The following is a 111298-nucleotide window of genomic DNA, read 5'->3' as shown; positions in this document are numbered from 1 at the left end:
TGCAAGGTTGGTCTGCGGCTGGAATTCGACCAGCACGTAGCCGCCGCCCTGGAAGGCGGCCGAACGCATTTCCTTGAGGCCCTTCAAGCTCTTGAGCTTGCTTTCCATCGGCCGCAGCAGAAGGCGCTCGGAATCCTCCGGCGAAATGCCTTGATAGATCAGGCTGACATACATCATCGGAATCGGAACGTCGGGTTCCGCTTCCTTTGGCGTCGACTGATAGGCGACCCAGCCCGCGATCAGAAGAAAGACCAGGACCGAGATGGTCAGGCGGGCATTGTTGATTGCGAGTCGGACGATATCCATGGCTAATGCCTGTCGTTGAATTTCAGGAGCTGCATCGCAGCTGATGGTTCCCCGCCCAGGGCCTGTTCGTCGCTACCGGCGCTACTGCGTCCCGGCGACCTCGCCCAGCAGCTTCTGGATGGTCGCCTGGTCGGCCTCGACCGGCTTGACCACATCGCCTTCCTTCACCAGTTCCTGGCCGGCGACGATGATGCGCGCGTCGGCCGGGATGCCGCCAAGCACCAGGCCGGTCGGTGTGTCGTCGACGAGATCGATCGGGAAGAACACGACCTTGTCGCCCTTGTCGATGGCGCGGATGCCAAGGTCGCCCTTGTCGCCAAGCGTCACCACCGAGCGCGGCAGCATGATGGCGTCGGTCGGCAAGGCGCTGAGCCCAATCTCGGCGGTCATGCCGGCGGGAACAGTGCCGTCGGCATTCGGGATGGCGATTTCGACACGGAAGGTGCGGGTCGCCGACGACGCGTCACGGCTGATGTAGCGCACGGCACCTTCGACGGTCTGGCCGCTGACCAGGCGTACGCTGGCCTTGTCGCCGAGCTTGAGATAGCCGAGATCGCGCTCGCTGATTTCGCCACGGGCGATGATCGGATCAAGCTTGAGGATGGTTGCCACCTCGCCGCCCTGCATGACGGAACTGCCAAGTTCCACCGGCACCCGGTCGATGACGCCGTCGAAAGGGGCCTTGACTTCGTTACGGTCGAGCTCGGCCTGCGCGGTGTCGAGCTGAGACTGGGCAGCCGTCAGGTTCGAGCGCGCGGTGTCGAGCTGCAGCTTGGGCAGGTTGCCGGTCTTGGCCAGCCGCTCGGCGGCATCGAGTTCGGCCTGGCGCTGCACAACGAGCTGCTTGGCATTGTTGACCATCGAGATCTTTTCCTCGGCGGCAAGCATCAGCACGAGGTCACCGGTCTTGACGTGCTGGCCTTGCTTGACCGGCAGTTGATCAATGACGCCGGCGACGCGTGTCGCCAGGACAGCGCGCTTGTCGGCTTCGGTCAGGCCGGAAATGCGGATCGCACGGGCATAGGTGCGCCGGGGCGGGGTCACCACCGCGACGGTGCGCAGCGGCGCCTTGGGCTCGGCTTCAGCCGCCTTCGGCTTGCTGGTGTCCGGCGCCTTGGCCTGCTCGGCCTCGGCTGCCTTGGCTTTGCTGGCCGCCACGCTGCCGACGGACGAGAATTCGCCTGTCCCCATCCACGCCGCGAAACCAATGAGCACAACAACGGCAGCAAGCTTGTGAAACCTGAATCTCGGCATCGTCGTTTTTTCCATTTGCGCGGGGTTCGGCCAAACCCGTGTCTTCCAACAACTACCGCGTCTTCAAACTCGGGAACGCTGCCGATATGGGTGCGCGCCAGGCCGGGTTCAATTTGCCGTGAACGGCGAAGCGCGCTTCTACATCAAAGTTGCACCGCAATATAGTCTGAAAGTTACAAGACCATTGCGCTTCGAGACAAGATGCGTCGGCTGTCATCAGGTTCTCCATGCGTTGACAGAACGCTGATGCCGGACGCGGCGCCGGCTTATGATGCTGGCCCTGCCCCGGAGCCGGCGGATCGATGCGCCGTCATGGTTGCGAGGCCGGACATTTCATAGAAATGGCGATGCCTTCGCCGTCTGCATCCTCGAGGTAATCCAGACTTCAGCGGACAGACTTCGCCGTTTCAGCGGTGCCGATGCCAGCAACGGCGACCTAGTCAACATACTGGAACTGCTAAGAAAACCTCTGAAGTAGCTATGTGGCCCGACTTGCCGGAGCCGGCCCCACTGCTGGGTCGTCAAAGCATATCGTGATCATGTGCATCGACCCGACGGACCATAGTCCATGACGCGACGGTTCGCGCCACGCAATGGCGAAACCACAACGCGGATTCTCCAGCAGCTTCGGACGAATCCGCTGACCACATTGCCCGTCATCTGCCGACGATTTCGTCGCTTGAATCTATGGTTGCACGGATACTTATATAATCATGGTGGCAACAGACGTCAGCATGATGTGGAACTTTTTCAAGCCACGCCCTCAGGCTGACTGGAAACCACAGGTTGTCTACTCGGATTTGCGAAAGACTTCGCTGATGGTCTTGATCGATCCGGCGTCCTTCACACGATATCCGGGCAGTTTCGAGATTGCCGCGTGAAATTCCTCGCCGCGCATGATCGACAGCACCCGTTGGACGGCCTCCACTTCGAGGATCTGCTTGCGGCAGACAAAGAAATAGTCCTCGGTCAGTACACGGACGAAATCGAGCCCGAATTGCTTCGCCGCTGCCTCGACGCCGAAAGCCACATCGGCCAGGTCGCTGGCGACATAGGCGGCGACCGCGGCATGGGTGAATTCGGAATGCTCGTAGCCATTGATGCGCGTGCCATCCAGTCCGTGCTGCGCCAGCAATTGCTCGAACAACAGCCGCGTGCCGGAGTCCGGATCGCGATTGACGAAGCGGATCGATGGATCGAGCAGCCGCTCCAGCGAGGTGATGCCAAGGGGATTGCCGCGCTTGACCATGAGGCCCATCTCGCGTGTCACGAAGCTGATGACCCGATGGATGCTCGGCGTCAGCCAGCCCTTGCTCGCCGCGATGGCCCGCTTTCGCAGGTCGCCTTGCGGCAGATGCAGTCCGGCGAGATCGCAGCCGTCATGGGCAAGCGAGGCCAATGAGTTCTGGTTGCTGACATAGCGAAAGTCGACGCCGATGTCGGGCTCGCGGCTGAGGATCTCGCGCAGCTTGGGAACCGCGAAACCATGGCTGGCATGGACCCGCAGGATCAGCGGGCCGTGCGGAAGCATCTGGTTGATCTCGGTTTCGAGCTCCTGCGACAGATTCTGCAGCAGCGGACGAAGGCGCGCCTCAAGCCGCTGCCCGGCCCAGACCAGCTTGTCGCCGAACGGCGTCAGCCGGGTGCCGCTGCCTTGCTTGCGCACCACCAGCGGCATGTTGAAGAACGCCGACCACTTCTCGATCAGGTTCCAGGCATGCCGGTAGGAAATGTGCGCCTTGTCGGCCGCCGATGTGATCTTTCCGGTCGCCCGTATCTCGGCGAGGAAGTCCAGCATGATCCGCAGGGACTGCGCGTCCTCGCGCCGCCTGAAGCGCCACACCGGGTCGATCTCTATCTGGATCACAGCAATCTCCTTTAGCCAACAGAACCAGCATGAAGATATGCATTCAAGATCATATTTGCCTCCGCGCCAGATAGGAACATGGCTTCATATCTATCTCATTCAGCATAGGCAATAAATATCATATTCCCAACAGGTTATCGAGAAAATAAGCTTGCATGAAGGCAGAAGTTCAAGGCTGCTCTTCATCAGCGAATATGCACACGACATCATATCTTAAGGAAACGGCATGCTTACCCGGGCTTCTGACCAGACGCACAATCTCCTGATCGATGGCCGGCGCATGGCCGCTCTGTCCGGGCGCACCTTCGAGACCGTGAACCCCGCCACGGGCGAGGTGATCGCCAAGGTCGCCGAGGCCGGCGCGGATGACATCGATGCCGCCGTGCGTTCGGCGCGTGCGGCCTTCGAAGGCCCATGGAAGCGCATGCGCGCCGCCGACCGTGGCGTACTGCTGCTCAAGCTGGCCGACCTGATCAGGCGCGACGAGGACGAACTGGTCAACCTGGAGAGCCTCGATTCCGGCAAGCCGGTTTCGGCCATCCGCCGGCAGGACCTCCCGGCGGCCATCGACACGCTGACCTATTATGCCGGCATGGCCGACAAGATAAACGGCCAGGTCATCCCTGCCCGCACAGACGCCTTGACCTACACCGTGCGCGAGCCGCTCGGCGTGGTCGCGGCCATCATCCCGTGGAACTTCCCGCTGATGATCGGCATGTGGAAGATCGCGCCGGCACTGGCATGTGGCTGCACCGTGGTGCTCAAGCCCGCCGAAGTGACGCCGCTGACAGCGCTCAAGATCGGTGAGCTGGCGCTGGAGGCAGGCTTCCCCGCCGGCGTCCTCAATGTCGTTCCGGGCTTTGGCAAGATCGCCGGCCAGGCGCTGGTCGACCATCCCGATGTCGACAAGATCACCTTCACCGGCTCGCCCGTCGTCGGCCGCCAGATCCTGCAGGGTGCCTCGGGCAACCTGAAGCGGGTGACACTGGAACTCGGCGGCAAGTCGGCCAACATCATCTTCCCCGACGCCGATCTCGATGCCGCGATCAAGGCCGCCGGCTCCGGCATCTTCTTCAACACCGGCCAGGTCTGTTCGGCCGGCTCGCGCATCCTGGCGCATGAATCCATCTATGACGAGGTCGTGCAGCGGCTGGCGGCGCGTGCCGAATCCACCCGCATTGGCAATCCGCAAGACACCGCGACCGCAATGGGTCCGCTGGTCTCGGAAATCCAGATGAAGCGCGTGCTCGACTATATCGAGGTCGGCCGCAACGAAGGCGCTTCACTGGTAACCGGCGGCACCCGCAGCGGCGACGTCGGCTATTTCGTCAAGCCGACGGTGTTCGCCAACGTCAGGCACGAGATGCGGATCTCGCAGGAGGAGATTTTCGGACCCGTCGCCACCGTCATCAAATTCACCGATGACGCCGACGCACTGCGCCTCGCCAACGGCACCGTCTACAGCCTGGCGGCCGGCGTGTGGAGCAGCGATATCGGCCGCGTGCATCGCTTCGCCAGGGAACTGAAGGCCGGCACGGTCTGGGTCAACACCTATGGCCCGACCGACATCCGCCTGCCTTGGGGTGGGTCGCGCGATTCCGGCTTTGGCCGCGAGCACGGCGATGCGGCCATCGAGAATTTCACTGAGCAGAAGGTCGTATGGATCCAGACCAGCCGCTGATCCCAGCCCGGACGGATAGCCCAGTCTCGACACCTGAAATCACCTTCCGCGACCGCTTGGGTCAACGAGGGCGCGCCCGGACTTTGTCCATCGCCCGAACTTTTGTCCATCGCCCGAACTTTTGTCCATCGCCCGAACTTTTGTCCATCGTAAGGAACCGTCTACATGCGCATTGCAATCATCGGCCAGCAGGCTTTCGGCAAAAGCGTGCTCGACGCATTTCTGGCGCGCGGCGACGAGGTTGCCGGGGTATTCTGTGCACCGGAAAAGCCCGGTTCCAGGCCAGATCCATTGCGTGTCGCGGCCGAAGAGCACGGCCTGAAGCTGTTTCAGTTGCCGAGTCTGAAGGGCGAAGCCGCCGAGACGGCGCTGCGTGAGCTCGACGTTGAACTGGCTGTGATGGCCTATGTCCTGCAGTTCGCGCCGCAGGCCTTCGTCAACATTCCCAAGCACGGCACCATCCAGTATCACCCCTCGCTGCTGCCGAAATACCGGGGTCCAAGCTCGATCAACTGGCCGCTGATCAAGGGGGATGGCCAGACCGGCCTGACCATTTTCCGGCCGACGGACGGCCTCGACGAAGGCCCGGTCCTGCTTCAGGTGACAGTTGGCATCGGCCCCGAGGACACGCTGGGCAGCGTCTATTTCGACCGGCTCTTCCCGCTTGGCGTCCAGGCCATGCTCGATGCGGCCGATCTTGTCGTCTCGGGCCGGCACCAGGAAATCCCCCAGGACGAAGCCCAGGCGAGCTACGAGGGCTGGTGCAAGGACGCCGAGGCCCGGATCAACTGGAATAGCCACATCGACACCATCCACAACCTCATTCGTGGCTGCGATCCGGCACCGGGCGCCTGGACGACGGTGGATGGCGAAAAAATCCGCCTGTTCGAGGTCAGGAAACACGTGGCGCGCAAGTTCGCCGACGTGGTCGGCAAGCCGGGCGAGATCAGCTGGGTCGGCGAGAAAAGCCTGCAGGTCACCGTCCAGGGCGGCAATCTGGAGATATTCAAGGTCCGCACCGACAGCGGCGCAAAACTGTCCGGCGCGGAATTCGCCAAGTCGAAAGGCCTGCTGGCCGGTTCAAGGCTTGGAACCGAGGCGCCGGCGCCAAAGCTGGCGGTGGCTGCAAAGATCGAGCCGAAGGATGTTGCCGACGCTTGATGGCGGCGAGCATCGCATCCTCGTGAACGTCAACGCCAGCGGACTCAAGCCCGCCGGCGTTCTGCCTCCGGGTTCTTGCGTGCTGCCAGGAATTCCTTGACCCGCCGGCCAGGTGCCGGGCCGCGCACCGGCTTGAAGCCGTCATCGAGTTCGCCGGAGAGATCGAACGTCGGCCGCACGCCGACGGCATCGTAATTCTCTTCCAGCCAGTCGCTGGCGGCGGTGCGGCCGAGGTCGCGCAGATAGGTCAGGAATGCCCATTCGGCATTGATCTTCGACGAAGCCGACAGATCCTTGAACGCCTCGTCGGCATCGATGCGATGCATGCGGATGTCGCGGTATTCGCCATGCGGCAGGCGACCGGCGACGATCAGCTCCTTGACGAAGGCGATCGAGCGGAATTCACGCAGCAGACCCGCGTTGAAGGTGATCTCGTCGATGCGGTTCTGAATCTCGTTGGCACTCTTCGGCGTTCCCTCGCGCACCACCGGGTTGATCTGCACCAGCAGCACGTCCTCGGTGGCTGCCGTCTTGAAGAACGGGTAGAGCGCCGGATTGCCGCCATAGCCGCCATCCCAATAGGGCACGCCCTTGATCTCGACGGCGCGGAACAGCTGCGGCAGGCACGCCGATGCCATCACCGCATCGAGGTCGATCTCGCCGTCGGAAAAGACCCTGAGCTGTCCGGTCTCGACATTGGTCGCCGAGATGAACAATTCCATCGACTTGCAGGCGTGGACATTGTCGAAGTCGATCTCGTTTTTGACCACGTCGCGCAGCGGGTTGAGGCCGAGCGGGTTGGCGACATAGGGCGAGAACACCCGCGACATGGTGTCGAAGAAGACATAGCCCGGCGAATTCTCGATCGACCAGTTGCCCCAGGCGACATCCCACGGCATGCGCTGCACCGGGCTGAACCGGCCCTTTGCCGCCACCGCGCGCCAGAAATCATCGAGCTTTTGCCGTGCGCCTTCGACACCGCCACGGACAAAGCCGTCGGCCAGGGCCACCGCATTCATGGCGCCCGCGCTGGTGCCGGACACCGCCGCGATATCGAGCCGCCCATCCTCAAGCAGCCGGTCGAGCACGCCCCAGGAAAAAGCGCCGTGCGAGCCTCCACCCTGCAGCGCGATGTTGATCTTCTTCTTCTCCTCCGCCTTGCCGTTTTTCGCCATGGCGTCGTCCTTTGTGTCGAGCTTGCTTATCCGAGCCACTCACGGCCCTGTTTCATGAAACGATCGGGAATGCCTTTGGGCTCACGCAGCGGTCCAGCCGCCGTCGACCGAGAGATGCGTACCGTTGATTTGCGCCGCCGCGTCCGAACACAGGAACACCGCCGCCGCCGCGATCTGCTCCACCGTGACGAATTCCTTGGTCGGCTGCTTCTCCAGCATGACCTCGCGGACGACCGTCTCGCGATCCATCTTGTTGGCCTTCATCTGGTCGGGGATCTGCGCCTCCACCAGCGGCGTCAGCACATAGCCGGGACAGATGGCGTTGCAGGTGATCCTGTCCCGCGCCAGTTCGAGAGCGACCGTCTTGGTCAGGCCCATGATGCCGTGCTTGGCCGAGACATAAGCCGATTTGAACGGCGAGGCGACGAGACCGTGCGCCGAGGCAATGTTGACGATACGCCCGCTACCCGCCTTTTTCATCAGCGGGATGGCGGCGGCGATGGTGTGGAAGGCCGACGACAGGTTGATGGCGATGATCGCGTCCCATTTCTCGGTCGGAAAATCCTCCACCGGCGCGACATGCTGGATGCCGGCGTTGTTGACGAGAATATCGACCGAACCGAAGGCCTCTGCCGCCCTGGCGATCAACGCCCGGCATTCAGCCGGCTTCGACATGTCAGCCTTGATATAGGCGGCCTTCACGCCATGCTGTTTGGCAACCACATCAGCAACAGAATGATCCGCGGCCGTATCGGAGAACGAATTGACAATGACATTGTGGCCGTTGGCCGCCAGCGCATGCGCGATGGCCAGGCCAATGCCAGAAGTGGAGCCGGTGACGACAGCGGTTTTTGTGGTGGTCAAAACAGGGTCCTTCGTTCACGCAAGATCATATTGCAGTGCAGCATATATGTCTTGTGCGACGCAAGAACACCAACATGGCCAACTCATGACGTGGAATTTACGTCACCATCTGGAGGCGCCCCCTAGGCAACGAGATCCGGCATCGGCCCGACATAGCGTGACTGCGGACGGATGAGCCGTCCGGTCGTCTGTTGTTCGCGCGCATGCGCGACCCAGCCGGCGGCCCGCCCGGCGGCAAAGACGTTGCTGAACGCGTCCGTGGGAAACCCAGCCGCCTCAAGCAGCAATGCGGTGTAGAATTCGACATTGGTCTGGATCGAACGCTCGGGCTTTGCGGCCCGCAGCACGTCAAGCGCGGCCTGCTCGACCTTTTCGGCGAAGGCCAGGCGGTTGCCCGTGTCACCTTCGCCGCCAAGCTGGCGAACGACGGCTTTCAGCACATCGGCGCGCGGGTCGCGCACCCGGTAGATGCGATGTCCAAAACCCATGATGCGTTCACCATGCACGATTTCATCGCGCAGCCAGCTGGCCGCATCGCCATGCGCCGCGATCGCGTCCAGCATCTCGATCACTGGACCCGGCGCGCCACCGTGCAGCGGCCCCTTGAGCGCGCCAAGCCCGGCCAGCACTGCGGATGTCAGGCCGGCCTGGGTCGAAGCCACCACGCGTGTCGCGAAGGTCGAGGCGTTGAGGCCATGGTCGCAGACGGTGACGAGATAGGTGTCGAGCGCCTTCGTCAAAGCCGGTGAAGCGACAGTGCCGTTGAGCATCCGCAACATGTCGCCGGCATGATCGGCCCGGGCGTCTGGCGCAAGAGGCTGCTCGCCGCGCCGCAGCCGCAACAGGGCTGGCGTCAGCACGGCGGGCGCCGCGATCAGCCGCAATGCGTCCGCCAGCGTCTCGCCGTCCGGCAGCAGCGCCATTCCGGCGCGCATGGCACTGTAGATGTCGACCGACAGCAGTGACGGCAGCATCGGGCGAAGCCGCTCGAACACCTCGCTACGCGCCTGACCGAGCCTCGCCGCGAGTTCCACATCGCCGGGAAGGTCGTCAAAGAAGCCATCCAGCAACAGCTGGACCACCTGGGCATAGCTCCAACGCCCAGCCAGTTCCGGCAGGGAATGCCCCCGGATCGTCAGACGGCCGCCAAGACCATCGACATCGGAGAGCACCGTCTCCGCCGCCACCACGTCATCGAGCCCGTTCGCCATGGATGTCTCCTTGAACCGTTTCCGGATCGGAGATAAGGCTGCGTGACCAATCCATCAATCTTGATCAATATAATCAATATCTGGAGCAAATGGACGATGTCGGAATGGCTGTCACGGGAGGAGGCGCTGGAACGGCTCAAGGTCCGGGCACAGACGCTCTATGCCTATGTCAGCCGTGGACGTATCGGCATGCGGCCGGAGCCGGCTGATCCGCGCCGCAGCCAGTATCGTGCCGAGGACATCGCCGCGCTGGCCACCCGCCGCGCGCGCGGAAGACGTGCCTCGGCCATTGCCGAAAGCGCGATCGCCTGGGGTGAGCCGTCGATTGCCACCTCGATTTCGACCGTCTTGCATGGACGCCTCATCTATCGCGGCCAGGACGCGGTCCTCCTCTCGGACACAATCTCGCTGGAGGAGACAGCCGGCATTTTGTGGACTCAGCCCGGATCGACAGCCTTCAGCGCGCCTTCAAGCGGCAAACAGCAGGACGGCGGGCGCCAGAGGGCCTTTGTTGACCTGGCGGCGCTGGCAGGACAGGGACAGCCGTCGCTCGGGCGTAGCAGCAAATCGCTTTACGCGGATGCCAGACAGGCGGTTGGCGTATTGGCCACCGCCCTCGGCGCGGCGCCAGGTAACGCCCCCCTGCACCTGCGGCTGGCGCAAGGCTGGTCGGCAAATGAACCTGGCGCGGACGCGATCCGCCGGGCACTGGTCCTGCTCGCGGACCATGAACTCAACACATCGGCCTTCGCAGCGCGTGTCGCTGCCTCGACGGGCGCATCGCTGGCCTCCTGCCTGCTGGCAGGACTGGCAACGCTCTCCGGCCCTCGCCATGGCGGCGCCGGCGAAGCGGTCATGCAACTGGCCGCGGACGCCGTGATGCATGGCGCGGATGCAACCGTCAGGCGCTGGCTCGATCACGACCGGCCGCTGCCGGGTTTCGGTCATCCGCTCTACTCCGAGGGAGATGTTCGCGCGATTTCCCTGATGCAGAAGATCGAGGTCGACGGCACGTTGCGTTCTCTTGGTGAAGCCGCGTTGGCCGCAACCGGCATGCGCCCCAACATCGACTTCGCGCTGGCGGCACTGACGCGCAGCCTCGGTTTGCCGCTCGACGCGCCGTTCCGCCTGTTCGCACTCGGGCGCAGCATTGGCTGGGCAGCCCATGCCGTGGAGCAAGCCGCCTCAGGAACGCTTATCCGACCGCGTGGCCGCTATGAGGGCTTGTCTCCCTGAAAGTCCTGCGCCCAATTCATCCCTGGCTGGCATCGCCGCCGAATTGGGTGCGGTAGGCGGCTGGCGTTGTCGCGAATTGCTGGCGAAAGTGGTGCCGCAAGGTCGCCGCCGCGCCAAATCCGGCGCTTTCCGCGATCTGCTCGACCGGCATGCTGGTGTCTTCCAGCAGCGTGCGCGCCCGCGACAGCCGCTCCGACAAAAGCCAGCGCGCCGGCGTGACACCGGTGGCGGCCATGAAGCGGCGCAAGAACGTCCGCTCGCTCATGCCCGCCAGCCCCGCCAGTGTGGCGACGGGGTAGTCGCCGGAAATGTCGGCGCGCATTCTGTCGATCAATGGCCCAAGCCTGCCGCGCTCATGCGGCTCGGGCACGGAGCGCTCGATATATTGCGCCTGGCCGCCATCGCGGTGCGGCGGAACAACGAGGCGGCGCGCCACTGCATTGGCGGCTTGCGTGCCGAAGTCGCGCCGGACCAGATGCAGGCACAGATCGATGCCCGCCGCGCTGCCGGCCGATGTGAAAACGTCCCCCTCATCGATGTAGAGAACATCGGGGACGACCTCGATGTCGGGATAGAGTTCCTTCAGTCTCGCGCAGTAGCGCCAGTGGGTGGTGGCGCGCTTGCCGCGCAGCAGTCCGGCGGCGGCAAGCACGAACACGCCAGAGCAGATGGAAACAACCCGCGCGCCGCGCTCGTTTGCCTTGACAAGGGCGTCGATCAGCGGCTGCGGCACCGGACTGTCGATGCCGCGCCATCCGGGCACGATCACCGTGCCCGCCTGGTCGATCAGGTCGGCACCGCCGTCAGCGACGAACCGCACGCCACCCAGCGCACGCATCTCACCCGCGTCGACCCCGGCGACCGCGAAGCGATACCAGCCCGTGCCCATCTCCGGCCTTGGCAAGGCGAACACTTCCGCCGCCACACCAAACTCAAACGTGCACAGCCCGTCATAGGCGATGGCAACGACAAGCGGATTGGCGAGGGGCGAACGCGGTTTTGGCATGATCTTGATGCTATATGGCAAAACCGCCAACTGCAATGACGCGGCTTTCTGCTCTATCTCGGTTGCATCAGCGATGGAGCGACCAGATGAGCTATGTGACACAGGTGCCGGCGGCCACGCCGGATGTTGCGCGGGACCATTTTCAGCGCCGGCTCTCCGTCGAGACCGACTGCTCCGATGTCGCCGCCGCCTTGCGCTCGGGCGAGCAGGATTTCGTCCTTTGCCATGTCGTCGGCACGCCGGAAGCCTACCAGCGCCGCCACGTGCCTGGCGCCCTGCATCTGCCGCACCGCGAGATCAGCACCGAGCGAATGGCACAATGGCCGGCATCGACGCTGTTCGTCGTCTACTGCGCCGGGCCGCATTGCAATGGCGCGGATCAGGCAGCCTTCAAGCTGGCCAGCCTTGGCCGGCCGGTGAAGATCATGATCGGCGGCATAACCGGCTGGCAGGACGAGGACCTCCCTTTTGCCTCAGGCAAGGAGCCTGGTGCTCTCGGAGCTTGATGCGAAACCGCGGATGAGAGCGCGATGCGAAAAACGCCGGTCACAATCCGCCCGTTCGAGCGGCAGGATGTCGGCGCCGTGCTCGTGCTGATGCGGGCGCTGGCGGTGTTCGAGGGCTATGACGACAGGTTCCGCGTCACCGAGGCGGACATCGTCGAACATGGGCTGGGGCCTTCGCCCCGCTTTGGCGTGTTCGTCGCCGAGGCCGAAGGCGCCGTCGTCGGAATCGCCGTCCACTATCTCATCCCCTGGACTTACGACCTGAAGCCCGTCGTCGTCCTGAAGGAGCTCTATGTCGCGGAGCCAGCACGCGGCATGGCGGTCGGCCATGCCCTCGTCGAACGGCTAAGGAAATACGCCAGCGGCATTGGTGCATCCACCATCAAATGGACGGTGCTGCGGTCCAACACGCCGGCCAAGGCGTTCTACCGCGCACTCGGCGGGCGGCCCGACGAAATCTGGGAAATGTGGCATTTGGATATCGCGGAATAGGACAGGCCAGGGGCGATCCCGGGTTACCGCGAAACGGCGAACCGCTCCGCCGGCTTACGACATCGTGTCGAGCTTGCGCTGCATCGCAGCGATCTGCTCCTTCAGATCCTGAAGGTCGTCGGATTTTTCCGGCGCTTCCTTCCTCGCCGGTTCCGGCGCGGGTGCGGCGGCGGCTGGAGCGGAGCCCGCCGGCGGGAAGGGCGTGAATAGGCGCATGGCGTTCTGGAACATCTCCATGTTGCGGCGCGTCTGCTCTTCCAGCGCCTTGATCGGCGTGGTGATTTTCATCATGTCGAGCGGCGACTTGCCGATCGCGCCCTTCATCTGCTCACGAAAACGCTCCTGTTCCTTGGAAAAGGCCATCATCGACTGCTCGAGAAAACTCGGCACGATCATCTGCATCTGGTCACCGTAATAGGCGATCAGCTGACGCAGGAACGGGATCGGCAGCATGTTCTGCCCATCCTTGTTCTCCAGCTCGAAAATGATCTGGGTCAGCACCGGGTGCGTGATGTCGTCGCCGGTCTTGGCGTCCTGAACGGTGAACTCCTCGCCCTTCTTGACCATCTCGGCGAGGTCCTCGAGCGTCACGTAGGTGCTTGTGCCGGTATTATAGAGGCGGCGATTGGCGTATTTCTTGATAACGATCGGATCGTCTTTCGCGGCCATCTGCATCCTCCCGGGGACACCGGCGTGCCTGAGTAAGCCGCCGGTAACGATTGTGCCTTTTCTAAGGATATGCGCAAAAGCGTCATAAATCCAAGCAGTTTGTGCAGTGCGGGATCATAAAATGCTGCATAGCAGGCCAAATATGCTGCGCAGCAATGATCGGCCCGTGGCGATAGCCATGCACGGCCTGCTTGCAGCGCATGGCGGCCATGCCCATTTCCGGTTTGACTTGGGTTATGGAAAGGGCAAGAAAAGTCCTCAACGACACCCAAAAAGAACCCGATCCCCTGAAGTCTGGAGAAGAACATGTCCGCTTCCATCGTCATCGCCAGCGCGGCACGCACGCCTGTCGGCTCCTTCAACGGCGCCTTTGCCGCTACACCGGCGCATGAACTCGGCGCCGCCGTCATCAGCGAACTGCTGGCTCGGGCCGGTGTTGAAGCAGCCGAGGTCGATGAGGTCATTCTCGGTCAGGTGCTGACCGCCGCGCAGGGGCAGAACCCAGCCCGCCAGGCGTCGATCCTTGCCGGCCTGCCCAAGGAGACCACCGCCTGGGGTCTCAACCAGGTTTGCGGCTCGGGCCTTCGCGCCATCGCGCTCGGCATGCAGCAGATCGCCGCCGGCGACGCCAAGGTGATCATTGCCGGCGGACAGGAATCGATGTCGCTTTCCGCACACGCCCAGCATTTGCGCGCCGGCGTCAAAATGGGCGACTACAAGATGATCGACACCATGATCAAGGACGGACTGTGGGACGCCTTCAACGGCTATCACATGGGCAACACGGCCGAGAATGTCGCTCGCCAGTTCCAAATCACCCGCGACGACCAGGACCAGTTCGCGCTGGCCTCGCAGAACAAGGCCGAGGCCGCGCAGAAGGCCGGAAAGTTCAAGGACGAGATCGTTGCCTTCACCATCAAGGGCCGGAAGGGCGACACGATTGTCGACCAGGACGAATACATCCGTCACGGCGCCACCATGGATGCCATGACCAAGCTGAAGCCGGCCTTCGACAAGGACGGCACGGTGACCGCCGCCAACGCGTCCGGCATCAATGACGGCGCCGCCGGCGCACTTCTGATGAGCGAGGCGGAAGCAGTCCGGCGCGGCATCACGCCTTTGGCGCGCATCGTCTCCTGGGCGACCGCCGGTGTTGACCCTGCAATCATGGGCACCGGCCCCATCCCTGCCTCGCGCAAGGCATTGGAAAAGGCCGGCTGGTCGGTCGGCGATCTCGACCTGGTCGAGGCCAACGAGGCCTTTGCCGCTCAGGCCTGCGCCGTCAACAAGGACATGGGCTGGGATCCCTCGATCGTCAACGTCAATGGCGGTGCCATCGCCATCGGCCATCCGATCGGCGCTTCCGGCGCCCGTGTCTTCAACACGCTGGTCTTCGAGATGCGCCGCCGGGGCGCCAAGAAGGGCCTTGCGACGCTGTGCATCGGCGGCGGCATGGGCGTCGCCATGTGCGTCGAAGCGCTGTAAGAAAGACCAACCACACTGCGGAAGCGAGCAGGGAACAGAGGGCAAACCCTGCCGCCCGACATCAGACATCTGCACTCCTGGGAGGAAACATGACCAAGGTAGCACTCGTCACCGGTGGCTCGCGCGGCATCGGCGCGGCGATCTCGATCGCGCTGAAGAATGCCGGCTATTCCGTCGCCGCCAACTATGCCGGCAATGACGAGGCGGCGAAGAAATTCACCGCCGAGACCGGCATCAAGACCTACAAATGGTCGGTTGCCGACTATGACGCCTGCGCTGCCGGCATAAAGCAGGTCGAGGCTGATCTCGGCCCGGTCGCGGTGCTGGTCAACAATGCCGGCATCACCCGCGATGCCATGTTCCACAAGCTGACGCGCGAGCAGTGGAAGGAGGTCATCGACACCAACCTTTCCGGCGTCTTCAACATGACGCACCCACTGTGGGGCGGCATGCGCGACCGCAAGTTCGGCCGCGTCATCACCATTTCCTCGATCAACGGCCAGAAGGGCCAGGCCGGCCAGGTCAACTACTCCGCCGCCAAGGCTGGCGATATCGGCTTCTCCAAGGCGCTGGCCCAGGAGGGCGCGCGCGCGGGCATCACCGTCAACGTCATCTGCCCCGGCTATATCGCCACCGAGATGGTCAAGGCGATCGACGAGAAGGTGCTCAACGAACGCATCATTCCGCAGATTCCCGTCGGCCGCCTTGGCGAGCCGGAAGAGATCGCGCGCTGCGTCGTCTTCCTCGCTTCCGAAGATGCCGGCTTCATCACCGGTTCGACTATCACCGCCAATGGCGGTCAGTATTTCGTCTGAGACCGAAAACCATCTCGGAGCTTCAACGGGCTGGCAAAACCAGCCCGTTTTCCGTTGGCGGGGCAGTCGGCCGGAGGCGCCCCAGCCGCGGCTGACCCAATCCGGCACGCGGAAGTTAACAGCCGCCGTCCGCTCTGTGCGAAAGCCGCTTGGCAACCTGTGGATTCTCGGTGGAAAACCTGTTCACAACACAAGATATTGGGGTGAACAAATCAGGAATATTGGCGTATCGCTGATTCGTCGCCATTTCGTTCCGGCTTTGACCGGAAGGTTAATGAACAAGCCCGGAATCGCCCGCCAAACGGTTAACACGGATTAGGAAAGATCAACAATTTCATAATCTTGGTCGATGGCAGCCAGGCGGCGCCTGCCGTTCGTCGGCATAGGTTAACGGCAAGTCCACTCTAGCATGAAACGGGCCAGTTCGACGATTCAGCATCTGGTGAGAGTCCGAGCCATAAAATCCACATGTAGCCGTGAACAAAACCTGAATCAGCTGGAGTCACTGATTCGTCGCCGATTCGTTCCAGACTCGTTCCATCCGTTAATCAGCAACCGTTTCGCGGATTGACAACGATGCCATCGAGATACCGCTGGAACATTCCGCTTTCGCTTCGCGTGCGAAATCCCTATGTGTCGCCTGTCATACGCGCCGGAGCAGGCGCGCTCCCGACAATGAGAGGCCAGAAAGCCTTATTTCGACGCTGATGAACATCCAGCCCAAACACACCGAGCCTCTGATCCTGTCGGGCCGCGACGTCACCGCCGTGTTGGGGCCGACCAACACCGGCAAGACGCATCTCGCCATCGAGCGCATGGTGGCGCATGAGAGCGGCATCATCGGCCTGCCACTCAGATTGCTGGCGCGCGAGGTTTACACGCGTGTCTGCGAAAAGGTCGGCGCCCACAAGGTGGCGCTGATCACCGGTGAAGAGAAGATCCAGCCGCCCGGCGCCCGATACTCAGTCTGCACCGTGGAGGCGATGCCGCGCGAGACCGATGCCGCCTTCGTCGCCATCGACGAAGTGCAGCTCGCTGGCGATCTCGAGCGCGGTCACATCTTCACCGACCGCATCCTGCATCTGCGCGGCAGACAGGAGACGCTCCTGCTTGGTGCGGCCACCATGCAGGGCATCCTCCAACGCCTGTTGAGGGGCGTGTCGGTGGTAACGCGGCCACGGCTGTCGCATCTCGCCTATGCCGGCTCGAAGAAGCTGACACGCCTGCCGCGCCGCACCGCGATCGTCGCCTTCTCGGCCGATGAGGTCTACGCCATCGCCGAACTGATCCGCCGCCAGCAAGGTGGTGCTGCTGTCGTGCTGGGCGCGCTCTCGCCGCGTACCCGCAACGCACAGGTGGCGCTGTTCCAGTCGGGCGACGTCGACTATCTCATTGCCACCGACGCCATCGGCATGGGCCTGAACCTTGATCTCGATCACGTCGCCTTCGCCCAGAACCGCAAGTTCGACGGCTATCAGTATCGCAATCTGACAGCGGCCGAGCTTGGCCAGATCGCTGGACGCGCCGGACGGCATCTGCGCGACGGCACCTTCGGCGTCACTGGCCAGGTCGATCCGCTCGACGAAGACCTGATCAAGAAGATCGAAGGCCATGATTTCGAGCCGGTGAAGGTTTTGCAGTGGCGCACCGCGCATTTCGACTTCGCCAGCCTCGACACGCTGAAGCGCTCGATCGAAACCAATGCCCCGGTCGAAGGCCTGACGCGAGCACTGCCCGCCGTCGATGCACAGGCGCTGGAATATCTGTCGCGCGACGAGGACATCCGCGCGCTCGCCACCAATGCCAAGCGCGTGGCGCTGCTGTGGGAAGCCTGCGCGCTTCCGGACTATCGCAAGATCGCACCCGCCCAGCATGCCGACCTGATCGCCTCGATCTACATGGACCTCGCCAGACATGGTCATGTCGACGAGAATTACATGGCCGAACAGGTGCGCCGCGCTGACACCACCGAGGGCGATATTGATACGCTTTCGCACCGCATTGCTCAGATCCGCACCTGGACATTCGTGTCGAACCGGCCGGGCTGGCTGGCCGATCAGGCACACTGGCAGGAAAAGACGCGAGAAATTGAAGACAGATTGTCGGATGCGCTGCATGAGCGGTTGACGAAACGCTTCGTAGACCGCAGGACTTCCGTCCTCATGCGGCGCCTTAGAGAAAATACCATGCCTGAAGCCGAAATAAGCCCTACCGGAACCGTCCTTGTCGAAGGCCATCATGTTGGCGAGCTGCAAGGGTTCCGCTTTACAGCCGACCAGAGCGCCGGCGGCGAAGACGCCAAGGCCGTGCGCACGGCCGCGCAAAAGGCGCTGGCCGCCGAATTCGAGGCGCGCGCCGAACGCTTCGGCGCCTCGGCCAATGGCGACATCGCGCTGGGCTCGGATGGCGTGCTGCGCTGGATCGGCGCGCCGATCGGTACGCTGGTCTCGGGCGACGAGGTCCTCAAGCCCCGCCTTGTGCTGCTGGCCGACGAGCAGTTGACCGGCCCGGCACGCGACAAGGTCGCGGCGCGGGCGGAACGCTTCGTCAATTTCCAGGTCGAGTCGCTGCTGAAGCCGCTGGTCGACCTCAAGAATGCCGACCAGATTTCCGGCATCGGCCGTGGCATCGCTTTCCAGCTGGTCGAGAACTACGGCCTGATCAATCGCCGCGACATCGCCGAGGAAATGAAGTCGCTCGACCAGGAGGGCCGTGCAGCCCTTCGCCGTCTCGGAGTCCGCTTTGGCGCCTACCACGTCTTCGTGCCGACGCTGATCAAGCCGGCTCCGGCTGGTCTGGTGACGCTGCTGTGGGCGCTGAAGAACGACGGCAAGGACAAGCCCGGTTTCGGCGACGTGGTTCACGCTCTCGCCTCCGGCCGCACCTCGGTGGTCATCGACCCAGCCTTCGACAAGGCTTTCTACAAGCTGGCCGGCTACCGAAACCTCGGCCGCCGCGCCGTACGCATCGATATTCTGGAACGCCTCGCCGACCTGATCCGCCCCGCGACCAACTGGAAGCCCGGTCTCGGACAGCGCCCCGACGGCGCCTATGACGGCCAGTCCTTCATGGTGACGCCGCCAATGATGTCGATCCTCGGCGCCACCGCCGACGACATGGAAGAAATCCTGAAGGGTCTCGGCTATCGCGCCGAACCGAAGCCACCGGCGGAGGTCAAGGCCCGGCTTGAGGCGCAGGACAACGCGGCCGGCGAAGCAGCGGCTGCGAAATTTGCCGCCGAAGAGGCAGCCCGCGCCGAGCAGGCCAAGGCAGCTGAAGACGCAGCGGCACAAGCCGCATCAGAGGCCCCGGCCGAAGATTCGGAGCTGGCAGCGGACGCAGTCGTTGCGGAAACGGCAGTGGAAGCGCCCGCCGAGATCGTCGCGGACGTTGCGCCGGAACCTGCTGCCGACGAACCGGCGGACGTTCAAGCCGAAGCTATCCAGGAAGAAGCGACATTAGCCGAGGCAGCAGCAGAAGCCGACGAGCCCGCGCCGCTTGAACCGCAGGCAGAGCCTGAAGCCGCCGAGATCGCAGCCGTGGCACCGGCTGAGGATACGGCACCGGCCGAGCCCACGTCAGACGCCACGCCCGCAGCAGAGGCTTTGGAGCCCGCTCTGGTGGCGGAGGCCACCGACGGCGAGACAGTCCCTGAAGTGGAAGCGCCAAAGCCCATCCTGTTGTGGCGTCAGGGCCGTTTCGACCAGCGCCCACGCCATCGCGACGACAACCGCAGGAACAACAACCGTCCGCGCAACGGCCAGGCCGCGCGTGGCCGCACCGATGCGCCGGCGGATGCTTCCGGCACACCAGCGCCGGCGTCGCCCTCGGATCGGCCTGCCCATGAAGGGCGGCGGGACGGTGCCGGCAAGCCACGCTTTGACCGCTCGAAGTTCAAGCCCAAGCCGCAGGCCGAAGGCGAACAGCGGCGCGACGGCAGGCCGCAAGGCGACCGACCCGACCGCCGCGAAGGCCGGCCCGACTGGAAGGCTGGCAGGCCGGATGGCAAGGGTGGTGGCCCCGATCGCGGCGGAAAGCCTGCCTTCCAGCCAAAGCCGCGCGAGGAGCGCCCGGTACGTTTCGATCCGGACTCGCCCTTCGCCAAGCTCGCCGCCTTGCGCGACCAGTTGAAGAAGTAGGCCAGCCGGGTTCGATGGTTGCCCCAATCGTCTCGAGGGACCGCCAGCGCATCGACAAATGGTTGTTCTTCTCGCGCGCTGTTAAATCACGCTCGCTGGCGGCGAAACTTGTTGTCTCCGGACGCGTCCGCATCAATCGCGACAAAGCAGCGCAGGCGTCCGATATGGTCAAGCCAGGTGATGTGCTGACCATCACGCTTGAACGGCGGATTTTCATCTGGAAGGTGCTGAATCCAGGCGCACGGCGCGGCCCGGCCGAGGAGGCGCGCACCCTCTATGAGGACATGTCGCCACCACCGGCGCCGAAGGGCGAAGCTCCTCCCGATGCGATTGCGGGGCTGCGCGAAGCCGGAAGTGGCCGCCCGACCAAGAGAGAACGCCGCCAGACCGACCGATTGCTTGGCGAGGATTGAGCCATGCCAGGCCCCTGCTCTGCCAGCGGTCTGGAATTCCATTCCGCAAACGCCGATGCCGCGGGGAACGGCTGCCCTTGCAAGCGGCGGGCAAAGGCGTTACCTCACGGAAAAAGCCCAACAAAAATGGGACGTCCCGGAGCCGACCGATGACCTATGTCGTGACCGACAATTGTATTAAATGCAAATACATGGACTGCATCGAGGTCTGTCCGGTCGACTGTTTCTACGAAGGCGAGAACATGCTCGTCATTCATCCCGACGAATGCATCGACTGTGGCGTCTGCGAGCCGGAATGCCCGGCCGACGCGATCAAGCCCGACACGGAGCCGGGTCTCGACAAATGGCTGCAGGTCAACACCGAATACGCCGAGAAATGGCCCAACATCACCGCCAAGAAAGAGCCGCCGGCTGACGCCAAATCCTTCGATGGCGAGGCTGGCAAATTCGAGAAATACTTCTCGGCGGAGCCTGGCGACGGCGACTGACAGAACGGTCAATTGCCTCGGCATAACGCTGCGTAAGAGGCATGACACATTAACCGCCTTGACAGGCGGCGATCACGTGTGGCCTTCGCGTGTGCGGCAAAACCTTGATTCTTCCGACTTTTTGTGTTACATCAACGAAACATGCCGGTGACACAACGTCGATTTATGGCGCAGACGCCCCAAATCACTGAAAGGTGAAAATCCCATTCGGACCAGAGCAATCTGGGCCTGGCGGTCGCAATACGCGGTTTGCCGGTCCCGGCTTTTCCGGTGGGATCATCTGTTGTGCGGCTAACGATCGGCGTCCCCGATCGCGCGAGTTCGGGCCGGCAGGACGCCGGCGCTACAACAAGGAGTTCAGGGCGTAATGGCAACAATCACCCCGCAGAAGAAGTCCCCCGCAGCGCGTCATGGTTTCAAGACCGGCGAGTACATCGTGTATCCGGCGCATGGCGTCGGCCAGATCATCTCGATCGACGAGCAGGAAGTTGCCGGGCACAAGCTGGAACTCTTCGTCATCGATTTCCAGAAGGACAAGATGCGCCTGAAGGTGCCGGTCGCTAAGGCGACCTCCATCGGCATGCGCAAGCTGTCGGAAGAGGATTATGTCGAGCGCGCGCTGAAGGTCGTGCAGGGCCGCGCCCGCGTCAAGCGCACCATGTGGTCGCGCCGCGCCCAGGAATATGATGCGAAGATCAATTCCGGCGACCTGATCTCGATCTCGGAAGTTGTCCGCGACCTCTACCGCGCCGACAACCAGCCGGAGCAGTCCTATTCCGAGCGTCAGCTTTACGAAGCGGCACTCGACCGCATGGCCCGCGAGATCGCGGCCGTCAACCGCATGTCGGAAACCGAAGCTGTTCGCCTGATCGAGATCAACCTCAACAAGGGTCCGAAGCGCGGCGCCAAGGCCGACAATGAGGAAGCCGAGCAGGAAGAAGCTGCCTGAATTTCTCGCATTTGATTTTCAGAAAACCCGGCCTCGCGCCGGGTTTTTTTGTCTTGAGGGGCGGCGCAAGCCTACGAGGAGATCTTATCTACCCCTGACCACCGGCTTCCTCGCCCGCCTCTTGCTTCAGTGTCGCGATGAAGCGCTTGGTCCGCTGCTGCTCCGGATTGCCGAACAGCACGGCCGCCGGTCCCTTCTCGACAACGACACCGGCGTCGAGAAACACCACCTCCTGCGCGATCTTGGAGGCCAGCCGCAGATCATGCGTCGCCATCACCATGGTCGTGCCTTCGCTGGCGAGCTTGCCTAGCACATCGACCACTTCCTGCGCCAGTTCCGGATCGAGCGCCGAGGTCGGCTCGTCGCACAGCAGCACCTTTGGCGACGGCGCAAGCGCCCGGGCGATCGCCACGCGCTGTTGCTGGCCGCCAGACAGGGTCGCCGGCCAGGCATCCGCCTTGTGCGCCATGCCGACCTTCTCCAGCAACGCCATCGCCCGCTCGCGCGCCTTCTCCGCCGGCCATTTCAGCACCGTGACCAGCCCTTCCATGACATTCTCGATGGCAGTGCGATGCGGGAACAACTGGAAGTTCTGGAACACCATGCCGGTCTGTAGGCGCAGACGCTGGACGTCCCGGCTCGCCACCTTGCCGCCCGGGCGGAACTCGAGCGTCTCGTCGCCGATCCGCACCGTCCCGGACGTTGGGATCTCCAAGAGGTTGATGCAGCGCAAAAGCGTGCTCTTGCCACCCCCGGACGGGCCAACAAGGGCGGTAACACTGCCTTCCGCGATCGTCACCGTCACGCCCTTCAGGACAACATTGTCGCCGAACCGCTTTTCGATGTTGCTGAGCCCGATCATGAGCGCGCCTCCAGGAAGCCGCCATAGCGGTTGAGCCGCGTCTCCAGCCGCGTCTGCAAGGCCGACAGCACCGAACTCAGCGCCAGATAAAGGATCGCCGCTTCGACATAGAGGATCAGCGGCTCATAGGTGGTGGCGACGATGCGTTGCGCCGCCTGGAACATCTCCGGCACGGTGATGGCGGCGGCGAGCGACGTGTCCTTGACCAGCGAGATGAAGGTGTTGGAAAGCGGCGGCACGGCGACCCGACCAGCCTGCGGCAGGATGGTGCGCCGCATCGCTTGGCTCCAGGTCATGCCGATTGAATAGGCCGCTTCCCATTGGCCCTTCGGCACCGAGCCTATGGCCGCCCGAATGATTTCCGACGTGTAGGCGCCGATATTCAAGGTGAAGCCGATCAGCGCTGCGGTGAATGCGTCGAGCAATATGCCGGCCGATGGCAGGCCGTAGAAAATCAGGAATAGCTGCACCAGAAGCGGCGTGCCGCGAAAGATCCAGACATAGAAGCGCACCACCATGACCAGTGGCTTTGAACCGAACAATCGCAGCAGTGCCGCGCTCAGCCCGACGGTCAGCCCGAGGACGAAGGACAGCAGCGTCAGCGGCACGGTAAAGATCAGCGCCGCCCACAACAGCGAGGGCAGCGACTCCAGCATCAGTTGCAGCCAGTGCGGCACGAAAGACCTCTCCTGCTATCGCCGTTCCACACGCGGCTATGGCCCATATCACGCCAAAAGCGGCAAGCCGTCAAAGACAGCTCGCCGCTCGGCATGTCGCGTGGGCCGGCAACCGGCCCAGCCTATGAAACTACTTCGAAACGTCTTGGCCGAAATAGGTGTCGGCGATCTTCTTGTAGGTGCCGTCGGCCTTGATGTCGGCCAGTGCCTTGTTGATCGCGGCGACCAGTTCCGGATCGCCCTTGCGCACGATGACGCCGGAATAGTCGGCGTTGTCTTCCTGCGCGGCGATCTTCACATCGGCATCGGGCTTGTGCTTCTTGAAGTCGAGGAAGGAGAGGCTATCGTTGATGGTCGCATCGGCGCGGCCGGTCAGCAGCAGCTGGATCGACTGGTCGAAACCGTCCGTGCCGACGAGCGCGGCGCCGTTGCTTTCCGCCAGCTTGCCAAAATTCGAGGTCAGCGACTGTGCCGACTTCTTGCCCTTGAGATCGGCGAACGTCTTGATGTCGGCGTTGTCGCCGCGCACGATCAACACCGCCTTCGAGGCGATATAAGGATCCGAGAAATCATACTTGGCCTTGCGCGCGTCGGTGATGCCGACCTCATTGATGACGGCGTCATAGCGGTTGGCGTCGAGACCGGCGATCAGCCCATCCCACTTGCCTTCGAGGAACTCTACCTTGACGCCGAGCTTATCGCCGATCGCCTTGGCGATTTCGACGTCGAAGCCAGCCAAAGCGCCGGAAGCGTCATGATAGGTGAAGGGCGCATAGGTGCCTTCCGTGCCGACCTTGATGGTACCCGCCTGCTTGATCTGATCAAGATTGGCGCCGGCATGGCCGGCGGTGACAGCCAGAGCCTGCAGCGTTCCGACGACGATGAGCGACTTGAGCCATTTCATTTTTCTGTGATCCCGTCCTTGGCCTGATCCCAGGCTTTTTGTGAATGCTGGAAACTGACAGATATTCGATGGGAAAATAAGGAACAGAATTTCAAAAACAATACAAATCTGAAATCAGATTCTCACAACAGGTTTTCTCGACGGCATTTGCGCTGCCGCAAACCGCCTCCAAAGCCTCGCGGACCGCGCGTGATGAAGCGCGGCGGCGGCGGAACCATTCCCGCACGTGGCACGTTCATGGCTGTTGTAGGGCCCGGCGTCACCTTTTCAACCACCACGATGCCAAGCCAGGAAAAGAACGTTGCAAGGCCCACCCGCATCGTTCGGAACAGGGAGCGCGGCATGATGCAGGACACGGCAGGTCGGACCATGGTCCGCGCGGCAATGAGAGCCCCCTATCTCGAGCGTGACGAGGAGCATCGGCTCGCATTGCGCTGGAAAGAGGACAACGACCAGCAGGCTCTGCACAGCATCACCGTCGCACATATGCGGCTGGTCATTTCCATGGCCTCCAAATTCCGCCACTACGGCCTGCCCCTCGGCGACCTGGTGCAGGAAGGTCATGTCGGTTTGCTGGAAGCGGCCGCCCGGTTCGAGCCGGAGCGCGAGGTGCGGTTTTCGACCTATGCGACGTGGTGGATTCGTGCCTCGATGCAGGATTACATCCTGCGTAACTGGTCGATCGTGCGCGGCGGAACCAGCTCGGCGCAGAAGGCGCTGTTCTTCAACCTGCGCCGCCTGCGCGCCCGGCTGGCTAACGGCACTGAACCGCTGTCGAACGCCACGCTCTACCGCGAGGTTTCGGTGGCGCTTGGAGTTTCCGAAGCCGATGTGGCGATGATGGATTCGCGCCTCTCGGCGCCTGATTCCTCACTCAATGCTCCGCTGGCCGACGAGTCCGGCTCAGCCGAGCGGATGGATTTTCTGATCTCGGATGATCCCTTGCCGGACGAAGTCGCCAGCGACACGATCGATGTCGAGCGCCGTTCGCTCTGGCTGAGGCAGGCGCTTCGCGCGCTCAACACCCGCGAACTCCGGATCATCGAGGAACGCCGCCTCAGTGACGAGGGTGCCACGCTCGAAGCGCTCGGCGAGACGCTCGGCATATCCAAGGAACGGGTGCGGCAGATTGAGGCGCGCGCCATGGAAAAGCTCAAGGTGGCGCTGGTCAGGCAGAACCCGGAATTCATGGCTGCCTGAGCCTTGGAATCGGAGCCTACTTGTCGGTGATGATCTTGACCTTGTCGCCGGCCGACACAGCAGCGCCCGGCGACAGCGCGTTGAGCACACGGAAAAGATCGAGCTTGCGGTCGACACCAACCATCTGAGCCGAAAGTGACCCCATCGTCTGCCCCGGCTGCACGGTAACCACACGGATATGCAGCGGCTTCAATGCCGCCTTCTCTGCCGCGCTCAGAATACGGAACGAACCGCTGACCGAACGCGCCACGGTATCCAGCGAAGTGCTGGCGGAGGGTGCGGCGGTCAGCAACCGGTAGACCTGGCCGCCGGCGCGGATCACCGCGATATCGAATTGCCAGCCTTCGGCGCCGGCATGCGCGGTCGCCGCCTCGTTGCCGTTGATGGTCTCCTGCTTCACCGTGCTGTCGTCGAGACCGGCGACCCAGCCGCTCCTGACATAGTCGGTCAGCGCCCGGTTCTTGTCGATCGAAACGCCGTCGAAGCGGATCGCCATGTCGCCGGGACCCGTCGCGGTCACAGCCGCCGCCGAATTGTCGATGATGAAACCCTCTGGCACCGAGAAGGACACACCAAGCCCAGGATGCAGGAAGGTTTCGCCACGCACATAGCCCTCTTCCGGCGTGTCGCCGTAAAGCAGGCCGTCTATGCCGGCGAGGAAGGAATCGCGATCACGCGTGCCCACGCCCGGCGCGCCGAACTGGCGGGCATGGCGCTGCGCCAGATCGATACGCTGCGGCGTGTTCGGATGGGTGGCCAGGAAGTCGAGGCTGGCGTCGGTGGCGCCGCTGATCGAACGGAAATCGGTATAGGCCGACATCGACTGCAGGAAGCGGCCGGCGGCAAACGGATCGTAACCGGCTTCGCCGATCGACTTGATGCCGATGGCATCGGCCTCCAGTTCCTGGTTGCGTGAGAACTGGGCAAGCCTGAGCTTGCCACGGATCAGCGCCGCCTTGGCGGTCGGGCTGTCGCCCAGCACGTCCGAGACGACCTTGGTCGCCAGTCCTTCCTCGGCTTCCAATTGCTGGCGCTGGAGGCCGTGATTGGCGGTAACATGGCCCATCTCATGCGCGATGACAGCGGCAAGCTCGGCCGAATCATTGGCGAGCGCCAGCAAGCCGCGCGTGATGTAGAGGTAGCCGCCCGGCAAGGCGAAGGCATTGACGTTGGGCGAGTTGAGAATGGTGATGCGATAGGTCTGGGTCGGGTTGGCCGACACAACCGTCAGGTTGCCGACAACCTTGGCCACCATGCGCTCAAGCTTGGGATCGGAATATTCACCGCCATAGGTGGCCAGAATGCGCGGATGCTGCGCCTTCGCCATCTCCGCGAGCTTGCTGTTGGCGGCGACGTTATCAACGGTGATCGGCCTATCGGACGGCTGGAAGCCGGATTCCTGAACCGCCGGAGGCGTGAACATCTGGCAGCTTGCCAGCGCCACGGTCAAGCCGGCCAGCGCCAGGAAGCGCGCCAGCGGATTCAGTCGAAATTTGTCAGCGCCGGTCGGCAGAACGGCTTCCTTTCGGGTCTTGGCGTGTGACCTCGAAAACCGGGGGCGATCTTCGGAATCGTCACACACAAAATCAAACTGCTACAGCACCCGTCGCGCGCCCCTTGGGACGAACAGCGGATGATGCAGGCAAATCACGGGCCGTGCCGGCCCGGTAGGGCGGACCTAGCCACACTACACCGACCATGGCAAGCAAGCGTCACATCGCCTTGAGCCGGTTTGACCGTAAATTATGTCCGCTTCCGGGCAATATCTCGTGATACGGCATCGGTGGCACTTGCGCCGATATAGCGTCGGAATGCGTCCGGACCAGTCCCGGCGAAGAAATTGTCCGCCTCGCCAGTTGCCGCGACAACGCCATTGTCCAGGAAAACCACATGCTCGCCGATGCGGCGGGCATCTTCGGGCTGATGCGTGACGAACAGCACGGTCATCCTGCGTTCGGCATGAACGGCGGCGACAAGGTCGAGCATATCGGCGCGTAGCGCCGGCCCAAGCGAGGCAAAGGGTTCGTCGAGCAGCAGCACCGGCCGGTCACGCACCAGGACGCGCGCCAGTGCAACGCGCTGCCGCTCACCGCCGGAGAGTTCACGCGGCAGGCGCTTTTCCTTGCCGGCAAGGCCGGTGCGTTCGAGCGCATCGGCGATCGCCGTTTGATCGGCTTCCGTCAGCCGCAGGGATGGTGAGCGGCCGAGACCGACATTCTGCTGAACCGACAGATGGGCAAACAGGTTGTTTTCCTGGAACACCATCGACACCGGGCGCGCCGAGGGCGGCTCAGTGCCAACATCGGCGCCGTCGATCAGGACGCGGCCCGACTGAGGCGTCTCAAACCCGGCCACCAGATTGAGCAACGTCGATTTTCCCGAACCGCTCGGTCCCATGATGGCGGTGATTCTCGACGTCGCGAACTCGGCATCGAAAACAAGCGGCGCTTCGCCATAGCTGAACGACGCCTTGTCCAGGCGCACAGCCACACCCTTGGCCGTTCCGGTCCGGTCTTTTCTGGGAGGCATCATGCTCTTTTCCCTCGTCCCAGCCAGTCGGCGGCGAGGATCAGCGCCAGGCAAACGACACCGAGCAGCAGCGCCAGGCCGGCGGCGTCCGCGGTACGGTAGCTACCCATGCGCGCCAGCAAGAGATAGGGCAATGTCTGGACGGAATCGCTGCCGAACAGCGCGATGACGCCAAGATCGCCGAGCGACAGCGCCATGGCGAAAGCGAAGCCAGTGGCGAGCGGCCGCCGCAGCGACGGCCAGTCGACCAGCCTCAGCCTGGTCCAGCCCGAAATGCCGAGCTGTGCGCAAAGCCTTTCGTGGCGCTCGCTCGCTGCATCATAGGCGGGGCGCACGGCGCGCAGTGCGAAGGGCATCGCCATCACGGCGTTGACGGTGACGACCATGATCGGCGCGATGGCAAAGACATCGCCGACATGGCGCAGCAGCAGGAACCAGCCGGCGCCAATGACGATCGGTGGCACGACGAGGACAAAGCCGGCGCCGGTATCGGTCGCATGTTCAAGCAAGGCTTTCCGGCCAGTACGGCGGCTCAACGCCAGCGCCCGGCGCGCCATGGTCAATGCCAGCGAAAGCATCACCGAGAGCAATGCCGACAGGAAGGCCAGCCCGGCGCTGGTCAGCGTTGCTTGCCGTACGGCGGCCTCTCCCGCCAGCCGGCCCAGGTCAGCGCCAAGCCCGGCCATCACCGTGGCCGCCATCGGTCCGACGACGAACAGCAGCGCCAGGATTATAAGCACTGTGTTCAGTGCGGTCTCGGCCACACTCGCCGAGAGATAGCCGCGTGGTGCCACCGGCAGGTTGGCGTCGCCTATGGTGTTGGCGCCAAGCCGTGCCAAACCCAGCATGACGGCGAAGGTTAGAGCGATCTGCAGCAGCGTCAGCGTCACCGCGCGCGCCGGATCGAAATCGAACCGCAGCGACTGATAGATACCGACTTCGAGTGTCGTCGCGCGCGGCCCGCCACCCAGGATGAGGACAATCGTGAACGACGTGATGCAGAGCATGAAGACAAGTCCGGCAACGCCGGGTAGCGCCGCACGCAATGTCGGCCATTCGATCAGCCGGAACGCCGGCCGGGCACCCATGCCGAGCTGGCTCGCCAGCCGCCACTGGTCGGCCTGTATGGTCTGCAGGGACTCTAGAAACAGCCGCACGCTGAGCGGCAGGTTGAAGAAGACATGGGCGATGAGAATCCCGGACAGGCCATAGATATCAGGCCAGCCCTGCTCCCCGAATGCATTGAACAGGCCGGCGAAATAACCGGCATGGCCATAGAGCGCCAGAATGCCGAGGGCCGCAACGATGGCCGGCAACGCCAGCGGCACGGCGAAGAGTTGCAGGATGAAGCCGCGGCCGAAGAAGCGTGGATGCCGCGACAGCGCACGCGCCACGAACAGAGCCGGCGCCACCGAAAGCAGCGTCGAGAGGGCTGCCTGCCACAAGGTGAAGCGAACGACGCGCAGAAGAAAGGGATCGAAGGCTGCCCGGGCGCCCGAAAGGTCTTGAACGCCTTCGAAAAGCAGCCCGGCAAACGCGCCGCCGATCAGCAGCGCGATTGCCGCGAGCGCGAGAACGCCGGCGTTGACACGGGAATCGGTCGGAAGCGCCGGCGCCATCGCGTTGCTTATTTGCTCATCACGGCCAGCCATTCATCAACCCACGCCTTGCGATTGGCGGCAACTTCTTCCGGGCTGAACAGCAAGGTCTTGGTCGGCTTCACCAGCTTGTCGAAGGCCGGATTGAGCGGCTTGCCGGTCTTGCCGGCCGGGTACATCCAGTTGGTTTCCGGAATGGCGTCCTGGAATTTCGGCCCGGTCATGAAGGCCATGAACTTCTCGGCCAGCGGGTTCTTGGCGCCTGACGTGGTGATGCCGGCAACCTCGATCTGCAGATACTCGCCTTCCTCAAAGGAAGCTGCCTGGTAGCGCTCGGTGTTCTCGGCAACCATGTGGTAGGCCGGTGACGTCGTGTAGGACAGCACCATCGGAGCCTCGCCCTTGGTGAACAGGCCGTAGGCCTCGCTCCAGCCCGGCGTGACGGTAAGCACCTTCGACTTGAGCTTGGCCCAGGCCTCCGGCGCCTTGTCACCATAGACCGACTTCACCCACAAGAGCAGGCCAAGGCCCGGCGTCGAGGTGCGCGGATCCTGGATGACGATCTTGTCGCCGGCGCTGCCCTCGACCAATTCCTTCAGGCTCTTCGGCGGCGTCTTCAGCCTTTCGGTGTCATAGACGACAGCGAAATAGCCGTAGTCGTAGGGCACGAATGTATCGTCGCTCCAGCCGCCCGGCACATTGACGTCGGCCACCGCGCCATGCGGCGCGAACAGGCCTGTGGCCTTGGCCTCGGCGGTCAGGTTGGTGTCGAGGCCAAGCACGATGTCGGCCTTGGTCGAGGCCCCTTCCAGCTTGACGCGGTTGAGCAGCGCCACGCCGTCGGCGACCGAGACGAATTCGACATCGCAGCCGCATTCGGCTTCGAATTCCTTCTTCACCACGGGGCCCGGGCCCCAATCGGCGGTGAAGCTTTCATAGGTGTAGACGGTGAGCTTGTCCTTGGCGAAGGCCGGACTGGCAACACCAAGAGCCACAATGACGATTGCCGGGACAACGGGGTAGAAAAACGTGCGCATCGGCGCCTCCTTCGTTCAAATTGAAAGGAATTGAGGCGTCGGCTTACCGAAACGTCTAATCCCTCCGCCGGTACAAGCCGGATCAGGTTCAGCGGGTTGGCGAGACTGCCTCTCAGCCGGTCCGCGAAGATCGCGTCCGGCACCCCGTTAGAGCGTTTCGACACATAGGCCCGGCGGCTGTACCGTGCAAGTGGAAGTTTGCCGGGGCTACAGGTCACGGCCTTCCGTTTCCTTTGCGGGGCTGATAAGGGCCACGCATATGAGCACTTTCACCATCCTGCTTGGCGGCGATCTCATCCGCACGCCCCGGCTCGACCGTCAGGTCGAGGGCACACGCGTGATCGCGGCCGACGCCGGCATTGGCCATGCGCGCACGCTGGGCCTGATGCCGGAACTCTGGGTCGGTGACTTCGACTCGGTGCCGGCCAACTTGCCGGATGATCTCGCTTCGGTGCCCCGGCGGACTTTCCCTGCCGAGAAGGACAAGACCGATGGCGAACTCGCCATATCGGCCGCGCTGGAGCATGGCGCCACCAGCCTTATTCTCGTCGGCGCCTTTGGCGGCAAGCGTGCCGATCACGCCTTCCTGCATCTGGCACTCGGCCTGAAGTTGGCCGAGGCCGGAACAAAAGTGCTGCTGACCAGTGGTGCGCAGGAGGGCATCCCCTTGCTGCCCGGGAAAGCCGGCTTCGACTTTGCCGACGGCACGCTGTTTTCGATCCTTGGTTTTTCCGAACTCTCCGGCCTGACCGTCATCGGCGCCAAATGGCCGCTGAACCATGTCGAGGTCGCGTTCGGTTCGTCGCTGACCATCTCCAACGAAGTCAAGGGCAGCCTCCAGATCGCGCTTGGCCATGGCCGCGCGCTGCTGCTTGCCCACCCTTACCCCTTGCCTGAAAGTTGACATGGCCCCGCCTCTTCTCAATCTCGACGGGATAAAACTGACCTTTGGCGGCACGCCTCTGCTGGATGGCGCTGCCTTGACCGCTTCGGCCGGCGACAAGATCGCCCTAGTCGGCCGTAACGGCTCCGGCAAGTCGACGCTGCTGAAGATCGCAGCCGGGCTGATCGAGCCGCAGGATGGCGAAGTGTTCCGCCAGCCTTCGGCCACCATTCGCTATCTGCCGCAGATGCCCGACATGGAGGGCTTTGCCTCTGTCCGCGCCTATGTCGAGGCCGGACTTGGACCTGCCGACGATCCTTATCGGGCGAGCTACCTGATGGAACATCTCGGTCTGTCCGGCGAAGAGCGCCCCAATGATCTCTCGGGTGGCGAGGCGCGGCGCGCCGCCCTTGCCCGCGTCATGGCGCCGGAACCCGACATCCTGCTGCTTGATGAGCCGACGAACCATCTCGACCTCCAGGTGATCGAATGGCTCGAAGAAGAACTCAGCCGCACCTCTTCCGCGTTGATCGTCATCTCGCACGACCGCCGTTTTCTCGAACGTGTATCGCGCGCCACCATCTGGCTCGATCGCGGCCAGACCCGCCGGCTGGACAAGGGCTTTGGCCATTTCGAGGAATGGCGCGATCTGGTGCTCGAGGAAGAAGAGCGCGAACAGCACAAGCTTGGCCGCCAGATCGTGCGCGAGGAGCATTGGCTACGCTATGGCGTGACCGCGCGGCGCAAGCGCAACATGCGGCGTCTCGGCGAATTGCAGACCATGCGCCAGCGCCATCGCGGCCATCGCGGCGCCGAGGGCGCGGCGACCATGGTGGCCAGCGACGCGGCCGAATCCGGCAAGCTGGTGATCGAGGCCAAGAACATCGCCAAGAGCTTTGGCGACCTGACCGTGGTCAAGGAATTCTCCACCCGTATCCAGCGCGGCGACCGCATTGGCCTTGTCGGACCGAACGGCGCCGGCAAGACGACGCTGCTGAAGATGCTGACCGGCGAGATGAAGCCGGATGTCGGCTCGGTCCGGCTCGGCACCAATCTGGAGATCGCCACGCTCGACCAGAAGCGCGAAGCCGTCGACCCCGCCGAAACCTTGGCGCAATACCTCACCGACGGGCGTGGCGAAAACCTCGTCATCAATGGCGAGCAGCGCCATGTCGTCTCCTACATGAAGGACTTCCTGTTCAAGCCGGAACAGGCGCGGACACCGGTGCGCGAACTCTCTGGCGGTGAACGGGCCCGGCTGCTGCTTGCCCGTGTGCTGGCGCGACCGGCAAATCTTCTGGTGCTCGACGAGCCGACAAACGATCTCGACATGGAGACGCTGGAACTGCTGCAGGAACTGGTCGCCGGCTTTGCCGGCACCGTCATCCTCGTCAGCCACGATCGCGACTTCCTCGACCGCACCGTCACCAGCCTGATCGCGCCTGACGGCGCCGGCCGCTGGATCGAATATGCCGGCGGTTACTCGGACATGCTGGCGCAGCGTGGCGGCACAAAGCTTGATGACCGCAAGGCCCGGGCGAAGGCTGAGAATGGCGAGGCGACGGCACCCGTCAAAAGCGAGACGGCGGCACAGAAGGGTCCAGCCAAAAAGCTGTCGTTCAAACAGAAATTCGCGCTGGAATCGCTGCCCAAGAAGATCGAAGCGGTGATGACGTCGATCTCGCGGCTGGAGAACAACATCGCTGATCCGGCCTATTACGAGCGCGATCCGGCCTCGTTCCAGAAGACCATCGCAGCTCTAGACAAGGAGCGTGCCACCTTGGCGACGCTCGAGGAGGAATGGCTGGAACTGGAGATGCTGCGCGAAGAGATGGAGGGGTAGGCTCCTCTAGACCATAGTGGTCGGATATCGCTTAAACTATTGCCACGGCGTGGTGATGCGCATACATTATGCGCATGTCGTGGAGATCATTATGCGCAAGATTGCCTTGAATGCTATCCGCCAGCCAGCAAATCTGTCGATCGATTCAAACCTCATGAAGGAAGCCAAAGGGCTTGACGTAAATGTCTCGCGCGCCGCCGAAGCCGGCATTGCCGAAGCGGTGGCTGCTGAAAAGACGCGGCTATGGAAGCTTGAGAACCGCGCCACGATGGATGCGTGGAACGATTATGTCGAAAAGCACGGCATCCCGCTGCAAGAACATCGTCAGTTCTGATGGCACGCTATGATGTCTTCGCCGGTTGGGTGGAAGGCAGCTATCTGCTCGACGTTCAGTCTGACCTGCTAGACAATTTCAAAACACGGGTGGTGGTCCCGCTTATGCCGATCGCAACGGTGCCGCCGCCGATGCGAAAGCTTCATCCCGTCTTCGAGCTCAATGGGCGAAAAATGGTCATGGCGACCCATCTGATCGCCACGATTCCAGCCAGCGAACTGGGTGAAAGCAGACTGAGCCTGACCAGGCATCACGACGATATCGTCGCTGCGCTCGACATGCTGTTCCAAGGCTTCTGACGGAAGCCCTGGGCCGGCGGGTTATCTCAGCCCGCCGTCTTCTTCGCTTGCCAGGCTTTCAGCGCCTCATCGAACACCTTCTCACCGGGAATGCCCTTTTCCATGGTCAGCAGCGCGCGCCGCCCGGTCTTGTAGACGACCGGCACGTCGATCCAGTTCTGGCCACGAAGCAGCGTCAGATTGGCGTCTTCATCCGCCTTGGTGTCGTTGAGCGCCACCAGGAAGAAGCCGTCGGCGATCTTGGCTGGAATGCCGATCAGCGGGCTGCCGGCATCCTGTTCCGAACTCTTCATGGCGACGCGCAGGATGTTGTCGACACCCCCACCTTCGAAGCCGTCAGGCGTCAGGAAGATCATCTCGATGATATGGCTGGCCGGCAATGTCTGGTCGGTGTTGCGGCGGATGGTCATGCGCAACTGGACATTCTTGCCGGGGATGGTGGCTTCGGCGCGGATCGCCGGCTCCGGCGGCAGATCGCCACCGGGCGATTCCTGCACCAGTGACCAGACGATGTTGCCCGGCTCGGCTGACCCTTGCGCGGTGCTGGTGCGTTCCTCATAGAAGATCGCCTTCTGGCCAACCGGCAAAGCGGTCTCCGCCGGAGCGGCAGCCGGCGCCGCGGGCGCCGCACCTGCTGGCGGGGTGGCGGCGGCGGGTGCGGGTGCGGCTCCCGCCGCGGGCGGTGTCGCGGGCGCTGTACCTGCAACGGGGGGCGTGCTGACGGCAGACGGTGTGTTGGCCGCCGCTGCATCCGGGGTCGCGGCAGGCGTAGCGGCCGGAGGCGCCGAAAGCGCCGGCGCGTTCGTGGCCGATGGCGGTGTGGTCAGCGCGGCGACGGACTCACCCTCGCCGATACCGCTCTGTCCGCCGGCCGGGCCGGGATCAATTTCGCTGCCCTGAGGCGTCAGCCGCTGGGTGAATTTCGTACCCTCGGCCTCGGCGCCAGGCGCCGGCGGTGGTGCAGCGGCGTCAGTCACTGGCTTGGCGGGCGCCGGCTTGACCGGTTCGGCCTTCGCCACCACCTTGTTGCCGCCGAGGCCAAGCATCTTGCCGAACGCATCCTTGTTCAGCCAGACACCATAGCCCCCGCCGGCAACGACCAGCAGGGCGACAACGGCGGCGATCAGACCACCATAGCTGCGCTTGCGCTCCGCCGGACGCAAACGCTGGAAAGTGTCCGAGACCGGCTGTTCATCATTGGAAAAGACATCGACCTGGTCTTCTCCAGCGTCATCATCCATGCCCGGAAGCTCGGTTTCGGCACGAGGCGGAACGGAAGGTGCGGGTGTCGCCCTTTGCCAGCTTGGCTCGGCCTTGGTGGCCGGTGGCGCTGGCCGATAGGGTTCCAGCTTGGGCGCGGGCGCAGCCGCCGGTTGCCAGGCCGGCTCCACTTTAGCCGGTTGCCTTGAATGGCTTGGCTGGTTCTTGTTGCGGTCGATCGAGGAAAAGATGTTTTCCAGTTCCGCGAGCGGATCGGATTCCGGAACGCTTTTGGCATATTCCCGCTCGACGCTTGCGATAGCGTCTTCCAAAGCGCGCTTCTGCCTGTCCGCGACCGATGCCGGCGGCGGTGGCGCGATGGCCGCGAGCTTGGCCGAGATCGTCGAGCGAGCCTTGTCATAGACTCTCGCCCGGACTTCCGGCGTCGGCTCACCGAGACCGTCGAGCGTCTTTTTCAGAACAGCAACGAAATCTGCCATGCTTCAGTCGACCTGTATTTTGTTTTCCGCGCCGGCCCCCGCAAATCGGCCGCGATGCCCGGAAAGGCTTCAGAAACTAGTCTTGAAACGGATCGGTCACAAGTATCGTGTCGTCCCGCTCCGGGCTGGTGGAAAGGAGCGCGACCGGCGCGCCGATCAGCTCCTCGATGTAACGGACATATTTGACGGCCTGGGCCGGCAGATCGTTCCAGCTGCGCGCGCCGGCGGTGGTGCCTTTCCAGCCTTCCAGCGTTTCGTAGACCGGCTCGACGCGTGCCTGCGCGCCCTGGCTGGCCGGCAGATAGTCGATCATCTCGCCGTCAAGCCGGTAGCCGGTGCAAACCTTGATCTCGTCCAGCCCATCGAGCACGTCGAGCTTGGTCAGCGCGATACCCTTGATGCCGTTGACAGCGACAGCCTGGCGAACCAGCACCGCGTCGAACCAGCCACAACGGCGCTTGCGGCCGGTGACGACGCCGAATTCATGCCCGCGCGTGCCGAGGAATTCGCCGATCTCGTTCTTCTGTTCGGTCGGAAACGGACCTTCGCCGACGCGCGTCGTATAGGCCTTGGTGATGCCAAGCACATAGCCGATGGCGCCGGGACCAACGCCAGAGCCGGCGGCCGCCTGGCCAGCGACCGTGTTGGACGAAGTTACGAAAGGATAGGTGCCATGGTCGATATCGAGAAGCGTGCCTTGCGCGCCCTCGAACAGGATGCGCTCGCCCGCACGGCGCTTGTCGTCCAGGATTTTCCAGACGCGGTCCATGTAGGGCAGGATCTCATTGGCGACCGAGGTCAGCTCATGCATGATCGCTTCATGCGTGACTTCCGCATGGCCAAGCCCGCGCCGCAGCGCATTGTGGTGCGTCAGCAGCCTGTCGACCTTCAAGGGCAGCGTTTCCAAATCCGCCAAGTCCATCACCCTCACCGCACGCCGGCCCACCTTGTCTTCATAGGCGGGGCCAATGCCGCGGCGCGTCGTGCCAATTTTTGTGCCGGAATTTGAGGCAGCGTCCTCGCGGAATCCGTCCAGCTCCCGGTGCAGGGATAGGATAAGCGCTGTGTTTTCGGCTATTTTCAGGCGGTCCGGCGTCACTTCGACACCTTGTGCCTTAAGCTTCGCCACTTCCGCGACGAAGGCATGCGGGTCGAAAACGACGCCATTGCCGATGATGGACAGTTTGCCCTGCCGCACGACGCCCGACGGCAACAGCGATAGCTTGTAGACCTTGCCGTCGACGACCAGCGTGTGGCCGGCATTGTGGCCACCTTGAAAACGCACCACCACATCGGCGCGCTCCGACAGCCAGTCGACGATCTTGCCCTTGCCTTCGTCGCCCCATTGCGAGCCGACGACCACCACATTGGCCATGTTTCTTTTCCCTTGAGACGCCGCAGTGCGGCTTGAATATGGTTCGAAACGACAGGCCTCTATAGCGTCAAGAGCAGGCCGACGCGACCTTTCTTTGCCGCCGAAAATGCCCTGAGGCACAACAATTTTCGGCTTTGACATCATTTACTTGACCGGACGGGGGCAATAGGCCGGCTAACACCGCAACTCACCTCCAGCGGCTGGAATCCAGCGATGCACCGACGCGCCTATATATTCCTGCTGCTCACCACCTTGCTGTGGGGCGGCAACTCGGTGGCCGGCAAGCTGGCGGTCGATCACGTCTCGCCTATGACGCTCGTCTTCCTGCGCTGGGTGCTGGCGGTCGCGATCATGCTGCCGATCGGCTGGCGGCCGCTGCAAAAGGACTGGCCGGTGGTGCGAAAGCACTGGCTTGTGCTCGCGGCACTTGGCGCCAGCGGCTTCACCCTGTTCAACACCATCTTCTACACGGCGCTCAACTACACGACCGCGATCAACGTCTCGATCGAACAGGCGGCGATGCCGGTCCTGATCATCATTGCCAATTTCATCTTCTTTCGCCTGCGCGTGAACTGGGCGCAGATCTCCGGCGTCGTGTTGACCATTGTCGGCGTGATCCTGACCGCCTGCCACGGTGATCCACGCCGGCTGCTGACGCTGGAGCTCAATTACGGCGATGCCATCATGCTCGTCGCGGTGCTTCTCTACAGCGGCTATTCGGTCGGGCTGCGGTTGAAGCCGGTGATGCAATGGCAGAGCCTGATGCTGGCGCTGTCGGTGGCAGCGCTCGTCACTTCGGTACCATTCTTCCTCTGGGAAGTCGCCGCCGGCAAGGTCATCGTGCCCGACGCACGCGGCTGGTCAGTGATCGTCTACACCGCCGTCGGCGCCTCCATCATCTCGCAGATCTTCTACATCAGGGGCAACGAATTGATCGGCGCCAACCGCGCGGGTCTGTTCATCAATCTCGTGCCGATCTTCGGCACCTTGCTTTCGGTGCTGATCGTCGGCGAGACATTCCAGCTTTATCAGGCCCTGGCGCTGGTACTCGTGCTGGGCGGTATCGGGCTTGCCGAATACAGCGGACGCAAGATAACGGAAGAATAGAAAAGGCGCGGGACCAGCCCGCGCCTTCCTGATCTTCCGCTGCGGTCAGGATCACATCGCGTTCACGTCGAACTGCAGCCGCTTGGCCGAATCGATCGACTTGTGCGCCCTGACCTGTTCAAGCACATTTTCGGGGAATGGCGCATCGAGATAGAGCAGCGCAATGGCATCGCCGCCTGGCCGGTTGCGGCCAAGCTGGAAGTTGGCGATGTTGACGCCGTTCTCGCCGCAGACGGTGCCAAGCAGGCCGATAATGCCCGGCGCGTCGGCATTAGTCGTGTAGAGCATGTGCTGGCCGACCTCGGCGTCGAGATTGATGCCCTTGATCTGGATGAAGCGCGGCTTGCCGTCCGAGAAACAGGTTCCGGCGATCGAGCGTGTCCTGTGCTCGGTCTTCACCGTCATCTTGATGTAGCCATCGAACACGCCGGACTTGTCGCGCTTGACCTCAGCTACGATGATGCCGCGCTCTTTCACCATGATCGGCGCCGACACCATGTTGACGTCGGCGACCTGCGGCCGGATCAGCCCGGCAAGGGCGGCGCTGATCAGCGCGCGCGTGTTCATCGTCGCGGTCGAGCCGTCGAACAGGATCTCGACCTCTGTGATCGGGTCTTCGGTGACCTGGCCGACAAAGGCGCCGAGCACTTCGGCAAGCTTGACGAACGGCTTCAGGCGCGGCGCCTCCTCGGCGGTGATGGACGGCATGTTGATGGCGTTGGAGACGGCGCCCTTGATCAGATAGTCGGCCATCTGCTCGGCCACCTGCAAGGCGACATTCTCTTGCGCCTCCGCTGTCGAGGCGCCGAGATGCGGCGTCGCTACCACATTCTCCATGCCAAACAGCGCATTCTGCTCGGCCGGCTCGACCTCGAACACATCGATGCCGGCGCCCGCCACCTTGCCGGTCTTCAGCGCCGCGATCAGGTCGGCTTCAACAATGAGGCCGCCACGGGCGCAATTGATGATGCGCACGCCGTTCTTCATCTTGGTGATCGCAGCCGCGTCGATGATGTTGCGCGTCTTGTCGGTCAGCGGCGTGTGCAAGGTGATGAAGTCGGCGCGGGCAAACAGTTCGTCGAGCTCGACCTTGTCGACACCGAGCTCCTCCGCACGCTTGTCCGACAGGAATGGATCGAAGGCGATGACATGCATCTTCAGGCCGACGCCGCGCGTGGCGACGATCGAACCGATGTTGCCGCAGCCGATGACACCCAGCGTCTTGCCGGTGATCTCGACGCCCATGAAGCGGTTCTTTTCCCATTTGCCGGCATGGGTCGAGGCGTTGGCCTCCGGAATCTGGCGCGCCAGCGCGAAGATCATCGCCACCGCATGCTCGGCGGTGGTGATCGAATTGCCGAAGGGCGTGTTCATCACGATGATGCCCTTGCGGCTGGCGGCCGGGATGTCGACATTGTCGACGCCGATGCCGGCGCGGCCGACGACCTTGAGCCTGGTGGCTGCATTGATCAGCTTCTCGGTGACCTTGGTCGCCGAGCGGATGGCCAGACCATCATACTGGCCGATCACTTCGAGCAGCTTTTCCTTGTCCTTGCCGAGATCGGGCAAATAGTCGACCTCGATGCCGCGATCCTTGAATATCTGCACGGCGGTGGTGGAGAGTTTGTCTGATACGAGAACGCGGGGCGCCATGGCGGCCTCCTTCAAATGGGATTGATCCGGGAAACAGGCGGCCGCAGGGCCGCCAGAAAAATCTCAGGCCGCTGCTTTCAGCGACGCCTTCTGCGCGGCAAAGGCCCAGTCGAGCCAAGGCAGCAGCGCTTCGAGATCGGAGGTCTCGACCGTCGCTCCGCACCAGATGCGCAGGCCGGGCGGTGCATCGCGATAGGCGCCGATGTCATAGGCGACGCCTTCCTTGTCGAGCATCGAGACCAGCCCCTTGGCGAACGCCGCCTGCCCGTCGGCATCGAGAGCCGTCACATCCGGGTCTGTGAAGGACAGGCAGACGGAGGTGTTGGACCGTGTTGCAGCCTCGGCAGCGAGATGGCCAAGCCATGAGGACTTGGTGGCAAAGCCATCGAGCACAGCGGCATTGGCATTGGCACGAGCGACCAGCGCATCTAGGCCACCGATCGACTTGGCCCACTGCAGCGCGTCGAGATAGTCCTCCACGCACAGCATCGACGGCGTGTTGATGGTTTCGCCCTTGAAGATGCCTTCGATCAGCTTGCCGCCCGACGTGAGACGGAAAATCTTGGGCAGCGGCCAGGCCGGCTTGTAGGTCTCCAGCCGCTCGACGGCGCGAGGCGACAGGATCAGCATGCCATGCGCGCCCTCGCCGCCCAGCACTTTCTGCCAGGAGAAGGTGACGACATCGAGTTTTTGGAAATCGAGCCTCTGCGCGAACGCAGCCGAGGTAGCGTCGCAGATGGTCAGCCCCTTTCGGTCGGCTGGGATGAAATCACCGTCGGACACGCGCACGCCGGAGGTGGTGCCGTTCCAGGTGAAGACCACGTCGCGGTCGAAATCGATCTTGCCCAGGTCCGGCAGTTCGCCGTAGCCGGCTTCGATCTTGCGCACGTCGGCGAGCTTCAGCTGCTTGACCACGTCTGTGATCCAGCCCGAGCCAAAACTCTCCCAGGCGACCATGTCGACGCCGCGTTCGCCAAGCAGCGACCACAGCGCCATCTCGACCGCGCCGGTGTCCGACGCCGGCACGATGCCGATGCGGTAGTCTGCTGGAACCTGGAGGATTTCCCGCGTCAGCTCGATCGCTTGTTCGAGCTTGGTCTTGCCGATCTTGGCGCGGTGCGAGCGGCCAAGTGCCGCGTTTTTCAGCGCCTCGACCGACCAGCCGGGGCGTTTTGCACAAGGACCTGAGGAAAAATTGGGGTTTGCCGGACGGAATCCGGGCTTCGTAGGTGTCGTCATCGTGGTCTATCCTTCCAGATAGTGGCCCCTCGTTGGGGAGGGGTGGCCCACGGACGGCGATATGCGTTCAGGCTTCGGGCGTCAAGAGGAAAGTTTTTGTCGCACGCGGGATACTGGCGGTCTTTGATCAGAACCCCGTGACCTCAAACGCAAACGGCGGACCCGAAGATCCGCCGCCGTGACTTCCAAGGATGAAAGCCTACCAGAGGTCGTAGCGCAGGCCGAGCTTCACTGTTTGGTAGTTGATGCCTTTGTGGATTCCGAAGGTGCCGGCGTCATAGGCAACGTATTTGGCGCTGGGGACGGAAAAATATTCGTACCCGAGATCGACCGATACATTCTTACTCACCTGATAGGAAATGCCTGCGCCAATCGAGTAGGCAAGATTAAACTTCGCTTCTGAATCTTCGAGACCTTTGTATCCGGCTGGGTCATTACAAGCGAATCCACCTGCGCCGGTAGAATTCGACGGCACATTGATGCAATTGCGCTCACCGATGCTCTTGAAATACTTATTGTAGGAGAGCCCGAGGCCACCACCGAGGTAGGGCGTGATCCCGACATAGGTGCCAAGGTCCACGTAGCCATTGGCCATAAGGGCGTAGGCTTTGTTGGTGCCATAGCTAGACGCCACGCAATCCTTTGTCGCGGCCTGCGGAACAATGATATCCCCACCGGGAGAGTTGATCACGATATTCGTGGTGCCTGCGCAGCCGTTGGTTATCAGATTGTTGTCGCTGAACTGGTTGGTCGGTAAAATGCCGCCATTCAGTTCCACCCGCAAATAGTCGTTAAGGTGGAAACCCATGCCGACACTGCCGGTGAAAAGGCTGCTGTCGGAGGTGAAGTTGGCCGACCCGCCTGCGGACCCTATCTCATGGTCGAACGGATGACTGAAAGCATAGCCGACATCACCGCGCAGATACCACCCGGAGCCGACCTCGACCGGCTGATAGTCGGGTGCCTGGTCAACATAGATTGGCGGGTCGTAATCGGCCGCGAGCACGGGCGTCAGCGGCAGGAAGGCGAGTGCGGCGAGCGCCAGCGCGATACGCGATTTGAGTGTCATGGTCCCCGGCTCCCTGATGTGGCAGCGTTCGCAATCGCGAGCACAGTCATCGTTTCAAAGAGCATTGTTAACCATAGTGGTTAAGTGCCGGTTAAGGCTAACAGAGCGTTAGCAAAATGATTCCGCGTCGGGCAGCGCAAACAAAAAAACCGCCCGGCTGTTGCCGGGGCGGTTCGCAATTCTGGGAAATTTCGAAGCGATTACTTGGTGTAAATCGGCTCGGGTTCGGGCTGGTAGGGCTCCGGTGCCGGCGCGCAATCCGACCGGCCGAACTGATAGCGCAGGCCGCCGCGCACTTCGTGATTGCTGATGCCATGGTCGTAACCGGGGCCAACGTTGCTGTCCGAGGCATAGTCGAACATCCTGCCGCCGTTGATGTGGCTGAAACGGTAGCCGACATCGAGCTTGACCCGATCGGTCAGGCAGTAGGAGGCACCGGCCATGAGGGCATAGGCAAAGCGCCAGCCCTTGCCACCACTATGTTCGAACGAGCCGTCGAGATCGGTGTTGTGCAGCGTGTCCCACTTCATCCAGGCACCGCCGATGCCGGCGCCGACATAAGGCGTCACGCCATGCCAGGTGCCTATGTCGACATAGGCGTTGGCCAGAAGCAGCAGCGCCGAATACGAGGTGCTGTCACTCGAGGTGCAGGGATCTTGCGCCACTCCGCAGAAGCCATTGGTCGAGCCGCTGAATTTCGAGCTGAACATCCAGTCCGCCGTCAGATCGGTGCGGAAGTGCTGGTTGATCTGGTAGCCGACGCCGCCACCGACGGAGAAAGCGCCCTTCAGGTTGGCGGTATCAAACGATCCGGTAAGCTGCGGCGGTGTCGGGCCGTAGGTCGTGTAATCCGAACCGCCGAATTTCGACCAGTGATAGCCGACGTCGCCACGAATATACCAGCCGCCATACTCGGCGACGGGCTCCTGGTAGACGGCCTGTGGCGGTGCCTCTTCGACCACCGGTGGCTCAGCGAGGTCGGCTGCGAACACCGGCCCTGCGACGCCCACGAACAGTGCGGCGAACAGAGCCTTTCTTACTGTATTGAACATGCTTGTCACCCCTAAGAACCCTCGGATCGGCGATCCCGTCCGAATGAGATTGGCTTTCAGTCGTGGATAATGAATTGCAAAGGTTAAAAGGCATTTAACCCTGTTGCTTAACCACGAATCCCTAAAATTCGAAGGATTCAAATCTGCCTTTTCGACTCGCGAGACTTGCCGTGAGCCAACAAAAAAGCCCGCCAAGAAAGCGGGCTTTGAGCAGGCGAGGCGTTTGCGGCGCGGCGCCCTTGCAGGCGCACCGGATCAGGCGGCGCTGCGTGTTTCGGAAATGACCCCTACGATGTCGTTGACAACCGCCTCGACCAGCTGCGGATCGTCGCCTTCGGCCATGACGCGGATCAGCGGCTCGGTGCCGGAAGGCCGGATGACCAGACGCCCGGACTTGCCGAGGCGATTGCGGCCTTCCTCAATCGCGGCCTTCACGAGGGTTTCCTCCAGCGGCTTGCCGCCGGAAATCTGGACGTTCTTCAAAAGCTGCGGCACCGGTTCGAATTTCCTGGACAATTCGCTGACCGGCCGGTTCTGCCGCTTGATGCAGGCAAGCACCTGCAGCGCCGAGACAAGACCATCGCCGGTGGTCGAGAAATCAGACAGCACGATATGCCCCGACTGCTCGCCACCGACATTCAAGCCATGCGCGCGCATATGCTCGACGACATAGCGGTCGCCGACCTTGGTGCGGTGCAATTGCAGGTTCATGTCGCCAAGGAAACGCTCAAGGCCGAGATTGGACATCACCGTCGAAACCACGCCACCGCCGGCAAGCCGCCCGCTCTGGTGCCAGGACTCGGCGATCAGCGCCATGATCTGGTCGCCGTCGACGATGGCACCATTCTCGTCGACGATGACAACGCGATCGGCATCGCCATCCAGCGCAATGCCGATGTCGGCGCGCACTTCGTGCACCTTCTTCTGCAAGCCGGCCGGATGGGTCGAACCGCATTCCTTGTTGATGTTGAAGCCGTTGGGTTCGACGTTGAGCGCAATGACCTCGGCGCCGAGTTCCCAGAGCGCCGCTGGCGCAACCTTGTAGGCGGCGCCATTGGCGCAATCGACCACAATTCTCAAGCCCGAAAGCGACATCGAGCGCGGCAGGGTGCGTTTGGCGAATTCGATATAGCGGTCGTGCACGCCATCAACGCGCTTGGCCCGTCCAAGTCCATCCGAGTCGGCCAGCCCCAATTCGATATCCTTGTCGAGCATGGCCTCGATGCGCTCTTCGATCTCATCGGAGAGCTTGTAGCCGTCCGGGCCGAACAGCTTGATGCCATTGTCGTAATAAGGATTGTGCGAAGCCGAGATCATGACGCCGATGTCGGCCCGCAGCGAACGCACCAGCATCGCGACCGCGGGGGTCGGGATCGGGCCAAGCAGGAACACGTCCATGCCGGCGGCGCAAAGGCCGGCCACCATGGCGTTCTCGATCATGTAGCCGGAAAGCCTGGTGTCCTTGCCAAGCACGACACGATGGCGATGGCTGCCGCGCTGGAAAGACAGGCCCGCGGCCATGCCCACTCGCATGGCGATCTCCGCCGTCATCGGAAACTTGTTGGCGCGCCCGCGAATGCCGTCGGTGCCGAAATAATTCCCTGCCATGCCAGTCAGTTCCCGATAATTTTACCCGGCGCGTCTTGCCACAATTAGCCGGCGCCTTCCGATCACAATGTGTGATTGTATGTTACCAATCCTTAGAAAATCATTGTTTCGCACCGCACATTGCACTGTCGCAGTCTATCACAGCGTGAGTGTCTCTCGGCAATATACCAGCTATGCGAGTCGCTCAGCGTGGATGCACCTGGAAAATCTTGGCCAGAGGCGCTCAACGGGCAACAATTTCATCACCTTATCGGGAGCAGACCGCTTTTCCCGGGTTTATGCCTCACTTGGCATCTGGCGCAACCGATCGTTGAACGCTATTGATTTGCAGGGACGTACCATGGGCTGCTGCAACGGAGAAACGCTATGCTCATCCACCGACTTGCCACTTTGACGGGCCTCGCCGTCGTTACCCTGTTCCTCGCCGCGCCAGCCAACGCGCTGACCATGGCCGAGTGCAGCACCAAGTACAACGCCGCCAAGGACGCGGGGACACTCGCCGGCCAGAACTGGAACCAGTTCCGCAAGGCGCAGTGCGGCACCGACGCCGCCGCCGCCGCGACGGACGCCACCAAGCCGGCTGCCACCAAGGCGGCCGAAACAAAACCCGCCAAGGCAGCCAAGGCAGTTGCCGCCGCGCCTGCTGACAGCGCCGCCAAGGGCCTGACCGCGAAAGAGTGCAGCACCAAGTACCAGGCCGCGAAGGCTGCCGGCACGTTGAACGGCATGAAATGGAATGATTTCCGCAAGGCCGAGTGCGCTGCCGGAGCGACGGCAGCGGCTGATACGAAGCCCGCGACCACAAAGGCGGCCGCGACCACGACCGCTCCTGCCGCGGGTGGCAAGAGCCTGACCATGGCGGAATGCAGCACCAAGTATCAGGCGGCGAAGACGGGCAACACGCTGAAAGGCATGAAGTGGAACGACTTCCGCAAGACTGAATGCGGCGCCGGCGCATCGGACGACGACAGCGTCCCGGCTCCGAGCGAAGCCAGCTACACAAACGAGCCTGCGAAGCCGACGACAGCCGCGCCGAAGGGCGTCACCTTCCCGGCTGCTATCGCGGCGAAATACGCCACCGAGACCCCCGGCAAGGGCCGCATGCACACCTGCCTTGACCAGTATTATGTCCTCAAGGACGCCAATGCGCTCGGCGGCCTGAAGTGGATCCAGAAGGGCGGCGGCTTCTACAGCCTCTGCAACGCCAAGCTGAAAGGCTGATCGCCGCAAGCAGAACAGAAGAACAAAAGCCCGCGAGGCATCCGCCTCGTGGGCTTTTGTTTGCGCTCTCTACATCTCAGGCCGCGGGCCGTGGCGACCGCAAAAGGCCGACAAGGCTTGTAAGATCGGCATTGGCCTTGCCAGCGGCCACACCGCGCTTCATCAGGCCCTGCATCGGCAGCACGAGTTCGGTGCTGATGCCTGCCTCGCTGCTTGCATCAATCAGGTTGATATAAGCTTCGGCCTGCATGCCGAGGTTGGACGCCACATCGCTGGCGTGATCGCCCGCGTCGATCTGCTCAGCCCATTTCGGCAATCCGCCCTGCATGGCCGCAAGCCAGGACATCAGCAGCGGCATGAATTCGCTTGCTGGAACTTTCGAGGTCCCGACCAACGCCAACGCGTGCATCACGCCTGCGAACAAGCCATACATCCCCCCAGCAGCGAAATGTCATAAAGCGGCGCCAACCCGGCGTCCTCACCGAGATATCTGGCTGTGCCAATCGCGCCGAGTTGTTCGGCATGGCGGTCAAAGCCTTGCTTGGAGCCACTGTAAAGGATCAACGCCTCCGGCCGGCCGATCATCGGCGGCACGGCGATGATGCCGCCGTCGACATAATCGGCACCAAGCCTGTCGGCCCATGACGCCATGGCCCGCGCCTGCCCTGCGTGCCATTGAGATTGACCAGCGTTCGCCCCGCCAGTCCTTCTTGCGCGGGCCCAAATACCTCATGGACCGTGTCGTAGACGAGGAGGCAGACCACGATGAGCCGGCTCGATCTCACGGCGTCCTCGATCAATCACCGAATTCGGTGTGGAGCTGGACAATGCCCTGATCCCGCTCGCCAGATGGGGCAAGCAACATGCCGGCAGGACGGGCGGTCAACGCGCCGGCGAGGCAAGCGCTCCCGCGCGGCACAGTCTGTGACAAGGTCCGTGGCGGATAGCAAAACGCCGCGGGTTTGAAGCCGCGGCGTTTCTTTGAATTCGATGGTCCTGGTCAGCCTTGCGGCTGCGGCTCCATCCCGCCTTCGGGCTCGGTACCCTTTTTGCGGCGACCGGATTTCGGCACCGCCGAGCCACGGCTTGTCGGCGTGTCGTCGCCAAGGTCGCGCGCCGGCTTGTTGCCCGCAATCAGCTGCTTGATCTCTTCGCCTGACAGCGTCTCGTATTCCAGCAATCCCTGCGCCAACGTGATCCATTCCTTCTTCTTCTTGGTCAGGATGGACTTCGCCGACGAATAGGCTTCATCGATCAGGCGGCGCACTTCGGCATCGATGATCTGCGCCGTCTCTTCCGAGACATTCTGCGTGCGCGCCACCGAGTGGCCCAGGAACACTTCTTCCTGGTTATCGCCATAGGCAACATGGCCGAGCTTGTCGGAGAAGCCCCAGCGCGTCACCATGGCGCGCGCCAGCTTAGTTGCCTGCTCGATATCCGAGGAAGCGCCGGAGGTGATGTTCTCCTTGCCGAACTTGAACTCCTCGGCAACGCGGCCACCCATCATGATCGCCAGACGCGAGATCATGTATTTGTAGCTCATCGAATAACGGTCGCCTTCCGGCAACTGCATGACCATACCGAGCGCCCGGCCGCGCGGAATGATCGTCGCCTTGTGCAGCGGATCGGCCGACGGCACGTTGAGCGCCAGGATGGCATGGCCAGCTTCGTGATAGGCGGTAAGCTCCTTCTCGGCCATCGTCATCGCCGACGAGCGGCGCTCCGCGCCCATCATGATCTTGTCCTTGGCGTCCTCGAATTCGGCCATGGTGACGAGGCGCTTGTTGCGCCGCGCCGCCATCAGGGCGGATTCGTTGACGAGGTTCATCAGGTCGGCACCAGAGAAGCCCGGCGTGCCGCGCGCGATGACCTTGAGGTCGACATTCGGCGCCAGCGGCACGTTGCGCACATGCACCTTGAGGATCTTCTCGCGGCCAACGATGTCGGGGTTCGGCACCACGACCTGGCGGTCGAAGCGGCCTGGACGCAGCAGCGCCGGGTCGAGCACGTCGGGCCTGTTGGTGGCGGCGATCAGGATGATGCTCTCGTTGGACTCGAAACCATCCATCTCGACCAGCAGCTGGTTCAGCGTCTGCTCGCGCTCATCATTGCCGCCACCGAGACCGGCGCCGCGATGACGGCCGACGGCATCGATTTCGTCGATGAAGATGATGCAAGGCGCGTTCTTCTTGGCCTGGTCGAACATGTCGCGGACACGGCTCGCGCCGACGCCGACAAACATCTCGACGAAGTCGGAGCCCGAAATGGTGAAGAATGGCACATTGGCTTCGCCGGCAACCGAGCGGGCGAGCAGCGTCTTGCCGGTTCCCGGAGGGCCGACGAGCAGCACGCCGCGCGGAATCTTGCCGCCGAGCCGCTGGAACTTCTGCGGGTCGCGCAGGAATTCGACGATCTCTTCCAGATCTTCCTTGGCCTCATCGACGCCGGCAACATCCTGGAATGTGACGCGGCCATGCGCTTCGGTCAAAAGCTTGGCCTTCGACTTGCCAAAACCCATGGCGCGGCCGGAACCGGACTGCATCTGCCGCATGAAAAAGATCCATACGCCGAGGATCAGGATCATCGGCAACCAGGAAATGAGCATCGAGAACAGCGAGCCGGAACCATCATTCTCCGGACGCGCATTGATGGTGACATTCTTGTCCTGCAGCCTCGAGACCAGCGACGGATCCCCCGGCGAATAGGTCTGGAAGCCGCTGGCATTGTCCGTGTAGGTGCCGGTGATGCGGGCGCCCGCGATGGTCACCGTCTTCACACGGCCCGCCGCGACATCCTGCAGGAACTGCGAATAAGGCACATCGCTCGAGGCTCCACGCGTCTGCGGCGTCTGGAAGAGATTGAACAGGGCAATGAGCAGGACCGCTATGATCGCCCAGAGCGCGAGATTGCGATAATTCGGATTCATCAATTGTCCCGTTGGGCGTCCGCGAGCGGACACGCGTCATAAGAGGAAACTTGAGCCTAACATAGGGAGAGCGCCTCCCCTTGCCAAGCATAACAGCATGTCTCGGTTAAGCTTTCGCCCAAGATCAACCGGCAGTGTGGCCACTGAAAGGCAGGGGCGGAACCGCCGCCGCGCCAATCAGCTCGGCGACGGCGTGCGCCGGCGCCAGATCAAAGGACGGCAGGAAACGGGCAAATGGCCCCACGACCGGCAGCACTTCCATGATCCGCGAGGTCGGGCTATCCGCCGCCAAACCTTGGTTTTCGCCATCCACCCAGAGTGCGGGCTCCATGGCCAGCGCGGCCCGGACAAGGCTTGCCGGCGTGTCGCCCTCCTGGGTTGCCCGCTTCGCGGCCGCCACGGCGCCAAGCGGCGCGATCAACAATGCGCCGTGGCTGTCGCTCATCGTGATTTTCCGCCGGCCGTCCCACAGCGCGCCATCGACCAACGCCGCGGGCGATGGCAGACCACGCGCTTCCCGGTGCAGGAAAATCCCGGCGCGCCGGAAATCGACCACCGTCCGCGACAATGTGGCGCAAAGAAACCCGCCCCTCAGCCGGCAAAACAGTGCCTCGCCGCGCGCCTGTTCCGGCAGGAAGGCAAGCCCGCCGATCGTCGCCAGCAGAATGCGCAACGCATAGATCGCCGCCCGGTCTTCGCCAGAGGCCAGGAAACCCGGAGCGAGGCAGACAAGGCCGGTGACCGGCTGGCTGGCAAAGTCGCGGATAAGCCCGGCGGCGATATGGCCAAGTTCGACGCGTTCGGCGGCGGCACGGGCCGACAGCGCCATCGCATCATCCGCACGCGCTGTATCGCCGCCGCCGGCAAGCGCGGCGCGGATGCGCGGACGCTCGAAGGTTGCATCCTCATTGGTCGGGTCTTCGGCCCAGCCGACATGCCGGCGCCGCAGATAGTCTCGCAACATCTCGCGCCGTGTTGCCAGCAAGGGCCGTGCGATCCAGCAACGCCAATCGTAAAGGGTGGCCGGCGCCATGCCGGCAAGGCCGCGCGCCTCATCGCCGCCAACCCCATCGCGGGTCTGGCGCATCAGCACGGTTTCGGCCTGGTCGTCAGCGGTGTGCCCCGTCAGGATCAGGCCGATGCCTTCCGCGCGCGCAGCCTCGGCCAGCAGGCGGTAACGAGCCTCCCGCGCGGCGGCGGGCAGGCCGGTGGACGGTTTGGACCCGGACCAGGCCAAGATGCGATGGGGAATGCCTCGTTCCGCGCAAAGCGATGCCACCGCTTGTGCTTCGGCGGCCGCGTCAGGGCGCAGCCCGTGGTCGATCGTCACCGCCAGCAATCTCGTTGCCGGTGCGGTCAGGTCGAGATGGGTTTTGAGAAGAAGGAGAAGGGCGGTCGAATCGCTGCCGCCGGACACGGCAGCCACAGCGCCGTTGGTAAAATCGATGTGCGAAAAAAGGCTTTTCGATAAAGAGGGCTCTGTGTCGAGCATCAATGCATGTCGCTCAAAAGCGGTCCCGGTTTCAGGGTAACGACAAGCAGGAACAAACTAGCACGCCGCGAGCGCCCTTTCCTGCTTGACCCGTTCCTTGAGCGCCCCGGAAATATCGGGATAGCGCTTGCCGATCTCGCTGAAGGTCGCGCAAGCGACATCATGCTGCTTGAGGCCGACCAGCGAAACGCCGAGTTTCAACAACATGTCGGGAGCCTTCTTGGCCTTGGGATAGTCCTTGCTGGCCGCGAGGAAAGTCTCGGCCGCGTCGCGGTATTTCTGCTGGCCGAGCAGCGACTCACCCAGCCAGTAATGCGCGTCCGCTGCTTTTGCATCCTTGGGGAAGCGGGAAATGTGATCCCGGAAACCCTGTTCGGCCGTGCTGTAGTCGCCCGACAGGATGAACTGGTAGGAGTTGCGGTAGAGTTCTTCGGGGTTTTTGGTGTCTGGCAAAGCCGCGACCACCGTGCCATCGGACTTGCCGGCCTTGGTCGGCTTCGCGGGTGCCGCCGTCGCCGGGGCGGTGTCCTGCACCGGCGCGGTCGCCTGGGTATTGCCGTCGGCGTCGATCACATTGCCGTTCTTGTCGACGGTGATGCTGCCGAAGGTCTTGGCCGGCGCACCGGGGATCACCGCGCCGGGGTCGCCATTCGGCGATTCGACGATGACGTCCTCGACGCTCTGGCCGCCCGCCGGCGCGGTACCCGCATCGGCCGGCGCCTGCGTTGCTGGCGCCGTCGCCACATTGGTGTTGGTGTCGGTGGTGGCATCCGACTTCTTTTGCGGATCCTTCTTGGGGGCCGCGGGCGCCTGTCCGCCTTGCGTACCGCCCTCCAGCTGCTGGAAGCGGAACTCGTTGTCTTCCTGCTGCTTGCGGATCTGTTCCTGCATCTGCAGGACCTGGAAATTCAGCTCCTCGATCTTGCCGTTCATCTGCCGCAGCTGGTCCTCCAGCCCGGTGACCGCGTTCGGGTCGGACTGCGCCATCTGAACCTGCTCCGGTTTTTTCTTTTCACCGAAAAGCTTGGGCAGCTCGATTGTAGGCAGATGGAAGGAAAAGCCGCTGTCGGCTGGTTGCCCCGTGCTGGTTGCCCCTAGGCCGCCAGCAGAGGCGGTGACGCCTGATAGGAGCAGCAGCGCAAGTGTGCCGCTCAAGACCGATCTGAAATGCATGTGCCTCTCGCCGTAAATCGTTAGCCTGTTCGCGCCTTCCAATCAAAGTGGGACCAGCCAGACGCCCTCGGCTCATAGCAGGACCCGAGACTTCGGCCAAATTTTGTTTCGAGCGATCGGATATGAAAAAGGCGGCCTCACGGCCGCCTTTCAGATACGAGTGTTGCAATTCTGCCGATCAGGAACCGGCGCCGTTGAGCGTGGTGACGGCACGGCGGTTCTGCGACCAGCAGGAGATGTCGTCGCACACCGCGACCGGACGTTCCTTGCCGTAGGAAATCGTCTTCAGCCGGCTGGCCGAAACGCCCTTGGTAACCAGGAAGTCGCGGGTGGCGGCGGCGCGGCGGGCGCCGAGTGCCAGGTTGTATTCACGCGTGCCGCGTTCGTCGGCATGGCCTTCGACAACGATGGCATACTGCTTGTACTGGTTCAGCCACTGCGCCTGGCGTGCCAGCGTGGTCTGTGCATCGGCACGGATCGAGGTCGAGTCCGTATCGAAGAAGATGCGGTCGCCGATGTTGACGGTGAAATCCTGCGCCGATCCGGGCGTCGCCGCGCCGGCGCCATTGAGGCCAAGGTCAGCGGCATTGTTCGGTGTCTTCTTCGAAGCGCAACCGGCAATGGCGAGCATCGCCACCAGCGCGATCATGACCGGGTTTCTGGTAAGTGCTGCGATACGGCCCATGCCGCCTCTCCTTCGTATTCGAGTGATTTCGTTGATCACCCAGTAACCACGTTTGGGTTAACCGGCACTCAAGAAACACGGTTAAAATTTGGTTTAGCTGCCCGTCCGCAGCCGTTTGGCCCAAGGATTAACCAAGAGCCACATTTCGCGCGGACCCTAGGCGTAAATGCGGCCAAAACGCGACCAAGACGTGGAAAAGGGGGAATTGAAGAGTTGCAGAATCAAGAAACCGGGGAGGTGGCTCATGCGAGCTTCTCTCTCAAATTCACCAGCATGCCGTAGACATGTGCGTAGGATTGCAACCAATCATCGAGTTGCGCCTGCGCAATATACCCAAGGTCGAAAGCATACGAAATCCAGGTCTCCGCTTCACTGCATGAGCCCATGGCCATCGAGATGAACCGCGCGAACTCCGCCTTGGAGTGGGTTTGCTTTGCAAATCCCTCCGCCAGATTGGCGCAAATCCCTTTTGTGGAGCGGCGCAGTTGGTCGGCTAGCGCGTATTGCTCCATTTTCGGGAAAGTGAGAGTGGCTTTGTGCACCTCCAGAGAAACTGTATAGGCACGCTTGTAGACCTCCAGGTCCCTCGCGCGCCTTACATAGTTCCCTGCCTTCTCCATCTCTTCAATTCTTCAGCTCTTCAATTCAAGCCTACTCAAGCAGCGGCGACCAGGCCGGATCGGAAGCGAAGTTCGCGGTCGGGATCGACTGCTCGTTGCGGCCGGTCAAATCGACCGACACCAGTTTCGGCCCCCCGGCGGAATCGCGGAAGAACATCAGCACGCGGCCGTTGGGCGCCCAGGTCGGCCCCTCCTGCTGGAAGCCCGACGAGAGGATGCGCTCACCAGAACCGTCGGTCTTCATGACGCCGATCTGGAACTCGCCACCCGATTGCTTGGTGAAGGCGATAAGGTCGCCGCGCGGCGACCAGACCGGCGTCGAATAGACGCCGTCGCCAAACGAGATGCGGGTCTGGCCAGAGCCATCCGCGCCCATCACATAGATCTGCGCACGGCCGCCACGATCGGACGTGAACACCACCTTGCTGCCATCCGGCGAATAGGACGGCGACGTGTCGATGGCGGTCGAGTTCGTCAGCCGCGTCGTCGAGCGGCTGCGCAGGTCCATGGCGAAAATGTTGGAATTGCCGTCGTCGCGCAGCAGGCTCATGATCACCTTCTGGCCATCGGGCGAAAAGCGCGGCGCGAACGTCATGCCGGGGAAATTGCCGACCAGTTCGCGCTGCCCGGTCTCGATCTGCAGCAGGTAAACCCGCGGCTGACCGCTTTCATAGGACATGTAGGTGATTTCCTGACGGTTCGGCGAGAACCGCGGAGTGAGCACGATCGCCTTGCCGTCCGAGAGATAGCGGATATTGGCGCCATCCTGGTCCATGATGGCGAGGCGCTTCTTGCGGGCATTCTTGGCGCCGGATTCGTCGATGAACACGACGCGGGTGTCGAAATAGCCCTTCTCGCCGGTCAACCGCTCATAGATCGCATCGGCGATGATATGCGCGACACGCCGCTGATTGGCATCGTTGGCGAAGAACTGCTCGCCGGCCATCTGCTGGCCGGCAAAGGTATCCCACAGCCGGTACTGGGCGCGGATGCGGCCGTCGGCTTCCTTGCTGACGCTGCCGGTAACCACTGCCTGCGCGTTGATCACCTTCCAGTCGTCGAAGCGCGGTGCCGCATCCGGATTGGTGATCTTCTCGATGAAGGCACTCTTGTCGATCGGCGCGAACAGGCCGGACCGCTTCAGGTCGGCGGTGACGATCTGGGAAATCTGGGCCCCAAGCGCGTCACCACCCTGGAAATCCGTGATGGCGATCGGCAGCGGCTCGACATTGCCCTTGTTGACGTTGATCTCAACGAGTGCCCGCGCCGGCAAGGTGGCCATGGCGGTCATGCCCAGCGCCATGGCTGCGATCGTCAGGAGCGGCTTGAGGATGGATTTCATGTCTTCTCGCTTCTCTTAGACTGGTTCTGGGGACGCCCGGCCTAGAGGCCCAGCATCTCCCTCGGATCGAAGGTCACCCGGACCTGGGCCCAGATATCCTGTTTGCCGGGAGGAACTTGCAGGCCGGCCATGTTGCATTTCTGGACCGCCCGCACGGCGCTTTCGTCGAACTGGCGGTTTCCACTCGATTTTTCCACGCTCGGGCGGCCATCGAGCTTGCCCGAGGAGTCCAGGTTGAACAGCACGACGGCGACGAAGTTCTCCGAGCCCTCGAGCCCGACCGGCAAGGTCCAGCAACCGCCAAGCTGATCCGACAGGGCGCCCATCTCGCTTTGCGAAAGCTTCTGTCCGTGGGTCTTGTCGGCCCCGAGCGAGGCCTGCTGGGTCGAGCGCTTGGCGCCGCCGCCCGACGGCTTCTGCTTGTCGAGCATAGCGGAAATCTCGTCGGCATTGAACTGCTTGTCGTCCGACTTCGGCTTGGAGGATGCTTCCTTGACCGGCTTGTCGGCATCCTTGCGTTCCGGTGCCTTGGCGCTTTCGGCCGGTGCCGGCTGCGGCTTCGGGCGGGCTTCCGGAGCCGGTGCAGAATCCGGAAGTTGCGCCTCCTCGGTCGGCGGCGGATCTTTCGCTATGGCTTCGGCGACGGCATCGGGCTTGACCTCCGGCGTCGGATCGATCGCGGCGGTCTTGTCCTGCTGCGGTGCCGGCTTCTGTTCCTTGACCGGCGTCGGCTTGGGATCAGCCTGCTTGACCGGCTCGGGCTTGACCTCTTGCTTGGGCTGCGGTGCCGGCGCCACTTCCGTCGCCGGAATGGGCTTGGGTTTTTCCTGCGGCTTCGGCACATCCTCGGGCTTCGGCTTTTCGATCGGCGTCGGTGCCGGCGCGGGCGCCGATGTGGTGTCGACGGGCTTCGGCTTGGCTTCCGGCGTTATCGGCTTTTCGGTATCGACAGTGTTCTCGCCAACCTTCTGGGCGTCCGGAACAACGTCAGGACGCTGGGTCGGTACCGGCGCCGGCTTTTCATGCACCACGGCCTTCTTGTCGCCTTGCAGCGTTTGCGCCACCGCTTCCACGGGAACAATGTCGACCGCGACCGACTCGACATCGGACGGCGCAAGCGGAGGCGGCGCCGACAGCGTGAACAGGCCAAAGGCCAGCGCAGCCGTATGCAAGATCACCGATGTGGTGAGGCCGGTCCTCATCTTCTCGCTATTGATCCTGTTCCTGCAGTGAAACCAGGCCGATATTCTTGTAGCCAGCGGCCGAAACGCGGGCCATCACCTTCATTGCCGTGCCATAGTCGGTGGCCTTGTCGCCACGGATGAAAATACGCTCGTCATAGCCGGTCTTCGAAATGGCCTGGAGCTTGGCCACCAGATCCTCGATCGGAATCTCGGTTTCCTGGAGGAAGATCTGGCCGGCGGCATTGATCGACACGGTGATCGGCTGGGTGTCGGCATTCATCGCCTTGGCCTGCGTATCCGGCAGGTCGATCGGCACGCCGACCGTCAGCATCGGCGCGGCGACCATGAAGATGATCAGCAGCACCAGCATCACGTCGACCATCGGCGTGACGTTGATCTCCGACATCAACGCATGGTGGCGGCCACGCCGCCTGTGGCCGCGCCCGCCGCGTCCTCCCATGCCTACGGACATACCCATCTCGTTACTCCTCAGGCCTTCGGCGCGACTTTTTCATCGATTTGGCGCGAGAGTATGGCGGAGAACTCGTCGGAGAACCCTTCCATGCGCACCGCGATCTTGCTCGCGTCCGACGACAGCTTGTTGTAGGCGATGACGGCGGGAATGGCGGCGAGCAGGCCTATGGCCGTCGCCAGCAGCGCCTCGGCGATGCCGGGCGCGACCACCGCGAGACTGGTGTTCTTGGAGCCGGCGATGGCCTGGAACGAGGTCATGATGCCGATGACGGTGCCAAACAGGCCGATGAAGGGTGCCGCTGAACCGGTGGTGGCGAGGAAGCCGAGCCGGCCTTCAAGCTTTTCCATTTCGCGGGTCAGCGCCAGGTCCATGGCCTTGTCGATGCGGGTCTGCAGGCCAAGCGGCGTTTTCGCGCCCTTCTCGAAACTCTTCTTCCATTCGCGCATCGCGGCGACGAAAATGGCGCCCATGCCTGATGTCTTGCGGTCAGCCAGCGTGCGGTAAAGCTCCTCCAGTGACTGCCCAGACCAGAAAACCTGCTCGAAGCGATTGAGGGCCGCCCGCATGCGGGTATAGGAAACCAGCTTGTCGACGATAATCGCCCAGGTCCACACTGAGGCGCAAAGCAAGCCGATCATGACCAGCTTGACCACCCAGCTGGCCTGCGCGAACAGCGCCCAAATCGACAATTGCGCGCCCGGATCGGCGAGTGCGATATTTTCCATGGTAACGTCCTTAAGATTTTCCGGGCGAAGCTGGCGGCTGGCCCATGGGCATCCCTTGTGGTCGGTTCGCGCGAAGCTACCGGAACAACCCCAAACTATGCCGTTCGCGGCCTTTTCGGGGCAAATATTGGTGAAACGAAGGCGCTGGATGCCTCCAATCTTCACCACTCTCTTCATGAACCGTTATGGTTAAGGATGGGTTAGTAAATATGGCGCGGCGCATTGCCGCGCCTTGGGCCGTCAGGCTTTGGCCGTCAGCTTCCGTTGAACCTGGCTATCGCGACCTCTGAGACCCCTTGGGCGTGAAAGCAGCCACCCCCTTGAAGTACGTGAGCACTGGAAGCGCGGGTATCCGCCGTTTGCAGGCCGGCATCACCTGAATATCAACGCACCTTGGGCAGGAAGGCAGCAAGCCATTCCCTGGGAAAGCGCCTCGGCCGGCCGTTCTCACCGATGATCGCGGCTTCGACCCGCGCTTCGACCAGAACCTCCTCGGCCCGTTTCAGCTGCTGCGCCATGAAGATGCGCGCGCCGGAGATGTCATCGGTGCGGGTGTCGACAGTCAGGATGTCATCGATCCTGGCCGAACCGCGGAAATCGATCTCCATGCGCCGCACGATCCAGACGATCTTCTCACCATGCTTGCCGTCGGCAAGCTCGGTGTGATGCACGCCGGTCAGCCGGAGATAGTCGGAGCGGCCCCGCTCGAAAAACTCGAGGTATCGAGCGTGATAGACGACGCCTGAGAAGTCGGTGTCGGCATAATAAACACGCGCCATCAGCCGATGGCCAAAGTCGGTCAACGCCCCGGAAAGCCCTGCGGACAGCGCCGCCGATTCACCATGATCGCCCATAGCGCTTCCCTTTTTGATGCCGGCAAGGCAGGTATTTTCCGCGCATGAACCCGATGGCACTGTTGACGGCGATGATCAAGACCTTGATGGCGGCGGTGCTTGTGCTGATGTCCGTTGCGCTGCCGGCGCACGCGGCGAGCTTCACCATGAAGCGCGGCCTCAACCTCGACCAATGGACGACGTGGCCAGGCGAAGACCAGTGGGGCGACCCCAAGGCCATCCTGCCCTATCCGGAATGGCGCAGGTTTCTGGGCGAGGGTGACCTCAAGGCCCTGAAGGACGCCGGCTTCGACTTCCTGCGCATGCCGGTCGATCCATCGCCCTTCCTGTCCGAAAAGACGACGGCGCTGCGCGGCGACCTCTATGCCAGCGTGCTGGATTCCGTGCGCATGATCAACCGCGCCGGACTGAAGGTGATTGTCGACATGCACCTCATTCCTTCAGGCGCCAGCCGCAAGATCGGCATGGGCGAAGTGATGGACGACCCGGAGACCTTCGACCGCTACGTCGACATGGTTCGCAAGATGGGCCGGACGCTGGCCGGCGAAGATCCGGCGAAAGTCGCCTTCGAACTGATGAACGAGCCGATCGTCGACTGCGACGCCGAAGGCACCAGCCTCTGGCCCGAACGTCAGCACAAGCTGTTCGCGGCCGCGCGCGCCTCGGCCACAAGACTGACCCTGATCCTGACCGGCGCCTGCTATTCCGCCGCGAGTTCGCTCGAAAAGATCGATCCGAAGGCGATCCCGGACGACAATGTCATCTGGACCTTTCATTCCTACGACCCATTCCTGCTTACCCATCAGGGCGCGACCTGGGCCGGTGACTTCATCCCCTATGTCACTGGCCTGCCCTATCCGCTGACCGCGATTCCCAGGGCACAGCTCGATGCAACACTCGACACCATCCGCGCCAGGATCAAGGCCGAGGCGCCGTGGGCGCGGCGGAGCGGCCTGCTCGCCTATCTCGATGAACAGGTGGCCAGCATGGACAGCACCGACAAGCTGCTTGGCCTGATGGATGCGCCGTTCAGGAAGGTCGAGGCATGGGCGAGGGCCAACGGCATCAAACCGGAAAACGTCACACTGGGTGAGTTTGGCATGATCCGGCAGGAATACGGCAACAGCTATGTGATGCCCGCTGAGTATCGCGCCGCCTATGTCAGCGACATGATCGGCCGCGCCGAAGGGCACGGCTTTTCATGGTCGGTGTGGAGCTACGGCGGGGCCTTCGGTATCGTCGATGCTTTCAACGGCGACAAGGCCGAGCCCGGCGTGATGCAGGCGATCAAGGCACTTCGCTGAGCGGGCGAAATCCGCCTATCCGAGATCGATCGACAGGATTTCCGGGCGAACGCCAAAACGCACCGGCAGGATGCTGAAGCCAAGCCCGCCCGAGACGATCAGATTGCGATCGGTTTCCACGACATGGCCATAGGCGTAGCGGTTGCCGAAACGCGACGGCACCACCGGCGAGTAGCCGAACAGCCGCACCTGCCCGCCATGGGTATGGCCCGAAAGGGTCAGCGCGACCCGTCCCGGCACCTTCGGAAAGATATCCGGCTCATGCGCCAGCAGGATGACGGGCGAAGTATCGCTGACCCTGGCCAGCGTGCCGTCGAGGTCGTCCAGGCCCTTGAACCCTCGGTGCTCCTTGTTCGGCAGCAGGGCGAGCTGGTCGGCAAGCCCGGCGACCCAGAAGCCATGCCCGTCCTTCTCCAGGCGCACGATATCGTTCTCCAGCACCGGAATGCCGACCGCCTCCAGTGCCTTGCGCGCTATGGTCGGTCCGCCGCCTGCCTTCTGCGCGGCACGGTCCTCCCACCAGTCATGATTGCCAAGGATCGACATCACGCCAAGCGGCGCCTTGAGACCGGATAAAGCCGACGCCCATTCGGACGCATTCACCCAGTCCGCTACCAGGCGGGTGCCAGCGGTATAGTCACCCAGCAGCACAATCAGATCCGGCTGCAGCGCATTCGCGTCTTCGGCAAGCGAGGCGATCCGCTCAGGCGTCATCCACGGCCTGCAGGCGTGAATGTCGGCAAGCGCGACAATGCGCAATTTCAGTCCCGACGGCCAATGCGGCGGCGTCAGCGTATAGCGCTTCACATGTGTCAGAAGCATCGGCTCGATGCCGACCGCGTAGGCGCCGAAAGAGGCCGCGGTCAGAAACGAACCCCCAACGAATTTCAAGAACCCGCGTCTGGTAATCATTGCGCAGCTCCGGCATGCAGCAGGAGCGACAGGCTCCAAGGCAGCGACCTTTTAGACCTCCGAATATGCCAGCAAGCCGGCGGGGATTAGGAGATTTTGCGCAGGAGCGTTCACTGTTCCTTGATCGCCGCCTCGAGAAGCCGCGCCCAATGCCGGGACGCTACTCCTCCTGGAACAGGTTGATCTGCTGCTGCGCCAGGTCCTTCGGCGCATCGAGGCCGAGATGGCGCCAGGCATTGGCCGTCAGCACACGGCCGCGCGGCGTGCGCTGGATGAACCCCTGCTGGATCAGATAGGGCTCGATAATGTCCTCGATGGCGTCACGCGGCTCGGAAAGCCCCGCCGCGATCGTCTCGATGCCGACCGGCCCGCCGCCGAAATTGCGCGCGATCATCGAGAGGTAGCGCCGGTCAAGCGCGTCGAGGCCGAGCGCATCGACCTCCAGCCGCGTCAGTGCCTCGTCGGCGATCTTGCGATTGACATGACCATCGCCGGCGACGGAGGCAAAATCGCGCACGCGCCGCAACAGCCGGCCGGCGATGCGCGGCGTGCCGCGCGCCCGGCGCGCGATTTCCAGCGCGCCATCGTCGCCCAGCGGCATGGCAAGGATGCGCGCACCGCGCCGCACGATCTGTTCGAGTTCCTCGACCGAATAGAAATTGAGCCGCACCGGAATGCCGAAACGGTCGCGCAGCGGGTTGGTCAGAAGACCGAGCCGCGTGGTGGCGGCAACCAGGGTAAACCGTGCCAGATCAATCTTCACCGAGCGCGCCGCCGGCCCCTCGCCGATGATCAGGTCGAGCTGGAAATCCTCCATCGCCGGATAGAGGATTTCCTCGACCGCCGGGCTGAGCCGGTGGATCTCGTCGATGAACAGCACGTCGCCTTCTTCAAGATTGGTCAGGAGTGCCGCGAGATCGCCGGCCTTGGCGATGACCGGGCCGGAGGTCGAGCGGAAATTGACGCCAAGCTCGCGCGCCATGATCTGCGCCAGTGTCGTCTTGCCGAGACCCGGCGGACCGACAAACAGAACGTGGTCGAGCGCCTCGTTGCGGCCCTTGGCGGCCTCGATGAAGACCTTGAGATTGGCCCGCACCGCCGCCTGGCCGACAAAATCGTCAAGCGTCTGCGGCCGCAAGGTCTGCTCGGCATCCTCGCCACGCTTTTCCGGCGCAATGAGACGGGGGGAAAGGCTCATGCCAGCAATTCCATGCCTGCAATGGATTTAGCAGCCCGATGATCGAACGTGACCGTATGCGAGCAGCCCAGATTCCTGTGGTGCTCGGCGATCAGTGCATCAGCAAAATCAACTTGCGGCATGTTGGATCTTTCAAGTGCGATCACGATGGCATCGAAATCCTCGAAAACCAACGTCCTGATCTTCAGCAGCCTCTGGATCGCCGCCAGAACTTGCTCTTTGGGCATCTTGTAGCGCGAAATCAACGACCAGCTGAACTCGACCAGAACGATCAAGCTGACAAAGCCGGGCGTGTTTTCCGTAAGGCCTTTGCCGAAAGCGAGAGCCTTTGCCCGCTGCTCGGCATCATCATTCAGCACCATTCGCAGCAAAACGTTCGTATCGATGCCTATCGACGTCACGCGCCGCCCTCGTGCCCGCCTTTCGGCTCATCTCCCACAACATGCCGCCCGACGGCCTCGCGCACCGCGGCATCGATCTCCTCAAGCGAGGCCGGGCCACCTGGCGGATCTCCCAGGAATCCGGCGAGGTCGGCAAAATCGAGATTGCGGGGCGTTCCGATCAGATAGCCATCGACAACCGTCCAGGCGATCATGTCACCCGCCTTGAGCGACAGAGCATCTCGAACGTCCTTCGGAATGGTAAGCTGGCCTTTCGATGTCAGGCTTGCATAGGCGCCCATTTTCTTACTTTCTAAGAAATTCCTTACAAAGGCACTATAGTCGGAATAGCCTTTTCAGGCAATCACCGCGCCAGTTCCTTCAGCCCGAAGCGGATCAGCTTCGAGGCATCAGCGTCCTCGCCCGCCGTCTTCAGCGCCGCCGCGACAGCGTTGGCGGCGGTGTCGCGCGAGTAACCGAGATTGACCAGCGCCGAGACGGCGTCGGCGATCGGCGCTGGCGCCACGCCTTCGCCGAGTTCCTGCTTCAGCCCGATGGTGCCCGAGGCGGAGCCGGCATAGGCCGGCGCCTTGTTCTTAAGCTCCGTGACGATGCGTTCGGCCACCTTCTTGCCGACGCCAGGCGCGCGGGAAACCATCGCGATGTCGCGCAACGCGATCGCATTGGCCAGATCAGCCGGCGCCAGCGTCGACAGGATGGCCAGCGCCACCTTGGCGCCGACGCCCTGCACGTTGCTCATCAACAGCCGGAACCACTCGCGCTCTAGCTGAGACTGGAAACCGTAGAGCCGGATCATGTCCTCACGCACATAAGTCTCGATGAACAGCACCACCGCTTCGCCTGGCGCCGGAAGCGCGGCAAGTGTGCGCGCCGAACAATAGGCGACATAGCCGACGCCATGGATATCGACGAGGCAATGGTCCTCGTCGATCTCGTCCAGTGTGCCCTTCAGCTTGCCGATCATGCGTGATGACCCTTCATGCCAGGAGCGCCATCCGATAGGCGACGCTCTGCCGGTGATGTGCATGGCAGATGGCGATGGCCAGTGCGTCGGCGGCGTGTTCGGTGTCGAAAACAGCCTTCGGCAACAGCACTTTCACCATCATGTGGATCTGCTTCTTGTCGCCATGGCCGACACCGATCACCGCTTTCTTGACGGCGTTCGGGGCATACTCGGCAACGACAAGGCCGGCGCGCGCCGGTACCAGCATGGCAATGCCGCGCGCCTGGCCAAGCTTCAGCGTCGCCACCGCATCCTTGTTGACGAAAGTCTGTTCGACGGCTGCCTCATGCGGCATGGCAGCGTGCAGGACTTCAGCTAACCCGTCATGCAACTGGCAGAGCCGTGTCGCCAGTGCCGCCTTGTCCTCGGAACGCACCGTTCCGGAAGCAACGAAGCGCAACGAATTGCCGAGGCTCTCGACGATGCCCCAGCCGGTGCGCCTGAGCCCGGGGTCTATGCCGATGATGCGAATCGTTTCCGCCATGCGCCAACCTTATCTCCACCGGAGATCGATGTCAGCGAAATGTGAACAAACCGGAAACGAAGGGCCGATCGATCTCAGCCGCGGCCGAAGGCGGTGTTGAGAAGCGTGATCTGATCGGAAACCGGATTGGGCCGGCGACCCATGATCTGCATGTCGACCATCGAACCCGCGCCGTAGATCTCGTCATCCATGCGGCGGACCAGCGCCTGCAGGCGAAGCGAGCGGGTGACCAGATCGAGAAAATCCTCGGGCAGTTCCGCCCAGCCGACCGCTTCATCATGAGCGGAGGCGGTGTCGAGGCGGACCTTGGATTTTTCGGAAGCGACCTGGTCGCGGGTCATCTCGCCGGAATTGGCGGCGCGCTGCAGCAGCAACCAGGAGGCGACCTGCATCAATCTCGTGGTCAGCCGCATCGATTCGGCGGCGTAGAGTGTTGCCGCCAACCGCGACAGCTTCTTCGCCTCGGCACGGCCCTTGCCGTCCAGATACTCGGCGGCCTGTTCAACCAGGCCCATGCCTTCCTGATAAAGCGGCTTGAAGGACTGCGAGAATACCCGTCGCTCCGCCAGTTTGACGGTTTTCGCATTGCCCTTCGAAGGCTCGTTCATTGATACGCCCCTGCACTAACAGCCGGCCGATTCGGCTTACTGCCGATACGCCCAGCACCCTACCCGAGTGAAGCTTGAAAATGCGCTTCGTCGTGGGTGAAGGCAAGCACATGTTTAACAGAAGGTTAACGGCCCGCCGCTGGCAGGCATGCCTGAACCCCGGACAAAAAAAGAGCCGCGGATAAGGCGGCTCTCAGGAGTTTAACAGGGAGGCGTCAAACAAAGTGGCTCCAACCACTCGGTAAGAATCCAGATCACTGGATGCACATAGTAAACGCCTGTAAAGCTTAATGAACCTTTAACGGCCCCGGTATTTTGGGCAAAATGTCATCTTTCTGTGCCGTAACAGCACAGTGCGACCTTCATGCCTTTTTCCACACCGCCGGCAATGCAATGACGGCAAACAGCAGCATGGCCGCATAGAAGCCCATTGAAGAGGCGGCCACCAACGGCTCGATGGCAGTGTTGCCGGCGAGCAGGAAGTACAGGCCGATCATCAGGCCGATGCCGCTGACCGCGGTCAGCCAGAAATGGATGACGGCGAGCGTCTTTTGCGCGACCGCCGGGAACAGATGATAGAAAAACGCGAACACCGCCGACATCAGCCATCCCGCCACCATCGTATGGGCATGGGTCGGCATCTGGCCGTGGTCGTCGGTGATTGCCATGTGAAGGCCGAGCGCCATTCCGCACAGCGCGTAGATGATTGCCAGTGTGAAGAAATTTCGAGCTACCCCTTGCATATCCGTCCCCTCATTGCCTTTTCCCGCCCGCGGGAATGGGTTGATCATCAGGCGATTGTTTCGCCACCGGGGCTCCCGGCGTCGGCGCACTAGCATCGGCTGTGTTTCCGGATGATGTCGCGCCGGCCCCTCCCGACGCTTGTCACAATAGCAGAAAATCCTTCGCGCGTCCGCCGTCGCGCCCGGGCAAGCGGTGGAAACACAGCCGGCTTTTTCGCGACATCTTGTTGAAACAGGCGCGGCGCTAAACGGTCGTTCATCGACGCGAGGCGGGCCACGATCCGCCCCGCCCGCGACCATCAGATCCCAAGGAGAGAACGATGGACTGGTATTCCGTTGTCAAATTCCTGCACATCATCTCGGCAACCCTGTGGGTAGGTGGCGGCTTCACGCTGATGCTGCTGGCCTTGCTTGCCGAGCGCGCTGGAAATATCCAGGGAACGCTGCAAGCGATGCGCGCCACCGGCGAACTCGGCAACACGTTCTTCGCGCCGATGTCGATGGCGACACTGGTGTTCGGGCTCATCATGTGCTGGTTCTGGGTCGGTTTCTCCGACCTGTGGATCGTGATTGGCCTGGCCGGCTACGCCATGACCTTCTGCGTCGGCATGTTCGTCTTCAAGCCGACAGCCGACCGGATGGCCAAGATGATCGCCAGGGACGGCATAACACCCGCGGCCCTTGGCCATGGCCAGCGCATTCTCAACGCGGCGCGCTTCGACTATTCGGTGATGCTCGTCATCGTCGTCGACATGGTGCTGAAGCCAACGGCGCATGACATCGCCACGCTGGTTTGCATGGCATTGATCATTGTCGCCGGCGCGACGCTCGCGCTCGGCCGGCCCCGGCGGCTTAGGCCAAGCGCTGCCTGACAAGGCGCCAAAATCTCAGAGCAGGCCGGCGATCCCGTCCCACAAGAGTTTCGCCGCGACGACCGCGACGGTGGCGTAGGTGAAGGGATAAAAGACCTCTGGCCGCATCCGCCGCACCAGCCAGGCGCCGGCAATGGTCGAGAGCGGCGCCAGAGGCACCAGCACCGCCGACGCGGTCAGGTTGGCGGTGTCGAACTGGCCAAGCGCGAAATAGGGCACCAGCTTCAGCGCATTGGTGGCGGCAAAGAAGATCGCTGCCGTGCCCGACAGCACCTTGGGATCGAGCCGGATCGGCAGCGCATAGACCTGGAACGGCGGGCCGCCGACATGGGCGACGAAGCTGGTGAAGCCGGCCACAGTGCCCCAGATGGCGGCAGCGATACGGTTTGGCGCCGCTGCGTGGTCGGAACCGTGGCGAAACTGCAGGTAGAGCCAGCGCAGGACGAAGATAATGGCGACCGCGCCGACAATCAGCCGCACCGCCTCCTCGGTGACGAGTGCGGCGGTCAGCCAGCCGAGGCCGATGCCGACGACCGCGCCCGGCATCATGTCGACCAGCATCTTGCGGTCGTAGACGCCCCACCAGGTCCATACCGAGACGATGTCCATCAGGCACAGGATCGGCAGCAGGATGGCCGCCGCCTGCACCGGCGGCATGGTCAACGCCATCAGCGGCACGCCGACGAAACCGACCGCACCGCCAAACCCGCCCTTGGACAGGCCAACCAGAATGACCGCCGGAATGGCGGCGGCATAGAACCACGGATCGCTGAGCAGGCCTGACATGGGGAGGGGGACGAGGCTGGAGGGAAAGCTTGGGACGCCTGAATAACCCAGAATTCCGCGTCGGGCGACAGCAAATATGACGAATGCCGGCGCTGTTACCGCTACCGGCGGGCGGAGACCAAAAGGAACATTGGCCGTTCCAGTTCTTCGGCAAGCGCCGGCCTGGCCGCGATCTGTTCAGCGGTCGGACAGAACTCCTCGACATGCGCGATGATGAAGCCGGCCTGGATCAGGCAATTGAGCGTGGTGCCGATAGTCCGATGATGCTTGACCACCCCCTTCGCGAGCCAGTCGGTCGATCGCGGACCTTCCATCAGATACCGGTCGACAGGCCACGTCCTGCGGCCTTCGGCATCGACCGACCAGCCGGGATTGCTTGGCGCCATGTAAACAGGGTGTTCCGTCGAGAAGACGAAGTGGCCGCCCGGCGCCAGCGCCTGATGCACCGTCCCGAACAGCCGCATGACGTCCTCGACGTAATGCAGGGCGAGCGAACTGTAGACGAGATCAAAGCCCGCTGCCGGCAGGCTTAGCTGTTCGAGGTCGGCCCTTTCGTAGACGATCGCGCCAGCCGGACCCGCTTCCCTTGCCCGCGCCAGCATCTTTTCTGAGAGATCGAAGCCGAGCACCCGTGCCGCCCCATGGTCCAGCACCCAGCGGCAGAACCAGCCAAAGCCGCAGCCGAGATCGGCGACCCTCAGTCCTCTCACATCCGGCAACATCGCGCGCAATGCCGGCCATTCGGCGGCACCGTCCAGGCCTTCGACCGAACGGCCAAGCTGGCTGTAGCCCTCGAAGAACTCCGGTCGATCGTAGATGTTTTGCGCCATGACGTTTCCGCTCTCGATGCATGCCGCAACCTAACGGACCAGCCGCCGGCTTTCCACTGGCGCGCCGATTGGCCTCCCAGCAGCCGCCACTAGGCTCCTGCTCAGGCTCAGGCGCCACCCAGTGGTGGCGGCCGCCGCCGGATCGGCTGCGCCTTGATGATGGCGGTGCTGGTTTCCGCCTTGTCGGCGATCCGGTCGAGTATCCCGTCGAGGTCACCGATCGAACGCACGAACAGGCGCGCGACAAAGCAGTCGTCACCCGTCACCTTGTCGCATTCGCCGAATTCCGGAATCTCCTCGATCAGCTTCTGGACGATATGCAGCTTGCCCGGCAAGGGCCGGATGCGAACGATCGCCTGCAAGGTAAAGCCGAGCGCCAGCGGATCGATCTCGACCGTGAAGGCCCGGATCACGCCGCGATCTTCGAGCCGTCGAAGCCGTTCCGACACACTGGGCGACGATAGCCCAACCTGGCCGGCCAGGTCCTTCAGCGAGGTACGCGCATCCTTGACCAGGATTTCGAGCAGGCGCCGGTCAAGATCGTCGATCATCTTATCTTCCATGGCGAAATGGCCAATATACCTTCAATAAGTAGGGTGGATTCTCATATCGCCTTCTCAAGAGCATGGAAAGCGTTCGCCCCGGATGAGATTATAAACCCTTGGGCAATCTCAGGGAGTATCCAATGGATGAGAAGGTGCGCGGCACGATCGAAATGTCAGCCGCAATGGCGATCCTGGGAACCATTGGATGGTTCGTCGTCATGTCCGGCCAGCCGGTCATGGACGTGGTGTTCTGGCGCTGCGCTTTCGGGGCAATAACACTGCTGATCATCTGCGGCGGGTTGGGATTGCTGCGCAACACGCTGTCGCCGCGCATCATCGGCATCGCCGCGATCGGCGGCGCCGCCATCGTCATCAACTGGCTGCTGCTCTTCGCGGCCTTCTCGCGCGCATCGATCTCGATCGCGACGGCGGTCTACAACACGCAACCCTTCATGCTGGTCGGCTTTGGCGCATTGCTGTTTTCCGAGCGGCTGACGATGACGAAGCTGGCCTGGCTCGGCATTGCTTTCGCCGGCATGATCCTGATCGTGCAGACAGCGCCGGATGCCGGCTCTGTCGGTACCAATTACTTTCTTGGCATCGCGATGGCGCTGGGAGCAGCATTCTTCTGGGCGGTGGCGGCCATCGTCACCAAGAAGCTCAAGGGCACGCCGCCGCACCTGATCGCACTCATTCAGGTCAGCGTCGGTGTCGTCATGCTGGCGCCCTTCGCCAATCTTGGCCATCCGCCCGGCAATGCCTGGAGCTGGGCGATGCTGGCGACACTGGGCGTCGTCCATACCGGCCTGATGTATATCCTGCTGTACGGCGCCATCCAGAAACTGCCGACATATCTGCAGGGATCGCTGTCCTTCATCTATCCGGTCGTCGCGATCATGGTCGATGTCCTGGCATTCGGCCATCGATTGCATGTCACCCAGATTGTCGGCGCCGTTTTCATCCTGTTCGCGGCGGCCGGCATGAACCTCGCCTGGTCGCTGTGGCGGTCGAAAGCACCGGCCTGAGGGTACCCGGCAGCCTGTTCAGACATTTCATCGATCGATAATCTCCGGCAGGCTGTTAGGCATTTCAGCCGGCGGCCCTCGCCCCTGCCTGTTCAATCCCTGCTCTTTGCTCTATGCCGCAATCCAACCATCTTCGCCCGGCATAGGCGAAACCCGGGATCGAAAACAATGAATGACGCAACGCCACCCAACCGCTGCCGCATCGTGCTGATCGCACCACCCGGCGTCACGGCTGCCCGCATCGCGGCGGCACTTGACGGCGGCGACGTCGCCTCACTCATCCTGCCGGAGAATGGCATGGATGAGGCGTCCTTCCAGGCCTTTGCCGAACAGATCGTGCCAACGGCGCAGACCGCCGGTGTCGCGGTCGTCATCGCCGGCGACAGCCGCATCGCCGGCCGCGTCCATGCCGACGGCATCCATGTCGAGGTTGGCAAGGCCGAACTCGCGGAGACGATCGAAAATCTGCAGTCCAGGATGATGGTCGGCGTCGGCGGGGCCAAGACCCGCGACGATGCGCTCGAGCTCGGTGAAACGCGGCCCGACTATATTTTCTTCGGCCGCTTCGGCTACGACAACAAGCCGGAACCGCATCCGCGCAACCTGTCGCTCGGCCAATGGTGGGCGGACATGATTCAGATCCCCTGCATTGTCATGGCCGGATCCGACATTGCGTCGGTGGAAGCAGTGGGCGCTACCGGTGCCGAATTCGTGGCGCTGTCGAGCGCCGTGTTCGCTGACGGAACCGATCCGAAAACAGCGGTCGCCACCGCCAATGCGCTGCTTGACGAAACCGCGCCGCGCTTCGAGGACTGACGTGTCCTCGGTGCCGCTTCCTCTCCAGGCTCTGCTTGCGGTGCTCATGGTCCAGGCGGCGGCCGCGGAAAACATCCCGTTGCCGCAGCCCAAGCCGGAAGTCGGCGTGCACACCGACAAGCCTATCGACAAGCCGCTGCCACAGCCGGCCACAACGGCCGAACCGGCACCGCTGCCATCAGCCGACGCCATCAACCCCGATCGCTTCGGCGCCAAGCCCGCCGACGCCGCCTACGGCGCCTTCCAGCGCGGGCTTTACAAGACGGCCTACAATCTGGCGCTGACGCGGGCGGAGAACGGCGATCCGGCGGCGCAGACCCTGGTGGCCGAAATCCTGTCGCGCGGGCTGGGTGTGCCGCTCAATGCGGCGGACGCGGCGAAATGGTACGCGCGGGCCGCCGAGCAAGGCGTGCCGGAATCGCAATTCCAGTACGCCCTGATGCTGCTCGATGGCCGCTACGTCAAGAAAGACGACAAGGAGGCCTACGCGCTGATGCAGGCTGCCGCTGAAGCCGGCAACCGGCTGGCGCAGTTCAATTTCGCGCAGCTTCTGGTCCAGCAGGACCCGGGCGATGCCGGCATCGCCAAGGCGGTTACTTACTACGAACGCGCCGCCGCCACCGGCCTCGCCGATGCGCAATACGCGATGTCGCAGGTCTATGCCAACGGTGTCGGCGGCAAGCCGCGCGACGATGCGCAGGCCAGGCGTCTGCTGGCGCAAGCCGCGCGGCAGAACTACGACACCGCGCAGATCGACCTCGCCGCCTGGATGATCGAGGGGCGTGGCGGCGACCGCGACCTGAAATCCGCCTTCGGCTGGATGAAACAGGCGGCGGAAGGCGGCAATGTCGCCGCCCGCAACCGTCTCGCCAAACTCTACATGGGCGGCATCGGCACCGAGCCGGACCTTATCCTCGCCGGCGCATGGTACATCGTCGCCCGCCGCGCCGGCCTCATCGATCCCGAGATGGACGATTTCCTGCAAGGTCTGAGCGACGACCAGACCAAGCAGGCGCTGCAAAAGGCAAACCGCCTACCCTGACACCAGATGTGGGAGCCCGGCACGCGGCAACATTCCGCGCTTCGCGCGCCACTACGACTGGAGGTCGGATAGACTGGTTTATCGGGCGACTGACCACGAAAATATACATTCCCTTGGAAGCCCCCCGACCACGAAATTCTATCCGGTTGCCGCGCGGACAGATCCACCGCCAGTAGCCTCCCCGGCCCGCTCCCTTGCCTCTCATGGCAATTTGTGGTCTTGGAGGCCGCGAAATCGCTTTCTCGGCGAACATCCCCTGCCACGGCCTTGCCGTCGGTATCATTCCGGATCAGATCACCATGGCCAAGATCAATGGCAACGAAATCCGTCCCGGCTATGTCATCGAGCACGATGGCGGGCTGTGGGTGGCGGTCAAGACCAATACAGTCAAGCCCGGTAAGGGCGGCGCCTACAACCAGGTCGAGTTGAAGAACCTGATCAACGGCACCAAGCTCAACGAGCGCTTCCGCTCGGCGGAGACGGTCGAGCAGATCCGGCTCGATCTGAAGGATTTTTCCTTCCTTTACGCGCAGGACGACGCGCTGGTGTTCATGGACACCCAGAGCTACGAGCAGCTGGAATTGAACAAGGATTTCGTCGGCGACCGCGCGGCTTTCCTGCAAGATGGCATGATGGTGACGGTACAGCTTTACGAAGAGCGGCCGATCGGCATTTCGCTGCCCGACTATGTAACGCTGACCATCACCGAGGCTGATCCCGTGGTTAAGGGGCAGACAGCCGCTTCATCCTACAAGCCGGCGATCCTTGAAAACGGTATCCGCGTTCTCGTGCCGCCGTTTATCGGCGCGGGCGAACGCATCATCGTCGACACCAACGAAATCACCTACGTGCGCCGCGCCGATTGATGCATGTTGCCCAAAGACGGGTGACCGGCATGCATCAAACCAAAAATTGACCGCGCAGCAGCAGGAAGAAAAGCACTATGGCACGCTCCGCACTTCTCAACGTCATGGTCCAGGCCGCCATGAAGGCCGGCCGTTCGCTGTCGCGCGATTTCGGCGAGGTACAGAACCTGCAGGTCTCGATGAAGGGCCCGGGCGACTATGTCAGCCAGGCCGACCGCAAGGCCGAGGACATCCTGTTCGCCGAACTGTCGAAGGCGCGGCCAGGTTATTCCTTCCTGATGGAGGAGCGCGGCGTGGTCGAGGGTGACGACGCCCAGCATCGCTGGATCGTCGATCCGCTCGACGGCACCACCAATTTCCTGCACGGTATTCCGCAATTCGCCATTTCGATCGCGCTGGAGCGCCAGGGCCAGATCGTGGCCGGTGTCATCTACAATCCGGCGATGGACGAGCTCTACACGACCGAACGCGGCGGTGGCGCCTTCATGAATGACCGCCGCTTGCGCGTCGCCGGCCGCATCAAGCTGGTCGACACGGTGATCGGCTGCGGCGTGCCGCATCTGGGACGCGGCCATCACGGCAATTTCCTCGTCGAGCTGCGCAACGTCATGGCGGAAGTCTCGGGCGTGCGCCGCCTGGGCGCCGCCTCGCTCGATCTCGCCTATGTCGCCGCCGGCCGCATGGACGGTTTCTGGGAGACCGGCCTGTCGCCGTGGGACATCGCCGCCGGGCTGCTTTTGATCCGCGAAGCCGGCGGCTTCGTCTCCGACATGGATGGCGGCCAGGACATGCTGGAGCACGGCTCGGTCGTGGCTGGCAACGAAGTCATCCAGCGCGCGCTGCTGAAGGCCGTGAAGAAGCCGCTCTCGGCGCGCTGAAGCGCCGCAGTCGCAAAACCGCAACGCAAGCTTGAAATACTATCCCGCGACCGCCCAGATAGAAGGCAGGGCGCAGGAACCAGGCCGTGAACGACAGCAGAGTAAAACCCGATATCACCATCCCGCCCGGTATCACCGTCCCGTTTGTCGGACGCTGGCACTATTCGCGCGCGGAAATGATCGCCGACGGCGTCGTCCATGCGGTCGGCATCGTGCTGGCGATATCAGCCGGTTCGGCGCTGCTGGCGCTGGCCGCCTTCCGCACCGGTCCTGGTGAATATATCGCCGCCGCCTTCTATGTGGTCTCCTTGCTCACCGTCTTGTCCGTGTCGCTAGCCTACAATCAGTGGCCAGTGACATCGCCGGTGAAATGGGTGCTAAGGCGCTTCGACCATGCCGCGATCTACCTGCTGATCGCCGCGACCTATACCCCGTTCCTGGCGCAGCTCGACGGCTCGCCGCTGGCCATCTGGATGATCGTCCTGGTCTGGACAGCCGCCGCCCTCGGCATCGCCATCAAGGTGTTTTTTCCCGGCCGGTTCGACCGGCTGGCGATCGTGTTCTATCTCGCCATCGGCTGGAGCGGCATCATCCTGGTCAAGCCGCTGGTCCAGACACTGCCGACGGCATCGATCGCGCTCATCGTCGCCGGCGGCATTGTCTATTCCTGCGGCGTCATCTTCTTCGCCTGGAAGGCACTCCGCTTCCACAATGCGCTTTGGCACGGCTTTGTCGTCACCGGCGCCGGTCTGCATCTGGCCGCCATGGTCGACTGCCTGGTCATCAATCGCCTGTGACGCGGATGACCGGCGCGGCAATATTGCCAAGCGCCATTCAATTTGGTCACAATTCCGTTTAGAGTCGCGAACTACGTGATCGGCGGCATCGGAAACGGGGCACGAATGGCTTTTCTCAGATCCTTCGGCGTGGGCAGACGTTCCGACGTCCTGATGTATGATCCCCATAAACTCTCGAGTCCGCAGGTCTTTCTGCTGACGATGGTGATCTTCCTGGTCATCGTCGCCTTCATCGCAGCGATTCTGACGCGCCAGATTTCAACCGCCTTCGTTACCAACCCCGGCCTCAACGGCTTGATCGTCGGCGTGCTCGTGGTCGGTATCCTGCTGGCGTTCGTGCAGGTCGGGCGCCTGTTTCGCGAAGTGCGCTGGGTCAATTCCTTCCGCGCCGGTTCAGAGACCACCGAGCCGGTGCTGCTGGCGCCGATGAAGGCGATGATCGGCCGTTCGTCGGCGACCGCCTTCTCGACCAGTTCGATGCGCACCATGCTCGATTCCATCGCCACCCGCCTCGATGAAAGCCGCGACACCTCGCGCTATCTCGTCGGCCTGCTGGTTTTCCTCGGTCTGCTCGGCACCTTCTGGGGCCTGTTGAACACCATCGCCTCGATCCGCGAAACCATCGAGTCGCTCGATCCCGGCACGGGTGATGCGGCAGCAGTGCTCGATTCGCTCAAGCAGGGGCTATCGGCGCCGCTGGCCGGCATGGGCACTGCCTTCTCGTCCTCGCTGTTCGGCCTCTCCGGCTCGCTGGTGCTTGGCTTCCTCGACCTGCAGGCCGGCCGCGCCCAGACGCGCTTCTACACCGAACTCGAAAACTGGCTGTCGTCGGTCACCGATCTGTCGTCCGACATCGTCGTCTCCGATCCGGCCAAGGCCGAATCCTCGGACGAGATCCGCGTCCTGTCGGAACGGCTGCGCAGCATGCAGGAAAATGGCGGCGGCTCCAATCCGCGCGTCGCCACCGCCATGGCCAATCTCGCCGACGGCATTTCGGGCCTGGTCAAGAACATGCGCTCGGAGCAGCAGATCATGCGCGACTGGGTCGAGGCACAGTCCGACGAGCAGAAGGCGATGCGCAACACGCTGGAAAAGATCGCCGACGCCCTGAAGAAACCTGGGGTCCACTAGCATGGCACTCGCCAGGGGCCGGCGCACCGACCGCCGCATCGACTATTGGCCTGGCTTCGTCGACGCGCTGTCGACGCTGCTGCTGGCCATCATGTTCCTGCTCACCGTCTTCGTGCTGGCGCAGTTCCTGCTTGGCCGCGAAATCTCCGGCAAGGATCAGGTGCTGACCCGGCTCAACTCACAGATCAACGAGTTGACGCAGCTTCTCGCACTCGAGCGCTCGACGACGCAGGACAAGGACGATTCGCTCGCCAATCTGCAAGCGTCGCTGTCAGCGGCGGAAGCGGAAAAGAGTCGGCTCGAACAGCTTCTCGCGCAAGGTGCGGGCGCCGGCGACGCGGCCAACCAGCGCGCCGTGGCGCTCTCGGGCGAACTCGATGGCCAGCGCCAGATCAGCCAGCAGGCACTGAGCCAGGTCGAAATCCTCAACCAGCAGATCGCGGCGCTGCGCAAGCAGATCGGCGCGCTCGAGGATGCGCTCAACGTGTCCGAAACACGCGACCGCGATTCCAACACCAAGATCGCCGATCTCGGCCGCCGCCTGAATGTCGCGCTGGCGCAGCGCGTGCAGGAGCTCAACCGCTACCGGTCCGACTTCTTCGGGCGCCTGCGTGAAATCCTCGCCGACCGCGAGAACATTCGCATCGTCGGCGACCGCTTCGTCTTCCAGTCGGAAGTGCTGTTCCCGACCGGCTCGGAAGTGATCAACGACGCCGGCAAGGTCGAGATGAAGAAGCTCGCCGACGCCATCATCGAATTGCAGAAAGAGATCCCGCCGGAGATCAACTGGGTGCTGCGCGTCGACGGCCACACCGACAACAAGCCGCTGTCCGGCAATGGCCGCTACCGCGACAACTGGGAATTGTCGACGGCGCGTTCGACCTCGGTGGTGAAATTCCTGATCGACAACGGCGTGCCGGCCAATCGGCTCGTTGCCGCTGGCTTCGGCGAGTTCCAGCCGCTCGATCCGGCCGACACCGAAGAGGCTCGCAACAAGAACCGCCGCATTGAACTGAAGCTCACTGAACGTTGATCCACAATCACGCGAAGTTGCTTGCAGGTTCAACCCTAGGGCGCGGAGTGTGCCCGGCAAGACCTGAAAAGATTATCTTTTTTTAATTACACATTGCCACGGCATGCTCCTAGCTTCCCATGCGGGCCGAGAACCGCCGGCGATGAATTCTCCCTCATCGCGACGCGACGGGACCGGACGGCCCGCGACCGGAAGGCAGATGGAACAAGCATCGCCTTCCCCAAGAAAAGGAGACGCGGACATGCGCTCTTTCACTCCCAAGACCACAATCAGAACTGCGGCCATCGCGGCATTCCTCGCCGCTGTCCCACTCGCAGGCGCCTATGCCGCGGGACATCACAAGGGCGCCCTGGATGCGACCGACCCAACCGACTTCACCGGTCCGCGCGTGACCGGTCTCATCGATCAGCTGCAAGGCATAAGACAAGGCATCGTGGACGCGAAACAGGCGAACACCATCACGCCGGCCGTGGCGCAACAGCTGGAGATGCGGGTGTCCCGCATCACTCAGGCCGCCGAAAAGACAGCGGCGGCGGATCATGGCCGGATACCGGCGGCGCAATACCACCAGTTGCTGCACCGGGTCGACAATCTCGACCAGAGACTGATGATCGACACCGGCAGCGGCTTCAGCATGGGTGACGGTTCCGACGGCGGAAACTATCCGAACGGCTGAGGCCTTCCGTTATCTCGATACCGCGCAAGATTTGGCAAAATCCTGCGCCAGGAAGGGACCACCTGACGCCTTCGGGATATCAATCCCGCGGGCGTCCTTTTTGACTACCAGCCCATCCAGACCGCGATCAGGGCAATCGCAGCCGGCACTGTCTGAATGAACAGGATCTTCCTGCCGACGGTCGCCGCGCCATACAGACCGGCAATGGCGACGCAGAGCAGGAAAAACACCTTGATCTGGAAACCGCCCGCGCCGAGGTAGAGACCCCAGATCAACCCGGCGGCCAGAAAGCCGTTGTATAAGCCCTGGTTGGCGGCGAGCACTTTCGACGCACTGGCGAATTCGGGTGTCAGCTTGAATGCCTTATGGCCGCTCGGCGTGTCCCACAGCACCATTTCCAGATAGACGATGTAGACATGGATCAGGGCCACCAGCCCAACCAGGATATTGCCGATCATCGTTTCCCCTCCAGCGCAGTGATCTGCTACTTGATCACGCATGTCCTCGCATCCGCAAGGCATCGCGTTGCATCCTGTCTCAGGGTTGCCAACATCGGCGCGTTGGTATCTTTTCCCGCCGTCCCAAGAACACCGGAACCTGCCATGTCCTTTCAAAAACTCGATGACCTCGGCCACAAGCTCGAAGCACTGGAACATGCGCTCGCCATTCTTGGCGCCGATGAGGCAACCCACATGGCCGTTGGCGGCGGCGAGAAACGCGCCGAGGCCGTGTCGACGCTGGCCGGCATGTATCATGCCCGTGCCACAGCGCCGGAAATCGGCGACTGGCTCGCGGCTGCCGAAGGCGAGGCGCTCAGCGATGAGCAGCGCACGGCGGTCTCCGAATTGCGGCGGCAATACACCAATCTGACCTGCCTGCCGGTCGAATTCGTCGAGCGCCAGACCACCGCACGCATGCGCTCCGAGCAGCTGTGGCGCGATCTGCGCGCCAAGAACGACTGGGCGGGCTTCCTGCCGGCGCTGGAAGGCGTTGTCGCGCTGGTGCGCGAAGAGGCCGCCTTGCGCGCCGACGTGCTTGGCCTAGACCCCTACGACGCGCTGATGGAGCAGTTTGATCCGGGCAACCGCGCCGCCGACATCACGCCGGTCTTCACCGAATTGAAGACTTTTTTGAAGGGCTTTGTCCCCGAGGCATTGGCGGCGCAGGAGACAAGGCTGCGCAAGCGCCCGCTCAAGCCGCTCTCCGGCAGCTACGCGATCGACAAGCAGCGCGAACTTGGCCTTGCCATGATGGCGGCAGTCGGCTTTGACTTGACCCATGGTTCGCTGTCCGTGTCGCACCATCCCTTCTGCGGCGGCGTGCCGAGCGACGTGCGCATCACCACCCGCTACAAGACATCAGATTTCCTGTCGGCGCTGATGGGCGTCCTGCATGAGACCGGCCATGCGCTCTACGAGCAGAACCTGCCCAAGGCATGGTCGCACTGGCCGCTCGGCAAGGCGCGCGGCATGGCCGTGCATGAAAGCCAGAGCCTGTTTGTCGAAAAGCAGCTTGGCCGCAATCCCGCGTTCTGGCGCTGGGCCCTGCCGGTGGTCGAAAAGCATCTCGGCGAGGCGTGGTCGCTCGACGACATCCTTCCGCATGTGCATCGTGTCGAGCGCGGCCTGATCCGTGTCGATGCCGACGAGGTGACCTATCCGCTGCATGTCATCCTGCGCTATGAACTGGAGCAGGAACTTGTCTCGGGCAGGCTGGAAGTGGCTGAATTGCCTGAGGCGTGGGACGCCAAGATGCGCGATTATCTCGGTCTCTCCACTATCGACAATCCCGCCGACGGGCCGATGCAGGACGTGCATTGGCCGGGCGCTGCCTTCGGCTATTTCCCATCCTACACGCTGGGCGCCATGATGGCGGCGCAGCAATGGGCGGCGCTGACACGCGAGCATCCCTCCGCCGACGACGATCTGGCCAAGGGCAATTTCGCGGCGGTCAACGACTGGCGCCGCGACAAGATCTGGTCGCAGGGTTCGCGCTGGTCGACGCCGGACCTGCTTCAGCGCGCCACCGGCGAGAAGCTCAATGCCGCTTATTTTGTCAACCATCTGAAGCAGCGCTACGGGCAAGCGTAGGGAGAGCCCCAGGCGCATGAGGGAACCATTGGCTGATCAGCACAGCGCCTCAACCGTCCAGCAGGTCGCAGCCGCGATTGCCGCCGCCGTGCGCGGCGGGCATCTGGCGCCGGGGCAACGGCTGACCGAAGCGGAGTTCGTGCGCCGCTTCAGCGTCTCCCGCTCATCCGTTCGCGAAGCCTTTCAGCGTCTTGCCGCCGACGGCCTGCTGACGTTCGAACCACACCGTGGCGTGGTCGTGCGCCAGCTGTCGCGCAAGGAAGTCGACAATCTTTTCGAGGTTCGCGGCGCTTTGGAGGCTCTGGCAGTAGGCCTCGGCGCTCCCAAATTCCATGCGGATCCGCAACGGCTGCTCGCCTTGCAGAATGAAATGGACCGCGCCGTCGAAGCCAATGACATGAGCGGCTTCTCCGATCTCAACCGCCGTTTCCACGCCATGTTCGCGGAGACCGCCGACAACGCACTCCTGGACGAAACGCTCGGGCGGCTTTCCAACTCGATCTACTGGCTGCAGTTCCGTCTTTTGATCAACCGGCAGCAGGTTTTTCAGAGCAACGCCCAGCACCGGCTCGTCGTCGAGGCGATCATCGCCGGAGATGCGCAGGCGGCGCAGGCAGCAATGCGCGAGCATGTCGACACATCCCGCCGGCTGATCCAGCAACTGCCCGACGATCATTTCGCTTCGGCCTGACGACAACCGGATGGATCGAGGCTTGCATTCCAATTGATTGTCGGACAATATTGTTGGACAATCCTGAGAGAACCGATGAAACCGACCCAAAACTATTTGCCGATCCCGTTGCCCGACTATCGCGAGATGCCGGTTGAGGACATGCGCGCCAATGCCGAGGCCTTCTATGCCGAACTGCGCACGCGTCACACCGTGCGCGAATTTTCAACGCGGCCGGTGCCGCGCGACATTATCGAAACCTGCATCCTCGCGGCAGGCACCGCGCCGAACGGCGCCAACCATCAGCCCTGGCACTTCGCGGTGATCGGCAATCCCGAGATCAAGCAGAAGATCCGCGAGGCGGCCGAGATCGAGGAACGCGCCTTCTACGCCGGCCGGGCCGGAGAGGAGTGGCTGGCAGCCCTTGCCCCGCTTGGAACCGACGAGAGCAAGCCTTTCCTGGAAGAAGCGCCGTGGCTGATCTGCATCTTCGGCGAGCGCAAGAGCCGGTCGGCGGATGGGGTCCTGCGCAAGAACTATTATGTCCCGGAATCGGTCAGCATCGCCACCGGCTTCCTGGTCACGGCGCTGCACCGCGCGGGCCTCGTCATGCTTACCCACACACCCAATCCGATGAGTTTCCTCAACCAGATCTGTGGCCGCGATCCGCACGACAAGCCCTACATCCTGATGGTCGTTGGCTATCCGAAGGAGGGCGCGACAATCCCGACGCACGCCCTGGAAAAGCGGCCGCTGGCCGACATAGCGACCTTTCTGTAGTCACCAGCCCGGGACGGCGGCCTACTCCGCCGCCCCCCGGAAGGCGCTGGCGCCAGTCTCGAACTGCAGCTTGGCCAGCCGCGCGTAGATGCCACCCTTGGCGACAAGACTCTGGTGCGTGCCTTCCTCGACGATGCGGCCGCCATCCATGACCAGGATCCGGTCGGCCTTCAACACTGTCGCCAGCCGATGCGCGATGACGATTGTGGTGCGGCCCTGCATCAGCCGTTCCAGCGCCGTCTGTACCAGCGTCTCGCTTTCGGCATCGAGTGCCGAAGTGGCCTCGTCGAGCAGCAGGATCGGCGCGTCACGCAGGATGGCGCGGGCGATCGCCACGCGCTGGCGCTGGCCGCCGGACAGCGTCACGCCGCGCTCACCGACCGGGCTGTCATAGCCTTTTTCAAGCTTGAGGATGAATTCGTCGGCAAGCGCGTCCTTCGCCGCTGCCTCGATCTCGGCCTCGCTGGCGCCTGGCCGGCCGAAGCCGATATTGTCGCGGGCGCTGGCGGCGAAGATGGTGACGTCCTGTGGCACGATGGCGATGCGGGCGCGCACCGCGGCCGGGTCGGCCTCACGCACGTCGACGCCGTCGACAACGATCTTGCCGGTTTCTGGATCATAGAAGCGCAGGATCAGCGAAAATACGGTGCTCTTGCCGGCGCCCGAGGGACCGACGATCGCCACCGTCTCGCCGGGCATGACCTGAAAGCTCAAGCCGTGGACCGCGGCGCGGTCGGGCCTTGCCGGATAGGAGAAGGAGACATTGTCGAAGAGGATCGCGCCCTTGGCCGTCAGCGGCAGCGGCTTGGGATTGGCAGGCGCCTGGATCGCCGGCTTTTCGGCCAGGATCTCGGTCAGCCGCTCGGCCGCGCCCGCTGCTTGCGCAAGCTCGCCCCAGACTTCGGAAAGCGCGCCGAGCGCACCGGCGGCGAACACCGAATAGAGCAGGAACTGGCCAAGCGTGCCCGGCGACAGCGTGCCTGCAAGCACGTCTCGCGAGCCGAACCAGAGCACCGCCACGACAGAAGAGAAGATGGTGAAGATGGCGAAGAAGGTGAGGAATGAGCGGGCGAAGATCGAGGAGCGCGCGGCCTGGAAAGCAGCGTCCACGGCACCGGAGAAATGCCCGGTGACAAGCTTCTCGTTGGTGAAGGCCTGCAGCGTGCGCACCGCGCCGATCTGCTCGCTGGCATAGGCGGTGGCATCGGCAAGCGTGTCCTGCGCCTGCCGTGACTTGCGCCGCACCGAACGGCCAAAGGCGACCAGCGGCAGCACGATCACGGGAATGGCGGCAATGACGAGGCCGGACAGTTTCGGGCTGGTGATGACCATCATGGCCAATGCCCCGAAGCCAAGGATGACATTGCGCAGCGCGACCGAGGCAGTGGCCCCGACCGCTGACTTGACTTGTGTTGTATCGGCGGCGAGCCGCGAGACGATCTCGCCCGACTGGGCCGTGTCGAAGAAGGCCGGCGACAGCGTCGTGACATGCGCGAAGACATCGCGGCGGATGTCGGCGACCACGCGTTCGCCGAGCGTGATGACGAAATAATAGCGGCCGGCCGATGCCGCCGCGAGCAAGGCGGCCATCGCCACAAGCGCCCCGAAATACTCGGCGATGAAGGTGGTGCTGGACGACGAGAAGCCGTGGTCGATCATGCGCCGCACGGCCAGCGGCAGCGCCAGGGTCGTTGCGGCGGCAATGACCAGCGAGATGATCGCGCCGATCACCATCGTGCGATATCCGGTTATATAGGGGAACAGGCGCCTGAGCGGCTTGAGCGAGCGCCGGCGCTCGTCTGCGCTGCTGGATTGCGCCATCCTGGTGTTTCCTCTGACCGCTTCTGGTAGGCGCCATCAATATGCGCTTGCCGCGGCCTTGTGATTCAATTCCGGCTGATGTATAGGCTCGCCGACCGTTTTAGAAGCCGTGGCTCCTCAATAGCTGCGGCTTCGAGTTTTAAAAAGGGGCGCATCGACGCAGGCTCATGCCCGTCAGCCGCGCCACGCAAGCCAGGAACAGAGCGATGAAGACTGCCATCCATCCCGACTACCACAGCATCAAGGTCGTCATGACCGACGGCACCGAATACATGACCCGTTCGACCTGGGGGAAGGAAGGCGATACGATGAACCTCGATATCGACCCGACCACTCATCCGGCCTGGACCGGCGGCCAGCAGACCCTGCTCGACCGCGGTGGCCGTCTGTCGAAGTTCAAGAAGCGCTTCGAAGGCTTCGGCATCTAATTTTATCGCTGTTCGCGAGATCGAAGAACCCGCCCTCGAGGCGGGTTTTTTGTTGCCCATGTCCCTTCGGCCAGCAATTGCCTAAGCGGCCAGCAATTCGCGCAACGCCATGCGCTTGTAGGCCGCGACAAGGCTGTCGCCTTCCTGCCGCTTAACTGAGATCGCCAGCCGCATCACCGCCTCGCCCATCTGCCAGACGAGAAGCGCCGTGGTTTCCAGGCTCGCCGTATCGGCGGCAGGCCGCAATCGCTTCAGCGCCCCGGTGAGGAATTCAGCATTGGCCCGGCTGTCGGCGAGTTCGAGTTCGCGCAACGCCTTGTCGGCCTGCGTGCCCGACCAGACGTCGCGGATCACCGGCTCGGCCAGGAACAGCCCGTAATAGATATCCACCAGTTCGGAAAAGGCCCGGCTCAGGCCTTCGGCATCGCTGACGTCCTTCAGCGCGGCGGCGATGCAGGCCTGGCTTTCGGCGGAATAGCGCTCCGCCAGCGCCCAGACGATCGCCCGCTTGTCCGGAAAGAACTGGTAGAGCGAGCCGATCGAGACGCCTGCCCGTTCCGCCACCTCGCCCATGCGCATGGCGTCGCTGCCTTGCTCGGCGATCAACGCTGAAGCCGCAGCCAGCATTCGCTCGACCCGTTCGCGGCTGCGCTGCTGGGTCGGCGACCGACGCGGCGACGCGATCTGCCCCTCAGGCTGTGCGGCTGTGCCTTCCATGACTGTCTCCCAACAGAACCCTTCGGCGAAATCACCGAAATTGGCTTGACTTGTAAAATACGAGGGTTTATCACGTTTTGCAAATGTGAATATTACTCACGTTTTGACAGAGGAAATCCGAGATGACTGACACGACGACAAAACCAATCCTGATCCTCGGCGGCACCGGCAAAACCGGCCGCCGCCTCGCCGAGCGGCTGACGGCGCGCGGCCTGCCGGTGCGTATCGGCTCGCGCACGGCCACTCCGCCCTTCGACTGGGAGAACGCCGCGACCTGGGCACCTGTCCTCGACGGCGTCCGCGCCGTCTACATCACCTACTCTCCAGACCTTGCCGTGCCCGGCGCCGCCGAAGCGGTCGGCGCCTTCGCCAGCCTTGCGGTGAGGCAAGGCGTGCGCCGGCTGGTGCTGCTGTCGGGCCGTGGCGAGCCGGAAGCACAGCGCGCGGAAGACATGCTGAAAGCGTCGGGGGCCGACTGGACGATCCTGCGCTGCGCCTGGTTCTCCCAGAATTTCAGCGAGAGCTTCCTGCTCGAGCCCTTGCTGGAAGGTGAAGTGGCATTGCCGGTCGGCGCTGTCGGCGAACCTTTCGTCGATGCCGAAGACATCGCCGAGACCGCCGAGGTGGCGCTGACCGAGCCGGGACATATCGGCGAGCTCTACGAACTGACAGGCCCGCGTCTCCTGAGCTTTGCCGATGCAGTTGCTGAAATCGGCAAAGCGAGCAGCCGCGACATCCGCTTCGTCACGATTTCCCATGACGATTTCACCGCTGGCATGGCGGCACAGGATATCCCACCGGAATTCGTCTGGCTGCTCAACGAGTTGTTCACCGAGGTGCTCGACGGTCGCAACGAGACGCTGGCGGACGGCGTCCAGCGCGTGCTTGGCCGCGCACCAAAGGACTTTTCAACCTACGCGGCCGAGGCCGCTGCAACCGGCGCCTGGAGCCATTGAGATGATCGCGAAACTTCTTCCCACCCTCACCTTCGTGGCAGCGCTGGGCTCTGGCGTTGTCGCCGGCGTCTTCTTCGCCTTTTCCAGCTTCGTCATGCCGGGCCTCGCCCGTATGCCGGCCGCAGGCGGCATCGCCGCCATGAATTCGATCAACATCACCGCCGTGACGCCGATGTTCATGACCGCCTTGTTCGGCACCGCACTGGTCTGCCTTGTGGTCGGCATCGGCGCCGTCATGAACATGGCTCAGCCGGGTGCGCTCTGGTTGCTCGCCGGGAGTCTGCTCTACATCCTCGGCAGTGTCGTGGTCACGGCGATCTTCAATGTGCCGCTCAATGACGCACTGGCGGGCGTCGATCCGGCGAGCGCCAACGCATCGGCGGTGTGGACCAGCTATCTCAGCGACTGGGTGATGTGGAACCACGTCCGCGCCGTCACCGGCATCGTGGCGTTGGGCTGCTTCATCTTCGCATGGCAATGAAGGCAGAAAAGGTGTTTTGAGATTCAGGTCAGGCCGAGTTGAAAACGATGGTTCCTGAGAACCGGAGCGGAGCGTACCTGAAGTACGTGAGCACCGGAAGCGCAGGGAACTATCGTTTGCAGGCCGGCCTCACCTGAATATCAATGCACCTTCAGGCGGGGTCTTTTGACGTGTGGCCCTTGCGGTCGGAATGACCGAGATCGCGCTCCGGATCGATGACGTCGCGGACGAGCTGCTTGAGCTTGGCCGCTTCCGGAAAACCGCCGTCGCGCTTGCGGTCCCAGATCAGCACGTCGTTGCAGGAAATGGTGAAGATGCCGCCGGTGCCGGGCACCAGCGTCACTTCACCGAGATCGGTGCCGAAGGTCGACAGAAGCTCCTGCGCCATCCAGCCGGCGCGCAGCAGCCACTGGCACTGCGTGCAGTAGGCTATGCGGATGGCGGGTTTTTCGCTCGTATTAGGCTGAGCCGTGCTCATGCCGCGCTGAGCTTGGCCATCGTCTCGTCGTCGACTTCGAAATTGGCGTAGACACTCTGCACGTCGTCGTCATCTTCCAATGTGGCGACAAGCTTCATCAGAGACTGCGCGCGCTCTTCGTCGACGGCGATGTTGTTCTGCGGCTTCCAGATCGCCTTGACCGATTCCGCCTCGCCGAGCGCGCCTTCCAGTGCCTTCGACACTTCGCCGAACGTCTCGAAGCCGCAATAGATCGTGTGGCCTTCCTCGTCCGATTCGACATCGTCGGCGCCGGCTTCGATCGCTGCGTCCATGATCTTGTCGGCACTGCCGGCCGATGCCGGATAGTAGATCTCGCCGGCACGATCCCACATGAACGATACCGAGCCGGTTTCGCCGAGCGCTCCACCGGCCTTGGTGAAGGCGGCTCGGACATTGGAGGCCGAGCGGTTGCGGTTGTCGGTCAGCGCTTCGACGATGACAGCGACACCACCTGGGCCATAGCCTTCGTAGCGCACCGCTTCGTAATTCTCGGCATCGCCCATCGCGGCCTTGTTGATGGCGCGCTGGATATTGTCCTTCGGCATCGACACCGCCTTGGCGTTCTGCACGGCAAGGCGCAGGCGCGGGTTCATCGATACGTCAGGCGTGCCGCTTTTGGCGGCAACGGTGATCTCGCGCGCCAGCTTTGAAAACATTTTCGACCGCACAGCGTCCTGGCGGCCCTTGCGGTGCATGATGTTCTTGAACTGTGAATGGCCAGCCATGGCACCCCTGTCGTCTTTTCGGCTAGGGCATCGGCAGCCAGGTGGTTCCACCAGGTGTCTTGCAAATGCCCTGATACAAATTTTTCAGAGCGTCCCTGAAACATCCAGGCGGATGCACGGCGTTCTCTGTCGGAATGGCCGGCTTATAGATAAATCGGCTCAATTCGTCCAGCCGCACGGCGCGCGGACGGCTTCATCTGCTCTCTGATGAGCAGTCGCGGCTGTTCAGGCCTCCAGATCGGACTTGAGCCGGTCGAGAATGCTGATCGCGTGCGTGGCGTACTGGCTGATCCAGCGGTCATGAATCTGCTTGATCGGCAGCGCGTTGAGATGGTTCCAGCGTTCGCGCCCGTCACGCCGCGCGACAAGCAGGTCGGCCTCTTCCAGCACCTTCAGATGCAGCATGACAGTGCAGCGGTCCATGTCGGGAAAGGTGTCGCACAGCATGCCTGTGGTCCGCGGCGCATCCTTCAACTGATCCAGCAACGCACGCCGGCGCGGATGCGCCAGCGCCTTGAAAACATGGTCATCCTGCGATTGGCTTGACATGTTATGTTTCTATAACATATCGTTTGGTGAAGCAAGGAAAGGGCTGTGGATATGTCTCTCGGATTCAGGGTGTCGGGCCGCATTGGCAAACCGGTCGCCGAAGTCTTCGACGCGGTCGTCAATCCGAAGAAGCTCAGCGGCTATTTCACCACCATCGGCGGCGCCAGCGCGCCCTTGGTGGCCGGCGCCGGCGTCGTCTGGTGGGGCAAGGTGCCCGTCGAAGTCGATGAGGTGACGAAGGACCACCGCATCGTGCTGCGCTGGGACGCCACCGATGCCGATGGCAAACCCGCCTACAAAACCCGCATCGAGATGAATTTCGAGCCGCTCGACGATGGCGGCACGTTCGTCACCATCGCCGAGAATGGCTGGCAGGAGGACGCGGTCGGATTGAAGAAATCCTACCTCAATTGCGAGGGCTGGTCGCAGATGCTGGCCTGCATGAAGGCCTATGTCGAACATGGCATCAATCTTCGCGACGGCTACTACCGGAGCGAGATGAGGGGCGAGCCCGCCAGCGAGAGCAATATCTGAGTGTCTGGAACGAGGAAGACTGGGATGACAGAGAAGATCACCGGCGGCATCAACATCGCCATGAAAGTACCGCCGCACCAGTACGAGGCCACGATCGCCTTCTACCGTGACGTTGTCGGCCTGAAGCCCTTCACCGCCAAGGCGCCGGCCATCGGCTTCGAGCTCGGCCCGAACCGGCTATGGATCGACGAAGCCCCTGTCATGAGCCAGGCCGAAGTCTGGCTGGAGCTCTTCACCGAGGACTTCTCGGCGGCCGCCGATCATTTCGCCAAGGCTGGCGTCGTGCGATGCGATGTCATCGAGCCATTGGGCGATGGTTTCCGTGGCGGCTGGATCACCAACCCCGCAAACATCATCCACATGGTGCGCGAACCCGACGCTTGGTGAAGGCATTCGCTAAGGAGGCTCATATGGAAATCCACGAAACGCCAACGGCGCAAGCCGGCATGCTAATCCGGCGGCCGGTCTCCGAGGTCTTCGAAGCGATCGTCGACCCGGCCATCACCGCCAAATTCTGGTTCACCCACGGCAGTGGCCGGCTGGACGGCGGCAAGCCGGTTCAGTGGGAATGGCGCATGTACGGCGTCTCGACGACGGTCAATGTCGGCGAGATCGTCAAGGACGAGACGATCGTCATGACATGGAACGATCCGCCGACCGCGGTGGTCTGGACCTTCACCGAGATGCCTGGCGAAACGACCTTCCTTGAAGTCCGCAATTTCGGCTTTGCCGGCAGCGGCGACGAGCAGGTCAAGCAAACCGTCGGTTCAACCGATGGCTTCGCGCTGGTGCTCGCCGGCGCCAAGGCATGGTTGGAACAAGGCCTGGAACTGGGCCTGATCGGCGACCGTTACCCGAAAAGCGTTCCGGCGGGCTAGTCGTTCAGGATCGCCGCTTTTCCTGCTCAATCACATGGTGGCGAAGCACACGATTGATCTCGGTCTGATAGCCGCCGCCGCCCACGTGTTCCTTGAACCAGGACAGTACATCGGCGTCGAGCCGAATGGTCACCGGCTGCTTGAGCGGACGATAGAGATGCCCGCGACGGGCATGAATCCAGTTCTCGGTGGGGGCTTCAGGAATGTCGGAAGTATCAATCTCGCTGTCAGGCAGATCGGCGAGTTTGGCAAGCTGGTCGCGCTGATCCTCGCTAAGGGGCTTCCTGTTCATAACGCCTCCTTTCATGCGACGTCGCTTTCCGGGCGCCAACAATCCGAACTCGGTCTTCATCATCGCGATCAGGGTAGGCATGGACAACCAGCAGAACCACTATTGCTTCGACCATTCCGATCGCGTGCCATCGTTGCTCACCGTCTTCAAGCCGGTCAGGCACAATGAGATGAAGCGGATCATCGAACACCTTCCGGGCAAGATCGAAGGTGATGCCATGCTTGGCAAGATTGCGCCTGGCTTTTTCTGGATCCCAGTCGAACTGCAAAGCGCCACCGCCAAGTACAATATTGTACGTACAATTCCGTAGGAGTCAATCCAACTCCATACGTGTGATACGCGCGGGCTCAATGCCCGCCGGATTTCGACTTCCGCCGGTTCCGCGCCAGCATGTTGAGCCCTTCGACCAAAGCCGAGAAGCCCATCGCGGCATAGATGTAGCCCTTGGGCACATGGTAGCCCATGCCGTCGGCAATCAGCGTCATGCCGATCATCAACAGGAAGCCCAGCGCCAGCATGACGATGCTTGGGTTCTTGGCGATGAAATTGGCCAGCGGCCCAGCCGCCAGCATCATCACCGAAACGGCGACGATGACCGCGATATACATGATGGCGATCTCGTCGGTCATGCCGACGGCTGTGATGATCGAGTCGATCGAGAAGACGAGGTCGAGCAGCAGGATCTGGAAAATGGCGCCGGCAAGGCTGATCTGCAGCGTCTCGCCCAGCATCGAATCCTGATGATCCTCGGGATCGACTGTGTGATGGATTTCCTTGGTTGCCTTCCAGACCAGGAACAGGCCGCCAGCGATCAGGATCAGGTCGCGCCAGGAGAAACCATGGCCGAAGGCGGTGAACACCGGTGCCGTCAGCTGGACGATGATCGAAATCGTCGCCAGCAGCACCAGCCGCATGATCAGCGCCGCCGAAATGCCGAGCCGGCGGGCACGCGCCCTCTGCGCCTCCGGCAGTTTGTTGGTCAAGATCGAGATGAAGATCAGATTGTCGATGCCGAGCACGACCTCCAGAACAATCAATGTCAGCAACGCGACCCAGGCGGTCGGGTCGGAAACAAAGGCAAAGTGAGGCGCGAGAAACTCGACCAGCTGCATTACGTCTTCCCCCGATGGCGTATCAATCTACATTAACGTCGCCGCCAGTTAGGTACTGCGGACCTCTATATCAATGTCACGACCAGAAGGATGGCGCGGTTTCTTCCAGTCTTGGGCCGCGACGAAACGGCGCGATCTTCTCGGTCAGGCCGGTACTGTCGGAAATGGTGACGCCGACGCCGCACAATGTCGCCGGTCCGGTCGCCGCCTCGAAGCGCCCTTTCGGTACCTTTGACAGGAACCGGTTGAGCGGCTCTTCCTTGTCCATGCCAAGCGAGGAGTCGTAGTCGCCGCACATGCCGGCGTCAGAGAGATAGCCGGTGCCACCATTGAGGATCTGGTGATCGGCGGTCGGCTGGTGCGTGTGGGTGCCGACGACGAGACTGGCGCGGCCATCGACGAAATGCGCGAAGCACATTTTCTCCGACGTCGCCTCGGCGTGGAAATCGATGACCACCGCGTCGGCCTGCTCGCCGAGCGGACACGCCGCAAGCTCGCGCTCGCCGGCCTGGAAAGGATCATCGAGCTCGGGATGCATGAACACCCGGCCCATGATGTTGGCGACCAGCACGCGTGCGCCATTCTTGGCGATATAGACGCCGGAGCCGCGCCCGGGCGTCCCCTTGGGAAAATTGGAGGGCCGCAGGAAGCGCTGCTCGCGCGGCGCGAAAGCCAGCGCGTCGCGCTGGTCCCAGACATGGTTGCCGGTGGTAACCACGTCGGCGCCAGCCGCGATCGTTTCGCGAAAGATCTCTTCGGTGATGCCGAAGCCGCCGGCGGCATTCTCGCCATTGACGATGACGAAATCGAGTTTGAAATCCGAGATCAGGCCTGGCAGTTGTTCCCACACCGCCGTGCGTCCTGTTTTGCCAACCATGTCGCCGAGGAAGAGAAGTCGCATAGCATCCCGAAAGTTGCATGACTTCCGGAAAAGATCATGCGTTCAAAAATCTATCTACAATTGCGGCGCAAAGCGGCGCAACCCACTCTCGGTCAGTATTTCCGAAATGACCACGTCGTGCGGCTCATCGGGAACCAGCGCCACTTCCTGGCAATCGAAGGCAATGCCGATCAGCCGGGGCGGATTGCCCTTGTCGGCCAGCTTGGCGATGGCGCGGTCGTAATAGCCGGCGCCATAGCCGATGCGATGGCCGCGCGGATCGAAAGCTGCAAGCGGCACCAGCATCACCGAGGGATCGAGGACCTCGGCCTCTTCATGCGGCCCGACGGTGCCGAAGCCCATCTCGACCATCGGCGCGCCGCGCACGAGTTCGCGAAAGACGATGGTGGTCTTGTCGAGGATCGCCGGCAGGCAAAGCCTTGCCCCCTTCTCGCGCAAGGCGAACATCAGTGGCCGCACATCGACCTCCGAGCGCATCGGCCAGAAGCCGGAGACAATCTGGCCTGGTTCGACCTCCAGATGGTCGCGCGCCGTCTCGGCCATTTCGAGGGCAACCTCGACCCGCCAGAAATCGTCGAGTGCATCGCGGCGCCCGAGCGCCTCGAGGCGCAGCTGTTTTTTCAATTGCTTGGGAGAGGTCATGCCGACACGGTAGAAAAGATCGGATTTGGATGGAGCTTTAGGAGCGACGTTTTCTACCTCGGGATTCACCAAATCGTGCGGGAAACCCTGGCGTTGAGTGACGATCCACACAACCGGTGGAGAGAGCGATCCCGGGAACCTACAAAGTAGGTGGGCGCCGTATGAGAAAACCCACGGGTCTTCCCAGGGACAGCTCCCTAGGGATGATTAAGGCCCCGGGGAAAATGTTCTCCTGCCGGGAAGCGCAGATCGTCCTCACCAATATAGGCTGCTGGTCGGCTAAGCGCCAGTGAGGCGCGCGTTCTCAGCCGCTTTATTCGCGACCCGCGCCTGCCACCAGACCAGCACCGGCACCGCCAGCAATTCGACACAGAGCCCGGCAATGTGCCCCATCGACGGCACGCCGGCCGTGACCAGCGACAAAAGCCGCGCCAGACCACCGCAGAAGGTGCATGCCGCGAGCAGCCGAAAACGTTCGGTCTTTGTCTCGATATCGGGAATACAGCTGTACCAGGCAATGCCGACAGCGAGGAAGAAACCGGACAGGAAGCTGAAATGACTGTCGAGATCGACCGGCCACGGCGTCATGACATGCAGGAATTCAGGCCCCGACAGTATGCCTTCGAGGCCGACCAGCACCGGCGTTGCCGCGAGCACCGCGACGATCACCTGCAGCGCCGTCTTGCCGGATGTCTGTTGTTTCAAGCCTGTCATCCCATGGCACGTTGGTGGGCCTGATACAGGAACGAAGTTTCAGCCGCGAGGTTTCACCACCGCTGTACGGCGCGCCACTCGCCCCCTTGCAGGGGCCACCCGCTCTTGCACAGCCAAGGCGGCGTCCTTACGGTCGCCAAAAGCGAACCGAGGAGCAAGAATGCGTTTTGAAGGCACGGCGGCCTATGTCGCCGACAAGGATCTGATGGTAGCGGTCAACGCGGCGATCGCGCTGGAGCGGCCATTGCTGGTCAAGGGCGAACCTGGAACCGGCAAGACGGAGCTCGCCCGCCAGGTGGCGGCGGCGCTTGGCCTCGAACTGATCGAATGGCACGTCAAGTCGACCACCAGGGCGCAGCAAGGCCTCTACGAATATGACGCAGTCTCGCGGCTGCGCGACAGCCAGCTTGGCGATATCAGGTTCAACGACATCAAGAACTACATCAAGCGCGGCAAGCTGTGGGAGGCGTTCGCCGCCGGCAAGAAGGTCGTGCTCCTGATCGATGAGATCGACAAGGCCGACATCGAATTCCCCAACGACCTGTTGCAGGAACTCGATAGGATGGAGTTCTTCGTGTACGAGACTGGTGAGACGATCCGCGCCGCGGTACGGCCGATCGTCATCATCACCTCCAACAACGAAAAGGAACTGCCGGACGCCTTCCTGCGCCGCTGCTTCTTCCACTACATCCGCTTCCCCGATGTCGAGACGCTGCACAAGATTGTCGACGTGCACTATCCCGGCATCAAGCAGAACCTGGTGCGCGCGGCGCTGACCCAGTTCTATGAAATTCGCGACGTGCCGGGCCTGAAGAAGAAGCCGTCGACCTCAGAGGCGCTCGACTGGATCCGCCTGCTGGTCGCCGACGACATCGCGCCCGAGGACCTGCGCGCCGACCCAAAGAACGCCCTGCCAAAACTGCACGGCGCGCTGCTGAAAAACGAGCAGGACGTGCATCTGTTCGAGCGGCTGGCGTTCATGGCGAGAAGGCAAGGATAAGAAGATGCAGTTCTGACCTGCGGCCAGAACTGCACAACCTCAACCTCTGATCTCGAGCAAAGACCTCCTGTTGCTACGAGCAGGCCTCCGCGGCGCACTGGACGGAACCAAGCCCTGTTTCCTCCGATGCGGCACGCTTCGGTCCGAAGATGAGGAACCCGATCGCCGAAAGGGCGAGAACGCCGATCCCGCTGTAAAGCATGACCCAGCTGAAACCGTTGACGAGGGCGGCGTGCACGATGGCGCCGGAGGGGTCGAGAGTGCTCAGCTTGGGCGAGAATTGCGTCAGGCCATCGAGATTTCCGCCGGCGATCTTTTCCGCCAGCGAGCGCAATTCACGCGGATCGAGCGCCTCTCCGAATGTGTTGCGGAGATGGGAAACAATCCCCTGCGTCAACAGCAGGCCCAGCACCGCGATATTGATGGCGAGCGTGATCAGGCGCGCGCTGATATCGATGCCCGACGCCATTCCGGCCCGGTCCGGCGAGACCGATCCGGTCGTGGTGTTGGTGGTTGGCGAATTGGTCAGGCCGATGCCGATGCCGGCGATCAATGTGCCGGGCAGCATGGTCAGCCAGTTGGCTTTCTCGAGGCCGGACCCTACCCACATGGCGATGAAGCCGATCCCCAGGGTCAGCAAGCCGAGCGGGATCGCGATCCGCGCCTGGTAGCGGGCCCGCAGACGCTCGGCGATCGGCGGCATCACCATGAAGGGAAGCGTGTAGACGAGCAGCAGCAGCCCGGTCGTGGTGCTGTCGTAGCCGAGAACGCCCGAGTAGTAGATCGGCAGATAGATGATGAACGGCCAGTAGCTGAAATTCATGCCGATGGCGCCGACGATCGCTCCCGAGAACTGGCGGATGCGGAACACCGAGAAATCGAACATCGGATAGGGACTGATCCGCTCGGCGACAAGAAACGCAACGAAGAACGAGGCAGCCGCGATGGTCCCGCCGATGCGGACGCCAAAGCCGAGTTCGGCCCCCTGGGTGATCAGATAGGAGAAGCCGAACACCGCGAGCGAGAGCGTCAGGATGCCTGCCCAGTCAAGCTTCTGGGCGTTGTGGTTGCGTGATTCCGTGACACCGGCGCCGATGAACACCAGGGCAAGAACCGCAAGCGGCACGTGGATGAGAAACACCCATTGCCAGCTTGAGAGCGCCACGATCAGTCCGCCGATGGCCGGACCAAATCCGAGCCCGATGCCCGTGACGACACTCCAGGCAACGAAGGCCCTGCCGCGTTCAATACCGTCTTGAAACTGATGCGACAGCACGGCGACGCTGCAGGTCAGCATCGCCCCGCCGGCGAGACCTTGCAGGAAGCGCGCAATGATCAGAAGCGGTGCCGTCGGTGCGAGGCCGCACAGCAGGGAGGCGAGGCCGAAGGCGACGGTTGTCGTCACCATCACGCGCTTGCGGCCGAAGCGGTCGGCCAATGTCCCCGTAGCCATCAGCACCGTGGTGCAGGCAATGGTGTAGGCATTCATGATCCACTGCAGATCCCTGAAGTTGGCGCCAAGCATGGCTTCCAGTTTGGGAAGGATCACCGGCACACTGGAGATTTCGAGGCCGAACAGCAGCGAGGCGAGGCAGACACCCGCCAGCGCAATGGTGTTTCGGTTTGGCTGAAACGTCATGTCGATCGCTTTCCATGTGAGCATTGAGAAGAAGAAAAGCGTTGGTGCTCTTCTTCAAACTGCGGTCAGCGTGACATAGATGAGCCTTGACCATGAAAAAAGGCTATGTGTATCTATTTCAGAAATGACAAAATGGAATGACCGGAATGACCAGCCTTGATGTCGATGCCGTACGGACCTTCGTGATGGTGGCGGATTTGCAAAGCTTCACCCGCGCGGCCGCTGCGCTGGGCAGCACCCAGGCGACGGTCAGCGTCAAGCTGCGCCGGCTCGAGGAAAAGCTCGGCGCGCGCTTGATCGAACGCACCCCGCGCCGCGTCCACTTGTCGGCAAAGGGTGCGGCCTTTCTCCCGGCGGCCCGCGATTTCCTTGCCGCGCATGAGCGCGCCATGGCGGAGTTTTCCGCCGCGCCTTGCCGGCTGGCCCTCGGCTTCGTCGATCATGTCGCGGGACCCGAGCTTTCCGTGCTGCTGGCTCAGTTGCACGCGCACGATCCATCGCTGGCGCTCAGCATGAAAATCGATACGTCCTATCTGCTGGAAGAGGCTTTCGATCGCGGCGAACTCGACGCGGTCATCGTGCATCGGGAAGGCGACAGCCGCGAAGGCAAGGCCTTGTCGCGCACCCACTACGGCTGGTTCGCGTCGCCCGCGTTCGAATGGCAACGCGGAACGCCGCTGCGCCTGGCTCTTCTAAGCACCGTGTGCAGCTGCCCGGATCGCCTGAGAGCGATCGAGGTGCTCGATCGGGAAGGCATCGCCTGGGATGAAGCCTTTGTCGGAGGCGGCGGCACGGCGGTCAACATAGCGGTTTCGGCCGGTTTCGCCGTCTCCGCCCTTGCCCATCGTGTCGTTCCTCCTGGGCTGGTCGAAGTCGGCCGCAAGCTCGGCCTGCCGGCGATCCCGCCCTCCGAGGTCGTTCTGCACTCACACACCTTGTCGCCGCGCGCACGAGGGGCGCTGAACATGCTCAGCACCGCATTTCGCGAGTACAATTTGCTGGCGGGATAGGGCAAAGGTATTGCTTGAGCGTGATTCCTTCGGAATGGCTCAGCCTTTGGAGGAAAACGAAATGTCCGAGATCATCGTCCGCCCGCTCGCTCAATCCGACCACGCCGACTGGCACCGTCTCTGGACCGACTACCTCACCTTCTACGAGACAAAGCTGCCGGAAGAGGTCTACGCCGTGACCTGGAAGCGGCTGTTCACGGCGGGCGAGTTCGAGCCCAAGGGTTTCATCGCGACGCTCGACGGCAAGGCCGTCGGTCTCACCCATTATCTCTACCACCGCTCCGGCTGGTCGGAGAAAAACAACTGCTACCTGCAGGATCTGTTCGCCGACCCTGATGTGCGTGGCAAGGGGATTGGCGCCGCATTGATCAAGGCGGTCAAGCAGGAAGCCGGCAAGGTCGGTGTCACGAACGTCTACTGGATGACGCACGAAACCAACGCCACCGCGCGCAAGCTCTACGACCATGTGGCGCGCCGAACCGGCTTCATCGAGTATGATCTGCTATAGATAGCCGATGTTCCTGCCCTTCTTCCTTGAACTGAAAGCCGCGCGTGTTCCCGTCTCGCTACGGGAATATCTGTCGCTGCTCGAAGGCCTGGAAGCCGGCCTGGTCGACTATGATGTCGAGGGGTTCTACTACCTCGCCCGCGCGGCGCTGGTGAAGGACGAACGCCATATCGACCGCTTCGACCAGGTCTTCGCGCATGTCTTCAAAGGCATCGAGGCGTTGAGCGGACCGGATGCGGTTGACGTCGAGAACCTCCCCGAGGAATGGCTGCGCCGCCTTGCCGAAAAGCACCTCACCGAAGAAGAGAAGAAGCTGGTCGAGGCGCTGGGCGGTTTCGAAAAGCTGATGGAAACCCTGAAGCAGCGGCTGGAGGAGCAGAAGGGCCGCCACCAGGGTGGTTCGAAATGGATCGGCACCGGCGGCACCTCGCCTTTCGGCGCCTATGGCTACAACCCCGAAGGCGTGCGCATCGGCCAGCATGAGAGCCGCAACCGGCGCGCGGTAAAGGTCTGGGACAAGCGCGAATTCCGCAATTTCGACGATTCCGTCGAGCTCGGCACCCGCAACATCAAGATCGCGCTGAAGCGCTTGCGCCGCTGGGTGCGCGAGGGCGCCGAGGAGGAGTTTGATCTGCCCGGCACCATTCACGCCACCGCCGAGCACGGTTATCTCGATGTGCGGACACGGCCCGAGCGGCGCAATGCGGTCAAGCTGCTGATGTTCTTCGATGTCGGCGGCTCGATGGATGATCACATCAAAGGCGTCGAGGAACTGTTCTCGGCCGCCCGAGCCGAGTTCCGCCGGCTCGAATATTTCTACTTCCACAACTGCCTCTACGAGGGCGTCTGGAAGGACAATCGCCGCAGGCACGCCGAGGTGATCCCGACTTTCGACCTGCTCCACAAATATGGACCGGACTGCAAGGTGATCGTTGTCGGCGATGCCTCGATGAGCCCTTATGAGATCGCTCATCCCGGCGGCTCGGTCGAGCATTGGAACCCCGAGGCTGGCACCGTCTGGCTCGGCCGCCTGTTGCAGCAATGGCCGAACGCGATCTGGCTGAATCCGGAGCCCGAGAAACACTGGAGCTACACCCATTCGATCGCCATGATCCGCGACATCTTTGGCGGCCGCATGTTCCCGCTGACGCTCGCTGGGCTGGAAAGCGCGACCAGGCAGTTGTCGCGCAAACATTGAACTATCTTATGGAAAGAACCGGATGACCTGCTTCCTCTGCCTGCAATGCGGCACCCAGTTCGCGGCGAGCGAAGCGCCGCCAAAGCGCTGCCCGATCTGTGAGGACGAGCGGCAATATGTGCGCTGGGAAGGCCAGGCCTGGATCACCGCGGACGAACTCGCCGCCAAGCATCGGCTGGTGATGAAGGAGGATGCCGGGGTGCTCGCTTTCGGCATCGAGCCGCGCTTTGCCATAGGCCAGCGGGCGCTGCTGGCGCAGACACCGCACGGCAATGTTCTGTGGGATTGCGTCTCGATGGTGACCGACGAGGCGGTCGCCGAGATCAAGCGTCGCGGCGGCCTTGCGGCGATCGCAATCTCGCACAGCCACTACTATTCGGTGATGGTCGACTGGAGCGAGGCGTTTGGCGGCGTTCCAATCTATCTTCATGCCGACGACCGGCAGTGGATCATGCGGCCGCACCCATCGATCGTCAGCTGGGAAGGCGAAACAAAAGCCATAAACCCTGCCCTGACACTCATCCGCTGCGGTGGCCATTTTACTGGTGGCCAGGTGCTGCATTGGAAACGCGAAGGCGGCGACGTCGTACTGGCAGGCGATATCCTGCAGGTCACTCAGACCCGCCGCCACGTCAGCTTCATGTACAGCTATCCAAACTACATTCCGCTCAATGCACGCGCCGTGCAGCGGATCGCCGCCGCGATGGACCCATTCGCATTCGACGACATCTACGGTGCATGGTGGAACCAGAACATCATCGGCGACGCGAAAACCGCACTGGCCATCTCAGTCGCACGCTATCTCGCGGCAATCGCCTAGGGAATTCGCGTGCGGTACGATCGAAAATGCGGGCAAAATCTGTAACAAACCCTATCTTGATGCGAATATGAGGTTGCAATGCACGCATGACCCCAAACCTCCGGTTTGGAAAGGATCATGCGCAAAACTAGAGCGCTACAGCGTCCTTTGCGCGTCCGCAGGACGCGCGGCGCTGTAGAACGAGCCGCCAAGGCTGAGGAGATCAAAATGGATACCCACACCTACCCTGTAACCCGCACCGACGCCGAGTGGCGCGCCCGGCTTTCGCCGGAGCAATATGCGGTCATGCGCAACCACGGCACCGAACGCCCGGGCAGCTGCGCCCTGCTCCATGAGAAGCGCGCCGGTACCTTTTCCTGCGCCGGCTGCGACCAGCCGCTGTTCGAATCCAAGCTGAAGTTCGAGAGCGGCACCGGCTGGCCGAGTTTCAATGACCCGGTGCCGGGTTCGGTCGAGAACACCGTCGACCGCAGCTACGGCATGGTCCGCACCGAATGCCATTGCGCCCGCTGCGGCAGCCATCTCGGCCATGTCTTCGAGGATGGCCCGCCGCCGACGGGCCTGCGCTATTGCATCAACGGCGTGGCGCTGAAGTTCGAGCCGGCGGCCTGACACTTTCGATATCGGATTGTGAAAGGCGGCTTCGGCCGCCTTTTTGCTTACACCAACACCGTCAGGATCAGCCACAGCGTGGCGCCGAGCATCATCATCCAGGCCGAGGCGCCGGTGACCTTCTCGGCGGTTCGCCAGACGGCGAATGTCAGAAAGACATTGTAGGGCACCGGTGCGAAATGCACGGCCAGCACCGGAGCGAGCGGCATCTTCAATCCCAGCATGATCAGTGCAGCCACCGACGACGCGACGCTGATCGCTGTCCCGACAAGAACAAGGTCGCGCCAGAACAGCCGGTCGAGCGGCACCTGGCCTTGCCAGCGTGAGCGGAAGAAGGATTGGAGACTTTCCAGAGACACTACCCCTGCCCCAGGACGGCCACCACCGCGCGCTCGATACGCGACGCCTCCGTCACCATCCAGTCGGCCATGGCCGGCCAGTTGTCCTCGGCATAGCAGTTCACCCGCCACATCGAATTGATGCCAAGGCCTTGCGAACTCTGCTCCGGCCTGAGTTTCAGCCGAGCCTCGATCGCCGGCTGGTATGGCTTCAGCCGCGACCAGACCTGGGTAGCGCCGAATTTTTCGTTGCGGCCGAAGAAGACGCCGACATGGTTTTGCGCCGGCGCGGCATACATGGACAGGACCAATGCGAAGTCCGGCATCCCGCGCTGCCAGAACCAGGGCCCGCGCCTTGCCAGCCGGTCTCTTTCCTGGGGATGACGCTCGGCAAACAGCGTCCAGAAGCCGCGATGGTGGAATTCCGAGGCGCGGCGTGCGCCGAAGTCGAATTCACTCATGGGATCGAACCATATCTCCGGCGCCCGTGTCGGGCGCCGGGCTGGTTCTCTCTTACACCATGCCGAGGGCAGCCTTGTAGAGCTCGAGGATCGTTTCCTCTTCCTGGCGCTCGGCCTGGTCCTTCTTGCGCAGCCGGATGATCGTCCGGATGGCCTTGGTGTCGAAGCCGGTGCCCTTGGCTTCGGCGAAGACCTCCTTGATGTCGTCGGAAATCGTCTTCTTCTCTTCCTCGAGCCGCTCGATGCGCTCGATGATGGCGCGCAGCTGGCCGGCGGCAACAGTCTGGCTGGTATCGGTGATGTCGTCGGCCATGTTTCTCTCCAGGTCGTTTCAACGCCGCGATCAGGCGATTCTCGTCGCGGCAAATTGGAGCCGGTTCGATGCCCGAGCGAGGGCGACGGGTCAAGCCGTTATTGATGCGGAATGAAAGGCTGCCGCCATGCTGTGGCCAGCAGTGACAAAAGCGTCGGCTAACCAAAGGCGATCAGCAGATCCTTGGCATCGATCTGGTCGCCGGCCTTGACCAGCACCTCGGTGATCACCCCGTCACGCTCGGCATGCAGCGCTGTTTCCATCTTCATCGCTTCGATAGACAACAGAACATCGCCGGCCTTGACCGCCTGGCCCGCGGCAACCGAGAGCGCCGAGACAACACCCGGCATCGGCGCGCCGACATGCGCCTCGTTGCCCGGCTCGGCCTTGCGCCGGGCTTTGGCAGCCGATGCACCGTGGGCCCGGTCAGGCACCTTGACGCGGCGCGGCTGGCCGTTGAGCTCGAAGAACACGGTGACCATGCCCTTCTCGTCGACGTCGCCGATCGCCAGGCAGCGCACCACCAGCGTCTTGCCCTTTTCGATGTCGACGAAGATCTCGCCTTCCGGCTTCATGCCATAGAAATAGGTCGGCGTCGGCAGCACGCTGACCGGCCCGTAGTTGTCCTGCGCGCCTGCGAAATCGGAGAATACTTTCGGGTACATCAGCCACGAGGCGAATTCGAACTCGCTGAGCTTGCGCTCGAGCTTTTCTTCGACCTCCTTGCGGCTGGCCTTGAGGTCGGCTGCCTTCAGCAGCGAGCCCGGCCGCACCGTGATCGGCTTTTCGCCCTTCAGCGCCTTCTTCTGCAGCGCCGGCGGCCAGCCGCCGGGCGATTGGCCGAGGTCACCGCGCAGCATCGAAACCACTGAATCCGGGAAGGCGATGTCCTTGGCCGGATTTTCGACGTCGGCGACGGTCAGGTCCTGGCTCACCATCATCAGTGCCATGTCGCCGACTACCTTGGACGACGGTGTCACCTTGACGATGTCGCCGAACATCAGGTTGACGTCGTGATAGGTCTGCGCCACCTCGTGCCAGCGCGTCTCCAGCCCCAGGGAACGCGCCTGTTCCTTGAGGTTGGTGAACTGTCCGCCCGGCATCTCGTGCAGGTAAACCTCCGAGGCCGGCCCTTTGAGGTCGCTTTCGAAGGCCGCGTACTGGTTGCGCACCGCTTCCCAGTAGAAGGAGATCTTTCGGATCCAGAGCGGATCGAGCCCCGGATCGCGGTCGGTGCCTTTCAGCGCCTCGACAATCGAGCCCAGGCAAGGCTGCGAGGTGTTGCCGGAGAAGGAATCCATCGCCGCGTCGATGGCGTCGACGCCGCTGTCCACCGCCGCCAGCACCGTCGCCGCCGACAGGCCCGACGTGTCATGCGTATGGAAGTGGATCGGCAGGTCGGTCGCCTCGCGCAGCGCCTTGAACAGCACGCGCGCCGCCGCCGGCTTCAACAGCCCGGCCATGTCCTTGACCGCGATGATATGAGCGCCCGCCGCCTGCAACTCGCTGGCCAGGCCGACATAGTATTTGAGGTCGTACTTGGCCCGCGCCGGATCGAGAATGTCACCGGTGTAGCACATCGCCGCTTCGATCAGTTTGCCCTCGGCGCCGACCGCGTCCATGGCGACGCGCATGTTCTCGACCCAGTTCAGGCAGTCGAAGACACGGAACAGATCGATGCCGCCGGCGGCCGCCTGCTTGACGAAATGCTGCACGACATTGTCGGGATAGTTGGTGTAGCCGACCCCGTTGGCGCCGCGCAGCAGCATCTGCAGCAAAAGGTTGGGCGCAGCTTCCCGCACCAGCGACAGCCGCTCCCACGGATCCTCGGTGAGGAAGCGCATGGCGACGTCGAACGTCGCGCCGCCCCAGCACTCGAGCGACAGGAGCCGCGGCAGTGCCCGCGCATAGGTGCCGGCGATGTTGGCGATGTCATGCGTGCGCATGCGGGTCGCGAGCAGGGACTGGTGCCCGTCGCGCATCGTCGTGTCGGTGACCAGCACTTCCTTCTGGTCACGCATCCACGAGGCGAATTTCTCGGGCCCGAGCGCGTTGAGTTTCTGCTTGCTGCCTCCCGGCACATTGCCGTTGAGATAAGGCACCACCGGCGCTGCTGCATCGGCCTTCGGCTGCGGCCGGCCACGCGTCTCGGGATGGCCGTTGACGCTGACATCGGCGAGGTAGTTGAGCAGCTTGGTGGCGCGGTCCTGCCGCTTGACCTGCTGGAACAGCTCCGGCGTCGTGTCGATGAACTTGGTGGTGTAGGAATTGTCGGCGAAGCTCGGGTGATTGATGATCGCTTCGAGGAAGGTCAGGTTGGTCGCCACGCCACGGATGCGGAACTCACGCAAGGCCCGGTTCATGCGGGCGATGGTCTCGGCCGGCGTCGGCGCCCAGGCCGTTACTTTCTCCAGCAACGGATCGTAGAAGCGGGTGATGACCGCGCCCGAATAGGCGGTGCCGCCATCGAGGCGGATGCCGAAACCGGTCGCGCCGCGATAGGCGGTGATGCGGCCGTAGTCCGGGATGAAATTATGCTCGGGGTCTTCCGTGGTGATGCGGCACTGCAGCGCGTGGCCGTTCAGCCGTATGTCCTTCTGCGCCGGCACGCCTGATTCCGGTGTGCCAATGGCAAAACCGTCGAGGATGTGAATCTGCGCCTTGACGATGTCGATGCCGGTCACCTGCTCTGTGACGGTATGCTCGACCTGGATACGCGGATTGACCTCGATGAAGTAGAACTTGGCCGTATCGGCATCCTGCAGGAACTCGACCGTGCCGGCGCCGATATAGCTGGTCTCGCGAGCGATCTTCAACGCATGGCCGCACAGCTCCTCGCGCTGTGCCATTTCCAGATAGGGCGCGGGCGCCCGTTCGACGACCTTCTGGTTGCGGCGTTGGATCGAACAATCGCGCTCGAACAGATGCACGGCGTTGCCATGCGTATCGCCAAGCACCTGCACCTCGACATGGCGGGCACGCTCGATCAGCTTTTCGAGATAGACCTCGTCCTTGCCGAAGGCAGCCTTGGCCTCGCGCTTGCCTTCCGTGACCTCACGGGCAAGGTCGGCCTCGGAGCGGATGGCACGCATGCCGCGTCCGCCGCCGCCCCAGGATGCCTTCAGCATCACGGGATAGCCAATCGTCTTGGCGAGTTCCTTTACCGCATCCATATCGTCGGGCAGCGGGTCGGTGGCGGGGATCACTGGCACGCCGACCTCGATCGCCAGATTGCGGGCCGCGACCTTGTTGCCGAGCCTTCGCATCGTATCCGGCTTCGGCCCAATGAAGGTGATGCCGGCCTCGGCGCAGGCATCGGCGAATTCGGGGCTTTCCGACAAAAGCCCGTAGCCCGGATGAATGGCATCGGCGCCCGAGAGCCTGGCGACGCGGATCACCTCCTCGATCGACAGGTAGCTTTCGATCGGCCCCATGTCGCGGCTGAGGTGCGGACCGCGCCCAACCTGATAGCTTTCGTCGGCCTTGAAGCGGTGCAGCGAATACTTGTCTTCCTCGGCCCAGATCGCCACGGTTTTAAGGCCAAGTTCGTTGGCCGCGCGAAAGACGCGAATGGCAATTTCGGACCGGTTGGCGACAAGGATCTTCGTGATGGCCAAGGACGAACTCCAGACACTGTCGGGTGGAAGCTGGCCTCATGATTAGCGCGAAAATGCTGCAGTGCAAACAAAATTGACGCAGGGTTAAACCGATTTAAATGGAATCTTTGCGACGAAACAGGGCGCATCCGCGCAAGTGCGAGCGAAAGCGGCGGCATTCGCCATTCCGGGCAGGATCCTGTCGCGGCTAAGGGACTGCCTTGTGGCGCCGGCCACCATCAAAAAAGCAACAGCTCAAAACAAAAAAATGCCCGGCGCAAGCGCCGGGCATTTCCTGGATACCAAAGCCGAGAGGCTTACTTCTTCTGGATGTAGGTGTACTTGCCGTCGTCGCCCTTCTTCCACTCGTACATGACGTAGCCGGGCAGTGTCGGATCGCCCTTCGCGTCATAGGAGAGATCGCCGAGCACGGTCTTGAACGGACCCTTTTCATGCAGCGCCTTGGCAACTGCCTGCGGATCGTTCGACTTGGCAGCGGTGGCTGCTTCGGCGATCGCCTGCGTGGCTGCATAGGCATAGAGCGTGTAGGCTTCCGGCTCGAAGCCGGCCGCACGGAACTTCTCGACCAGTTCCTTGTTCGCCGGGATCAGGCGCGGATCCGGGCCGAACGTGTTCAGCGTGCCTGCAACCGCGTCACCCGCGATCGAAGCCAGCTCATTCGACACGATGCCGTCGCCGGAAATCAGCGTTGCCTTGAGGCCCTGGTCAGCCGCCTGGCGGATGATCAGGCCGGCTTCGGTGTGCAGGCCGCCCCAGTAGATGATGGAAACGCCGGCTTCCTTCATCTTGGCGATCAGCGCCGAGAAGTCCTTGTCGCCGACATTGATGCCTTCGTACATGACTTCCTTGACGCCGGCGGCGTTCATCGCCTTCTTGGTTTCGTCAGCGAGGCCCTGGCCGTAGGTGGTCTTGTCATGGACCACCGCGATCTTGGCGTCCTTGAAGTTCGCGGCGAGATAGGCGCCGGCGATGCCGCCCTGCTGGTCGTCACGTCCGCAGGTGCGGAACACGTTCCAGAGGCCGCGCTCGGTGAACTGCGGGTTGGTCGCCGCCGGAGTGATCTCGACGATACCGTTTTCGGCATAGACTTCCGATGCCGGGATCGAGACGCCGGAGTTGAAGTGACCGACCACGAACTTCACGCCGTCGCCGACGAACTTGTTGGCGACCGAGATGCCCTGCTTCGGATCGGAGACGTCGTCGCCGACTTCGAGCTTGATCTGCTCGCCGTTGATGCCGCCCTTCGCATTGATGTCGGCGACGGCCTGTTCGGCACCCTTCTGCAGCTGTGCGCCGAAGGCGGCGTTCGGACCAGTGATGGGACCGGCAACGCCGATCAGTACGTCAGCCCACGCGCTGCCGCTGAACGCGACGAGCGCGGTCAGGGCGACGGCGGACAAAAGTGACTTTTTCATTTAAACGCTCCCATTTACGGAGTGGGCGTGAATGAAGCTTTCATGCGATGCCCACCCTTATCGCAGAAAGCATAGTTTGCCGATTTTCAGGCACTTGTCACGCCGATTCATCCCCGAAGCGGCGTTAATGATGAACGTCAACCTTTCGGTTTCCAGCTCAAGATTGAAGCTCTTTCATAGAGCCAATTATACTGTGTCACCATCTGGTTTGTTCGTGTGTATTGATAGCCGATGAAGCCGAGGATCATCAGTACAATGGTGTCCACGATGTAATAATGCAGCGAGAACATGGTGCCATCGAACAGCGCATGATGGATGAAGCGGATGCCGACGCCGAGACCCAGCATATAGGCGAACAGCTGGATGAAGCTGCGCCAGGTCTGCGCGCTGGCCTTGCCGGTCATCCAGGCCGCCCAGCCGCCAAGCAAACAGGTGACGAAGAAGAACTGCCAGATCGACGGTTCCTCGTAGATAATGCCTTGCATGATGAAGACTCCTGAACTCAGTGATGTCCGCCTTCGAGATAGGCGGCGCGCACTTCCGGATTGGCGAGCAGCTCCTTGCCGGTGCCGCTCATCGTCACATTCCCGTTGACCATGACATAGCCGCGCGTCGCGAGCTTCAGCGCGCCAAAGGCGTTCTGCTCGACAAGGAACACGGTCAGTCCCTGAGTGCGGTTCAGTTCGCGGATGGCGTCGAAGATCTGCTTGACGATCAGCGGCGCCAGACCGAGCGACGGCTCGTCCAGCAAAAGCAGCTTCGGCCGGGCCATCAGCGCGCGTCCGATCGATAGCATCTGCTGTTCGCCGCCCGACAACGTGCCGCCGCGCTGGGCGATGCGTTCCTTCAACCGAGGAAACAGCGTGAACACCTTCTCGACATCCTCGTCATAGTGCTTGAGGTTATCGAGGCTGGCGCCCATCTGCAGGTTTTCCATCACCGTCATGCGCGGGAAAATACGCCGGCCTTCCGGAGACTGGGCAATGCGCATGCGCGCGATCTCATGCGTCGGCATCTGGGTGATGTCGGTGCCGGCGAAAGTGATGGTGCCGGACCGGGCGCGTGGCGCACCAAAGATCGTCATCATCAGCGTCGATTTGCCGGCGCCATTGGCGCCGATCAGCGCCACGATCTCACCCTGTTTGACGGTGACATCGACGCCGTTCAGCGCCCGGATGTTGCCGTAGTAGGTCTCCACGCCCTTGATATCGAGCAGCGTTGTCTCGGCCATCACTTGCTCCCTCCGCGCTTGCCCTGAGCAGGCTTGGCAGTGGTCTTCCCTGAAGCGGCACTTGCCGCCTTCCCTGAAGCCGCACTTGCGGTCTTCCCGGAAGCCGCACTTGCGGTTTTCCCGGAAGCATGGCTCGTCGCCACCTTGCCCGCATCGACGCGGCGCGAGAACTCCGTGTCCTTGCCCTGGCTGAGCAGCTTGGCTTGTTTGACCCACTCCTCGCGCGCAATGCGCCCGTCGAAGGCGAGATAGGCTTCGGCCGCCTCGACGTCGGCCTTTTTCCAGGCACCGATCTGGTCGAAATGGAAGATGCCGTGGTCGTTGAGCTTCTTCTCGTTGACGCTGCCGATGCCCTTGATGCGGGTCAGGTTGTCCGCCTTGCCGTCACGCGGCGCCGCCAGCCGGTTTGAAATCCCCTCGGACTTCGCCGCTGCCGGAGCCTTGGCAGCCGGCTTGGCTACCGTGGATTTCACTGCCGTCCCAGCCACAGCCTTCGGAGCCGCTTTCGGAGCCGGCTTGGCCTTTGCCGCCGCGGGCTTCGAGGCAGGAGCCGGCGTCTCGGCCAGTGTGGCCGCCCTGTTTGCCGCCGCGAGCGACCTGGCATCGACCTGGCCGGCCTTTGACGCACCCTTCGCCACGGTCACGCGCTCACCCGAGCTGTGGCCGACCGTATCCGTCACCGGTCCGGCCAGAAACGACGATGATGTCCCCGGACCGTGCGCGGCATCAGGACCTGTATCGAGCTGTTCGATGACGTCCTCGTCGCCGACTTCGATGAGGACGGTTTCAACCTCCTCGTCGTCGACGCCGAGATAGGCGGCGATGACGCGCGGGTCGGTGCGTACCGACTGCGGGCTGCCGTCCGAGATCTTGCGGCCGTATTCCAGCACCACGACGTGGTCGGAAATCTGCATCACCACCGACATGTCATGCTCGATCAGCAGGATCGAGGTGCCTGACGTGTTCTTGATGTCCATCAGCAAGGTATTGAGCGCCAGCGATTCCTTCGGGTTGAGGCCCGCCGCCGGTTCATCGAGGCACAGAAGCTCGGGCCCCGTGCACATGGCGCGTGCGATCTCCAGCCGCCGCTGCGCGCCATAGGGCAGGTCGCCGGCCGGATCATCGGCGCGATCGACAAGGTCGGCCTTCTCCAGCCAGTGCTTGGCAAGCTCGACCGATTCAGCCGAAGCCTTGCGGTAGCTGCTGAAGCCAAACAGGCCAAGGATGGTGTAGCCCGACGCCTTCATCAGCTTGTTGTGCTGGGCCACCAGCAGGTTCTCCAGCAGCGTCATGCCCGAGAACAGCCGGATGTTCTGGAAGGTACGCGCCACCTTGGCGCGCGCCGGGATCTCATGGTTGGGCAGGCGTTCGAGCAGGAAGCTCGAGCCGTCGGCGCGGTTGAGCGTGATCATGCCTTCCGACGGCTTGTAGAAGCCGGTGATGCAGTTGAACACCGTGGTCTTGCCTGCGCCGTTCGGTCCGATCAGCGCGGTGATCTCGCCACGCTTGGCGGCGAAGGACAGATCGCCGATGGCAACCAGGCCGCCGAATTTCATCGACAGGTGATCGACCTGCAGGATCGCGTCGTTCATGCCCGGGTTGGCTTTCTGAATCGGGTTCGCGTTCATCAGCCGTGGCCCTCCTTGGTGAAGGAACCGGAGACAGATCTTCGCTCCTTGAGGAAGGCCGTCGGCTCACGGCTGCCGACGAAGCCGCGCGGCTTCCACAGCATGACGATGACCATGGCCATGCCGAACAGGAGCATGCGGTAGAGTTCTGGTGTAAAATCCTGTCCGAAGATCTGCTTGAGGAAGTCGAGCTCGCGCAACGCCTCGGTGCCGCCGATCATCACCATCGCCGCAACCGCGATGCCGACCAGCGAGCCCATCCCGCCGAGAACGACGATCGCCAGGATGATGGCCGATTCCAGGAAGACGAAGGATTCCGGGCTGACGAAACCCTGCCGCGCGGCGAAGAACGAGCCGGCGAAGCCGCCGAACATGGCGCCGGTGGCAAAGGCGGTGAGCTTGGTTGTCGTCGTGTTGATGCCCAGAGACCGGCAGGCGATCTCGTCCTCGCGCAGCGCTTCCCAGGCGCGGCCGACCGGCAGACGGCGCAGCCTGATGGTGACGAAGGCGGTGAGCAGGCACAGGCCTAGGATCAGGTAATAGAGGAATATCTTGTAGTAGGCGCTCGACTGGGCGATGTGCAGCACCTTGGCGATGTAATTGGGGTCCGACACGTTGAAGGTCATCAGGCCGAAGAAGCTGACCTTGGGGATGCCGGAGATGCCGGCCGAACCGTTGGTGACCTCGCGCCAGTTGATCAGCACCAGGCGAATGATCTCGCCGAAGGCAAGCGTGACGATCGCCAGATAGTCGCCGCGCAACCGCAACACGGGGAAGCCGAGCAGCACACCCCATAGGGCGGCCATGGCGCCGGCGGCCGGTAGCAGGATCCAGAAAGACAGGCCGAAATGCGTGGCGAGAAGCGCATAGGCGTAGGCGCCAAGTGCATAAAAGGCGACGTAGCCGAGGTCGAGCAGGCCGGCGAGGCCGACGACGATGTTCAGACCCCAGGCCAGCATCACGTAGATCAGGATCTGGATGCCGAAATTATCGACCCATTTCAGCGAACCTTGCAGCCCGCCGACAACCGACCAGGCATTCAGCGACAGCACCACGACCACGAGGATCGGGTACAGCACCAACGCTGTGATGCCCAATTTGGTAAAGTTGGCATGGATGAAAGCGCGGAAGTAGTAGATTACGCAAGCCAGCACATAGATGACTGCGAGGGCGCGCAGGAATTGCAGATACCCGGCCGGTTCTGCTCCCACCCATCCAGCGAGAGAGCTGTTCAACACGAACAGCAGCACCGCCGCCACAACGGCCGCGATGAACCACGGCAGCTGGAAGAAGCGTGACGCGACGCTGGCCGGCATCAGGCCGGTGGCAACGTTGGCGATCTTCTGGTTGGCTATGAAAGGCTGGCCGTAGGCGACATAGAAGAAGCGGCCGACGGCCGTGGCGATCACCACGACTGCCAGCAAAACCCAGCGTGAGGTCAGCACCAGTTCATTGGAAATGTTCTGGCCGGTCTTGAGGCCGATGAACAGCACGAAAAGGCCAAGCGAGATGGCGCCGGCATAGAGGGCTTCGCGCAAACCGCGCTGCACGGGGGTGGCGACGATGTCGCGCTCCGGAGATGGGTTGACGGCCATGGTCTCAGACCTTTTCGACTTCTGGCCGGCCCAGGATGCCGGAAGGCAGGAAGATCAGCACGATGGCCAGGATCGAGAACGCCGCGACGTCCTTGTAGTCGATCGAGAAATAGGCCGACCACATGCTCTCGATGAAGCCGATCAGCAGCCCGCCCAACACGGCACCCGGCAGCGAGCCGATGCCGCCCAGGACCGCGGCGGTGAAGGCCTTGACCCCCGGTGTGAAGCCATCCGAGAAGGCGATGACGCCGTAATACATCAGGAACAGCGTGCCGGCGACCGCCGCAAGTGCGGCACCCATTATGAAGGTGATCGAGATGGTGCGGTCGACGTCGATGCCGAGCAGCGACGCCATCTTGCGGTCCTGTTCGCAGGCTCTTTGCGCTCGACCGAGCGAGGTCTTGTTGACCAGATACCAGAACAGCGCCAGCAGCAGCGCGGTGACAATGACGATGATGATCTGCTTGAGCGACACGCTGATGCCGTTGATGTTGTAGACGGTCGACACCATTGGCGGGATCGGCTTGTTGCGCGGCCCCTGCGTAACCTGGACGAAATTGGATAGCGCGATCGACATGCCGATGGCGGTGATCAGAGGCGCCAGCCGGAAAGAACCGCGCAGCGGCCGGTAGGCGACCTTCTCGATCGTCCAGTTGTAGAGGCTGGTCAGCAGCATAGCCACGATCATCATGACCAGCAGCGCAAGGACCACCGGCACGGAAGTGAACAACGCGCCGAGGATGAGGAAGACGATCAGGGCGGTGAAGGCGCCGACCATGAAGATGTCGCCATGGGCGAAATTGATCATGCCGATGATGCCGTAGACCATCGTATAGCCGATTGCGATCAGCCCATAGATCGATCCCAGCGTCAGCCCGTTGATAAGCTGCTGGACAAAGTACTGCATGTGTACATGGCTCCCCTGGAATGTCGCCCATGCAGACGCATTCCTTTTGGTATTTCCCCTAGTCGTAAAGTTTCGAGCCCGGATTGCAACGTGATTTTTCAATCGTCATGCGTGTTTTCCCGACACGCCATCGAATTGCCCGTTTTTTCCGATCCGGCCCCTGGACTATCGCGGACCCTATCATTGGCATAACGCAATGTCCTTGATGATTCGACCGCATCATGCGCTCGGTTTCGAAGGAATCGTCGTCAAAATTAGGTGATTAGAAGAATCGTTGCGCTACCGGCGCAATCCGTTTTTCGCTCCATTTCTTTCCGCCGGGGCAGGATTCCATCACTTGACGACGAAGCCATGTGCAAATGGGTCACGATCGTCGATGAAGATCGTGTTCAATCCGGTCATGCGCGCCCAGCCGCCGATCGAGGGTATGATCGCCGGCTTGCCGGCCACCGCGACCTCCTTTTCGACCCTGCCCTTGAAGAGCGAACCGATGATCGATTCATGGACGAAGTCGTCGCCGGCCTTGAGTTTGCCCTTGGCGTGCAGCTGCGCCATCCGCGCCGAGGTGCCGGTGCCGCAAGGTGAGCGGTCGATTGCCTTGTCGCCATAGAAGACGGCGTTGCGGGCATCGGCTTCGGGATGGGTCGGCTTGCCGGTCCACAGCATATGCGACAGCCGGTTGATGCCCGGATTCTCCGGATGGACGAAGGAATACTTCTCGTTGAGACGCTGGCGCACCACCGGGCTCCAGGCGATGAAGTCGCCGGCCGAATGATCGGCCATGTCGCGATAGTTCTTCTGCGGCTCGACGATGGCGTAGAAATTGCCGCCATAGGCGACATCGACGCTGATTTCGCCCAGCCCAGGGCATTCGACCGTCAGCCCTTCGGCATGGAGGAAGGACGGCACATTGGTGATCCGCACCTCCTCGACATAGTCGCCAACCTGCTTGTACTCGGCCGTGACGAGACCGGCCGGCGTGTCGAGCCGCAGCATGCCCGGCGTCTTCGGCTTGATCAGCCCGTGCTCGATGGCCATCGTCACCGTGCCGATGGTGCCGTGGCCGCACATCGGCAGGCAGCCCGAGGTCTCGATGAACAGGATGGCGATGTCGCAATCATCGCGCGTCGGCGGATAGAGGATCGAGCCCGACATGACATCGTGGCCGCGCGGCTCGAACATCAGCCCGGTGCGGATCCAGTCATACTCGGCGAGGAAATGCGCGCGCCGCTCCATCATCGTCGAGCCGTGCAGCAAGGGGCCGCCGCCGGCGACCAGGCGCACGGGGTTGCCGCAGGTGTGGCCGTCTATGCAGAAGAAGGATTTCTTGGCCATGACACTCCTCGGAACTTAAAATCGTTGCGGGCTGAAGGGGGCTAGATCGATCGGCGAAGTCTGCGCCAGGACAAGATCGCGGATCAAGCGGCCTGTGGCCGCCGACTGGGTCAGGCCGAGGTGGCCGTGGCCAAAGGCATGGATCACCGACGGGCTCTTCCGCGCACGCCCGATGACAGGCAGCGAGTCCGGCAATGACGGGCGGAACCCCATCCATTCGCGGCCACCCGACGGATCGAGCCCGGGCAGGAATGTCCGCGCCTTTTGCAACAGCGCTTTCGATCTGGAATAGTTGGGCGGCCGTTCGATGCCGCCGAGTTCAACCGCGCCGCCGACGCGCAGGCCGGTCTCGAGAGGCGTGATGACGAAGCCATGGCCGGAAAAGATCAATTGGCGCTTCACGTCGAAGGCGGTCTTCGGCAGCGTCGTGTTGTAGCCACGCTCGGCTTCGAGCGGAATGCGGTCGCCGAGGTTCGCGGCGAGCAGATGCGACCAGGCACCGGCGGCGATGACGAGATGCCTGGCCTGCCGTGTCGAGCCGTCGGCGAGCGTCAGCGTTGCGCCGTATTGCCCCGCTCCGACATTGTCGATCCGGGCCTTTTCAAAGCGCGCGCCCCGGGATTCCGCGTAAGCCCAGATCGCCTTGCCGAGCAGCTTGGGGTCGGCGACCGTCTTCCAGCCCGGTACGAATGTGCCCTTGATGAAACGCGGCGACAGGCCGGGCTGCAGGTCCGCCAGATCGCCGCCTTCGACATGGCGGAAGCCGATGCCGAAACGTTGCCGCGCCGACCAGCCGGACAGCGATGCCTTGAATTCGCTCTCGCTCTCGTAGAGTTCCAGAGAGCCATCCTCGCGCAGCATCCCTGCCGTGCCGGACCGCGCCATCAGCCCGGCCCATTCGGCCTCGGCGAGCTTCATCATCGTCACTTGCGCGGCGAGGCTGGCCTCGTAATTCCCAGGCGCTCCGGCACGCCAGAAGCGGAACAGCCAGGGCAGCAGCTTTGGCAGATAGGCGGGTGGAATGCTGAGCGGGCCGAGCGGATCGGCAAGCCATTTTGGCAGCTGCCGGATCATGCCCTTGTGGGCAAGCGGCAGCACATCCGAGAAGGCGAAGGCGGCGGCGTTACCGGAACTGGTCTCCTCGCAGATGCCCGTGCGATCAAAGACAGTGACGCTGCGCCCTGCCTCGGCAAGAAACGCAGCCGCACAGATGCCGATGATGCCGCCACCGACAATGGCGATGTCGAGTCCAGCGTCACTGTTCATGATTGCGCGCCGCGCTGCATGCAGAGAAATGCCCTCTCACGGAGATACGATGGCTGTCAGTTCAAAACCGCGGCAATGTCGGCCGCACGGCCAGGGCGTCCTTGATGATCTTTTCGGCCGCCTTGCGGCGCTCGCCCGACAAAGGCTGGCGCGGCATGCGGACACGATCGTTGGTCTGGATGGCGAACACTTCGGCAAGCTTGATGTTCTGCACCAGATAGGTCGACACGTCGAGATCGAGCAGCGGCCGGAACCAGCGGTAGATAGCCAGCGCCTCTTCACG

The 111298-nt window shown here is 62.6% G+C and carries 116 protein-coding genes, 1 other RNA gene and 1 riboswitch (2 of these 118 cut by a window edge); of the genes, 44 read left to right on the top strand and 73 right to left on the bottom strand.

Annotation, left to right across the window (positions count from 1 at the left end):
• The 3 genes from GA829_RS07390 to GA829_RS07380 all read right to left on the bottom strand — a co-directional run.
• Positions 1 to 306 carry the start of an efflux RND transporter permease subunit gene (locus GA829_RS07390; RefSeq protein WP_195177882.1) on the bottom strand. It extends 2877 nt beyond the left edge of the window, so 306 of the gene's 3183 nt are visible here — the first part of the coding sequence; it begins with the start codon at positions 304 to 306; the stop codon falls past the left edge of the window.
• Between the two features lie 81 nt (positions 307 to 387).
• Positions 388 to 1560, bottom strand: a complete 1173-nt coding sequence (locus tag GA829_RS07385; RefSeq protein ID WP_195177881.1) for an efflux RND transporter periplasmic adaptor subunit — start codon at positions 1558 to 1560, stop codon at positions 388 to 390.
• Between the two features lie 790 nt (positions 1561 to 2350).
• Positions 2351 to 3427, bottom strand: a complete 1077-nt coding sequence (locus tag GA829_RS07380; protein ID WP_195177880.1) for a substrate-binding domain-containing protein — start codon at positions 3425 to 3427, stop codon at positions 2351 to 2353.
• Between the two features lie 226 nt (positions 3428 to 3653).
• On the opposite strand from GA829_RS07380, the gene GA829_RS07375 reads away from it, so the two are divergent.
• Positions 3654 to 5108 carry an aldehyde dehydrogenase family protein gene (locus GA829_RS07375; protein WP_195177879.1) on the top strand — a complete coding sequence of 485 codons (1455 nt, stop codon included), beginning with the start codon at positions 3654 to 3656 and terminating at the stop codon, positions 5106 to 5108.
• A gap of 165 nt (positions 5109 to 5273) precedes the next feature.
• Positions 5274 to 6269: a methionyl-tRNA formyltransferase gene (locus GA829_RS07370; protein ID WP_195177878.1), complete on the top strand. Its 996-nt coding sequence runs from the start codon at positions 5274 to 5276 to the stop codon at positions 6267 to 6269.
• A 44-nt stretch (positions 6270 to 6313) separates the two neighbouring features.
• Here the strand turns inward: GA829_RS07370 and GA829_RS07365 are convergent, their stop codons facing one another.
• The 3 genes from GA829_RS07365 to GA829_RS07355 all read right to left on the bottom strand — a co-directional run bounded on the left by GA829_RS07365 (position 6314) and on the right by GA829_RS07355 (position 9519).
• Positions 6314 to 7444, bottom strand: a complete 1131-nt coding sequence (locus tag GA829_RS07365) for a patatin-like phospholipase family protein (RefSeq protein ID WP_195179558.1) — start codon at positions 7442 to 7444, stop codon at positions 6314 to 6316.
• Positions 7445 to 7525: 81 nt separating this feature from the next.
• Positions 7526 to 8308 carry a 3-hydroxybutyrate dehydrogenase gene (locus GA829_RS07360; protein WP_195177877.1) on the bottom strand — a complete coding sequence of 261 codons (783 nt, stop codon included), beginning with the start codon at positions 8306 to 8308 and terminating at the stop codon, positions 7526 to 7528.
• Between the two features lie 122 nt (positions 8309 to 8430).
• Positions 8431 to 9519, bottom strand: a complete 1089-nt coding sequence (locus GA829_RS07355; protein ID WP_195177876.1) for a citrate synthase/methylcitrate synthase — start codon at positions 9517 to 9519, stop codon at positions 8431 to 8433.
• Positions 9520 to 9615: 96 nt separating this feature from the next.
• Here GA829_RS07355 and GA829_RS07350 point away from each other — a divergent pair, with 96 nt between their 5' ends.
• Complete coding sequence (locus tag GA829_RS07350) at positions 9616 to 10755, top strand: citrate synthase (protein ID WP_195177875.1); 1140 nt, start codon at positions 9616 to 9618, stop codon at positions 10753 to 10755.
• A gap of 16 nt (positions 10756 to 10771) precedes the next feature.
• On the opposite strand, the gene ftrA is transcribed toward GA829_RS07350, so the two are convergent.
• Complete coding sequence (gene ftrA / locus GA829_RS07345; RefSeq protein ID WP_210337738.1) at positions 10772 to 11782, bottom strand: transcriptional regulator FtrA; 1011 nt, start codon at positions 11780 to 11782, stop codon at positions 10772 to 10774.
• A 65-nt stretch (positions 11783 to 11847) separates the two neighbouring features.
• Here ftrA and GA829_RS07340 point away from each other — a divergent pair, with 65 nt between their 5' ends.
• Both GA829_RS07340 and GA829_RS07335 read left to right on the top strand, forming a co-directional pair.
• Entirely contained in the window at positions 11848 to 12267 is a 420-nt protein-coding gene (locus GA829_RS07340; RefSeq protein ID WP_195177873.1) for a rhodanese-like domain-containing protein, read from the top strand.
• Between the two features lie 24 nt (positions 12268 to 12291).
• Positions 12292 to 12759: a GNAT family N-acetyltransferase gene (locus GA829_RS07335; RefSeq protein ID WP_195177872.1), complete on the top strand. Its 468-nt coding sequence runs from the start codon at positions 12292 to 12294 to the stop codon at positions 12757 to 12759.
• A gap of 54 nt (positions 12760 to 12813) precedes the next feature.
• Here GA829_RS07335 and phaR read toward each other — a convergent pair whose 3' ends face one another.
• Positions 12814 to 13428 carry a polyhydroxyalkanoate synthesis repressor PhaR gene (gene phaR / locus GA829_RS07330; RefSeq protein WP_195177871.1) on the bottom strand — a complete coding sequence of 205 codons (615 nt, stop codon included), beginning with the start codon at positions 13426 to 13428 and terminating at the stop codon, positions 12814 to 12816.
• A gap of 82 nt (positions 13429 to 13510) precedes the next feature.
• Positions 13511 to 13639, bottom strand: a complete 129-nt coding sequence (locus GA829_RS36580) for a hypothetical protein (RefSeq protein WP_258052214.1) — start codon at positions 13637 to 13639, stop codon at positions 13511 to 13513.
• Between the two features lie 95 nt (positions 13640 to 13734).
• On the opposite strand from GA829_RS36580, the gene GA829_RS07325 reads away from it, so the two are divergent.
• The 6 genes from GA829_RS07325 to GA829_RS07300 all read left to right on the top strand — a co-directional run bounded on the left by GA829_RS07325 (position 13735) and on the right by GA829_RS07300 (position 21717).
• Positions 13735 to 14913 (top strand): acetyl-CoA C-acetyltransferase, encoded by a 1179-nt coding sequence (locus GA829_RS07325; RefSeq protein ID WP_195177870.1) that lies wholly within the window; start codon positions 13735 to 13737, stop codon positions 14911 to 14913.
• 89 nt (positions 14914 to 15002) lie between these two features.
• Positions 15003 to 15728, top strand: coding sequence for an acetoacetyl-CoA reductase (gene phbB / locus GA829_RS07320; protein ID WP_195177869.1), 726 nt, complete (start codon positions 15003 to 15005; stop codon positions 15726 to 15728).
• Positions 15729 to 16435: 707 nt separating this feature from the next.
• Positions 16436 to 19867, top strand: coding sequence for a helicase-related protein (locus GA829_RS07315; protein ID WP_195177868.1), 3432 nt, complete (start codon positions 16436 to 16438; stop codon positions 19865 to 19867).
• Positions 19868 to 19893: 26 nt separating this feature from the next.
• Positions 19894 to 20280 carry an RNA-binding S4 domain-containing protein gene (locus GA829_RS07310; protein ID WP_195179557.1) on the top strand — a complete coding sequence of 129 codons (387 nt, stop codon included), beginning with the start codon at positions 19894 to 19896 and terminating at the stop codon, positions 20278 to 20280.
• 149 nt (positions 20281 to 20429) lie between these two features.
• Positions 20430 to 20768: a ferredoxin FdxA gene (fdxA, locus tag GA829_RS07305; protein ID WP_195177867.1), complete on the top strand. Its 339-nt coding sequence runs from the start codon at positions 20430 to 20432 to the stop codon at positions 20766 to 20768.
• A gap of 367 nt (positions 20769 to 21135) precedes the next feature.
• Positions 21136 to 21717 (top strand): CarD family transcriptional regulator, encoded by a 582-nt coding sequence (locus GA829_RS07300; protein ID WP_195177866.1) that lies wholly within the window; start codon positions 21136 to 21138, stop codon positions 21715 to 21717.
• A gap of 88 nt (positions 21718 to 21805) precedes the next feature.
• Here the strand turns inward: GA829_RS07300 and GA829_RS07295 are convergent, their stop codons facing one another.
• The 3 genes from GA829_RS07295 to GA829_RS07285 form a co-directional block, all read right to left on the bottom strand.
• Positions 21806 to 22579, bottom strand: a complete 774-nt coding sequence (locus GA829_RS07295) for an amino acid ABC transporter ATP-binding protein (protein ID WP_195177865.1) — start codon at positions 22577 to 22579, stop codon at positions 21806 to 21808.
• Positions 22576 to 23256, bottom strand: coding sequence for an amino acid ABC transporter permease (locus GA829_RS07290; protein ID WP_195177864.1), 681 nt, complete (start codon positions 23254 to 23256; stop codon positions 22576 to 22578). Before GA829_RS07290 ends, GA829_RS07295 begins: the two co-directional genes overlap by 4 nt.
• A 130-nt stretch (positions 23257 to 23386) precedes the next feature.
• Positions 23387 to 24160, bottom strand: a complete 774-nt coding sequence (locus GA829_RS07285; protein WP_195177863.1) for an amino acid ABC transporter substrate-binding protein — start codon at positions 24158 to 24160, stop codon at positions 23387 to 23389.
• A 342-nt stretch (positions 24161 to 24502) separates the two neighbouring features.
• Here GA829_RS07285 and GA829_RS07280 point away from each other — a divergent pair, with 342 nt between their 5' ends.
• A complete protein-coding gene (locus GA829_RS07280) occupies positions 24503 to 25360 on the top strand; it encodes an RNA polymerase factor sigma-32 (protein ID WP_195179556.1) in 858 nt (285 codons plus the stop codon).
• A gap of 16 nt (positions 25361 to 25376) precedes the next feature.
• On the opposite strand, the gene GA829_RS07275 is transcribed toward GA829_RS07280, so the two are convergent.
• From GA829_RS07275 to thiB, 4 genes are all read right to left on the bottom strand, one after another.
• On the bottom strand, positions 25377 to 26846 hold the full coding sequence (locus GA829_RS07275) for a M48 family metalloprotease (protein ID WP_195179555.1): 1470 nt from the start codon (positions 26844 to 26846) through the stop codon (positions 25377 to 25379).
• Positions 26847 to 27103: 257 nt separating this feature from the next.
• Positions 27104 to 27889: a thiamine ABC transporter ATP-binding protein gene (thiQ, locus tag GA829_RS07270; protein WP_195179554.1), complete on the bottom strand. Its 786-nt coding sequence runs from the start codon at positions 27887 to 27889 to the stop codon at positions 27104 to 27106.
• Positions 27889 to 29508: a thiamine/thiamine pyrophosphate ABC transporter permease gene (gene thiP / locus GA829_RS07265; protein WP_195179553.1), complete on the bottom strand. Its 1620-nt coding sequence runs from the start codon at positions 29506 to 29508 to the stop codon at positions 27889 to 27891. The genes thiQ and thiP overlap by 1 nt, the downstream gene beginning before the upstream one ends.
• Positions 29509 to 29516: 8 nt before the next feature.
• Complete coding sequence (gene thiB, locus GA829_RS07260) at positions 29517 to 30524, bottom strand: thiamine ABC transporter substrate binding subunit (protein ID WP_195177862.1); 1008 nt, start codon at positions 30522 to 30524, stop codon at positions 29517 to 29519.
• A gap of 42 nt (positions 30525 to 30566) precedes the next feature.
• Positions 30567 to 30681: riboswitch (TPP riboswitch) on the bottom strand.
• A 102-nt stretch (positions 30682 to 30783) separates the two neighbouring features.
• Here thiB and GA829_RS07255 point away from each other — a divergent pair.
• From GA829_RS07255 to GA829_RS07240, 4 genes are all read left to right on the top strand, one after another.
• Entirely contained in the window at positions 30784 to 31428 is a 645-nt protein-coding gene (locus GA829_RS07255) for a thiamine diphosphokinase (RefSeq protein WP_195177861.1), read from the top strand.
• Position 31429: 1 nt separating this feature from the next.
• On the top strand, positions 31430 to 33250 hold the full coding sequence (locus GA829_RS07250; RefSeq protein WP_195177860.1) for an ABC-F family ATP-binding cassette domain-containing protein: 1821 nt from the start codon (positions 31430 to 31432) through the stop codon (positions 33248 to 33250).
• A 91-nt stretch (positions 33251 to 33341) separates the two neighbouring features.
• Entirely contained in the window at positions 33342 to 33584 is a 243-nt protein-coding gene (locus GA829_RS07245) for a type II toxin-antitoxin system CcdA family antitoxin (RefSeq protein WP_195177859.1), read from the top strand.
• Positions 33584 to 33883 carry a CcdB family protein gene (locus tag GA829_RS07240; protein WP_195177858.1) on the top strand — a complete coding sequence of 100 codons (300 nt, stop codon included), beginning with the start codon at positions 33584 to 33586 and terminating at the stop codon, positions 33881 to 33883. The genes GA829_RS07245 and GA829_RS07240 overlap by 1 nt, the downstream gene beginning before the upstream one ends.
• A gap of 26 nt (positions 33884 to 33909) precedes the next feature.
• On the opposite strand, the gene GA829_RS07235 is transcribed toward GA829_RS07240, so the two are convergent.
• Together GA829_RS07235 and GA829_RS07230 are read right to left on the bottom strand one after the other, a co-directional pair.
• A complete protein-coding gene (locus GA829_RS07235) occupies positions 33910 to 35583 on the bottom strand; it encodes a hypothetical protein (protein WP_195177857.1) in 1674 nt (557 codons plus the stop codon).
• Between the two features lie 76 nt (positions 35584 to 35659).
• The gene (locus GA829_RS07230; protein WP_195177856.1) at positions 35660 to 36958 is read right to left on the bottom strand and encodes an adenylosuccinate synthase; all 1299 of its coding nucleotides are present in this window, start codon (positions 36956 to 36958) and stop codon (positions 35660 to 35662) included.
• Between the two features lie 213 nt (positions 36959 to 37171).
• On the opposite strand from GA829_RS07230, the gene GA829_RS07225 reads away from it, so the two are divergent.
• The gene (locus GA829_RS07225) at positions 37172 to 38065 is read left to right on the top strand and encodes a DMT family transporter (protein WP_195177855.1); all 894 of its coding nucleotides are present in this window, start codon (positions 37172 to 37174) and stop codon (positions 38063 to 38065) included.
• Positions 38066 to 38116: 51 nt separating this feature from the next.
• Here the strand turns inward: GA829_RS07225 and serA are convergent, their stop codons facing one another.
• The 5 genes from serA to glmM form a co-directional block, all read right to left on the bottom strand.
• A complete protein-coding gene (gene serA, locus GA829_RS07220; RefSeq protein WP_195177854.1) occupies positions 38117 to 39718 on the bottom strand; it encodes a phosphoglycerate dehydrogenase in 1602 nt (533 codons plus the stop codon).
• Between the two features lie 63 nt (positions 39719 to 39781).
• On the bottom strand, positions 39782 to 40957 hold the full coding sequence (locus GA829_RS07215) for a phosphoserine transaminase (RefSeq protein ID WP_195177853.1): 1176 nt from the start codon (positions 40955 to 40957) through the stop codon (positions 39782 to 39784).
• Positions 40958 to 41156: 199 nt separating this feature from the next.
• Complete coding sequence (locus GA829_RS07210) at positions 41157 to 42026, bottom strand: outer membrane protein (protein ID WP_195177852.1); 870 nt, start codon at positions 42024 to 42026, stop codon at positions 41157 to 41159.
• Between the two features lie 200 nt (positions 42027 to 42226).
• On the bottom strand, positions 42227 to 43078 hold the full coding sequence (locus GA829_RS07205) for an outer membrane protein (protein WP_195177851.1): 852 nt from the start codon (positions 43076 to 43078) through the stop codon (positions 42227 to 42229).
• Positions 43079 to 43333: 255 nt separating this feature from the next.
• Positions 43334 to 44686 (bottom strand): phosphoglucosamine mutase, encoded by a 1353-nt coding sequence (gene glmM, locus GA829_RS07200; protein ID WP_195177850.1) that lies wholly within the window; start codon positions 44684 to 44686, stop codon positions 43334 to 43336.
• 366 nt (positions 44687 to 45052) lie between these two features.
• Here glmM and GA829_RS07195 point away from each other — a divergent pair, with 366 nt between their 5' ends.
• Complete coding sequence (locus GA829_RS07195; protein ID WP_195177849.1) at positions 45053 to 45907, top strand: hypothetical protein; 855 nt, start codon at positions 45053 to 45055, stop codon at positions 45905 to 45907.
• Between the two features lie 76 nt (positions 45908 to 45983).
• Here the strand turns inward: GA829_RS07195 and GA829_RS07190 are convergent, their stop codons facing one another.
• From GA829_RS07190 to ybgC, 12 genes are all read right to left on the bottom strand, one after another.
• The gene (locus GA829_RS07190; RefSeq protein ID WP_374940411.1) at positions 45984 to 46316 is read right to left on the bottom strand and encodes an imine reductase family protein; all 333 of its coding nucleotides are present in this window, start codon (positions 46314 to 46316) and stop codon (positions 45984 to 45986) included.
• Complete coding sequence (locus GA829_RS07185) at positions 46316 to 46558, bottom strand: NAD(P)-binding domain-containing protein (RefSeq protein ID WP_195177847.1); 243 nt, start codon at positions 46556 to 46558, stop codon at positions 46316 to 46318. Before GA829_RS07185 ends, GA829_RS07190 begins: the two co-directional genes overlap by 1 nt.
• Before the next feature lie 349 nt (positions 46559 to 46907).
• Complete coding sequence (ftsH, locus tag GA829_RS07180) at positions 46908 to 48833, bottom strand: ATP-dependent zinc metalloprotease FtsH (protein ID WP_195177846.1); 1926 nt, start codon at positions 48831 to 48833, stop codon at positions 46908 to 46910.
• Between the two features lie 124 nt (positions 48834 to 48957).
• Positions 48958 to 50325, bottom strand: a complete 1368-nt coding sequence (gene tilS / locus GA829_RS07175) for a tRNA lysidine(34) synthetase TilS (RefSeq protein ID WP_195177845.1) — start codon at positions 50323 to 50325, stop codon at positions 48958 to 48960.
• A 57-nt stretch (positions 50326 to 50382) separates the two neighbouring features.
• Entirely contained in the window at positions 50383 to 51498 is a 1116-nt protein-coding gene (gene ybgF, locus GA829_RS07170; RefSeq protein ID WP_195177844.1) for a tol-pal system protein YbgF, read from the bottom strand.
• Between the two features lie 178 nt (positions 51499 to 51676).
• Positions 51677 to 52183 (bottom strand): peptidoglycan-associated lipoprotein Pal, encoded by a 507-nt coding sequence (pal, locus tag GA829_RS07165; RefSeq protein WP_195177843.1) that lies wholly within the window; start codon positions 52181 to 52183, stop codon positions 51677 to 51679.
• A gap of 242 nt (positions 52184 to 52425) precedes the next feature.
• A complete protein-coding gene (locus GA829_RS07160; RefSeq protein ID WP_195177842.1) occupies positions 52426 to 52803 on the bottom strand; it encodes a four helix bundle protein in 378 nt (125 codons plus the stop codon).
• 31 nt (positions 52804 to 52834) lie between these two features.
• A complete protein-coding gene (gene tolB, locus GA829_RS07155) occupies positions 52835 to 54106 on the bottom strand; it encodes a Tol-Pal system beta propeller repeat protein TolB (RefSeq protein WP_374940410.1) in 1272 nt (423 codons plus the stop codon).
• A gap of 80 nt (positions 54107 to 54186) precedes the next feature.
• Positions 54187 to 55347, bottom strand: a complete 1161-nt coding sequence (locus GA829_RS07150) for an energy transducer TonB (RefSeq protein WP_195177840.1) — start codon at positions 55345 to 55347, stop codon at positions 54187 to 54189.
• A gap of 7 nt (positions 55348 to 55354) precedes the next feature.
• Positions 55355 to 55807, bottom strand: a complete 453-nt coding sequence (gene tolR / locus GA829_RS07145) for a protein TolR (RefSeq protein WP_195177839.1) — start codon at positions 55805 to 55807, stop codon at positions 55355 to 55357.
• 11 nt (positions 55808 to 55818) lie between these two features.
• A complete protein-coding gene (gene tolQ / locus GA829_RS07140) occupies positions 55819 to 56529 on the bottom strand; it encodes a protein TolQ (RefSeq protein WP_195177838.1) in 711 nt (236 codons plus the stop codon).
• A gap of 383 nt (positions 56530 to 56912) precedes the next feature.
• Entirely contained in the window at positions 56913 to 57383 is a 471-nt protein-coding gene (gene ybgC, locus GA829_RS07135) for a tol-pal system-associated acyl-CoA thioesterase (RefSeq protein ID WP_195177837.1), read from the bottom strand.
• A gap of 53 nt (positions 57384 to 57436) precedes the next feature.
• Here ybgC and GA829_RS07130 point away from each other — a divergent pair, with 53 nt between their 5' ends.
• On the top strand, positions 57437 to 58687 hold the full coding sequence (locus tag GA829_RS07130; protein WP_195179552.1) for a glycoside hydrolase family 5 protein: 1251 nt from the start codon (positions 57437 to 57439) through the stop codon (positions 58685 to 58687).
• 15 nt (positions 58688 to 58702) lie between these two features.
• On the opposite strand, the gene GA829_RS07125 is transcribed toward GA829_RS07130, so the two are convergent.
• The 8 genes from GA829_RS07125 to GA829_RS07090 form a co-directional block, all read right to left on the bottom strand.
• Entirely contained in the window at positions 58703 to 59599 is an 897-nt protein-coding gene (locus GA829_RS07125) for a metallophosphoesterase (protein WP_195177836.1), read from the bottom strand.
• A 160-nt stretch (positions 59600 to 59759) separates the two neighbouring features.
• On the bottom strand, positions 59760 to 60797 hold the full coding sequence (ruvB, locus tag GA829_RS07120; protein ID WP_195177835.1) for a Holliday junction branch migration DNA helicase RuvB: 1038 nt from the start codon (positions 60795 to 60797) through the stop codon (positions 59760 to 59762).
• Complete coding sequence (locus tag GA829_RS07115) at positions 60794 to 61198, bottom strand: PIN domain-containing protein (RefSeq protein ID WP_210337736.1); 405 nt, start codon at positions 61196 to 61198, stop codon at positions 60794 to 60796. The genes ruvB and GA829_RS07115 overlap by 4 nt, the downstream gene beginning before the upstream one ends.
• Positions 61195 to 61479, bottom strand: a complete 285-nt coding sequence (locus tag GA829_RS07110) for an AbrB/MazE/SpoVT family DNA-binding domain-containing protein (protein WP_195177834.1) — start codon at positions 61477 to 61479, stop codon at positions 61195 to 61197. Before GA829_RS07110 ends, GA829_RS07115 begins: the two co-directional genes overlap by 4 nt.
• Positions 61480 to 61541: 62 nt before the next feature.
• On the bottom strand, positions 61542 to 62162 hold the full coding sequence (gene ruvA, locus GA829_RS07105) for a Holliday junction branch migration protein RuvA (protein WP_195177833.1): 621 nt from the start codon (positions 62160 to 62162) through the stop codon (positions 61542 to 61544).
• A gap of 13 nt (positions 62163 to 62175) precedes the next feature.
• Positions 62176 to 62685: a crossover junction endodeoxyribonuclease RuvC gene (gene ruvC / locus GA829_RS07100; RefSeq protein WP_195177832.1), complete on the bottom strand. Its 510-nt coding sequence runs from the start codon at positions 62683 to 62685 to the stop codon at positions 62176 to 62178.
• 74 nt (positions 62686 to 62759) lie between these two features.
• Complete coding sequence (gene rcdA / locus GA829_RS07095; RefSeq protein WP_195177831.1) at positions 62760 to 63293, bottom strand: protease adaptor protein RcdA; 534 nt, start codon at positions 63291 to 63293, stop codon at positions 62760 to 62762.
• A gap of 362 nt (positions 63294 to 63655) precedes the next feature.
• Positions 63656 to 64036 (bottom strand): heme-copper oxidase family protein, encoded by a 381-nt coding sequence (locus GA829_RS07090; protein ID WP_195177830.1) that lies wholly within the window; start codon positions 64034 to 64036, stop codon positions 63656 to 63658.
• A gap of 320 nt (positions 64037 to 64356) precedes the next feature.
• On the opposite strand from GA829_RS07090, the gene GA829_RS07085 reads away from it, so the two are divergent.
• Positions 64357 to 64908, top strand: coding sequence for a DUF2269 family protein (locus GA829_RS07085; protein WP_195177829.1), 552 nt, complete (start codon positions 64357 to 64359; stop codon positions 64906 to 64908).
• Between the two features lie 15 nt (positions 64909 to 64923).
• Here the strand turns inward: GA829_RS07085 and GA829_RS07080 are convergent, their stop codons facing one another.
• The 3 genes from GA829_RS07080 to GA829_RS07070 form a co-directional block, all read right to left on the bottom strand.
• Entirely contained in the window at positions 64924 to 65694 is a 771-nt protein-coding gene (locus GA829_RS07080) for a sulfite exporter TauE/SafE family protein (RefSeq protein WP_195177828.1), read from the bottom strand.
• Between the two features lie 101 nt (positions 65695 to 65795).
• Positions 65796 to 66524, bottom strand: coding sequence for a class I SAM-dependent methyltransferase (locus GA829_RS07075; protein ID WP_195177827.1), 729 nt, complete (start codon positions 66522 to 66524; stop codon positions 65796 to 65798).
• A 107-nt stretch (positions 66525 to 66631) separates the two neighbouring features.
• On the bottom strand, positions 66632 to 67075 hold the full coding sequence (locus GA829_RS07070) for an Lrp/AsnC family transcriptional regulator (protein WP_195177826.1): 444 nt from the start codon (positions 67073 to 67075) through the stop codon (positions 66632 to 66634).
• Positions 67076 to 67209: 134 nt separating this feature from the next.
• On the opposite strand from GA829_RS07070, the gene GA829_RS07065 reads away from it, so the two are divergent.
• The 9 genes from GA829_RS07065 to GA829_RS07025 all read left to right on the top strand — a co-directional run bounded on the left by GA829_RS07065 (position 67210) and on the right by GA829_RS07025 (position 75333).
• Positions 67210 to 68094 (top strand): DMT family transporter, encoded by an 885-nt coding sequence (locus GA829_RS07065; protein WP_195177825.1) that lies wholly within the window; start codon positions 67210 to 67212, stop codon positions 68092 to 68094.
• Positions 68095 to 68262: 168 nt separating this feature from the next.
• Positions 68263 to 68910: a thiamine phosphate synthase gene (locus GA829_RS07060; protein WP_195177824.1), complete on the top strand. Its 648-nt coding sequence runs from the start codon at positions 68263 to 68265 to the stop codon at positions 68908 to 68910.
• A gap of 1 nt (position 68911) precedes the next feature.
• On the top strand, positions 68912 to 69952 hold the full coding sequence (locus GA829_RS07055) for a tetratricopeptide repeat protein (RefSeq protein ID WP_195177823.1): 1041 nt from the start codon (positions 68912 to 68914) through the stop codon (positions 69950 to 69952).
• Between the two features lie 299 nt (positions 69953 to 70251).
• Positions 70252 to 70818 (top strand): elongation factor P, encoded by a 567-nt coding sequence (efp, locus tag GA829_RS07050; protein ID WP_195177822.1) that lies wholly within the window; start codon positions 70252 to 70254, stop codon positions 70816 to 70818.
• A gap of 77 nt (positions 70819 to 70895) precedes the next feature.
• Positions 70896 to 71696, top strand: a complete 801-nt coding sequence (locus GA829_RS07045) for an inositol monophosphatase family protein (RefSeq protein ID WP_195177821.1) — start codon at positions 70896 to 70898, stop codon at positions 71694 to 71696.
• An 86-nt stretch (positions 71697 to 71782) separates the two neighbouring features.
• Positions 71783 to 72493, top strand: a complete 711-nt coding sequence (gene trhA / locus GA829_RS07040; protein ID WP_258052211.1) for a PAQR family membrane homeostasis protein TrhA — start codon at positions 71783 to 71785, stop codon at positions 72491 to 72493.
• Between the two features lie 105 nt (positions 72494 to 72598).
• Positions 72599 to 73624, top strand: a complete 1026-nt coding sequence (locus tag GA829_RS07035; RefSeq protein ID WP_195177820.1) for a MotA/TolQ/ExbB proton channel family protein — start codon at positions 72599 to 72601, stop codon at positions 73622 to 73624.
• 1 nt (position 73625) lies between these two features.
• A complete protein-coding gene (locus GA829_RS07030; protein ID WP_195177819.1) occupies positions 73626 to 74657 on the top strand; it encodes a peptidoglycan -binding protein in 1032 nt (343 codons plus the stop codon).
• A 241-nt stretch (positions 74658 to 74898) separates the two neighbouring features.
• Positions 74899 to 75333 (top strand): hypothetical protein, encoded by a 435-nt coding sequence (locus tag GA829_RS07025; RefSeq protein ID WP_195177818.1) that lies wholly within the window; start codon positions 74899 to 74901, stop codon positions 75331 to 75333.
• Positions 75334 to 75437: 104 nt separating this feature from the next.
• Here GA829_RS07025 and GA829_RS07020 read toward each other — a convergent pair whose 3' ends face one another.
• The gene (locus GA829_RS07020) at positions 75438 to 75791 is read right to left on the bottom strand and encodes a DUF1304 domain-containing protein (RefSeq protein WP_195177817.1); all 354 of its coding nucleotides are present in this window, start codon (positions 75789 to 75791) and stop codon (positions 75438 to 75440) included.
• Between the two features lie 144 nt (positions 75792 to 75935).
• Here GA829_RS07020 and GA829_RS07015 point away from each other — a divergent pair, with 144 nt between their 5' ends.
• The 3 genes from GA829_RS07015 (at position 75936) to GA829_RS07005 (ending at position 78873) form a co-directional block, all read left to right on the top strand.
• Positions 75936 to 77423, top strand: coding sequence for a carboxypeptidase M32 (locus GA829_RS07015; protein ID WP_195177816.1), 1488 nt, complete (start codon positions 75936 to 75938; stop codon positions 77421 to 77423).
• Positions 77424 to 77439: 16 nt separating this feature from the next.
• Positions 77440 to 78114 (top strand): GntR family transcriptional regulator, encoded by a 675-nt coding sequence (locus GA829_RS07010; protein ID WP_195177815.1) that lies wholly within the window; start codon positions 77440 to 77442, stop codon positions 78112 to 78114.
• A 75-nt stretch (positions 78115 to 78189) separates the two neighbouring features.
• A complete protein-coding gene (locus GA829_RS07005) occupies positions 78190 to 78873 on the top strand; it encodes a nitroreductase family protein (protein WP_195177814.1) in 684 nt (227 codons plus the stop codon).
• A 21-nt stretch (positions 78874 to 78894) separates the two neighbouring features.
• On the opposite strand, the gene GA829_RS07000 is transcribed toward GA829_RS07005, so the two are convergent.
• Positions 78895 to 80694: an ABC transporter transmembrane domain-containing protein gene (locus tag GA829_RS07000; protein WP_195177813.1), complete on the bottom strand. Its 1800-nt coding sequence runs from the start codon at positions 80692 to 80694 to the stop codon at positions 78895 to 78897.
• Positions 80695 to 80900: 206 nt separating this feature from the next.
• Between GA829_RS07000 and rpmE the strand changes: the two genes are divergently transcribed.
• Positions 80901 to 81122, top strand: a complete 222-nt coding sequence (rpmE, locus tag GA829_RS06995) for a 50S ribosomal protein L31 (protein ID WP_195177812.1) — start codon at positions 80901 to 80903, stop codon at positions 81120 to 81122.
• Between the two features lie 81 nt (positions 81123 to 81203).
• On the opposite strand, the gene GA829_RS06990 is transcribed toward rpmE, so the two are convergent.
• A complete protein-coding gene (locus GA829_RS06990; protein ID WP_195177811.1) occupies positions 81204 to 81839 on the bottom strand; it encodes a TetR/AcrR family transcriptional regulator in 636 nt (211 codons plus the stop codon).
• 122 nt (positions 81840 to 81961) lie between these two features.
• Between GA829_RS06990 and GA829_RS06985 the strand changes: the two genes are divergently transcribed.
• Positions 81962 to 82795, top strand: a complete 834-nt coding sequence (locus GA829_RS06985; RefSeq protein ID WP_195177810.1) for an NAD(P)H-binding protein — start codon at positions 81962 to 81964, stop codon at positions 82793 to 82795.
• Between the two features lies 1 nt (position 82796).
• Positions 82797 to 83276 carry an anthrone oxygenase family protein gene (locus GA829_RS06980; protein WP_195177809.1) on the top strand — a complete coding sequence of 160 codons (480 nt, stop codon included), beginning with the start codon at positions 82797 to 82799 and terminating at the stop codon, positions 83274 to 83276.
• 151 nt (positions 83277 to 83427) lie between these two features.
• Here GA829_RS06980 and GA829_RS06975 read toward each other — a convergent pair whose 3' ends face one another.
• The 3 genes from GA829_RS06975 to GA829_RS06965 all read right to left on the bottom strand — a co-directional run bounded on the left by GA829_RS06975 (position 83428) and on the right by GA829_RS06965 (position 85049).
• Positions 83428 to 83754, bottom strand: coding sequence for an Rdx family protein (locus GA829_RS06975; protein ID WP_195177808.1), 327 nt, complete (start codon positions 83752 to 83754; stop codon positions 83428 to 83430).
• Positions 83751 to 84500 (bottom strand): YebC/PmpR family DNA-binding transcriptional regulator, encoded by a 750-nt coding sequence (locus GA829_RS06970; RefSeq protein ID WP_195177807.1) that lies wholly within the window; start codon positions 84498 to 84500, stop codon positions 83751 to 83753. The genes GA829_RS06975 and GA829_RS06970 overlap by 4 nt, the downstream gene beginning before the upstream one ends.
• Before the next feature lie 225 nt (positions 84501 to 84725).
• Positions 84726 to 85049 carry an ArsR/SmtB family transcription factor gene (locus GA829_RS06965; protein WP_195177806.1) on the bottom strand — a complete coding sequence of 108 codons (324 nt, stop codon included), beginning with the start codon at positions 85047 to 85049 and terminating at the stop codon, positions 84726 to 84728.
• A gap of 51 nt (positions 85050 to 85100) precedes the next feature.
• Between GA829_RS06965 and GA829_RS06960 the strand changes: the two genes are divergently transcribed.
• The 3 genes from GA829_RS06960 to GA829_RS06950 are packed head-to-tail and all read left to right on the top strand — an operon-like array spanning position 85101 to position 86461.
• Positions 85101 to 85583: an SRPBCC domain-containing protein gene (locus tag GA829_RS06960; protein WP_195177805.1), complete on the top strand. Its 483-nt coding sequence runs from the start codon at positions 85101 to 85103 to the stop codon at positions 85581 to 85583.
• Positions 85584 to 85607: 24 nt separating this feature from the next.
• Positions 85608 to 85970, top strand: a complete 363-nt coding sequence (locus tag GA829_RS06955; protein ID WP_195177804.1) for a VOC family protein — start codon at positions 85608 to 85610, stop codon at positions 85968 to 85970.
• A 23-nt stretch (positions 85971 to 85993) separates the two neighbouring features.
• A complete protein-coding gene (locus GA829_RS06950) occupies positions 85994 to 86461 on the top strand; it encodes an SRPBCC family protein (RefSeq protein ID WP_195177803.1) in 468 nt (155 codons plus the stop codon).
• A 4-nt stretch (positions 86462 to 86465) separates the two neighbouring features.
• Here the strand turns inward: GA829_RS06950 and GA829_RS06945 are convergent, their stop codons facing one another.
• The 7 genes from GA829_RS06945 to GA829_RS06915 form a co-directional block, all read right to left on the bottom strand.
• A complete protein-coding gene (locus GA829_RS06945) occupies positions 86466 to 86753 on the bottom strand; it encodes a BrnA antitoxin family protein (RefSeq protein WP_195177802.1) in 288 nt (95 codons plus the stop codon).
• Positions 86734 to 87021: a BrnT family toxin gene (locus GA829_RS06940; protein ID WP_195177801.1), complete on the bottom strand. Its 288-nt coding sequence runs from the start codon at positions 87019 to 87021 to the stop codon at positions 86734 to 86736. The genes GA829_RS06945 and GA829_RS06940 overlap by 20 nt, the downstream gene beginning before the upstream one ends.
• 79 nt (positions 87022 to 87100) lie before the next feature.
• Entirely contained in the window at positions 87101 to 87865 is a 765-nt protein-coding gene (locus GA829_RS06935; protein WP_195177800.1) for a TerC family protein, read from the bottom strand.
• Positions 87866 to 87941: 76 nt separating this feature from the next.
• A complete protein-coding gene (locus tag GA829_RS06930; RefSeq protein WP_195177799.1) occupies positions 87942 to 88766 on the bottom strand; it encodes a TIGR00282 family metallophosphoesterase in 825 nt (274 codons plus the stop codon).
• Positions 88767 to 88820: 54 nt separating this feature from the next.
• Positions 88821 to 89408 (bottom strand): 5-formyltetrahydrofolate cyclo-ligase, encoded by a 588-nt coding sequence (locus GA829_RS06925; RefSeq protein ID WP_195177798.1) that lies wholly within the window; start codon positions 89406 to 89408, stop codon positions 88821 to 88823.
• Positions 89409 to 89506: 98 nt separating this feature from the next.
• A non-coding RNA gene (ssrS, locus tag GA829_RS06920) (6S RNA) lies at positions 89507 to 89662 on the bottom strand.
• A 25-nt stretch (positions 89663 to 89687) separates the two neighbouring features.
• On the bottom strand, positions 89688 to 90113 hold the full coding sequence (locus tag GA829_RS06915; protein ID WP_258052202.1) for a DUF4345 domain-containing protein: 426 nt from the start codon (positions 90111 to 90113) through the stop codon (positions 89688 to 89690).
• A 169-nt stretch (positions 90114 to 90282) separates the two neighbouring features.
• Between GA829_RS06915 and GA829_RS06910 the strand changes: the two genes are divergently transcribed.
• Positions 90283 to 91122, top strand: coding sequence for an AAA family ATPase (locus tag GA829_RS06910; protein WP_195177796.1), 840 nt, complete (start codon positions 90283 to 90285; stop codon positions 91120 to 91122).
• 73 nt (positions 91123 to 91195) lie between these two features.
• Here the strand turns inward: GA829_RS06910 and GA829_RS06905 are convergent, their stop codons facing one another.
• Positions 91196 to 92761, bottom strand: coding sequence for an MFS transporter (locus GA829_RS06905; protein WP_195177795.1), 1566 nt, complete (start codon positions 92759 to 92761; stop codon positions 91196 to 91198).
• Positions 92762 to 92907: 146 nt separating this feature from the next.
• On the opposite strand from GA829_RS06905, the gene GA829_RS06900 reads away from it, so the two are divergent.
• From GA829_RS06900 to msrB, 5 genes are all read left to right on the top strand, one after another.
• Positions 92908 to 93771, top strand: a complete 864-nt coding sequence (locus GA829_RS06900; protein ID WP_195177794.1) for a LysR family transcriptional regulator — start codon at positions 92908 to 92910, stop codon at positions 93769 to 93771.
• A 61-nt stretch (positions 93772 to 93832) separates the two neighbouring features.
• A complete protein-coding gene (locus tag GA829_RS06895; protein WP_195177793.1) occupies positions 93833 to 94279 on the top strand; it encodes a GNAT family N-acetyltransferase in 447 nt (148 codons plus the stop codon).
• Positions 94280 to 94286: 7 nt separating this feature from the next.
• The gene (locus GA829_RS06890; RefSeq protein WP_195177792.1) at positions 94287 to 95477 is read left to right on the top strand and encodes a vWA domain-containing protein; all 1191 of its coding nucleotides are present in this window, start codon (positions 94287 to 94289) and stop codon (positions 95475 to 95477) included.
• Positions 95478 to 95499: 22 nt separating this feature from the next.
• The gene (locus tag GA829_RS06885) at positions 95500 to 96297 is read left to right on the top strand and encodes an MBL fold metallo-hydrolase (protein WP_195177791.1); all 798 of its coding nucleotides are present in this window, start codon (positions 95500 to 95502) and stop codon (positions 96295 to 96297) included.
• A 207-nt stretch (positions 96298 to 96504) separates the two neighbouring features.
• The gene (gene msrB, locus GA829_RS06880; RefSeq protein ID WP_195177790.1) at positions 96505 to 96909 is read left to right on the top strand and encodes a peptide-methionine (R)-S-oxide reductase MsrB; all 405 of its coding nucleotides are present in this window, start codon (positions 96505 to 96507) and stop codon (positions 96907 to 96909) included.
• Between the two features lie 47 nt (positions 96910 to 96956).
• Here msrB and GA829_RS06875 read toward each other — a convergent pair whose 3' ends face one another.
• From GA829_RS06875 to GA829_RS06815, 13 genes are all read right to left on the bottom strand, one after another.
• The gene (locus tag GA829_RS06875; protein WP_195177789.1) at positions 96957 to 97268 is read right to left on the bottom strand and encodes a hypothetical protein; all 312 of its coding nucleotides are present in this window, start codon (positions 97266 to 97268) and stop codon (positions 96957 to 96959) included.
• Positions 97268 to 97708, bottom strand: a complete 441-nt coding sequence (locus tag GA829_RS06870; RefSeq protein WP_195177788.1) for a hypothetical protein — start codon at positions 97706 to 97708, stop codon at positions 97268 to 97270. Before GA829_RS06870 ends, GA829_RS06875 begins: the two co-directional genes overlap by 1 nt.
• 52 nt (positions 97709 to 97760) lie before the next feature.
• Positions 97761 to 98021 carry a DUF2312 domain-containing protein gene (locus tag GA829_RS06865; RefSeq protein WP_195177787.1) on the bottom strand — a complete coding sequence of 87 codons (261 nt, stop codon included), beginning with the start codon at positions 98019 to 98021 and terminating at the stop codon, positions 97761 to 97763.
• 158 nt (positions 98022 to 98179) lie between these two features.
• Positions 98180 to 101638 carry a pyruvate carboxylase gene (gene pyc, locus GA829_RS06860; protein ID WP_195177786.1) on the bottom strand — a complete coding sequence of 1153 codons (3459 nt, stop codon included), beginning with the start codon at positions 101636 to 101638 and terminating at the stop codon, positions 98180 to 98182.
• A gap of 296 nt (positions 101639 to 101934) precedes the next feature.
• Positions 101935 to 103053, bottom strand: a complete 1119-nt coding sequence (locus GA829_RS06855) for a branched-chain amino acid ABC transporter substrate-binding protein (RefSeq protein WP_195177785.1) — start codon at positions 103051 to 103053, stop codon at positions 101935 to 101937.
• A 137-nt stretch (positions 103054 to 103190) separates the two neighbouring features.
• Positions 103191 to 103538, bottom strand: coding sequence for a DUF6867 family protein (locus tag GA829_RS06850; RefSeq protein WP_195177784.1), 348 nt, complete (start codon positions 103536 to 103538; stop codon positions 103191 to 103193).
• 17 nt (positions 103539 to 103555) lie between these two features.
• The gene (locus GA829_RS06845; protein WP_195177783.1) at positions 103556 to 104284 is read right to left on the bottom strand and encodes an ABC transporter ATP-binding protein; all 729 of its coding nucleotides are present in this window, start codon (positions 104282 to 104284) and stop codon (positions 103556 to 103558) included.
• Positions 104284 to 105912 carry an ATP-binding cassette domain-containing protein gene (locus tag GA829_RS06840; protein WP_258052199.1) on the bottom strand — a complete coding sequence of 543 codons (1629 nt, stop codon included), beginning with the start codon at positions 105910 to 105912 and terminating at the stop codon, positions 104284 to 104286. The genes GA829_RS06845 and GA829_RS06840 overlap by 1 nt, the downstream gene beginning before the upstream one ends.
• Positions 105912 to 107507: a high-affinity branched-chain amino acid ABC transporter permease LivM gene (gene livM / locus GA829_RS06835; protein WP_195177782.1), complete on the bottom strand. Its 1596-nt coding sequence runs from the start codon at positions 107505 to 107507 to the stop codon at positions 105912 to 105914. Before livM ends, GA829_RS06840 begins: the two co-directional genes overlap by 1 nt.
• 4 nt (positions 107508 to 107511) lie before the next feature.
• The gene (locus tag GA829_RS06830; RefSeq protein WP_195177781.1) at positions 107512 to 108414 is read right to left on the bottom strand and encodes a branched-chain amino acid ABC transporter permease; all 903 of its coding nucleotides are present in this window, start codon (positions 108412 to 108414) and stop codon (positions 107512 to 107514) included.
• Positions 108415 to 108747: 333 nt separating this feature from the next.
• Complete coding sequence (locus tag GA829_RS06825) at positions 108748 to 109749, bottom strand: 4-hydroxyproline epimerase (RefSeq protein ID WP_195177780.1); 1002 nt, start codon at positions 109747 to 109749, stop codon at positions 108748 to 108750.
• A 15-nt stretch (positions 109750 to 109764) separates the two neighbouring features.
• Positions 109765 to 111015 carry an NAD(P)/FAD-dependent oxidoreductase gene (locus GA829_RS06820; RefSeq protein ID WP_195177779.1) on the bottom strand — a complete coding sequence of 417 codons (1251 nt, stop codon included), beginning with the start codon at positions 111013 to 111015 and terminating at the stop codon, positions 109765 to 109767.
• Between the two features lie 61 nt (positions 111016 to 111076).
• On the bottom strand, positions 111077 to 111298 hold the 3' portion of the coding sequence (locus GA829_RS06815) for a dihydrodipicolinate synthase family protein (RefSeq protein WP_195177778.1). The gene runs 672 nt beyond the window's last position; 222 of the gene's 894 nt are visible here — the last part of the coding sequence; its start codon lies beyond the right edge, outside the window — the gene reads right to left on this strand; it ends in the stop codon at positions 111077 to 111079.

This window comes from Mesorhizobium sp. INR15 (genome assembly GCF_015500075.1).
In the GTDB taxonomy this organism is placed as follows: Bacteria; Pseudomonadota; Alphaproteobacteria; order Rhizobiales; family Rhizobiaceae; genus Mesorhizobium.
This window is presented reverse-complemented; position numbering and strand designations above follow the sequence as displayed.

What these genes read in the sequence shown, in the direction of transcription:
- rcdA (WP_195177831.1), bottom strand. Translation starts at nt 63,293, where the DNA reads ATGAACGAGCCTTCGAAGGGCAATGCGAAAACCGTCAAACTGGCGGAG.
- GA829_RS06895 (WP_195177793.1), top strand. Translation starts at nt 93,833, where the DNA reads ATGTCCGAGATCATCGTCCGCCCGCTCGCTCAATCCGACCACGCCGAC.
- GA829_RS07045 (WP_195177821.1), top strand. Translation starts at nt 70,896, where the DNA reads ATGGCACGCTCCGCACTTCTCAACGTCATGGTCCAGGCCGCCATGAAG.
- GA829_RS07340 (WP_195177873.1), top strand. Translation starts at nt 11,848, where the DNA reads ATGAGCTATGTGACACAGGTGCCGGCGGCCACGCCGGATGTTGCGCGG.
- pal (WP_195177843.1), bottom strand. Translation starts at nt 52,183, where the DNA reads ATGGGCCGTATCGCAGCACTTACCAGAAACCCGGTCATGATCGCGCTG.
- GA829_RS06905 (WP_195177795.1), bottom strand. Translation starts at nt 92,761, where the DNA reads ATGACGTTTCAGCCAAACCGAAACACCATTGCGCTGGCGGGTGTCTGC.
- phbB (WP_195177869.1), top strand. Translation starts at nt 15,003, where the DNA reads ATGACCAAGGTAGCACTCGTCACCGGTGGCTCGCGCGGCATCGGCGCG.
- GA829_RS07210 (WP_195177852.1), bottom strand. Translation starts at nt 42,026, where the DNA reads ATGACACTCAAATCGCGTATCGCGCTGGCGCTCGCCGCACTCGCCTTC.
- ruvC (WP_195177832.1), bottom strand. Translation starts at nt 62,685, where the DNA reads ATGGCGGAAACGATTCGCATCATCGGCATAGACCCCGGGCTCAGGCGC.
- ruvA (WP_195177833.1), bottom strand. Translation starts at nt 62,162, where the DNA reads ATGATCGGCAAGCTGAAGGGCACACTGGACGAGATCGACGAGGACCAT.
- GA829_RS07385 (WP_195177881.1), bottom strand. Translation starts at nt 1,560, where the DNA reads ATGCCGAGATTCAGGTTTCACAAGCTTGCTGCCGTTGTTGTGCTCATT.
- GA829_RS07215 (WP_195177853.1), bottom strand. Translation starts at nt 40,957, where the DNA reads ATGACGACACCTACGAAGCCCGGATTCCGTCCGGCAAACCCCAATTTT.
- tilS (WP_195177845.1), bottom strand. Translation starts at nt 50,325, where the DNA reads ATGCTCGACACAGAGCCCTCTTTATCGAAAAGCCTTTTTTCGCACATC.
- GA829_RS07365 (WP_195179558.1), bottom strand. Translation starts at nt 7,444, where the DNA reads ATGGCGAAAAACGGCAAGGCGGAGGAGAAGAAGAAGATCAACATCGCG.
- livM (WP_195177782.1), bottom strand. Translation starts at nt 107,507, where the DNA reads ATGGCCGTCAACCCATCTCCGGAGCGCGACATCGTCGCCACCCCCGTG.
- GA829_RS06885 (WP_195177791.1), top strand. Translation starts at nt 95,500, where the DNA reads ATGACCTGCTTCCTCTGCCTGCAATGCGGCACCCAGTTCGCGGCGAGC.
- thiQ (WP_195179554.1), bottom strand. Translation starts at nt 27,889, where the DNA reads ATGCCTCCCAGAAAAGACCGGACCGGAACGGCCAAGGGTGTGGCTGTG.
- GA829_RS06930 (WP_195177799.1), bottom strand. Translation starts at nt 88,766, where the DNA reads ATGCGACTTCTCTTCCTCGGCGACATGGTTGGCAAAACAGGACGCACG.
- GA829_RS07230 (WP_195177856.1), bottom strand. Translation starts at nt 36,958, where the DNA reads ATGGCCAATGTGGTGGTCGTCGGCTCGCAATGGGGCGACGAAGGCAAG.
- GA829_RS07375 (WP_195177879.1), top strand. Translation starts at nt 3,654, where the DNA reads ATGCTTACCCGGGCTTCTGACCAGACGCACAATCTCCTGATCGATGGC.
- GA829_RS06850 (WP_195177784.1), bottom strand. Translation starts at nt 103,538, where the DNA reads ATGCAAGGCATTATCTACGAGGAACCGTCGATCTGGCAGTTCTTCTTC.
- GA829_RS07010 (WP_195177815.1), top strand. Translation starts at nt 77,440, where the DNA reads ATGAGGGAACCATTGGCTGATCAGCACAGCGCCTCAACCGTCCAGCAG.
- GA829_RS07130 (WP_195179552.1), top strand. Translation starts at nt 57,437, where the DNA reads ATGGCACTGTTGACGGCGATGATCAAGACCTTGATGGCGGCGGTGCTT.
- GA829_RS07285 (WP_195177863.1), bottom strand. Translation starts at nt 24,160, where the DNA reads ATGAAATGGCTCAAGTCGCTCATCGTCGTCGGAACGCTGCAGGCTCTG.
- glmM (WP_195177850.1), bottom strand. Translation starts at nt 44,686, where the DNA reads ATGGCAGGGAATTATTTCGGCACCGACGGCATTCGCGGGCGCGCCAAC.
- GA829_RS06925 (WP_195177798.1), bottom strand. Translation starts at nt 89,408, where the DNA reads ATGACCTCTCCCAAGCAATTGAAAAAACAGCTGCGCCTCGAGGCGCTC.
- GA829_RS06950 (WP_195177803.1), top strand. Translation starts at nt 85,994, where the DNA reads ATGGAAATCCACGAAACGCCAACGGCGCAAGCCGGCATGCTAATCCGG.
- GA829_RS07020 (WP_195177817.1), bottom strand. Translation starts at nt 75,791, where the DNA reads ATGATCGGCAATATCCTGGTTGGGCTGGTGGCCCTGATCCATGTCTAC.
- GA829_RS07150 (WP_195177840.1), bottom strand. Translation starts at nt 55,347, where the DNA reads ATGAGGACCGGCCTCACCACATCGGTGATCTTGCATACGGCTGCGCTG.
- GA829_RS07025 (WP_195177818.1), top strand. Translation starts at nt 74,899, where the DNA reads ATGCGCTCTTTCACTCCCAAGACCACAATCAGAACTGCGGCCATCGCG.
- GA829_RS06985 (WP_195177810.1), top strand. Translation starts at nt 81,962, where the DNA reads ATGACTGACACGACGACAAAACCAATCCTGATCCTCGGCGGCACCGGC.
- GA829_RS07030 (WP_195177819.1), top strand. Translation starts at nt 73,626, where the DNA reads ATGGCACTCGCCAGGGGCCGGCGCACCGACCGCCGCATCGACTATTGG.
- GA829_RS06890 (WP_195177792.1), top strand. Translation starts at nt 94,287, where the DNA reads ATGTTCCTGCCCTTCTTCCTTGAACTGAAAGCCGCGCGTGTTCCCGTC.
- tolQ (WP_195177838.1), bottom strand. Translation starts at nt 56,529, where the DNA reads ATGGAAAATATCGCACTCGCCGATCCGGGCGCGCAATTGTCGATTTGG.
- GA829_RS07355 (WP_195177876.1), bottom strand. Translation starts at nt 9,519, where the DNA reads ATGGCGAACGGGCTCGATGACGTGGTGGCGGCGGAGACGGTGCTCTCC.
- GA829_RS06960 (WP_195177805.1), top strand. Translation starts at nt 85,101, where the DNA reads ATGTCTCTCGGATTCAGGGTGTCGGGCCGCATTGGCAAACCGGTCGCC.
- GA829_RS07160 (WP_195177842.1), bottom strand. Translation starts at nt 52,803, where the DNA reads ATGGAGAAGGCAGGGAACTATGTAAGGCGCGCGAGGGACCTGGAGGTC.
- tolR (WP_195177839.1), bottom strand. Translation starts at nt 55,807, where the DNA reads ATGGGTATGTCCGTAGGCATGGGAGGACGCGGCGGGCGCGGCCACAGG.
- GA829_RS07350 (WP_195177875.1), top strand. Translation starts at nt 9,616, where the DNA reads ATGTCGGAATGGCTGTCACGGGAGGAGGCGCTGGAACGGCTCAAGGTC.
- GA829_RS07000 (WP_195177813.1), bottom strand. Translation starts at nt 80,694, where the DNA reads ATGGCGCAATCCAGCAGCGCAGACGAGCGCCGGCGCTCGCTCAAGCCG.
- GA829_RS07035 (WP_195177820.1), top strand. Translation starts at nt 72,599, where the DNA reads ATGGCTTTTCTCAGATCCTTCGGCGTGGGCAGACGTTCCGACGTCCTG.
- GA829_RS06910 (WP_195177796.1), top strand. Translation starts at nt 90,283, where the DNA reads ATGCGTTTTGAAGGCACGGCGGCCTATGTCGCCGACAAGGATCTGATG.
- GA829_RS07300 (WP_195177866.1), top strand. Translation starts at nt 21,136, where the DNA reads ATGGCAACAATCACCCCGCAGAAGAAGTCCCCCGCAGCGCGTCATGGT.
- GA829_RS06830 (WP_195177781.1), bottom strand. Translation starts at nt 108,414, where the DNA reads ATGCAGTACTTTGTCCAGCAGCTTATCAACGGGCTGACGCTGGGATCG.
- GA829_RS06975 (WP_195177808.1), bottom strand. Translation starts at nt 83,754, where the DNA reads ATGAGCACGGCTCAGCCTAATACGAGCGAAAAACCCGCCATCCGCATA.
- GA829_RS07280 (WP_195179556.1), top strand. Translation starts at nt 24,503, where the DNA reads ATGATGCAGGACACGGCAGGTCGGACCATGGTCCGCGCGGCAATGAGA.
- GA829_RS07235 (WP_195177857.1), bottom strand. Translation starts at nt 35,583, where the DNA reads ATGGCAGATTTCGTTGCTGTTCTGAAAAAGACGCTCGACGGTCTCGGT.
- GA829_RS07075 (WP_195177827.1), bottom strand. Translation starts at nt 66,524, where the DNA reads ATGGCGCAAAACATCTACGATCGACCGGAGTTCTTCGAGGGCTACAGC.
- GA829_RS07240 (WP_195177858.1), top strand. Translation starts at nt 33,584, where the DNA reads ATGGCACGCTATGATGTCTTCGCCGGTTGGGTGGAAGGCAGCTATCTG.
- ruvB (WP_195177835.1), bottom strand. Translation starts at nt 60,797, where the DNA reads ATGAGCCTTTCCCCCCGTCTCATTGCGCCGGAAAAGCGTGGCGAGGAT.
- ybgC (WP_195177837.1), bottom strand. Translation starts at nt 57,383, where the DNA reads ATGGGCGATCATGGTGAATCGGCGGCGCTGTCCGCAGGGCTTTCCGGG.
- GA829_RS07325 (WP_195177870.1), top strand. Translation starts at nt 13,735, where the DNA reads ATGTCCGCTTCCATCGTCATCGCCAGCGCGGCACGCACGCCTGTCGGC.
- thiB (WP_195177862.1), bottom strand. Translation starts at nt 30,524, where the DNA reads ATGCGCACGTTTTTCTACCCCGTTGTCCCGGCAATCGTCATTGTGGCT.
- msrB (WP_195177790.1), top strand. Translation starts at nt 96,505, where the DNA reads ATGGATACCCACACCTACCCTGTAACCCGCACCGACGCCGAGTGGCGC.
- GA829_RS06845 (WP_195177783.1), bottom strand. Translation starts at nt 104,284, where the DNA reads ATGGCCGAGACAACGCTGCTCGATATCAAGGGCGTGGAGACCTACTAC.
- GA829_RS06855 (WP_195177785.1), bottom strand. Translation starts at nt 103,053, where the DNA reads ATGAAAAAGTCACTTTTGTCCGCCGTCGCCCTGACCGCGCTCGTCGCG.
- GA829_RS07225 (WP_195177855.1), top strand. Translation starts at nt 37,172, where the DNA reads ATGCACCGACGCGCCTATATATTCCTGCTGCTCACCACCTTGCTGTGG.
- GA829_RS06870 (WP_195177788.1), bottom strand. Translation starts at nt 97,708, where the DNA reads ATGAGTGAATTCGACTTCGGCGCACGCCGCGCCTCGGAATTCCACCAT.
- GA829_RS06865 (WP_195177787.1), bottom strand. Translation starts at nt 98,021, where the DNA reads ATGGCCGACGACATCACCGATACCAGCCAGACTGTTGCCGCCGGCCAG.
- GA829_RS07060 (WP_195177824.1), top strand. Translation starts at nt 68,263, where the DNA reads ATGAATGACGCAACGCCACCCAACCGCTGCCGCATCGTGCTGATCGCA.
- thiP (WP_195179553.1), bottom strand. Translation starts at nt 29,508, where the DNA reads ATGGCGCCGGCGCTTCCGACCGATTCCCGTGTCAACGCCGGCGTTCTC.
- GA829_RS07110 (WP_195177834.1), bottom strand. Translation starts at nt 61,479, where the DNA reads ATGGGCGCCTATGCAAGCCTGACATCGAAAGGCCAGCTTACCATTCCG.
- GA829_RS06820 (WP_195177779.1), bottom strand. Translation starts at nt 111,015, where the DNA reads ATGAACAGTGACGCTGGACTCGACATCGCCATTGTCGGTGGCGGCATC.
- GA829_RS07070 (WP_195177826.1), bottom strand. Translation starts at nt 67,075, where the DNA reads ATGATCGACGATCTTGACCGGCGCCTGCTCGAAATCCTGGTCAAGGAT.
- GA829_RS07255 (WP_195177861.1), top strand. Translation starts at nt 30,784, where the DNA reads ATGAGCACTTTCACCATCCTGCTTGGCGGCGATCTCATCCGCACGCCC.
- GA829_RS07205 (WP_195177851.1), bottom strand. Translation starts at nt 43,078, where the DNA reads ATGTTCAATACAGTAAGAAAGGCTCTGTTCGCCGCACTGTTCGTGGGC.
- rpmE (WP_195177812.1), top strand. Translation starts at nt 80,901, where the DNA reads ATGAAGACTGCCATCCATCCCGACTACCACAGCATCAAGGTCGTCATG.
- GA829_RS07090 (WP_195177830.1), bottom strand. Translation starts at nt 64,036, where the DNA reads ATGCAAGGGGTAGCTCGAAATTTCTTCACACTGGCAATCATCTACGCG.
- GA829_RS07335 (WP_195177872.1), top strand. Translation starts at nt 12,292, where the DNA reads ATGCGAAAAACGCCGGTCACAATCCGCCCGTTCGAGCGGCAGGATGTC.
- GA829_RS36580 (WP_258052214.1), bottom strand. Translation starts at nt 13,639, where the DNA reads ATGGCCGCCATGCGCTGCAAGCAGGCCGTGCATGGCTATCGCCACGGG.
- GA829_RS07185 (WP_195177847.1), bottom strand. Translation starts at nt 46,558, where the DNA reads ATGGCGTCATGGGCCGACAGGCTTGGTGCCGATTATGTCGACGGCGGC.
- ybgF (WP_195177844.1), bottom strand. Translation starts at nt 51,498, where the DNA reads ATGCATTTCAGATCGGTCTTGAGCGGCACACTTGCGCTGCTGCTCCTA.
- GA829_RS07245 (WP_195177859.1), top strand. Translation starts at nt 33,342, where the DNA reads ATGCGCAAGATTGCCTTGAATGCTATCCGCCAGCCAGCAAATCTGTCG.
- GA829_RS07195 (WP_195177849.1), top strand. Translation starts at nt 45,053, where the DNA reads ATGCTCATCCACCGACTTGCCACTTTGACGGGCCTCGCCGTCGTTACC.
- GA829_RS06990 (WP_195177811.1), bottom strand. Translation starts at nt 81,839, where the DNA reads ATGGAAGGCACAGCCGCACAGCCTGAGGGGCAGATCGCGTCGCCGCGT.
- GA829_RS06955 (WP_195177804.1), top strand. Translation starts at nt 85,608, where the DNA reads ATGACAGAGAAGATCACCGGCGGCATCAACATCGCCATGAAAGTACCG.
- GA829_RS07015 (WP_195177816.1), top strand. Translation starts at nt 75,936, where the DNA reads ATGTCCTTTCAAAAACTCGATGACCTCGGCCACAAGCTCGAAGCACTG.
- ftsH (WP_195177846.1), bottom strand. Translation starts at nt 48,833, where the DNA reads ATGAATCCGAATTATCGCAATCTCGCGCTCTGGGCGATCATAGCGGTC.
- GA829_RS07080 (WP_195177828.1), bottom strand. Translation starts at nt 65,694, where the DNA reads ATGTCAGGCCTGCTCAGCGATCCGTGGTTCTATGCCGCCGCCATTCCG.
- GA829_RS07005 (WP_195177814.1), top strand. Translation starts at nt 78,190, where the DNA reads ATGAAACCGACCCAAAACTATTTGCCGATCCCGTTGCCCGACTATCGC.
- GA829_RS07370 (WP_195177878.1), top strand. Translation starts at nt 5,274, where the DNA reads ATGCGCATTGCAATCATCGGCCAGCAGGCTTTCGGCAAAAGCGTGCTC.
- GA829_RS06980 (WP_195177809.1), top strand. Translation starts at nt 82,797, where the DNA reads ATGATCGCGAAACTTCTTCCCACCCTCACCTTCGTGGCAGCGCTGGGC.
- GA829_RS06935 (WP_195177800.1), bottom strand. Translation starts at nt 87,865, where the DNA reads ATGCAGCTGGTCGAGTTTCTCGCGCCTCACTTTGCCTTTGTTTCCGAC.
- GA829_RS07295 (WP_195177865.1), bottom strand. Translation starts at nt 22,579, where the DNA reads ATGATCGGGCTCAGCAACATCGAAAAGCGGTTCGGCGACAATGTTGTC.
- GA829_RS07065 (WP_195177825.1), top strand. Translation starts at nt 67,210, where the DNA reads ATGGATGAGAAGGTGCGCGGCACGATCGAAATGTCAGCCGCAATGGCG.
- GA829_RS06840 (WP_258052199.1), bottom strand. Translation starts at nt 105,912, where the DNA reads ATGAACGCGAACCCGATTCAGAAAGCCAACCCGGGCATGAACGACGCG.
- GA829_RS07190 (WP_374940411.1), bottom strand. Translation starts at nt 46,316, where the DNA reads ATGCACGCGTTGGCGTTGGTCGGGACCTCGAAAGTTCCAGCAAGCGAA.
- efp (WP_195177822.1), top strand. Translation starts at nt 70,252, where the DNA reads ATGGCCAAGATCAATGGCAACGAAATCCGTCCCGGCTATGTCATCGAG.
- serA (WP_195177854.1), bottom strand. Translation starts at nt 39,718, where the DNA reads ATGGCGCCCCGCGTTCTCGTATCAGACAAACTCTCCACCACCGCCGTG.
- tolB (WP_374940410.1), bottom strand. Translation starts at nt 54,106, where the DNA reads ATGGCGCTGGGCATGACCGCCATGGCCACCTTGCCGGCGCGGGCACTC.
- GA829_RS06945 (WP_195177802.1), bottom strand. Translation starts at nt 86,753, where the DNA reads ATGAACAGGAAGCCCCTTAGCGAGGATCAGCGCGACCAGCTTGCCAAA.
- fdxA (WP_195177867.1), top strand. Translation starts at nt 20,430, where the DNA reads ATGACCTATGTCGTGACCGACAATTGTATTAAATGCAAATACATGGAC.
- GA829_RS07125 (WP_195177836.1), bottom strand. Translation starts at nt 59,599, where the DNA reads ATGATTACCAGACGCGGGTTCTTGAAATTCGTTGGGGGTTCGTTTCTG.
- GA829_RS07315 (WP_195177868.1), top strand. Translation starts at nt 16,436, where the DNA reads ATGAACATCCAGCCCAAACACACCGAGCCTCTGATCCTGTCGGGCCGC.
- GA829_RS07085 (WP_195177829.1), top strand. Translation starts at nt 64,357, where the DNA reads ATGGACTGGTATTCCGTTGTCAAATTCCTGCACATCATCTCGGCAACC.
- GA829_RS07250 (WP_195177860.1), top strand. Translation starts at nt 31,430, where the DNA reads ATGGCCCCGCCTCTTCTCAATCTCGACGGGATAAAACTGACCTTTGGC.
- phaR (WP_195177871.1), bottom strand. Translation starts at nt 13,428, where the DNA reads ATGGCCGCGAAAGACGATCCGATCGTTATCAAGAAATACGCCAATCGC.
- GA829_RS06965 (WP_195177806.1), bottom strand. Translation starts at nt 85,049, where the DNA reads ATGTCAAGCCAATCGCAGGATGACCATGTTTTCAAGGCGCTGGCGCAT.
- GA829_RS06825 (WP_195177780.1), bottom strand. Translation starts at nt 109,749, where the DNA reads ATGGCCAAGAAATCCTTCTTCTGCATAGACGGCCACACCTGCGGCAAC.
- GA829_RS06970 (WP_195177807.1), bottom strand. Translation starts at nt 84,500, where the DNA reads ATGGCTGGCCATTCACAGTTCAAGAACATCATGCACCGCAAGGGCCGC.
- GA829_RS06900 (WP_195177794.1), top strand. Translation starts at nt 92,908, where the DNA reads ATGACCAGCCTTGATGTCGATGCCGTACGGACCTTCGTGATGGTGGCG.